Below are 105,150 nucleotides of genomic sequence, written 5' to 3' on the forward strand. Positions count from 1 at the left end.
CTGCACCCACAAACCTTATTGGATAATTCATCCCATAATTATATGGCGAACCTTCATCAAAATACTCTACCAGGGGATCCACAACATTCCATCGTCATATTTCGAGTCATAGAACCTTGCTCCATAATCCAATTGGTCTCCAAGCTCGGCCTGTCTCTCCTTGCCATTATAAAGATAATTATTTATCCCTTCAGTAACAATACCATTGGTCCTTACAAATGGATAATGGTATTGTTTATGTACCACTATTGTGTTCGTCGGTCTCGATGCTGTTTTGAAGATACCCTTTCTACGTTGCGATCCGCACTAAGATTCATGGAAGTTTGAATTAGGTAAAGCGATAAAATGGATTGTTCTTATTTATTTCCGAAATAATTTCTATCGCCTCCGAATGAGAAAAAGCATAATATTGAGCTAGCATCAGATAAACACTTGCGTATGCATAATAAATATTTGTTGCAAATATTCCTGCATCGTCGGTTCCTATGACTATAGGAGGTATACTAAATCTGTCACCTGGTATCCAGGAACTCGAACAGCTCGAAGAGAACAAGAAACAGGCGCTCTACGACTTTATTGACGCCTACATTAGGGATACACAAGCCCGCAGGAAATATGGTCTATAAATAGCACAACCCGATCTTTATCGGATTGGACTGCACAGTAAGAGGTATCTGCTAAAACTTTAGTCGTATTTTAAGTTCAGCTAGCTTGTCGCCAAATGCCTTTACATCTAATGGACCTTTAACATTCGACTGAATCAGACTATCGCAATTTACTGAATCACAATTGACAATTGACAGATCAAATGATTTGCTTGCTATCCAGTATCCCTCTTTGCGACTATCGACTTCGATTGTCTGGACAATAATCCAATCCTTATTCGATTTCACCTTTTCTACATACATATTGTACTGCCAGCCAATCGCGGGGATAACATACAGACCGCTTACGCAACATTGGTTATTGTAGCCCGTACAATAGACAACAGCTCTATCCTCACGTTTGTCGCCTTCAAGCAGAGTATACCTTTCACCTAAATCGATGGAATCGCAAACACACGACTTTAGAAGAGCAATTAGCAAGATTGCTACAATATTTATTGAGATTTTCATCGGATTTTGTTTTTTAATAAAATTTTAATTTGAAGAATTAAGCCTTCCTAGACCATAATAGTACACTCTGAAACCATGAGTGTCATTCAGGCCTCTCCGAGATCTTTCAGCCCTTATAAGTGTATTCCTTAATGCACCAACACATGTAATTCTAAAGCCTCTGTGTTATGTTTGCATAGGGCATATTAAGAATAAGATAAATGGCTCGGCAGTTCACCTGCAAAATTGAACGTATTGATGACGCAATCATGTTATTTGCTAATTAGATTTTTTTGTCTTATATTATTAAGATTATTTTAAACTATTTAAGTGATCTTCAAGTTTCTTAATATTTGTTAAATTATTTAAATATTTATCTTCAAAATTATAATTTACATCCACATACTCAAACGTCTGGATTCTTATAAGTTCCCCCAATATATTATCTAATAAAATTTCCCCAAGCACATGTTCGGTTTCGATATCAAAGAAAGATATATTATTCGCAATTAACACTATGTCGTAATAGCTAACATCAGTCTGCAATAAATAATACCCCCATTCACTAGCATTTACATTCAGTTTTTCACCCTTATAATTAAAATTAAATATATAACATGATTTTTTTTTTGCTTTGTTGAATAAAATTCCCAATTTCTCAATTTAGGTGCAAAAGAAATAATGTGTTCCGTCAATGGAAGTTTTTCAATATTACCGTTTGGAGATATCACGAACATTCTTTCTTTTGATTGTCCTGGTCCAATCTCCCATGTAAATGACCCAATTTTATCTAGTTTAACGGTGAATTTTCTGTCATTATTTAATTTTCATCGTTCTTTTTTGTTAGATTGAGAAATATTAAGTAATTCTTTATACTTTTTATTAAATTCTTCCGACTTTTTCTCATTAAATTCATTTCTCTTATTGTCCAATTTATTAACAACCCCACGATCATATATTGCTTTCTGTTCTTTATATCTTCCTCCTTGAGTATTATCGGGGTCATAAGTGTCAATTACTTTTGCTTTAGTCCTATCTCTTCCATCTTTCGATTTTCTTGTTGTAGCAACTCCAAAGCACTAGGAATAGATTTATTATGTCTACCAACATAAGGATCACCAGAAACTGTATATTCGCCATCAACCTCATAAATTGTTCCTGTTTCTTTATTTTTCTAATTATCGCTTTGACTTAGAACAATTGGTTTTGAAGATGATCCTGATTCTGTAAAACTTTCATAGAGATAAACCGCCCCCAGACCAATCCGATGAAAGATTGGGCTTTTATTTTTAACAGGAACCGAGAAAACAGAATGGTTAAGAATAAACTGCAAATAGTTTTTTTGCAAATAACTCAAAAGATACCCCATTACAGAATTCGACATAATAATAAGATTTACCGTCATCAGTAAACTCTCTTAGCCCACTTTGCACCTCGTACTTCCCACGATATAGACTATCAATTGTTTTTACATCTTCCAAGTCTCCAAGGTTAAAGGACATCTTATTTATCTCAACTTCTTCAAACACCAAGTCAACCTTTTTTTCTTTATCTTCACAAAATTCAAACCTCAAATACAATTCTTTTGAAACATCTGCATAACTAATTGAATGGCAATCATAATCATTGTGCAGATCTATATAATTACCAATATCAACCTGTATAGTTAACAAACTATCAAGCAGTACGGGAGATTTTAACTCTATTTCGTTATTCCTCATTTCAGACTCTCAATGTATTTTCTTATCGTTCTTATTTCTGATTGAGTTAATGGCTCAGCATGCTTTGTAGCTCTCGAGACTATTTACACTTCTCTATCAATCCTATTCATTTTGTAAACTTGTTTAAACGGAGTTTTTACCCCGCCGTGCGCGGGGATTTTTAGTACAAAAGTTTAACCGATGAACAGAAGTTGAACCTTGCACAAATATCCAATCGAAGCCGTTCAGCCTCGCTTTTGGCAATACCTTGTTATGCGGTCGGCTTTCATTCATTCATCAGTTGATTCTGTTCAAATTCGTCAATCAGTTTTCCACATTCGTTTTGGTCAGAAACAAATCTGTCACTATCAAATTGCTCCTTAAAATATTGATAAAGGTCATCAAACTTGCGCCCAAAAACTTCTACCCAAGCTTGGTCTTGATTTTCTTTAATACTCAAATCATTTGCGGTTACTATTACTATAATTCTTTCTCCTGGTTTGTCATCCTTAATGTTTGATTTCCAAAAGTGAAAGACGATTTCAATTTTTTCTTTGTCTATTTGCGTTACTTGTTCGTAAAGATATTCGTCTATTTGTGTTTGGTTAATTTGAATAAGATTTCCGTCATCGTCAACTTTGTTGAATTCAACTTTTATGTTTCCAGCAAGTTCAATTGCCAATGGAAATGAAATGTTGTCAGAGTCAATGGGCAAATTATATCTCTCAATTATTTTGTCAGTAAATACATGGGTTGAATAGTCGTTAAGTGTTAATCTGAACTTGTCAATATTCTCATTTACGTTAATTATCCAACTGTCGTGAAGTTTGCAAACCAAATATTTTTTAAATGCTCCAAGTCGGTTTGCGTTGTTGCCTAAGAAAACGGAATACTTATCTGTGTCAAATATTGGTTCGTCCAAGTCAACAAAGTCGTCTGCTAAAAATGGAGCTATTGTCTGTATATTTCGATTATCGTTCATTCGTTTCGGTGTCGTCTTTTAAGTCTAATATGTAACGCCACACCAAATCTCTGGGACCAAATACCCAAGAGCCAGGCCTATTACACTTGTACCTATATTCATTGCTAATTTTGTAGCTACTTTTTTTAATAATTTTAGTAAATCTTTGCGGCAAAGCCTTAATTATCCTGTTCATTTATCGATTTGTTTTAGTTTTTAGTTCGTCTTTTTTTGAGTTTCCAGGAGTTTTTAAGGCGCCTTTTGTGGTTTGAGCGGCCACTTTTGCAACAGTTTTTAAGCCTGATTTCCCTATTGCTATCGTATTTGTGGTTACATAATTACATGTCGCTTTTACAACTTCTTTAGATTACTTTCAACCTTGTAAAATTCAAGAACATAGATACTGTTAAATCGACAAAACCCCTCCCTGGCTTTGTTTTATGTGATAATTTCAAAACTCTTTAACTGAGATATTTTTTTGTCCTGCTTATTTGCTTCTATCTGTTTTAAAAACTCGTCTTGGCAATTACCCTTTTCTTGTAACCCCTGTAGCCAAGTATCAAATTCCCCATACCACATTTCAACCATCTGCATATTCCAATTTTTACTCGTCTGTTTTATTTGATTTAAAACATTTTGAACCTGGGATTGATTGCCTGTATATAAAGCAGTATAAAGTTTAAGCTCAAATAGTTTTGCCTGCTCTGCTGAATTTGATTTAACCAACATATCACCAAATAGGCTATCCACAAATTCAAACAATGATTTCAAAGTAATATCATCAATCAATGAAACTGAAATTTGCTTTCTAAAACATTCGATGGCGTCATTAAAATGAGTTGGATGCTTTTCGTAAGGGATATCAAATTGTAATCCCTTTCTGTTATAAAGCTGCTTCATTAAAACTGGTGCATCCAAACATTTTTTTACATCACTCTTCCATAAGGCATAAATTACAAAGTGAGGTCGGTATTCTTCTGGATGAGGCAATTTGATCAGCTCTATCCCAATAATACAAGAGCCAACTACTTTGTATAATTTGTTTTGTGCATATGCAGAAAGCTGAGAAAAAAAATTTAACCAATCCTCAGTAATTCTTTTTTTTATCTCTTTTATATCTTCTGTCATATTAAGGCCTAATTACTTGTATCACTATTCCAAAATTATTCAAATCCTTGCCAAATTGGGCGGGACTCATAACTGCATTACGAAATTTAAAATCATCAATAATTCCATTAGTTTTAGCCTATGTGCAATTACAACGAAATCCGATTTAAAGATCGGCCTTCGTTGCTTCATAAAAAGATTCTAACTCTTTTTCAATCATTAAAAAGATCTTATCAAGTGTTCCTCCATTATGATAATGAGAAAACAGTGGTATCAATTGTGTTAGAGCCTCTTTTTCCCACGCATTAGTTCTTGGATCTAATCCCAAAATATATTTTTCAATATTGATTTGGGTTAAGGGATTGCCAACAGATTGTGATAATAACCGAACAAAAATATTTAAACCTTCAACTCGATGAGGCCAATCATTGATAGAGTCTAGGATAGCCTGAATATCACCATCCAACAAAACCGGCAATTTCCCGGAATCAACAAGAGACATCAATGATTCTATAGAGTATTTCATCTTACTTTACAATTAAACCATACCTTCTCTATTATCATCCTTATAACAGTTGCTATAAAATAAATTTAACTAGAAAAGTTATACAATTGAACAACTTTTAATAAAAAATATATTTTAACGGCCTCATTGAAGCTTTTCGATTTTCCAATCTAAATGCTTTTCTATCATATTGTATAATGCCGTATCGGTATTTTCAAGTTCCCGATAGATTGATTATTCTCCTTGTCTTCAAAAACATCCTTAGAAATATGGAGGTTTTGATAATAATTATACCAAACACATTTTCTAACAAATAAATCAGATAGGTCTTTAGTTGATCAGTATTGATAAAACTCTTTAATATCTTCTTTCTCTTTGTGTAGCGAAATAAAAACAGCACTTCGTTATAACATTAGTTTTTGCTGAATCATTGCAATAATAAGTCCTAGGGGTAAGATTTATGAATAATAAAATTTCAAATTTAAACTTAAAAAAGGTAAATTTAGGGTCTTTTATATTTTGTTATTTGGAGTTAAAACAATATACATGACTAGTGACCGATTCGAATGTGAAATTTTAAGAGCTAGCAGGACTAGGTTATTGCAATTAATAGAAACAGTTGATTACGAAATACTATTTAAAATACCTGAAAATTTTAACAATAATATAATCTGGCAAATTGGTCATTGTATCACATCGCAACAGAGACACATGTATATGCGTAGTGGATTACCAATGTATATATCACAAGAATTCATGGAAACCTTCAAAATTGGTACATCTCCACGTTCTTGGAAAATTATTCCAGATGTTAATGAAGTGAAACATTTATTGCTTGATACAGTTAATCACCTTGAGGAAGATCTGGAATCGCGATTATTTGTAAACTATGAACCTGTTAGCTTACCTATTGGTTTTCAAATGAAAAATCATATACAGGCACTACAAGCTGCTAACTTTCACGAAGCGGAGCATAGTGGAATAATTTTCACGTATTTAAAACTACTAGACAAAAAAAGTACGATTCTAATACGATAAACCGTAATACAGAACACTAAGTAAACTAAAGAAAGACAGATTTATTTGCCGATACAATATCTACCAATAACTTAATTATCAGCATATTACCAACCATCAAGGTGTAGCAAAAGCACAGTAATTTTAGAGAAAAATAAGTTTTCAACATCAGCAGTAATTTCTCCTGTTATCTCACCAATTGTCACATTTTCTTTAAAAAAAACGATAGAGACTTCTGGAAAGTTGAAAATCTACTGACTACGTGACTACATGACTACAAAATATTAATAATCAAAAATAAAATACTGAATTAAAGAGTTTTACGACAACATTATAAAGTTTTACTTTTTTCAATTTACTGACTACAAATAGCGTTTTGTAGTCGGTAAACCTTAAAAAACTACCAATTTAGCTCATAATTTGTGCTTCTGCCACCCGAATCAGCCTTAATTAGGACACCTTTACTAACTAGATCTGTAATATCTCGTAATGCAGTATCTGCAGAAACCTTTGTCATCTTTGCCCATTTTGATGAAGTCAGATTTCCTTTAAAATTATCCATTAATTTATTCAACATCATTCGTTGGCGATTATTACTGATATTAACATTGTTTTGCATCCAAAAGTGATGTTTTCTAACGACTTTATCTATTATCGTATTCGACGCAATAATAGCTCCTTTGAGGCAGTTTAAAAACCAAACTACCCAATTGGTAATATCTGAATCTCCTTTTTGCGTTTTCTCTAGAATCGTATAATATTCCTTACGTTCCTGTTTAATTTGCGCAGACATACTATAAAAGCGTTGATTGACACCATCCGCTTTCGATAGTTGCATATCTGTTAATGCACGAGCAATACGTCCGTTTCCATCATCAAATGGATGTATAGTCACAAACCATAAATGTACAATAGCAGCTTTTAAGACTGGATCTATAAGAGAATCCGTATTAAACCAGCCTATGAATCTCTTCATTTCTTCTTCGAGTCGTTCAGCTTTAGGTGCTTCAAAGTGTACAGCTTCTTTTCCCATTCCTCCCGAAACGACTTGCATATCTCCACTTCTCCATTGTGCTACATCAATCTTGTACAAGCCACTTCTTCCGATTGGAAATAATGCACCATGCCAACCAAATAATCTTTCTTTGCTTATAGCTTTATCTGCATTTTGTGTCGCGTCTAGCATCATTTCTACAACACCATCGATATGACGATCAGAATTAACAAGACCTGAGTTGTCCAACCCTAATCGAGTCGCTATTGATGAGCGCACTTGTTCTGGATTTAATATCTCTCCCTCTATTTCTGATGATTGAACAACATCTTGGATAAGTGTTTCCAAATTTGCTTCGTCTTTTAACTCAAATCCTAGCAACTCTACTTTCCCAATAAGCTTTCCTTGTAGATGCCGAACTTCACTTAATAGATTAAGTATCTTCTCATCTTCCCAATGAAAATCTGTCCAATTATGTCGTTCGTGTATATAGACTGCCATGACCTCAAAATTATATGCGGTAAATATAGGCATTATTTACCGCATATAAAGCGGAGAATAATCTATTTATTCTCCGCAAATTATTTAGCGTATTCTTTAGTTAATAATTGATCCGTCCGCTGTAACCTTTCGTTTCCTCGATCAAACTCGTGAACTAAACATAGTTGATTTTCATTATAAATGATTGCTATTTCAAATAAAATCAACAACTATGCCTGAACAACAATCAAAAAAAATAGGGTTAAGTTAGTAGATTACTTATCTTCTCTACTACTATCTCCTTCCACAGTTTGAAATTTTTTTCAGTAGTAATTTGTAGAACGTGACAATGTTTATTATCAAAACCTGATTGGTCTTTTAAGTAAAACTGTCCTTGAATTAAATTGTCATCACCAGGATACAACAATATAACCTTACGCGCCTCGAAATACTCATGATAAACGAACATCTGACGCAAGTCATCTGGAGAAGGGCTTTTACCTTCCAAGTTTTTCCATTTGGTATCGATAACAATTGTAGAAACTTTGTTGGTTAAAACAATATCTGGACGCATACTAGAACTCAGTGAATCACCTCGCCAAAAACGCTTACTAACCTGGCCAGAAACTTTATAATCCTTTAATGATTTACACAATAAGCCTAAAACAAATTGCTCCCATAAAGCATTCATATCAAACATTAAAGCAAGTATATGTCTACGCCCCTTACTAATATCTGGATGATAGTTTAACAGTATCTGCTCCGCAATATCAATAATGGTCCTATAAACCTGCGATTTACGATCGTAAGTAATAGTATCAAAGGTCTTGCTTTTCACCTTGATCTTTTCTTGCTCTGGAAAATTCAGCAGCAAATTTCCAATTCGAGAAGCCAGTAAAACATTTCGATTGAGCCTTTGAATCAACAATAAAGCTGCATAAATGATTTGATGCAATTGATGCTGAACAGTATAAACTGTGGTTTCGATATAAAATCGCTCTTTATGAATAATATTCTGCTGTATATGCTTCGAGAAAGATAATTTACCCTTTAATGCTTTAACATTATGCTCCTGACGAGCATATTTCTTTATTAATCCGCTATGAATTAAAGATTCTAATTCGGTAACGAACAGCTCAAAATATAAATCCAATACCGAATTGTGCTTCAGCTTCAAATTAGATGAACCAGATTCTTTGACTGAAAATCCCCATACCGATCGAATCATATTGATCAAGATATTTTGCCAGGCAGAAACATCCGTAGATTTATCGGCTTTCGGCAAAATTTCTATAATAGTATCACCTACGTGCAATACCCCGACATACGCACAGAACTGTACCCCATTCCGTATGAGTTTAAAGAATGGTGTATAATTCCCATGATAAGCTTCTAGCGCTCTATAGAGCTTATACTCTTGTTCAATCTGCATATCAAACAAAAGCTTTTCATGCTCGAATCGGATAATATGTTTTAAATCTTTTGCAATCATTAGTGCATCAGATCTTGGATCGCTTGTTCGAAAGATAAAAACTCTTCATTATGGGTACGATAATCGATGATTTCATATATAGGTTTGCTTTCCAATTCGTCTACATAATCATAGTCAAAATCAGCAAATATATTCTTTTCTTCTTTTTTCAAACGCACGAAACCTTTGCCCAATACTAAGCCTATCTTTCCATAATCACCAAAGAAATATTCTTGTAATAACGGTATGATGTTTTTATAAAATGAATCAATGATAGTTTCCTCATTTTTTCCAATAAAGTAAGCGTGACCTATACAATGATCTCTATCTATCAACTTTTCAATGCGCATATTAATTCGCCTCAACACATCTCCCGCTGCGTAATCAAAGATGTCGTAAGTTAATTCTTCCAGATCAGTTATTGGCAACATCTCTTCAAAAACAAAACGTCTACGCAAAGCTGTATCTAAAGACTCGACCGAACGGTCAGCTGTGTTCATCGTACCAATGATATGCAAATTTGATGGTACGGAAAATTTTTCTTTACTGTACGGTAAAGTAACTTCTAATGCTTCTTCCTTACCTTCGCGTTTCGAATCTTCAATCAATGTAATCAGTTCACCAAAAATAGCCGATACATTTCCTCGATTGATCTCATCAATGATTAACACATAGTTCTTCTTGATTTCTTTATCGTTTCTAATACCTCCCGGTGTATTAGCTGCTATTTTTGTATTAATAAAATTGATTACAGACCAATAAGCAGTAGAATTAAGACCTCCTACAACAGCTCTAAACTCCTTATCTATATTTTTGACAATAGACAAATCTGGAAAAGCCTCCTGAAGCTTCTTTGCTCTCGCATAAGAAACCACATATTCTTTCACTCCTCCTTTTGAAGGTTTCAGAGTAAGATTACCATTGGAAGTAATATCTTTAACCAGCATGCCCAGATTCGGAGTTAGAATATCCAATTTATATTCAAGTTCCTTATCTGAAGCTTCGTTTACCAACTCGAGCAGCTCATTCCATGCGTCATCAAAACCATAATTCTTGGTATAACTGGTGTTTTTTTTCTCCAAGCGAATATTACCAACCAATTGTTTTAATATTCCTGCCTTTACATCGTAAACAACCTGCTTATTTCCTTCGTTATCTTCCTCTATTAACGGTTTTATCCCTTCTACAAAATCCTCATAGCTCATGGACTGGTGAAAAGTTGTAAAAACAATCTGATCAGCATCTACATAGTCCTTAAATCTAGCTTTTAAAACCTCTCTTTTTTCGTGGATTATCGATTCAATAGGCTTGTTTTCAATAATAGCTAAAGCTTTATTAATCGTATGGTAAGTTTTTCCTGTTCCTGGAGGACCATATAGTATTTGGTTTAACGGTGCTGACATATCGTGTTCATGGTTTTTCAAATTCTCTTCAAAAACATGAATAGTTTTATCAAAAACAGCTTGACGAAATTCTTTATCAAAAACCATTTTTTCAAAATCAGATTTATTATATCGTAAAAAACCAGAAACAACGGTACTAGCAAGTGTTTCTTGGATTGGAGCTATTGTTAAGTCTAGAATATCTTGACGTGAAAAATCGTGAGTAGAATTTAGATACGCTTCTTTCCCCTTTTCGAAGGGTTCGTATACTGCTTCAGTAGGCGTTTTAGAAATATACCTCAAATAATTTTTCTTAGTTTCAATACACCAAATATAACGCTGACCTATCCCAAAAATCAATCTGTCTTTACGATAATTATAATACACACGTTGGTCATTTGGTTTCAAATCAATTTTTACGATTATTGCATCTAAACCAGAGAAATAGTGTTCGGATAGTTTTAAATTAGAATGGACAATATCAAATAATTCTTTCGAAATACTATAGCTGTTTACTATTTCCGGATTATCGCCCTCTGTCCCTGAATACTTCTCAATTCTTTTATATGTTTTGTCTAAATTGATCTCAAAATCATCACCAGTAATTTTATCTGCCTTAAAATCTGAATACTTACTCTTTAATGCATTAATATTGCTATCTACGATATTGATAAAATCAAGCAATTGAATATCAACATCCTTTAACAAAGCCTCAATGTTTTCATACGAAACCTTGATGGGTTTAATCTGAAAATTATACATCTTAGCATTAGGGTTGAAAGGTCTCTTCAATCCAAATTTCTGTTCTAAAGGTTCTTTGAGGTTTTGGATCAACTCTAAAGCATATTGATTTTGAGAACTATTAGGCTCTTTTGTCTGATTACATTCGAAAAAATAAATAAGCTCTTTTTTATTACTCGTATATTGAAAAATCAACTGGATAAGATCTCCTGATGAACCAGGAAACGAAACGGGAATTGTCCAAAAAGTAGTGCCAAAATAGTGAGATGCTTCTTTACCGATAAAATAATCTGTCTCAGCGCCATTCGACGCCACCCTTCTAAGACCAAAAGTGAATCCTGTTGTCTTATTTTTTTCAAATAGCCAATCGAAAACTGCTTTTTCGTAATCTTTATATGTTAACATAATTTACTTCTTTTTAAACTGCGGAATAGAATCCGCTTCATTAAAATTCACGATCAGTTTGCGCATACGCCCCTTATTTGAGAAATGACGGCCGAGGTTAATGGATTTATCAAAAAAATCATTTTTACCCTCTTTATCAGTGTAATGAAATATCCTTACCGATTTACAATTCTCATGATCAAAAACTTCCTTAAACATTGTTCTGTCGGATAAACCACAAGAGTGACCTACAATAAAAACCTGAAATTGTCCTTCATTTAGGAAGCGAATTAGATTTCTATAATTAGGCGTTTTAAGATAATGATAAGATTTCACATGTTCGAAAAGTGCATTATTACCCTGTTCCTCGAAATTAGTATAATCCTTATCATGTTCGTCACCAAAACCAAAAATGATAGGATTATTTGGGTTATTAAGTTGCCCATGAATATGGTTCACATCAACTCTATTAAACAAGTTACCTTTGATTTCTCTTATATAATTATAAAATGTATTGGTATAGTTAAAATTCAAAACATAGATTTTATGTTGGATCTCATTTGAGTTTTCTACAGTAAAATCTTTTCCAAGCTTATTACTTAATTCATCATCACCTATACTAGGATCAAAATCAATTTCTTGAAACTCTTGGCCTAGAAGCTTTCCTAATAGAAAGTTTGGACTGTCATCAAAATTAGTTTCTTGAATGGATAAATATTCCTGTAGCTTTTTCTTCAAAAATTCAAAATGTGTATTCAATTTTCGGATATAATCTGAATTATGAGAATTATCTTGATGATTATATTTCTTCAAAGCATTAAAATATTCTTGCTCAACATCTACCCAGCCACATTCAAGGCAGGTTTTAATAAGCTCATTAAAAAATAATGATTTAAATTCAACCTTAAGAGCTAATTCATTAGATAGAGATTCATATTTATCATAATATGAACTTGGAATACTCTCTCTTTTAGATTCATAATTCAAATAAAGAGATAGTCGATCTTGTTCATGTAGATATCTACTAATACCCTTTTTTGCAGCATCACTTGTTAGATCCATTAATCGATAATGTTCACGAACCTCAACACGTAGAAAGTCATCTTCATAGGAATGACCATTAGCATATATTCCTGATTGAATAAAACACTGATCCAAGTACCAAAAAATAAAATCTTTATAGCTAGTTTTTAATCCATGTGCTAGATCAAAACCATTGCCTATAAGTATCAGTCTATTCATAACAATACCATTTGCAATTACCTATTCTTCTTAAAATTCTCAGCCTGCTCCAGCACATTTCTGTACACATCATCTTGGGTAATGGGTGGATATCCATATTGATGCAATTTTACGATGATATCCATTTTTAGTTGGGCTTTGATGTCATCTCGGTCGCTCCAATCAGGATATTTGGCGGTACTGTCAACAATCTTTTTTATTTCACGAGCTAATTCTAGCATTTTGTCATTGTCGAACTCAAAACCGTATTGTTTGCAGATCATATCTAAAATATCGTAAAACGCTTTCTCTTCGTAATCAATACCTAAATCTTGAAAAGAATCCATTTCTTCACGAAGTCTGATAATGAGGTTAAGCATTTGCTCTGCTGTATCAAACTGAATCCCTTCATAATCTAAAATATCACCTTCGCTACGTTCGTTATAGCGGTTGATGATCGATTGAAGCCGTTCCGAAAAATCTTGTCCTTTTACTTTATTTACCTTTTTAAAATCAGTAATGGTTTGCTTTAATAATCGCTCTAAAATCTTAATCTTGGTATTCGGTAATTCTAGATTGGAGATTTTCTCAATAAACTTATCATTAAACAGATCAATCGCGTTGGCTTTGTTATCGTCCAGCTTAAAGATTTCTTCAACACCTTCCGAAATGATAGCTTCTTCTACCAATTTAGCCACTTTAGCATTCATTTGTTCGGTATCAGGAGCTTCACCTTTGGTCAGCTTAACGACAATGGATTTCACCGCAAAATAGAAATGAACTTCATCCACTTCTTTCAGATTAAACAACTCCGAACCGCTCACCAAGTTATAAGCAGATTTCAATTTCTTCGTTACGTTGACAAAGAATTTTTCAGAATCTTCGGTCTTTAAAACTAGTTCTGAAGCTTTGTTTAAACATTGTAGACGTTCAACTGGTAATCCTTCGAAATAGGCTATACTATCAAACTGATGAAAAAACTGACGCAACAAATCCATTTGATCTCTCACAATGATTTCGGCTTGCGCAATATCTTCAAAATCATCCTCTGCAGTTTGATTATTAAACATGCCTAATGCTTTGTTCAAGTTCTTTTTAATCCCAATATAATCTACAACCAAACCACGATCTTTACCTTGATACTTTCGGTTAACACGAGAAATGGTTTGTATTAAATTATGCGTTTGCAAAGGTTTATCAATGTAAATCGTATCCATGAAAGGAACATCAAAACCTGTTAACCACATATCGACCACAATCGCAATCTTGAAGTTCGATTTTATTTGTTTGAACTGTCGATCCAATTCTTTACGATCATCTTTACTTCCCAACAAATCCCACAGGTCCTTTTCATCATCTTTATTGCGTGTCATAATCATTTTAACACGTTCAATCGGTTTTATATCTTTTTGCTCTTTCTCGCTCAAGTCCTCAGGCAACATCATTTCTCCCCACTCAGGGTATAAAGCCAAAATCGACTGATATAGTTTATACGCAATGCCACGAGAAGCACAAACAAACATAACTTTGCCTGCAACGGTTGCATTTTCTTTTAATCTATTTTCATAATGCTCCACAAAATCGTCGGCAATGGCTTTGATTCGATCGCTATCTCCCAAAACCACTTCCATATTAGCAATGGCTTTCTGGCTGGCTTCTACATGATACTCAGAGGCACCTTCACGCATTACATTTTCGTAGTAAGCCTCAATATCCTGAACTTTATTATAGTCCAAATTTACTTTCGCTGCCCGTCCCTCATACACTAAACGAACGGTGATTTCATCATTCACAGATTCAAACATGGTGTATTGATCCACCACATCTCCAAAAACTTCTAAAGTCTTGTCAATTGGCGTTCCTGTAAAACCAACATAGGTTGCGTTTGGTAACGAATCGTGTAAATACTTAGCAAAACCATAAGATTTTGTTACCCCTTTTTCTTCGTCAATTTTCACCTTTAAGTCCAGATTCACTTGAGAACGGTGGGCTTCATCCGAAATACAAATGATATTGGTTCTATCGGACAAGATTTCAGCATCTTCAGCAAACTTTTGTACCGTTGTTAAATATACACCACCACTTTCTATACCTCTCAAACGATCTCTTAAATCAGCTCTTGAATCAATATTGATGATATTTTCATCGCCAATAAACTTCTTTGCATTGACAAAATCTTTCGACAACTGATCGTCCAAATCCGTACGGTCAGAAATAATGATAATCGTAGGACTTGAAAATTCCGTAGAACGCATCAACAAACGCGATAAATACAACATCGTATAGCTTTTACCACATCCTGTGGCACCAAAATACGTTCCGCCTTTACCATCGCCTTCGGGTTTACGGTGTTTTAATATATTTTGATAAAGTTTGTTGGATGCATAATACTGCGGGTAACGTGTCAAAATTTTCAGTTCGTTTTTTGAAGTATCAGGAAACAAAACAAAGTTGTGAATAATATCCACCAAACGACTTTGGTTCAGCATACCGTGAACGATAGACGTTGTGGTTTCAATCCCCGATAAGGCTTTTTTCTCTTCTCCCGTAATTTTATTCCATCCGTAATAAAATTCATAAGGCGAAAAGACCGTTCCTGCCTTGTTGTTCACTCCATCGCTAATCACGCAGAACACATTGTATTTCATCAATTCTGGAATGTCTCTACGGTAACGAATAGTCAATTGTTTAAATGCATCGTGAATGGTAATTTCTTCTTCAATAGCCGTTTTAAATTCAAAAACAACCACAGGAATACCATTGATGTACAAAATCAAATCGGGAATACGCAACTCCGTACCTTGAATCTCTAATTGATTAACGATTTTAAAGGTATTTGCTTGTATATGCTCAATATCAACATATCTAATATGTAAATCTTTCTTCTTAGGATCGTTTCGTTTAAAAATCAGACCATCCGCCAATAATTTGCAAATGTATTTATTGGAATCGTATAAGTTAGAAGCAGACTGAAAAGCGATTTCGTTCACCAAACTTTCGAATTCTATATCTTCTAAATCGGGATAACGATTCAACAAAAAAGTACGTAAATCTTCTTTCAGTAAAACGTCTTGATTAGAAGAGCGTACTAAATCTTTTCCATTAATATAGTGATAACCTTCTGTTTCCAAAAGGCTGATAAATGCTTGCTCTAATTGTGATTCTGTGTATTTCATGCTACAATAAGGAATTTATAAACTGTTTCCCTTTCTCTGTTAAGTAATACTTTTGTTTGCTACTTGTAGGTTTATCCGGTATTGTTAATGCAATATAACTTTGATTAATAGCAGGTTGTAGGTAGTTTGTTCTAAAATTTTCCCGATCTGATAATTGAAGTAATACTTGCAGTTCCTGTCTTGAATGTAATCCACTCATTTTCGACAACAATTCTTGCACTTGCTGGGTGACTTGCTGGGTGACCTGCTGGGTGACTTGCTGGGTGACTTGCTCGCTTGATGGCAATATTACTCTCAAAAAATTATCAGAGAAATGGAAATAATCACGCTTGTAATATTGCAAGATCCTCGGAATACCTGACCCTAATTGCTCCACCAAATCCAAATCTTTGAAAATACGCATCAACTCTTTATTCCGAGGCATCGAAAATCCTTGAAAAAATTCTTCTTGAGACAAACCAGTAGGTAAACCACCATACGAGGTAATCTCTATTCTGTCGTTGAATATCTCAAACTTTGGTGCAATTTCTCGCGTATAATCATTATGCACAAAAGCGTTAATAATGGCTTCACGCAAAGCAATGGCATGCCACAAGCGCTTTTCTTCTCGTTCTTTAGCGGTTATTTTCGTTAGCGTTCGATTTTCTAGATTGAGCTTATCCAACACCTGTTTAGTTGCTTTCACTAAACTTTCATAGCCATATTCATTACTCTCAGCTAAATCAACTCTGTCCAAACCTTGGTAACGAGCCACTTTTACAGAAATAGCATTGACATCGTTCATCAGATAAGCCACATAATTATACTGACCATCTTCGGTCTGCAATTCTAGATTACGAGCAAACTGTTCATTGAGCGTTTTATCCACTGACTGATAGTAGATATGCAATTGCTGGAACTTCAAATCTTGCTTTGGCGATAGGATATTGCCGATAGAATGGCGAGTTCTTTTGCTAAATAGTGTTTCTATTTGTCGTGCCGTCATAGGCTCGGCTGCACTACCTACACGGATAAACGCACCTCGCTCAGAAAGTCCGTATTTCTTAACATAATAAGGCTTTTCATAGCCAGCAGCGACAATTATTTTGATGATATCTTTATCATCTCTCCCCTCCGAAACCAAGTCAAACAAACCCATACAAGATGGCACAATATTATTTTTCAACCGATCTTTGATTAGCAATTGTTCTTGATCAGCATCCTGCACACCAACTGTATTGCCATGCTTGTCTATGCCAATATAAATAACGCCACCTTCCTTAGAATTAAGAAATGCAACCACTTCTTTTTCTAATTCGGGCGTTACTTTTTGCTTGTATTCTGTATGTTGGTTTTCGGGCATGTTTTTTTTATACACTAATAAAAGTTTGATCTAATTGGGATTCGGGATAATTCATGAATCAACTTCTTTTTCCCTTAATACTCTGAATTCATTATATTTTGATTGAAGTCCATTTTTATCCAGCAATCTTTGATAAATAAACTTAAAGCTTGTTAAGAATAAACCTGTTGGGATTAACCAAATCCATTTACATACTTCTTTTTGCATTGAACCCTCAGGTAAATTATTAGCAAAGTTTGTATAAACAGCAATAATATTCCATGATTCTTGTTGAAAACAAAACAACAGAATGAAATAAACTACACAAATTATAGCAAGAGAAATCCAAAAATACCCCTTTGATTTATATTTAATTAAATCAACTTTAGCTTTAGCACCAATTAGTTCGTTCTTTATACTTTTATTTTTTTCAATCTCTGCATTTTTTTGTCCCTTCTCAACATCTTTACTTTGTTTTAATGTTTCAATAGCAGTTGATGTATGTTCTTGATATTTCTCGAATTTATTTTCTAATCTTTCCTTAGACTTTTGTAATTCTTCAATTTGCAATTCTAGTTGTGATTTAGCAAACAATCGAGATTTTTCAATAATTCCTTCTTCAGTATTAGTTTTATCTAAAATTCCTTTAAATCCTATATTAATCATTTGAGAAACAATACTACTTTGTTGAGTAAAGTCTGTTGTTATTTCTGAAATCCCATTTAATATCAATTGAAGATTTTCATTAGATATCCCTTTTTCGCCGTTACTAATATTTAAAAAACTAACAAAACTCTTAAAGTCATCATTCGTTCTATTTAAATACCGCAATAAAATACTCATCCATTGAGAAGGTAACAAAACTATAGGAATAGAATTATTTTGAGTGTAATCCCATTTTCTTAATAGTTGGTCTGCTGAAATTAAGTAATATTTACAATCAAAAATATTAGCATAATTACCATTTCTTAAAAATTTTATTACTTGAATATTTTTTGCATCTAATATACTAGCCTCTAAATTAGACGGCCGCCTTTCACTCTTGAAAGAATTTATTTGAGACCCCATATCCAATATTAATTCTTCAACTTTCGAGTCCTTAATATCAAAATGTTCTTTATAATCTTCTTTAATGTCAAATTTTTTCTTTAGGCCTTCTAATAAAGAAAAAATATGTGCCTTAAACAATTCAGTTGAATCATTAACTCTTTTTCTTCGCCAAGTATGATAATAATCAATGAAATCTTGACTTTTTCTAAAATTTTGAAAAACGTCTGAATTAATTTTGGCAGTATTATATTTAGACATTTGTCCTATATAGAAATCTAAGGTCTTTTTTACTTCATCTATAGTATATTTAGATATAAATAAAGACTCTTTTGCTTCTTTAAATTTTTCAAGGAAAGTTAGAGTTCTATTCTTACGATTTTCTCCATTAATTCCTATAGCCCTAAAAATCACATTCGTATCAAGATAAAACACTTTATTTTTAAGATTCTCTAATTTAAAACTGGCCCCTTTCTTATTGGTGATTAAACAATATTCAAGGGCTAAATTTGAAATATCAAAAATCATTTTATTTTTCTCATAATTATCCCAATTCAGAAATGTATTGATAATATCAATTTCTAAAGAATTTAAATTGTGATCATTATTACTCAATAAATCCTGAATCTGAAATGTAGGGTCTACAAGTTTGCTGAAACTAGAAATGTTAATCTGAAAAATTTCATACAAAAATCTATGTATTATAGTTTTTAATTCTTTTAAATCAAATTCAGTATTACTTTTACGAAATTCTTCAATAAAATAATCCAAATTATTTGTGATAATTTTACTTTTAACAAGTTCAAAACGTTTTTGTGTAAGGGTAATTTTTATCTCCTCAATCTTGCAGTTTGAGGTATTAAAATAATTAACATCTGAAATGACCTCTCTAATTTCTTCTTCTGTAAAATCTAAATTATATTGATTCTTAAGCTTATCAATTAATGAATGTAAGCCAATAAAATCATTATTGTTATCAATAAAAATTGACTCTATTACCTTCTTATGTAGTGTTTTAGAGCTAACTTCATAATTATTATCAGCATAAAGAACAGCTGCTAGTCTAAAAATATCTTCTTTCATTTAAGTTTTCTAGTGTTTCCTTTGGTTAATAATAGTTAGTTACCCTCCAACGTTGCCAAACGCGACAACAACAAACTTTGGAGTTGAGCGATTTTTTGGTTAATTATTTTCGATATAATCTCTAACTCCTTTCATCAATATTGGACAAAGAGGTTGTAAGGATTCTTTCAATTTTTCATTTAGTTTTTTACGTGTCTCTAAAGTATGATAGATAGTAACAATCGCTTGTTGTTTTTCAATATCAGGAATGGGCAACATTACATCACGCATACCTTCCCAGTTGAAAGTTTCTCTTGCGCTACCCCATGAATGATATCGAGCATAGCGATCGAACTCTGATCTTGAAAACCAAAGTAATAGGAATTCAGGAAGTAATTCATCTTCATTAAAAACTTTAAATGTTGTATAAATGGAAGAAATAATACATGTTTTATCAGAATTCATTGCTATTGCAATTTTCTCACCTCTCCTAGATGTATCTGCCACATAGGCAAATTCTCTTAAATTCAAAACCTTATAGTTATGAAAACTGACTCCTGAAACATTTGCTTTTGTCTCAATAAGGACCTTATTAGTTGATATACCTCTTAAATATTTTATTTTTAGGTCAAAATTTCTATTATCAACAGCCTCAATATATTCGCCCAATCTTTTCTTAGGTTCTGTCTTAATCAAGTTCTCAATATAACTATCGCAGATTAGCTGTAAATCTTCTAAGGAGTTTTCGTAGCACGCTTGATTTGTCAATAAAGCATTATAAATCGCAACGTAATTTTTCTGCTCCTCAATTGAAATTATCGGAATCTCTATTTCACACAAATCTTCCCAATTAAATGTTTCTCTTGCACTTCCCCAAGAATTATATCTCGCATATCTGTCAAATTCAGGTCTATTGATAATTATATATAAAAATTCAGGTAGTAGTTTCTCATTCGGCTCAAATACTGTATATGTTGAAGAAACTAGGTAAGTTTCATCTGTTCTATTTATTGCAATAGATAATTTTTCTCCATTTCTTGATGTTACCGTTACATAAGCAAATTGATTGTTTTGGACTAATTTATAACTATGTAATGGTACTCCGTCCATATTGGCTTTAGTGTCAATAAATAATTTTTGGTTAGATATACCTTTAACCAATTCAAATTTTAAATCTGAATTCCTTACGTCAACCTGTTTTATATAATTCCCTAATTTATCCAATCTCATAATTAAGGGATTTAAAAGCATTAATCAATTCTTGTTGAGATTCTTTTTCTTCCTCAATGATCACCTTGAACTTCTTTTGAATACGTTTCATTTCTGTATCGAAATCAATCCCCAAATCTCGATCAACAAATTCTACGTATTTACTTGGCATCAATGCGTAATCATTCTTTCTAATCTCATCAACATTTGCAGAATAACAATATTCAGCTTCGTTCACATAATTTGTTTCCCAATCTATTTGCTGCCAATTATGATATGTAGAAGCTATTTTCCGCATATCCTCTTCGATAAATTCAATATATGATTTTTCATAAGGTGTTCCCCATTTACGCAAATCCATAAATAAGACTTCACCTTTACGGTTACGGTAGCTTTTAATACCATCGTTTACTCCAACGGTACGTTCGGTTTTATTACGATTCAGAATCCAAAGCGTCACCGAAATATCAGTAGAATAAAACATATCTCTTGGTAAAACTACAATGGTTTCTACCAAATCATTTTCAATAATCTGTTTGCGGATTTTGTATTCTTCACCACCGCCTGAAAGCGCACCATTTGCTAAGATAAATCCTGCTACACCATTTTGAGATAGTTTGGAAATCATATTCAATATCCACGCATAGTTGGCATTGGATTTTGGAGGAACTTCGTATCCTGCCCAACGTGGATCGTTGGTTAATTCGTTCTCTGCACGCCAATCCTTTAAGTTAAACGGCGGATTCGCCATGATGTAATCGGCTTTCAAATCTTTGTGCTGATCGTCTCCAAATGTATCGGCAGCTTTAATTCCCATATTGGCTGAAATTCCACGGATGGCTAAGTTCATCTTCGCCAGTTTAAATGTGGTATTCGTTAACTCTTGTCCGTATATAGAGATGTCTTTTTTGTTTCCTTGGTGTTTCTCAATAAACTTTAACGACTGCACAAACATACCACCCGATCCGCAAGAAGGGTCATAGATTTTACCTTTGTAGGGTTCAATCATTTCGGCAATCAGGTTTACAATTGATTTTGGCGTATAGAATTCTCCCTTACCTTTTCCTTCGGCAATGGCAAACTTACTCAAGAAATATTCGTACACACGCCCCACAATATCTTGCGCCTCATCAAGTAGTGTATCTATTTTGTTAATAGTATCTAATAATGAAGAAAATTTAGATTGATCCAATCCCAATCGAGAGAAATAGTTGTCAGGCAACGCACCCTCTAACGATTTGTTGGTACGCTCAATCGTTTTAAGCGCAGAATCGACTTTTAAGGTAATATCTTCTTGTTTGGCGTTTTCGATAATATACGTCCAACGTGATTCCTCAGGCAAATAGAAAACACTTTCTGCCTGATAAAATTCAGGAATTTCCAAGAACGCTTCTTTGCCTTCCGCTTTTAATTCTTTTCTTCTTTTTACAAATTTGTCGTTCGCAAATTTCAAGAAGATTAAACTCAATACAACATGTTTATATTCGGAAGGTTCTACAGAACCACGTAGTTTATTAGCTGAATCCCAAAGGATTTCTTCGGTACTTTTTGTTTGGACTTTTTTAGCCATTGTAATTGTAATAATTAGTTGGTTGCTTTATTAAGCAAATATCCTTAAATATACTCAAAAAAAGCACGATTTTAATACGGAAAACCGTAATAAACACCAATAAAAGAAAGGAAAGTAAAAAAGCTGGCGAAAAGAAGAAAATATAGTCGTTCAGAACAAGGACTACTTAAATTGATAGTGTTTGATACAAAGTTTTTATATTTCATCAAAAACAACAATCTCCTTGCTATATTTTCTCAGTCTTTTATTCATCGATCTCTTCACAAAACTCTTGATTCCTCGCACATTCTGCACGTAGCAGAAAATTTTTCTTGCCTTTTTAGAAGTACAGTCCATCTCTAAACCGCTTTCAGGAAATTCTTTTCTTCCGTTGTTCATTTTGATTTTATTATGCCAAACAAGTATACAAAATTAATCAATGTACATTTTCAAGTCGACAGTGGAGATTATTATATTTACAGCAAAAATTTAAATCATGTCAAGATCAGTAAGAAAAACTAAAATATTCGGATATACAACGGCAGAAACCGAGAAACAAGATAAAAGACGATGGAATAAAGTTTTCAGAAAGGTTTCTAAAAATCTGATCCGTTTAGAAAAAGAAGCACCAGTTAAAATCCAAGATGTAACTAGTGTTTGGGATGGATCAAAAGATGGGAAGCAGTATTATCATGGTGCTACCAAAAAAGATATGAAGAAATAGATTTTTTCTAGTTCTTATCATCCGAAAAAACAGCCATAACCATCCTGATCTATTTCTGTCAGCATTTCCTGTAAACTACTAGTGGCAGGTTTTGCCTCATAAGCCTCCCATTTACCCGATCCACGCATCCAATAGAGTTTCCATAATTTAGAAGATTTCACGAAGCGAAGCTTCGCAAAAGGTAGTTCTAAAATATTTGTTGGATCATTCCATTGCGGTCTAATTTCAAACAATAAAGCCGTTTGTCCATACCAAGAATAACCAAAATCCAGTTGCTTACGCACTTCTTCATCTTTCGGTCTTTTGGCTTCGACGAAGCTCTTTAACTGAACTTCAATCATCGATATAGGTTCTTTTTTATCCATCATCATTACAAATCTAAAACTATTGGCTTATTCTTCATCTCATACCAGTCATCCAATACACTAGCGTTTACAAAAGTGGTTTCTGCTTTCGTAACGTTTCCGTATTCCTCGTGAATATGTCCAAAAATATGGTATTTGGGTTTCACCTGATAAACCCGCAAAAGTAATTCTTCACATCCTGTTTGTTTTCCATAAACCGTTTCATCCAGAATGCCAAAAGGTGGACCATGTGTAATCAAAATATCTATATCATCGAGTATCAAATCCCAATGTTGTTTAATTTCTGTCCCACGTTCACGGTTGAATGCCCAATTGTTGAACCATGGGGTGATCGGGGATCCCCAAAATTTGATCCCATTTATTTCTACACCAGAATCACTTAAGTAAATTATCTCATTGGGAATTAAGTCACTTATTTCTTCGGGATCTGCCTCTTCAAAGAAGAAATCATGATTGCCAGCAACAAAGATTTTGTGCGCATGTCTTTGTTCAGCAAACCAAGCTATAAAATCAATGACCTGTTCTTTTTTACCACCTCGAGTAACATCTCCAGCGTGAATAAGAATGTCACCATCAGGAATTTTTAGATCTCGATGCTTACCGTGTGTATCTGAAATAGCTACAATTTGCATATCCAAATTTATAGATTCTACGCCCTAAAACAATAAAAAAACCTCAATATGTCCGTAAATCCGTATATTTATACCATTAATTTATTGAACGAAACAGCGTAAGCTATCGTTATGGTTTATCAGAAATTGCGACCTTCAGATTACAACCGTTATAGCGATAGACTTACGCCCGTGCCTCATAATGGGCGTGGGCTAAGTCTATCTGGTTGTAAAGGCCGTCGCAAGCCTCTGATAAGGATATGATTTTAGTTTCACGCCTTTTTTATTTCTCGAAATTAACCAAAGTATGGCACAGGAAAACTTTTATTATCCCTATAATAGCATTGCGCTAAAATACATTGATCAGCAAATCGTTAAACGAATTATCAAAGCATATGAAAGAGGTGATCAGATAGGGAAAATAAAAACAGATTTTCCAGATGCTCCTATTACCAATAGTCTATATGTTAATCTTCCATACGAGCTAACCGATGAAAAGTGCATTTGTGGTCACTATATCTACCGAAAGGTTTCAGGTAGAACGTCCTATAAGGAGGACCTTGGTATCTGCCCAAATTGTTGGCACGATGGACAACAAAAGTTATGCAAGTGCCAGTACTGCTCTGAAAATCGTCTTATTGCTGAGGGAAAAGAAAATAGCGATTTTTTGCAACGGTGGAAAGAACATTGTAAATCGTTTGCTACATCAAAGAAAAAGACCAGTATGCTCGATTTAAATGATGCTCTTGATCTATTGATCGTATATAGGCATGATAATTTAATCAATTACGGAGATAACCAATTTAGCTTCGATTTCGTTCACACACCTCATGACGGTCATAGTGAATTATTATATGTTAGAAGCTTTAACCCTGAGTTGGTTGAATCGTTACAATCGCTTATAGATCGACATATACTAGTTCCTGTCGAAGAACTTACTTCTTCAAGAATTAACTTGTTAAAGTCATATGATGACCTTTCAAAAATCCCCTTTTACCTTGCTAAATGGAGATTTAATATCGAAGATGATCCAAAAATAGTCAAAATAGATATTAAAACATGGATGTCACAACGTCTTTATAATGCTGATGAGCTCAATTTCTTTTGGCTAGAGTTATACCATAATGAACTATCCCAGTACTTACAAGATCAAGCAAAAGAAAACCTAAGCCTAGCATTGACAGATCTTGAAATCCTTTCGATATCAGAATATCTCGCAGAAATATATCCGCTTTCCAAAGCATTCAATTTGATTTATTTTTCGGTTAGTTCAGCATTACGTTTTCAGGTACAGAAAAAGCCGAAAGAAAAAGTCCTGAAGAACTATCTCGTTACTAAAATCTTAGATATGGCTGAGCAAAAGAAAGAAAATCTGCATATCATCAAAGATTTTAGCAGACCTGCCATTATATCTATTTCCATAAAGACTCAAATCATCAGAAAAGACATTTTCAAACTCGAAGCAGACCACCTCACGTTGACAAAAGCATGTGCGATAGCTACGGTTACTAAACTATAAAAGAGAAATTACCTTATCAAATTCAATTTATATGAACAAATTCAATCAATTACTGGTTATTGCTACGATCCTATTATTCAGTGCTTGCAGAAAAGACGAACCTGGGTTTGAGGATCAAAAGTCCGTCAAAAAAATCGTAGAAGTAAAAATCACCTTTGAAGCAAATTATGCTAGCTATGGTGCTAATTTCGGGCTGCAAGTTACAAGTATCGATGGCGACTTGAATAATAGCTTTAGATTTGACGGTATCAGCTCAAAACTTTCTATCACACAAAAAGAAACAATCGTCCATACAGCTGAAATGTCACCGATCAGTAGTTCCAGCCAAAGCATTAAAACATCAATCCCTGTGAACACTTTTTCCATTGCCACTATAGCGACAAATTTAACCGAAAATTCAACACCACTTACGGCTAAATATGAATTCTACATCGACGGTAAAAAGACAGTAGAAAAATCACTTTCATTTCAACCAAACGATTATGCTGCTAAAGTTCTGATTTTCGACGTATCAAATCCCTCCAAAGTCATTGAAAACTAAATAATAAAACGCCTTACTATATCATTGTAGCATTATATAATTATATAGTGTTGCAATGATATAATTATATAATGATTGCGTTATATAATTATATACTGCTTAACGCTTCAATCTTCTTTTTCTTCGCTTTTCGTCTTCATCTACCTCGTCACCGCCAATACTACTAAGTAAGCCGCTAAGACCGCTAATAACGGTACTTGCACCAGTAGAAAACTGATTAGAAACTGTTTCTTCAAGCTCTTGTTCTGTTTCTTCATTGCTATTATTTCGGTTAGGATCGGTGTGACATCGACTTTCGTATCTGTATTGAAAATCTTTCCCATTGTTTGACGTAAAACGGCTTGATTCTTCATAACGGTCACTTGAAGTTCGGCTAGCTGAGTCATTCCGACTTTTAATTCTTTGATTTCCTTGGTCAAGTAGCTCTTTAAATCGTTCTCTTGTATCACGGTTTGTTTCGCCAATTGTTTTACGGTCTCTGCTTTGTTCATAGTTTAATTTGTTTATAAGATTTGACCACTTGTATTGATTTCCCAGTTTTTGGCCTTTTGCGACAAAACCTTCAACAGAAATATAAGTGATGCCAGAAATTCGCCCAGTGCTTTCGGATTGATTAAAAATCAGATAAACTCCATTCTCTTTACACCTATTTATAAAGTCTATAGCGCTATTTGCTTTTGATAGCGCTTCTTTCACACGCTCTTGCATAAGCATTCGATCAGAAAGTTTTCCGGTACGTTGAATCATTTCTAATTCATCTTTACTGGGGGCTCGGTCTTGCGCTTCTTTGGAAGAACGCACATTTTCTAGGTCGTATTTTTGTTCTAGTTTACGACAAAGGTTCTCACTTCGCTGATAATTATTTGAATCTGAAACTACTGAACCATCATACTTGATTCTCGATGCCAAAACATGAATATGTAAATGATCAGCATCGAAATGTTGCCAGATCGCGTATGCATTGTCATTGAACCCCATCCCTGCTAAATATTCCCTACCAATTTCAGACAACTGTTTGGGATTTAATTTATCTGTTGGTGCAAAATTCAGTGACACGTGATACGCATCCCTTGTTAGGTTTGGGCGCAATTGTTGTAAAAAGCTTATTTCTTGCAAAATGCTTTGTCGGTCATATTTGAAAAAATTATGATCTAATAACTCCGCACGATCCTTCGGACTTTTAAGTTCCATCTTTTGATGATTGTAATCAAATGCTGCGACAAAACCGTGTATTTTCTGCTTAGCAATCATTGTGTCACCATTTTTTCATGAATACGATCTAGTAAATCTTTAATCTCTTGAAAAATATCAAGCTCAATTTTGCTGAGCCGTGTCTCATGTACAGCACGAACGTATTGATTGAAATTATTCGAAATACGCCTCGTTAATTGATGCGTAGATACATCAATTTTACTGATGCGATTGATTTTCAAAGAAGCGTTCATAATCAGTTCACGAATGATAACACTAGCGTTATCTTCTCTCAGCAAAAGCAGTTTGTCCAGCTTATCCTTTTCGTATTTGTTTAATGCGACCATCACATTAAATATGCGCAGTTCATCTATCTTTTTTCGTGGTCTTGCCATAGTTTCCAAATGAATGAAGTGAATTTATTTTTTCTTTGAGCAAGCGTTATCCCTTAGGGGTAACATGGCTTGCTCACCCAACAGAAATTAATACTCAATAGTTCCCTAGTAAATAATCGTTTAGATCTTTGCCTTGAAAAGTAGATCGGTAATCATAGAATTTACTTTTTTGGTTTAAAGCCGCTATTTTTAGTAAATCAGTCGCTCGATCACCAGCTTGATCATGATCAAAAAATGCTATCGTCGATTGCTTCAATGGGTGTTCTTCCAAGGTCTTTTTTAAATTGTTAACCGAATTCAGTACGCAATAATCATTACGATTTTCCTGATCGGGATAAATCATTAAAAAGCTAAGGAAGTCGAGAATACCCTCAAAGTAGATTCGGCTTTGTGCGTTTGGATTCGTAAACAAAGTAACTCCCTGTTGTGTTGCACACTTAAAACCTTTCGAAAATAAATTGTATCCACCAAGATGATTTTTTGCTCCAAGATTCCAAAACAGTTTTTCTTTTGCCTTGTACTGATAAGCTTTGAGATAATGACTTGCTAGTTGAATATTAATTCCACGATCCCTTGCCATATAATCACATAGAAGTGGATGATTTATAATTTCATCTTCGTGAAGAACTTCAAGATTATCCATTTTTGAATATTCTTTACTTTGCAAAGAGATGTGCTGTTGAAAAGAAAAAACACCTTGATTGAACTTCTTTACAACATCTCGCACTGTATATTCAGGATAGATCAATAGTACCAAATCTATCAATGTGCCACCTCTGTTATTATCTGAATAATCTACCCAAAGATTATTCGAAGAGACTTTAAGGCTCCCTGTTTCTTGGTTTGGTGTAATAAATGATTTATACATCCAATAGCCGTTAAATTTTCGTTCTGGAAAGATGCCTATCGACCCTAAAAAATTAGAGATTGGGTATTTGTTTATTTCTTTTGTATTCATTTTTCTTTTCAATAGCTGCTTTATTTTACTGTAGTCATGTAGTCAGTAGAATTATTTTAGTGACTACAATAAAAACCACTGTTTAAATTAGTTTTGATGCACTATTACTACTATGTAGTCATGTAGTCAGTAAATTCTTTAAAAAATAGACTCTGCGTGAATCAGCAATCACTTCTCCATCTGCATTGATATGATTTCTACGGTTAACTGGTTGATAACCTAATGATCGCAAAGCCTGTCCAATTTTTTTATCGTTAAATTTCAAATAGGTCTTTATTTGGAGATCGTTTAGAATTTCTGAAGACATCATAGCTATACTATGGTCATCTTCGGTACCAATAGCGTAGTATTTTTGAATCATTTCATATTCGATAGTGTGTACCTTGTACTTGTTATTGGATTTCTCATTGGATGCCATTTCATCTTTGGAGATCTCGCAATTAAAATTATTCAAATACAGATCATAAGCTTGTCCCCACACAAGATCAATATCTACCTGAGAAGAATATTTCCAATCAATATCCATCACATCAAAACAGATCCAACGCACGTTAGCATCACCTGTAAGAAATTCATACGTATCAGTTGTTCCAATAAACGAAACTCTGCGTGGTGTCATTTTAGCCTTTTTCTCAAAGGGATGACGAAGATTAACATGTAATCTAGACATATATGATTTGTAGTCTTCGAGATCTGACTTTTGCATATTGCCCAAATCATCCAGTAGACACAAAAAGTTGGAAGACATCGCAATCTCACCATCTTTAGTAAGTTTAGGATTTTCGATGTAATAGCTTGTCAACTCATCGGGTAATAAGAATCTGGTCAATGTAGATTTACCAAGGTTTTGAACGCCAGACGAAACTAATACGATTGCTTGCTTGTTAAAATAGCGATCGTCAATAGCGCATTTCACAGTTCTTACAAACCATTTCGTAGTTTGAACAATAAACCTATAACGATCTTCAGTAATGATGTGATCCAAGAAATCTTGTATATAATCCACATCAGTTCTCTGTTGTTTATATTTCTCATGGCATTTGAGAAAATAGGCCAACAATGGGTTATAGCTTTCGATTCGTGAAGATAGGAGGAACGTGATAACATCATTGGTCGATGCAGAAATACCCTTGTGATGCAAACCTATGACGAGATCATGCTCATTCACTTCTTGAAATTTAGATTGGTTTTTAGACGAATACTCTAGTGTATTCTTAACAATGTTTTTACGAAAAGAATACGATTTCTCTAACGCATCAATGACACGCAAGAGCTTTAATTTATTATCACTCATAATTTGAAATTCGACGTTTAATGAAATTGATTAACAGCTGAATTTCTTATATTTGCACTGTCAGATACAATAAGAAATTCGAATAAGGGATAGGTAGTGGTACTTATCCCTTATTTTTTGAAGTCAATTTTGATGAGTGATTGAAAGCTTGAGCCTCTATTTCGCTGGTTGACTTATGGCGATTCCCCATCAACCATGCGTCAATTGCTTTTCGACTAAAAAATAATTTTGAACCACCAGATTCCGATTTGGAGTAAGGTATTTTGGATTCGTGTACCAGCTTGTATATATAGGCAGGTTTATACCCAGTATAAAAGGCAAGGTCTTCCACATTTAAAATGTCTTTGAAACCTATCAGATACTTCTCCAATCGGTCTAACTTTTCTAAGATTAATTCGTTTTTCTCCATGATCTACTTTGTTTGTTAAGTCAAGCGAAGTAAAATGAAGTAAAGGGCTAAAAGGTTGAAAAGTAGGGGTTCCAACCTTTTTACTATGGATTCCCAACCTTTAATATATTATTTAGCAAAAATAAATTCAATCAAATTTCTGTTTTTAATATTTTCGGGAACACATTTTCTATACGACTCGGTAATGGTTTCTGCGGTAGGTTTAACATTTTTGTTTTTAAGGATTTTCAACAGACCTGTCAATGATAAATCTTTTGTTTCCTTTGCTAAGTTTTCGAATAAAACATACGTCTGAAGGTTATCCATTTTTAACTGAAATAGCGGTTCTGAAGGGAAATTTCCATTTATGAATACTTCAACAAAGCGATTACGCATCTCATTTTGCTGATTGAGATCTTCGTAAGATAAAAAATCATAATTTATTAAGCCATCAAAGATGTTGTGTAGTTTATCAATACTTGCATAGGATGTGAAATCTGAGGTATAACGTCGTGCAATTTTTTGAACCTTTGGCAAATACAAGCTTTCGAAGGATTTATTTAATGTTTTAAATAAAAGGAATAAGACAATTAAAAATAAAGAAATTAGAAAAAGAACATAGAAATGATTTGGAATTATGCTCATCTCATCACTAATATCCGCGTCATTAAAAGGTTTTAATGACAATAATATCGCTAGTAAAACAGGTATCAACATTGAGAAAATGAATACTCTAGGACGATCTACTATTGCTTGAAAATTACTTTTACCATTCAACATATAGGAAGCGTACCAAACAAAGCACTTTCTTAAAAACAAAATGGATATGAAACATAATAGTATTTTTAGAATAGGTACAACTACCGCTAAATAACTATTTAAAGAGTAATGCAAAATGGAAAAATAGCTAAATAGCCCTAATAGGAATAAACAAACAGTTAAAACAATTGTATCTTTCTTCATGATTTAAAAATTAAGTTCAGGTATTATGTGAGCAGATTCACGCATCTTGGCATCAGCAATCTTGGCATAAATGGCCGTTGTTTTTATAACCTTATGTCCTAAGCGTTTTTGGACGGTGTACAAATCAGCTCCATTCTCCAATAACAAAACAGCGTTTGTATGACGTCCCGAATGAAATGTTATATGACGCATAATTCCAGCGTTTAGGACCCATTTGGCTAATTCATTATTATAAGTCATTCCATATTTTAACCCTTTAAAAACTCTCTCCGTAGGATTACCCCGATCTCCGAGAAGATCTACGGTCTGTTTGGATACATAAAGGTATTCTACACCATCTGTTTTCTGTTGCCTGAAATTTATACGATAAACCCCATTACCTTCTTCACGAACCTCTGACCAAATTAGCTTATTGCAATCAGACCACCGAAGTCCAGAAAGGCATGAAAACAGAAATGCGTTCTTTAGAACAGGATATTTGCAGTCAGTAATAATTAGTTTTTGGAGTTCTTCAAATGTTAAGTATTCCCTTTGGGATTCTCCTTGCTCGAAGCTCTTTAGTTTTTGAGCAAGATTTACCGTTAAGTACCCATCATTAAAGGCACTTTTTAGACAAGCTTTAAACTTATTGAAGTAGGTGTATTTTGAATTTGTAGAAAGTGGCAGATTACTTTTAGTTCGAGCATCACGATCAAAATAGGTACGCACCATTTTACAAAAATCTTCTGTTACCTCATCAAAAATTAAGTTAGGACTTATGATCTTAACTAAGTGAGATTGTACAGATGTCCAGACACCATAATTCTTTTCCGATTTGATATGGTCACTGGCTTTCTCTTTAAAATAATCTAGAAAAGGTCTTTTTGCTTTAATATTATTTTTAAGACCATACTTACCTTGAGCATAATCTGCCTTACGGATAGCTAGGATACTTTCGGCGAGTACTAGATTTTCCTTATTATTTTTCTTTTCACCAGCTAGTTTTGGTTTGTCAAATTGGTAGAGCTTCAAATATTCAAAATCCCTAAGATGAGTGCGTTTTCCATCATCACCCACTTTCATGCCTTTATAAAATTCTATATAAAGACTAATCATTCCGCTCTTCAGCTTCTTCTCTTTTAGTGTTATTTTCATTTGACTATATTCAAGGTGTACATTGCTACACCTCCAAACTTTCCAAGGTGTAGCAAATAGTCAACGAATATAGTAATAAAGTAATTTAAAGAAAAACCGAATCCATCATAAATGATTGATAGTCAAAGAAAAGAACACAAAGTAAACTAAAGAAAAACAGATTTACTTCCCGATACAAAACTTACTAAATATATTCTCCAACAAATCATCAGTAGTTACGGTACCGGTGATTTCCCCAAGATAATGAAGAGCCTGGCGGATATCTAGGGCTAAGAAATCTGATGTTACAGGATTATCTATTCCATACAAGACTTTTTCTAAAGACATTTGGGTGTTTTGCAAGGCTTCAACATGACGAATATTGGTCACCATCACGTCATTCGTATTTACGTTTGATAGATTAACTTGATTTAGTAATTCATCTTTAAGTTCTTCAATTCCTATTTGATGCTTAGCAGATATATATATTGGGTTTAGAATTCCGAATTCTTGTTTTTGTTTTTCATCAATCAGATCACTTTTGTTGATGATCGTTACAAATGGAATATTTAGGATTTCAACTTCTTTTATTTGCTCCTGTACAGCAGCTATATTTTCATTTATTGGATCGAATAAATAAATAATTAAACGAGCCAGTTTCATTTTCTCACGCGTACGCTCTACTCCAATTGCTTCTACCACATCTTCGGTATAGCGAATACCTGCGGTATCGATGAAACGGAAAGTGACTCCATTGATGTTGATTTCATCTTCTATGGTATCTCTTGTTGTTCCTGCAATTTCAGAAACAATAGCACGTTCTTCATTTAAAAGAGCATTGAGCAGTGTAGATTTCCCTACATTTGGTTTTCCTGCTATCACAACTGGGACTCCATTTTTTAACACGTTGCCTTGTTCAAAGGACTGCACCAGCTTATTGATTACGGATAGGATTTGTTGGATCAATGATTTTAATTGTTCACGGTTTGCAAATTCCACATCTTCCTCGGAAAAATCTAATTCAAGCTCTATTAGGGAGGCAAAATTCACCAAGTCTTCGCGAAGCTTTTTGAGCTGATTGGAAAAGCCACCACGCATTTGCTGCATGGCAATTTGATGAGAAGCAGCAGAGTTTGAGGCTATCAAGTCAGCTACAGCTTCGGCTTGCGAAAGATCCATTCCTCCATTTATAAATGCGCGGAGTGTAAATTCACCAGCACGAGCCGCCCTCGCTCCTTTTTTGATGAACAAATTAATTACACGTTCAATTATAAATTTGGAATTATGGGTAGAAATTTCCACAACATTTTCCTTCGTATACGAATTGGGCCCAATAAATATGGTTACCAATACTTCATCTATAATACTCTCTTGGTCTCTTAAGGTTCCAAAATGTACCGTGTGTGAATCCTGTTTAGTTAAATCTTTCCCTTTAAAAACCTCATTCACCAATTCAATTGCATTATTTCCTGACAAACGAATAACCGCAATAGCGCCGTTTACTCCTGGTGATGTGGCCAGAGCAATAATGGTATCTTGTGAAATCAAACCTGTTTTTGACATAGGACAAAGGTAAGAAATAGTGGGATTAAATGATAGTTGATTTTCATTCGAACTGTTCAAAGAAAACAATTCAATAAGCTCAAACAAACCCATGACCCTTGCCGAGCAGCACAGCAAAATTAATCATGAATAGTATCCGGACTATTTAAGTTTCATCAATCTCACTATATCATCGAATAGCTCATTATCCAATTGAGGCTGCTTATGATTATCCTAGTGAAGTTATCTTTCAAAAGAGTCGTTTCCTGTTACCAGATTATTTCGTTTTTGATAATACCAGAACATCAAACTTAAAGTTAACTTTCCGATCTGAAGTAAAATTAACGTTCAAAGGGGTTTTGTTTTCATCAACAACAATTTCTCCTAGATATAAAAATTCTTTACCCAGTTTTTCTTTATTTGCTTTATCTAGCTGATTTGCATTGGCAGAAATCTGCAAGCTTTTGGGCTTGGGTGTTTCATTTCTTACATAAACAGCATACTTTCCAACAGGAACATCTTCTACATCTATGCTCATGCGAGCGCTCTTACCATCAAATCCTTCCCTAGTCATGTCTCCTTGGTAAGTCAGATAATCCATTAGCCGTGGGTAAAAAGAGTATTGATCTGGATCTTCGAATTTCATGTTCTGCGGACTTAGTTCGGTGGATTCAATCAAAGGCTTTTCGGCATAATAAAAAGCAATGGATGAATAATCTACTGCCCGGTTATTATTCACCGGACCGTGTTCGATGCCGTGATAAAACTCCTTACTAAAGGGCATTTTATCGGAAAGAAAAAAGCGGTAAGCTGCTGTTCTACCCTGAGGCAATGAATAATAAAGACAGCCATGTAACTGAGCTGATATAGGTTCTACCCAACCTGCTGGTTGTGCGTACCATCCACCATTGAAGTAATCTTCCGAACCGGTACCATGAACGGTCATCAATCCGTCGACATTTGTGCTATCATCCCCCTCAAAGAATTCGGTAAAATTAATAAAATCAGTCGCCTGGCATTGCAGGATGGTTCCAACATAATGCCCCTTTCCTGTCACTTTTAAAAGATCATAGTAAGATCCCAAAGCAGGTTCTTCTCGTTTCCAATAAGCGTAAAATTTTCCTTCTTTGCCTTGATCTCTTTTTTGGTCGCTATACATAATTTTCGATCGAATTTTAAGCGAAGCACTTGATTGTTCTTTGCTTAAAGATACAAGCTCAATTTTTGCTTTCTGATCAAAAGGCATGGGGAAATAAGAATATAACTTATTTCCTCTATTAACGCCTAACAGCAGACTATGCATAGATTCTTTACCAAAGGAATAGCCAAAAAACTCTGCAACGGGAGCAAATACTGCAGGGAAGGAATCATTATCCCAGGTAATCTTAAGGGCAATATCACGCAGGTTTCCCTGAAATAAATCAGCATCATCCAGCTCAATTCCTAATATCCTACCACCTGAATCAATTTCGGCTAAGGTGATCGAACCACCCGGTGTTAAAGCAGAAGTTTTTCCGATCACAGTGTGGGCGTCACCATATAAACTAGCCACCGAATGATTCCCATAATTCCAAACCTGCACCGCTTTATTAAGCGCATCGTCTTGCTGCTTTGAGAGGTCTTTTGTAAACGTGATTACTTTTGCCGAGTCCGGTAATTCTCGATATTGAAACTGATGAAACAATATTTTTTCTGAGCGGGCGACAATCTTCAAACCCTTTTGGTAAGCTAGGGGTAAATAGCTGTAGTACCCTCCTACTTTTTGACCAACTATAGGCTGGATAAAAGGATACACTTTCCCCGTGAATAAATCAGCAAATCGTATTGACAAACTGGGTTTCTTTTCCTGATCAAAATAAAAATCTAAGGTATCATTAGTCGGCGTAGGCGTCCAGATACGCTCTAAAACGCCCTTCCCTTTTTGATCAAATAAAACCAAATCTCCATTATCCTCTTTGTACAAAAAAGAGTGAGTTCCTTCAAATCCATCATTATTTCCAAAAGTACGGTCGTAAGAGGATTCTTGTTTGACGATACTTCCAGATTCGTATAGCGGAAGAATTGATACATCGGACAGTTTTTTTATTTCCGAACTCAAGCTAACTTCTTGGGGAGTGTTCTTAGAAACTTGTGCAGATGCAGAAAACATGAAACAAACTATAAGTACATAAAAGAAGGCAATGCGTTTAATTTCAAACATAACTTAGGGGTTTATAAATCAATTAAATTTAGGGATAATGTATCAAAAATCACTCATTCTTTCTTTCATCTACTGGTAGATGAAGGAAAGAATGAATAGAGATAATTTTGAATGACATTTTATTTAGACAGGTTTTTCCTTTTCTGAAGGCAACAGCTCTTCCAATAATTCCTCCAGTGGAATCGTCGCATAAGTCGATTCGTGATCGGAAAATCCATATGGAATAATCAGATGGCCCTCATGTATAATTTGTCCACAAGAATAAACGACATTTGGAACATATCCATTCCTTTCTTCATGGGTAGGGTACATCATCGGTTCCTTGAGCTTTCCAAGAACTATTGTTGGATCATGAAGATCCAATAGTAAAGCGCCCAATGTATATTCCCGCATCGGTCCAACCGAATGTAAAATAACCAACCATCCTCGATCTGTTTCTATCGGAGAACCACAATTCCCCATCTGCACAAATTCCCAAGGGAATTCTGGCTCAGTTAGTAAGATAATTTCCTCTTGCCAATTATGGATATGATCTGAAAAAGTGATGAAATTATTCTCGCCATCTATTCGACAAATCATGGCATACTTACCATTAATTTTCCTCGGAAAAATTGCGGAGCCTTTATTCATGACCTTCCCATTTATGGGTTGAATCTTAAAGTTTACAAAATTTTTGGTCGATAATAATTTTGGTAAAATGGAAAACCCATCATACGCTGTATAGGTTGCATAATAGATGACTTTTCCAGCGTTACTGATAAACCTGACAAACCGGGCATCTTCAATACCATTTTTTTCCGTATCACTCACCGGGAAAATCACCCGTTCGGAAATCGCGGTATCCAAGGAATAGGTAACCTCATAATGGGAGGAGGCTAACCACATGATTTGTTGCATGAGGATTAATCCATCAAGGTCAAGTTTATTTTCTGTTTTGATTTCCTTTACATATCGGTTCAATTCATCATAGGTGAAATATTCCTGGAGTTTATCTTGAACTAAGATAATCACATCTTCTTTGGGTTGATGCAACTGAAGAAGTTTTTCTATAAATTCCGTTTTCTTATACCGGTGACTCTTAACATGCTTTGGCTTGTCCAATAGATTACCAATCTCTTCAAGCTTAATTTCCATGTTTTCATCAATTATAGCCGAACGAAAAACAATGGAAGAAATATGTCCCTCACCAACAGCCCTAAAACTAAAAATCAACCGCTTTTCCTTTGGACCCAATTGCGTTTGATCTGGTGAAAGAACGATAGAAGGATTAAAAAAGGCTGCAGCTTCAATGGAGTATTCCATCGTAAAATAAGCGCCAATAATTAATTTTGTACGCTCAGTCAGATTTGACTTATCAATATTCATTTTTTTAAGAAGATTCTCCTTAAAACTGAAATTTCGCTCTAGGATCGTGATTACACTGCGATGACGTTTTGCATAATTACGCAAAATTTGATTCAAAACATCGATCTGCTGAGTATCATCAAGTGATAAGACGCGGTTAATTATTTTTATTGATCTCTCCTCTCCCAAATCAAACCTTCGTGCTAATACGCGATCCAGATAAGGGCGAAAAAATATATCTTTTCTGATTAATGTGATGGCCATATTATGAAATACACAAATTTTAAATAATTGTTTAGATTTTAAAAGATTTTTATGGACTTAAAAACGCTAGATTAGCGAGATATGGATTAACAATATAGTATAAATTTTCAGAACAGTAGAACTATCTCCGAGTTTAACTGTTACTTAAGTACAAAAACAACGAACATCTCTGCAAAACGTTTAATCAAAAAATGAAGACTATAATTATTGGCACATATGTTCCAAAAAGATGTGGAATAGCCACCTTTACAAATGATTTCTACAAATCGTTACTTAAAAACTCAAAGGATTCATTCGATATTTTGGCCATCTCGGATGGTTTAGAGCCGCATTATCCCTTGGAAGTAAAACGAATAATTAATCAATCCAAATTAATCGATTATATCAAGGCCGCCCATTGGATTAATCACAACTACGACCTTTGTATCATTCAACATGAGTTTGGAATATTTGCAGGGGATGCTGGCGGATTTATTAATGAGCTCGTAGAAGTCCTAAACATTCCACTTATTACGAATCTTCACACCATTCTTGATAATCCTTCTGAGCAGCAAAGAAAAAATATACTCCATTTGGCAGCGAAAAGTAGCAAGATTACGGTGATGACCAAGAAAGCTATTCAGATCTTAAAGCATACCTATCAGATTAACCCTACTAAAATAGCCTACATTCCACATGGAGTCCCGGAATTTCCATTAACGCAGATTCAAGCAAAACAGAAATTAGGTTTAGGTACCAAAAAAATACTTTTGAGTTTTGGATTTTTAGGAAGGAACAAAGGATACGAAACAGCGATAGAAGCTGTCTCGATGGTTAATAATAAAGATTTTATTTACATCATCTTAGGCACTACCCATCCCAATGTCTTTAAGCAAGAGGGTGAGAGCTACAGAAATGATTTAGTCCGACATGTGGATAAACTGGAAGCCAATCAAAAAGTAGTGTTCATCAATCAATTTGCTCAAGATGACCTTTTACAAACCTATCTGAGTGCTTGCGATATGTATATTAGTCCATACCCCAATGCAAATCAGGTCAGCAGTGGAACCTTGGCTTTTGCCATGGGAGCTGGAGCCGCTATTTTATCAACTCCATATTGGTATGCAGTAGACTTGTTGTCAAATGGTCGTGGCATTTTATTTGATTTTAAAGATTCCTCATCTTTAGCCAAAAACATTCAAGAGTTATTGGATAATCCTCAGAAATTAGCACAGTACAGGAGCAGCGCCCTTGAATTAGGAAGCACCATGACCTGGCGAACTCTAGGGATAAAACATCTCAAGCTAATTAAAACAGTATACTTAGAGAATACATCCAATCAAAAATTGACAGATTTGACATGGAAAAATAAGATAATCAGCCTAAATATAGGCAAAACAAAAGGGACCAAAAACATGGTCGATCCAAATTCATAACCTCAATGTATTCCAAAACAACAAGTGAAAAAATTAATGCCATTCTTTTACGTATTCCCCAAGCTGATCTGCATCATGTTAAACAACTCACCACTCCCTTTGGAATTGTGCAACATGCTAAATTTAGCACACCAAATTATCATCATGGCTTTTGTTTAGATGACAATTGTCGGGCACTTTTGCTTTTAACAAAATCTGTAAATCAACCCCCAACCCAAGAACAACGGGTGTTAATTAGCACCTACCTATCGTTTCTGTATTACATGCAGCAGGATGATGGAAGCTTCATGAATTTTATCACATTTGATTACCAGTACCCTGAAAAAAGAGGCTCTCCGGATAGCTATGGTCGGACCATGTGGGCGCTTGGTGTATTGCTAGAAAATAAACATTTAGGTGAATTCCATGCCATCGCCAAAGAAATGTTTGATAAAGCTTTTGAGCACGCATCAGCATTAACCTCCTTACGGGCTATCGCTTATACCATGCTTGGTTTTCAAGCCTATTTTCCAATCCTGCGAGAGAATAAAGCCAAGTTATTAGTATACCAAAAAATTTCTGAATTTATGGTCCAGCAATATCAAGGTTGTGCTAGAAAAGATTGGCATTGGTTTGAGGAAATCATTGCCTACGATAACGCCATTCTTCCTTGCGCTTTACTGGGTGCCTCAAGGTGTTTTGTAAGTGATGAAATGAAAAATATTGCCCTCGAAGCTTTTTCTTTTTTGGATAAAATTTTGTTTCGCAAAGAACAGTTATCCATTATAGGAAATGAATTGTGGTATAAAAAGGATGGGGTAATTGGAGAATATGGTCAACAACCCATTGAAGTTTATTCCATTCTCATGTTATATCAAAGGATGTATACTGAAAGCGGGTTAGAACTATACTTAGAGAGAAAACATCAAGCATTTTTGTGGTTTTTCGGCGAGAATGACCAGAAAGTACAATTATACGATCCTATAACCAAAGGATGCTGTGACGGACTCGAGGAATATGGGGCTAATAGGAACCAAGGTGCAGAAAGCACACTTTGCTTTTGGTTAAGTTATCTAGAGATATATTCCCCGCAGGTTTCAAAATAATGAATAATACTTTACCTTTGAAAAAAGTATAAGGTATGTCAAACCCCAACAATAGAGCAGATATCAAAGCTGGCTTACTTGTCAATATTATTCTCAAGAAAGATCAACGCAGTGGAAATTTAACCGAAGGAATTGTCAAAGACATTCTTACCTCATCTCCCATGCATTCTCGTGGAATTAAAGTTAGACTTACCGATGGTCAGGTGGGAAGAGTCGCAGAAATCATTGAGGATGATTTTTAAGTTTAACTTGAATATGACAAACGTATGCTCTCTAAACAAACATATTGATTAATTTTGCGGTTTTGGACTCAAAAAAAGCAAGCCTGGCTTGCTTTTTCAGTAGGTAGTCCCTGGGAACTGAAAGATTCATTATGATTGCAGAATTAGTAGACAAAGACCACAAAGAAATATACAAGACATCAATTATCCAACAAACCGCTTATTGGTCGGAAGTAAAAAAACGACAAGGGTACCAGTCCAAAGCTTTTAATTTTAGCGTTAGGAAATCGGACTTATTTACCCATACTCAGGATGAGAGTTTCTTTGTTGGGGATATATTAATTATCGTACAAAGATTGGATAAAGATCACTGCATCGCATATGTACCTTATGGTCCTGAAATTGAACCTTCAGAAGAAAATCAAGGCTATTTTTTAGAACAACTATCAGAGAGCCTACGCTCCCATTTACCCGCTAATTGCATCTTAATACGCTATGATCTCTCTTGGGAATCCCATTGGGCTAAGGATGATGATTGTTATGATATTCATGGAAACTGGATTGGCGTTCCAGAAAAAAGAATCCAAGAAATCCGCTTAAATTACAATACACAGAACTGGAACCTAAGAAAAGCCAACACAGACATTCTTCCCTCCAACACAATCTTTATGGATTTAAGAAAGGGAGATGACAAGCTGCTAGCGAACATGAAACCAAAAACGAGGTATAACATTAATTTATCTACTAGGAAAGGAGTAAAAATTAGATCTTTGGGCCTTGAAAGCTTAGCGATTTGGTATGAGTTATACCGGCAAACCGCAGCTAGAAATCATTTCTTTTTACATGATATTTCTTACTTTAAAATAGTCTTAACGGCGCGCGCAACAGATACGCTGTCCCCTGCCAAGGTCTTTCTTTTGGTGGCCGAGGTGGACCAAACACCTCTGGCGGCTATGTTTCTGGTCTTGAGCGCAAAACGCGGAACCTATCTTTATGGCGCCTCGGCAACGGAGAACAGAAATTACATGGCCACCTATTCATTACAGTGGAGGGCTATGCAGCTCGCCAAAGAAAATGGTTGTACAGAATATGATTTTTTCGGAGTTTCACCAGGTGCAGATCCATCGCATCCTATGCATGGATTATACCGATTTAAATCTGGATTTGGAGGAGAAATTTTCCGCAGAATGGGATGTTGGGATTATCCACTCAATAAAGAAAAATATGCTATTTATTCTTCCATGGAATTCAAGAACCAAAGCTATCACTTAAGTTAACATGCTCTTATAGACTCTTCGATACTATTTATCGCATGAGAGGGTTATTAATTTTGTACTCGAGTGAGTGTACCCATGGCTCCCTTGGGCTGTGTTATGGCATTAACTAGGATCATTTAGTATTGTGCTAACTCTTGTTATTGAACTCCCTAGGGTAATGCAATCTGTACTGCTGGCGCCTTGCTATAGGGTGAATCTATAAGGAAGCTTATCCCCCGCCGGCAATAAAACCTCTATTTTATGATCACTTGGTTTCATCAAGTGAAGTTCAATTCAATATCATGGAAAAAGGACCTAGATGCTAGCTTAACAACCATTTCTACATTCTCCATCTGGATTGCTTGGTGGTGAATAACATTCCCTATTTCCCTTTTGACTAAAGGGAGGATTCATAAATTTAGATCTATGCCACAATTGTATTGAATCCATATCGATCCGTAAATCGATCTTAAATTTAATAAAACCAGGTCCTAGACTTCAAATATTTCTAAAATTCAGCAGAAGATAATAATTTATAAGCTGAATAACAGTCATTTACAACAAAATGAAGCCACATTCAACAAAATTCAACAAAACAAAGACATGAAAAGGTTAAGATATCAGTTTTTAACTGGTAGTTGTTGGTTTATGACATGAATTGCAGTAAAAAAATATAACAAATATGATACAATTAAATATTTTATAAGCTAATAATCTGAAGACAAGAATATTAAAAACCATTTTATTACATAAAAAAACAAGAATATTAAAATTAATCAACTTTTATTAACAAAAAATAACAAAAGAATGTAAATTCGCCCTGAAATAATCAAAAACAATCTATAATTATTAATCACTAAACCTAATAATTATAATAAATTAAAATCAATTCATGAAAAATGTCTTAAGTCTGATGTTGTTCATTGTTTTTATTTGTCCCGCTGCCTTAGCTCAAAATAGGCAAATTACGGGAGTCATTAAAGACAATGTGAACCGCCCAGTTGTAAATGCAACTGTCCTTGTTAAAGGTACAAATCTAGGTACTGCCTCCGATGCAGGAGGTAATTTCGAAATTCAACTCCCAAAATCATCCAATACGCTAATTTTTTCAGCTATAGGTTATGAAGATCAAGAACTAGAAGTTAAAGAAAAAAACAATCTTCATGTTATCCTAGCAGATAAAAATGAAGGTATTGATGAAGTCGTTGTTTTAGGATATTCATCTGTGGACAAAAAACACCTTGCCTCATCTGTTTCTCAAATGGATATGGAAAAAACGAAAACCAGACCAATTGTAAAAATGGAGCAAGCTTTTAGTGGAACTATTCCTGGTGTGACCATGCAACAAAGCCGGTCCTTACCGGGTGGAAACATGGGCAATATTGCTATTCGTGGTGTAAGTACTTTACAGAATGCCGCCCCTTTAGTAATTGTAGACGGTATGGAACAATCTTTATCGGATATAGATCCAAACCAAATTAAAAGCCTAACTGTTCTAAAGGACGCTGCTTCAACAGCTATGTATGGCTCCAGAGGAGCAAACGGGGTTATTATCATTGAAACTGAACGCGGTACTACAGGTCAATTTAAAGTTGATATTAATACCTGGTTAGCCATTGATGACCCAATCGATATTCCAGAATTCGTAAATTCTGCAGATTATATGCGCCTTAACAATGAGGCAAGAACTCTTCAAGGTCAAACCAATAGCTTTTCTCAAGAAGATATTGACAAAGCAACTTCTGGAGAAACACCTAATATAAATTGGTTGGATCAGATTATGACCAAGCGTGCTTATGCTCAAAATCAAACAGCAAGTGTTTCTGGTGGCGGGGGTGTGGGTACTTTCAATTTGATGTTAGGACATGTGCAAGAAAATGGATTAAATGACATTGAGGGTTCTCAAAAATTCTCAGCTCGCTTTAACACCAACGTCAATATTGCCAATAAGTTTGTCCTTTTGGCTGATTTTTATGCCCATAGACAACAAGTTAATCGCTTGTTAGCCAATGATGATGGAAATGGCTTATACCAAATTGCTTGGCGTATGAATGCAACTCAGCCCGTATATTATGATGATCAGACTAAAGATAATTTCATGTTGCACAACAACAGAAATCCATTAGCCTCAATCATGCATGGCGGTACAAAAAATTATGTAAACGATAGAAGTACAATCAATCTACGTCCTAGGTATAACATTAATGAAAACCTAAACATTGAGGGTAATGTATCCTACATGATCAATAAATCAGCTAATAAATGGGTAAGACGCACACATAAATTTTATGATGCCAATGGAGCCCCTGCTGATATTTGGAATAATAACGTAGGTGCTGAACAAGGAGCTAGTGAATCTCAGTTGACGGCAAGAGCTTTGATGAATTACACAAAGGATTTGCGCGACAATAAAGATAAGATTTATCTGACTGCTGGTGCAGAGATGATGAACTGGACCTACACAGATTACCGCGAGATGAACAAGGCCTCCTTCTTTGGTAAGCTAAATTATTCCTTTGATGAGAAGTATTTATTGGAGGTTACCGCTAGATCTGACGGTAGTAGTAAATTTGCGCCAGGAAAAAAATGGGGATTCTTCCCATCGGCAGCCATCGCTTGGAATGTGCACAACGAGAACTTCTTTTCGGCTCTAAAAGAAAACAATCTAATTACCAATTTCAAAATAAGAGGTTCGTATGGACTAATTGGTAATGAAAATGTTGATCCATATTTATGGCAAGAAATTGTAAATACTTGGGGTTGGACCATGCGCGTTCCTAATCCAAATTTCTCTTGGGAAAAACAAAAACAATGGAACGTTGGGGTTGACATCAGCGCATTTGAAAACCGTTTAAGCTTCACGGCTGAGGTTTACGATAAATTTTCTTACGATTTAATCTATTCAAATTTCCCGGTTCCTCCTTTGACCGGTTCCTACTATTTGACTTCTGCTATTAATATAGGTGAGGTAAAAAACAAAGGGTATGAACTTTCAGCGAGTTGGTCAGACAAAATTGGCCAAGTGGATTATACCGTTGGTGGAATGTTTTTCGATAACACTAATGAGGTATTAAAAGCTGGTTATAGTAGTTCTGACACCCTTATTTTCAAGGATAACAACGATAAAATTTGGTATAATGGAATTGCAATTGATAACTTTTACGGATATCAGAGCGATGGTTATTTCCAAAACCAACAAGAAGTAGATAATGCTCAGGCTAGCCTACCAAATACAGTTCCTGGAGATATCAGATACAAAGATCAAAATGGAGATGGTATTATCAATGATCAAGACCGCGTGAATTTAGGTGATCCTTTCCCGCATTTAAATTACGCCATTAATTTAAATTTAAAATATAAAAAATGGGATTTTGCAGCTTTAGGTCAAGGAGTCGGAAGACGAACTGGAAGATTGGCAGGACAAGAAGGGTACCCAATTTATGTAGATAATGCAACCAACGATTTGGGATCTCCTCTTCAAAGTTATGCAGATAACAGATGGACTCCAGAGAATCCAAACAGCAGATTTCCAAGGGTGTGGACAGGCGCAAGTACGAATGCCAATTTAAGTGATGTTTGGTTAAGCGATGCCTCTTACTTTCGAATTAAGATGTTACAATTAGGGTACACGCTACCTAAAATTGGAAATGCTTTCAGAAACATACGTTTGTATGTTAATGCCCAAGATGCTATTACATTCACGAAATGGGAAGGTCTAGAACCTGAAAGAAATGGCGGAAATGAAGGTGTAGAACCTGATAGAAATAGCGGAAATGGAGGCTATCCTCGTATGGCTACCTATAGTTTTGGTATCAGAGCTACGATTAACTAATCTCAAATTCAAAAATCATGAAAAAAACAGTTCTATATTTTAGTCTATTAGCAAGCCTTTCGTTATCAAGTTGCGAAAAGTTTTTAGACAAAAACGATCCAACAGCAACCTCTTTTGTCGAATTTTTCAATACAGAGGAAGACTTAAGGAGAGTGGTCTATAGTAGTTATCTGGATGTATTTACATCCCCTTCTTCTAGAAGTTTATTATTTTACATTCAAGACGGTAAATCAGATAATGCATACAGCAGAAATGAAGATGATCATCAACAGCGCATAGCCAATGGTAATTTTAATGCCAATACCAACACCTTCCTTCATTACTATGAATTGCAAATGAAGCATTTGGGTCGTTTAAATACGTTTATTGCAAATACCGATGTTCCCTACGTAGAAGATGAGGCTGTGAGAACAAAATTCAAAAGTATCTTAGAGGCCTTGCGTGTTTGGCATTATTTTAAATTAACCTCTCACTGGGGAAATGTTCCCTTTCACCTGGAACCAGCAGACTTGGAATCTGCAATTCAGCCAGCAAAACCCAAGGAGGAAATTTTAGATATTATTTTCCCTTTAGCCCAGGAGATAGCCGATAGGTTGTCCGAAGATGAATATACTTCAGATTCCTATATGTTCAACAAGTATTCCTTCAAAGCGCTGATTATGCGCTATGCTTTATACAATGAACGTTACGAATTGGCTGCCAAACTGGCCAAAGAAATAATGGACAGTGGAAAGTTCCAATTGCATGATAAATATGGTGACCTTTTTAATTATAAAGCGGATAAAACCAATAAAGAGTTTATCATTAAATTTAACATGGAAAGTCATGGTAACTCGGAAACCAACTCTTTTAGAGATTTAGCGCCTCAATACAGAACAGGTAAGGGTGAATCTTTTGTTGTGCCTACGAAATCTTTGGTGGACACCTACTGGACTCTTCAAGGTAAATCTATCGAAGATTGTCCTTTACACGAGAAACAGGAATATGAATTAAATCCAAAATTAAACAGGGATCCCCGCTATGCGGCAAGTATTTTTGGACATGGTGATAAATTCTATGGAGACCTTATCGATGTGTACGATCCCAATAGCTTAATGTATTTTGAAAAGCAACGTGCTAGTAAATCTGGATATTGGTTCAAAAAATTTGTGGATGAAACCGATGCCTTTAAGTCTGGAGGGAATATGAATTTCCCTATTTTAAGATATGCAGAAGTTTTATTAACCTATGCTGAGGCCCAAATTATGTTGAATAAGGTCGATGATTTAACAAAGACTTCAATCAATCAAATCCGCCAAAGAGCCGGATTAGACATGAGTGAGGCTGATGTTAAATTAGGGAGTAAAACACAACAAGAATGGATCGAACTCATCAGAAATGAACGAAGAATTGAACTAGCTGGTGAAGGCGTTCGTTACGATGACATCATTCGTTGGAAAATTGCAGAAAAGGTCTTAAACCAACCTGCTTTAGGTCATACAAGGTTAGTTAATGGTAAACTTCAAACTCTTAAGATTGAAGATAGATCCTTTAAACCAAACAATTACCTTTGGCCGTTTCACGAAAACAGTCTAAGGGTAGAACCTGGATTGGTTCAAAACCCAGGCTATTAATAGTCTTTTAATAGGTGTCAAGTAATTGGCACCTATTTTTTTTTCGCGCTTTCTCAAAGCATATGTTTCCTATATAGCCGCCCCGATCCCTTCCCTATTGTATTTCCCATTTTTTGAATGGCTAAAAACCTGGGTTATGGTCTTTCAGCAGTAGTCCAGATTGCTCAATTTACTTGAGATGTGTATTGTATTTCATTCAGAATGACCAAAAATTATCTGTGGTTTTTCTCAGCCAATCACCAGCGCATTCCTCATCTAATTTTATTACCTTTAGGAATACCTAGAATTTTTTTTGTAATGGCTTTACAAAAACTCGAAGGTCAATAATCAGTTTTATAAAATTAAATTCCGATACTTTTCATGAAAGACTCATCAGGAAAAAAATTAAGACAGGCAATTCAATCTGAATCACCACTGCAAATCGTGGGTGCCATCAATGCCAATAATGCTCTATTAGCAGAACAGGCTGGTTTTAAAGCTATTTATTTATCTGGAGGCGGTGTTGCAGCCGGATCATTAGGAATTCCAGATTTAGGCATCACCAATCTGCAAGATGTTTTAATTGATGTCGAACGGATCACAAATATTTGTACTCTCCCCTTGTTGGTAGACATCGATACAGGCTTTGGGCCCTCTGCTTTTAACATAGCAAGAACCATTCGGTCTTTAGAAAAGGCTGGAGCAGCTGGAGTTCACCTGGAAGACCAGGTTGGCGCGAAACGTTGTGGCCACCGGCCAGGCAAGGAGTTAGTTTCCTGCTCGGAAATGGTCGACCGAATTCGAGCAGCTGTTGATGCTAGAGAGGACCCTAATTTTATGATTGGAGCCCGCACGGATGCGATCGATTCCGAGGGATTGGATAAGGCCATCGAGCGAGCGGTAGCCTATAGCGAGGCTGGTGCCGACTTCATCTTTGCAGAGGCAGTCAAAAACCTGGAAGATTATAGAAGCTTCCATAAACAAACAGGCCTCCCAATCTTGGCGAATATCACTGAGTTTGGACAAACTCCGTTATTTGATTTAGACCAATTAAGACAAGCTCAGGTTGCCATGGTATTGTACCCACTTTCTGCCTTCAGGGCGGCAAATAAAGCGGCTCTAAATGTGTATCAGCATCTACGAGAAGATGGTACGCAAAGAAATGTCCTGGAATCCATGCAGACCAGGGAAGAGCTATATCAAAGTATAGATTACTACCGTTATGAAAATCAATTAGATCACTTATTCAAAAAGAAATGATATGACAGATGCCAGTGGAAATATTTTTAAACCAAAGAAAAGTGTAGCCCTATCGGGCGTTATTGCAGGAAACACAAGTCTGTGTACGGTTGGAAAAAGTGGGAATGATTTACATTACAGAGGATATGATATTCTTGATATAGCCCAAAAGGCAAGCTTTGAAGAGGTGGCCTATTTACTGATACATGAAAAGCTTCCTAATCAACATGAGCTGGAGGGCTATCAACAGTTTTTAACCGGCCATAGGGGATTACCAGACACCTTAAAAGAAGCTCTCAAACTGATTCCATCCTCAGCACATCCAATGGATGTCCTTCGAACTTCTGTTTCTTTACTTGGAACTTTAGAACCTGAGAGTCAAAACCAAGATGAACAGAAGTCCAGAGAAATTATAGACCGTTTAATGGCCAGTATGGGTTCTGCCCTATTATTCTGGTATCAGTATAGCCATCATCAAAAAATCATTGATGTAGAAACCAATGATAAAACCCTAGGCGGCCATTTCTTAAATTTACTCCATGCACAAAGTCCAAAGGATTCTTGGGTTCAGGCCATGCAAGTATCACTGAACCTGTATGCTGAGCATGAGTTTAATGCGTCCACTTTTACCGCTAGGGTAATTGCAGGCACAGGATCGGATGTATATTCCAGTATCGCAGGGGCAATTGGCGCTCTACGCGGACCAAAACACGGGGGAGCTAATGAGGTTGCTTTTGACATTCAGAAACGCTATGGCAGTGCCCATGAAGCTGAAAAGGACATTCTAAATCGACTAGCTAACAAAGAGGTAATTATTGGATTTGGACACCCTGTGTACACCATTTCTGATCCTAGAAATCAAGTGATCAAAAAAATTGCAAAAAAATTATCTGAGGAATCTGGTGATATGACCTTATTTGAGGTTGCCGAGCGAATCGAGTCCGTCATGTGGGAACAAAAGAAAATGTTTCCAAACCTAGACTGGTTTTCTGCTGTAGCCTACCATTTGATGGGCATTCCAACCGCTATGTTTACCCCCTTGTTTGTAATGTCTCGTATTTCTGGATGGGGAGCGCATATTATTGAGCAAAGGCAAGACGGCAAGATCATCAGGCCGAGTGCCAATTATACAGGACCTGAACCTAGGGATTTCATCGAGATGGATCATAGAAACTAAATCAAAAAATTAAAACGCATTAAACAAAAAATGTCAACTCCTATATCAAATAACAGACCCCAAGCTGACCAGGTTCTGGTCGATATTGCTGATTATGTATTAAACTATAAAGTCGAAAGTGATTTAGCCTTAAAGACTGCTCATTATTGCCTATTAGACACTTTAGGGTGTGGCTTTGAGGCATTAAGTTATCCAGCCTGCACCAAATTACTTGGACCAATTGTTCCAGGAACGATCGTACCACATGGGGCAAAAGTTCCAGGCACACCTTATCAATTAGATCCCATTCAGGCGGCCTTTAATATTGGGGCAATGATTCGTTGGCTTGATTTTAACGATACATGGCTAGCAGCAGAATGGGGACATCCTTCGGATAATCTAGGGGGAATCCTCGCTGTTGCCGATTGGATCAGCAGAAACAATATTGCCCAAAACCTTCCGCCCTTAAAAACGAGTGTTATTTTAGAATCAATGGTCATGGCCCACGAAATACAGGGCGTTTTGGCACTGGAGAATTCCTTTAACAAAGTTGGCTTAGACCACGTCATCCTTGTTAAGATAGCTTCGACGGCCGTTGTTGGAAAACTTTTGGGACTCAGCCGAGATGAATTGATCAATGCCATATCCTTGGCCTTTGTAGATGGACAGTCTCTTCGGACCTACCGCCATTCACCAAACACAGGAAGCCGTAAATCTTGGGCAGCAGGTGACGCCACCTCCAGAGCAGTTCGATTAGCTTTGATGGCTCAAAAAGGAGAAATGGGTTATCCTTCCGTATTGACTGCACCGATTTGGGGTTTTTACCAGGTTTCTTTTAAAGGTGAGGAATTTAAATTTCAACGCGGCTATGGGAGCTATGTAATGGAAAACATTCTATTTAAGATCTCCTTCCCTGCTGAATTCCATGCGCAAACTGCAGCTGAGGCTGCGATGAGTCTTCATCAAAAACTCAAAGAAATGGGGAAAACTTCTGAAGATATTCGTTCCATAAAAATAAGAACTCATCAGGCCGCTATTCGAATCATTGATAAGCAAGGCCCATTGCATAATCCGGCGGATAGGGATCATGCCATTCAGTATATGGTTGCTATTCCAATCATCTTTGGCCGCTTAACCGCAGCAGATTATGAAGATCAAATCGCAAAAGATCCTAGAATTGATGAATTGAGGGCAAAGATCACTTGCTTTGAAGATCCTGAATTCACTAAAGATTACCATGACCCCCAAAAAAGATCTATTGCCAATGCTTTACGTATTGAATTGAACGATGGAACAATCCTTTCAGAAGAAGTGGTAGAATATCCTATAGGTCATAAGCGCCGTAGAGAAGAAGGAATCCCTAAATTAATTGAAAAGTACAAAATAAATCTAGCTCGTGTTTTCTCTGAAAAACAACAAAAACAAATTTTGGAAAACAGCTTAGACTACCAAGAGTTCATCAAACTCGATGTTCATCAGTTTACAGATCTAATGGTCTAATGCATAAATAGTACTCGAATGGGCCTTAGCGATTAGTTCTCTAAGGCCTTTTGCGTATAAATAACGAAAATACGCTCCAAGCCAATGAAAAATTATTCTGCCCAATTGGTCTTAAAATCCGTGAAAAAACTAAAATTACTTTTGGCAAGCTCTCGCAATGAATTAGGAATCTCCCACTGTTCTCCCAAATCATCACACTGCTGACAGTCCAAGACAAACTGAGATAAGCCAACTTGATCCATGTAACTAAACACGCCCCCGGTAAATCTAGGAAACCCAATTCCCAAAATTGAACCTATGTCGCCATCAATTGGCCTAATTAAAATTCCTTCCTTTAAGCAGCGGTAGCTATCCAAAGCCACTACATTCAACAAGCGCTTCTCCAAATTCTCCCTAGCAGGCAAATGTTTTAATGTAGGTATATCAGGATCCTTCCAGTACACCTTTTCTTGTTGCTCTGAATAATCGTAAAACCCCTTTCCTGATTTTCGCCCTTTTCTTCCTTGTTGTATTAATTTTTCTAAATACTGGGAAGCGCGGATTTGAGCATCCGTAAGTTTGGGAAGTTGTTTGTAGACATGTGCCATTAGTTCCAGGCTAATCTCATCCAATACGGCAAGCGGACCAACTGCAAATCCTGCATTTTTTGCTGCTTGCTCAGTGAGCTCGGTGGGTATCCCTTGCAATACCATACTGATGCCCTCCAAAAGATAATTAAAGAATATTCTTGAAGTGAAAAAAGCTGGCCCATCATTGACAACTATAGGCACCTTGGCTAGTTTATGCACAAATTGTAAAGCTTTGCTTAGGGTTTGTGAGCTGGTTTGCTGTCCCACAATGATTTCTACCAAAGGCATCCGATCCACCGGAGAGAAAAAATGAAGACCAATAAACCGGCTTGGATCTGGAGTTTTTATGCTTAGCTCAGCGATTGGAAGTGATGTTGTATTGGAAGCATAAAACCCTTCCAATTTTAAAAAAGGAATAGTTTGATCGATGACTTTCGCTTTTAGCTCCTTGTCCTCAAATACAGCCTCGATAATCAAATCGTAGGTTGCCTGCGGCCCTATTTGATCTGAAGGTGTAATTTTAGAGAGGAGCTGTTCCTTTTGTTCTTCCTTCATCTGCTCAGAGGCTACTGCCTTACTGGCCAATTTGTGCACAATAGTTTTTCCATATTCGGCCGTTTTGAGTTTTACATCCTTCAAAACGACCTCTATTCCAGCCTTTGCCGCTACATAAGCAATTCCAGAACCCATCATTCCAGCGCCTATGATGGCAATTTTATTGGTTTCATACGGTTTCTGCTCGGAGCTACTCCCTAACGACTTTGCTTGTTTTACGCCATAATATAAGGACCTAACGACAGCTTTCACAGTGGTTGATTCCAGGACATAAATCATTGCCATGTGCTCCATATTCAAAATTTCTTTCAGTGTTTTAGAGCTGCTGTGTTTAAATATTAAATAATAAAAACCAATCCCTGGATAAGCTGGGTTTATTTTCTTTTCAATAGTTTGTAATTCTTCTTCCCTATGCGATTCCAGATCGATATCTGCCTGGGAGATCACTTTATCCTTTTTTTGGCTTAGTAAAATTTTTTCTGCAGCCTGAGTTGCCTGATGATGATTACTGAAATGCTTATCAACGATCCCAATGTCCAAGGCCTTTTCACAAGAAATCACTTTACCTTGAACGAACAGATTAAATGCTTTTTGACTTCCAAGGATCCTTTGAAGCATTAAGGTACTTCCTAGTCCCGGAAATAGGCCAAACTCACCCTCGGGAAATCCCAATTTAACTTTGTCTGCTACGGCAAAACGATAATCACACAACAATAGAAAGGAAAATGCTTGTGAAAGACAAATATCATCGGTTATTCCAAGAATGGGTTTCTTGACTTCCTTAAATTCAAGGATCAGTGCATTAATTTCATGCAGCTCTTCTTTGAAGGATTCGTTGAATTGGCTTGTTTCAAAAAGGTCCTTGATAGGCATTGGGGTATGTGGCCCTTGCAAGCGAATAATCAGAGCGTAGCATTCAGCTTCCCTTAAAATATCCAGGGAGATTTGTACGCAACGCTTAAAATAGTCTAGGTCAAAAACCACTGGATTTTCTGTAGGACTAATTATCATGAGCTCAAAAACTCCAGCTTTTAGTTCCTTAATCGATACATTATCAGATACACTCATCGCTCTTAAAATTTCTTTAGCTATTATCGTACTCTACATTATCAATAAATAATTTAGCTAATATTTCGAGCATGATCTCTGAAGTTCCACCGATGATGGTTCCGACTCTGACGTCTCGATATAATCTAGCTATTTTGAAATCTTCAGTAAAACCGTACCCTCCAAAAAATTGGAAACATGCATCGACAACTTTTTTCGCCAATTCACTGGCTTGCAATTTTGCAATGGAACATTCCTTTACGGCATATAAACCACGATTCTGCATATCACAACAATCGTAAATAAAGGCCCTTAACGCGGTAATATCCGCCATTAATTGAGCCATTCTATGACGAATCACTTGAAAATCTTTCAAAGGTTTATTAAAGGCATTCCGTTGAGATAAATACTTTAAGGTATAATCAATAGCCGAAACAGCTGTTGCTAGAGAATGAATGGCAGCAATTAATCGTTCAAGTTGTAGACCGCCCATGAGGTATTTGAAACCCGATCCTTCGGCGCCAATCAGTTGGGATTTGGGTACTCGAACCTGATCGAATTTGAGTTCGGCAGTATCCGAGGCATGCCAACCCATTTTCTCAATTTTATGTGCACTCACCCCATCAGCATGCCGGTCTATTAACAACAGGCTAATCCCTTTGCTTCTGGCATTGGGATCTGTTTTTACTGCTGTAATAAAAAAATCTCCGTAGACCCCATTGGTAATAAAGGTCTTCGAGCCAGAGACAATATATTCATCACCCTGCAGAACGGCCGTTGTTGTAATTCTTTGGACATCCGAACCAGCTCCAGGTTCAGTGATGGCTACAGAACTGACCATTTCTCCAGCGATAACTTTGCGTAAATATTTATCCTTTATTTCCTCACTTGCATGTTTTAAAAGATAAGGAGCGGACATGTATTGAATAACCATTGCGGATATAGCAAATCCACCCGAAAAGCAATGGGATAATTCCTCACATAAAATTAAAGAATAAAAAAAATCAACTCCCTGTCCACCATATTTTTCGGGATAATACAAGCCCATATACCCCATATCACCCATTTTTTTCCAGATGAATTTGTCGATTTTCCCTTGTTTTTCCCAAAGATCAATATGCGGAAGAATTTCTTTTTGGATAAACGATTTTAGACTTTCACGAAAAATCTGATGCTCAGATGTTAACTGCGTTAATTGCATAAAAGTTTACTGGTTATGTTTATAATTATATACCTTAATCAGTATCTGCTCCCGGGAGGTAAAAGCAAATACCTTTCATGTTTTAGTTATTCACCATCACAAGAGTGAACAACACTACAATGTTAGGGCTTTGAGTTGGTATTGTCATACTATTATTAACTATTTTTTCCAAGACCTACGGCATCGAAAGAAACTTAAAGCAACAATCTCGATTAAATAAACCCAACTTACAGGTATTTCTCTTTCGAAAAAGGGATCTGAAAAAAATAAAAGATTTCTTGCCGTATGACAAGGAACTTAAGTGGAAGTATTCTTAGATTCGTTTGAATTTAATGTAGCTAATTATGAAGGATTATTTAAGTGTTTCCGTAGCAATAAATAGTGATTTAGAAACCGTTTGGAATGCTTGGGTTAATCCGGATGATATCAAAAAATGGAATGTCCCATTTTCTGATTGGCATTGTCCAAAGGCAGAGAATAATCCCGTGAAAGGAGGAAGGTTTGATTTTAGAATGGAATCCATACATGGTGAACAAGGATTCAATTTCAAAGGAGAATATACTGCGGTTGATTTTCAAAAGCGAATCGAAAGCTTGCAGGCAGATGGTAGAAAATCCATTATTAGTTTTCAGAAAAATGAGAATCAAGTTGAAGTTCTTGAAAAATTTCAACCTGAAGCTAATACCGCCATAGAGCTTCAAGAAGAATTTTGTCAATCTGTACTCGATAAATTCAAAAAATACGTAGAATCGACCAAACCTTAGTGTACTGTTACTAAAACATTAAGCACTTAAAAAGTTAAATAATTCAAATAAAGCACTTTACAGGCATATATTTTCTTAAATGCAAATAGTTTACAACCCTTAACTACCCCATAAAATCCTGCTTCCTATTCATTTTTCGTTTAAAATCTAATCATGCATTTGATTAATTAGAAAGTGAATACTCTTTTTTCTTAGCCTATTAGTTCGTATATTTAAATCAATAAATGGCGTAATTATAGGATTAAATATGACCACATTTAGCGATAATTTTTCTGGACAAGCCTCTATTTATGCAAAATTTAGACTTTCCTATCCGCATGAATTATATGACTATCTGCATAGTCTAACCAATGAGCATGGATTAGCTTGGGATTGCGGAACTGGTAATGGACAATCGGCTATTCATTTGGCTGATTTTTATGATCAGGTGTTTGCCACCGATCCTAGCGAGGCTCAAATTGAAAATGCCTTTGAACATGAACGGGTGATCTATAAGGTAGAAAAAGCGGAAGAAACCTCATTAGAAAATCATTCCGTAAATCTCATTACGGTAGCTCAAGCGGTACATTGGTTTGATTTTGATGCCTTTTATAGCCAGGCCAAAAGAGTGATGAAAGCTGATGGTATAATTGCTATTTGGGCCTATGGGGTTCCAAAAATAAATCCAGAAATTGATAAAATAACCCAACATTTTCACGATAAAATTGTCGGAGAATATTGGCAAAAAGAAATTAAACTCATTCAACAAGGTTACACTACTGTACCCTTTCCTTTCAAGGAAATTGAACCTCCTGAATTCTACATTTACAAGCGCTTTAAACTTCAGGATCTTTTGGGTCATCTACTCACCTGGTCCGCAACCCAGCAGTATATCAAACACGAACAAATCAATCCCATTGCTCAGCTGCAAAAGGATTTAGAAACACATTGGACTCGGCCCGATGATACTAAAAATGTAAGTTGGAAAATCATGCTCAGGGTAGGCAAAATACCAAGGTAATTGACATTTAGGTTGATTGACTGGGACCCTTCTTATGTGCATCTCATTTCTTCAGGTGAAAAAAGGTTACAGCACCTTTTCATAGGCCTGTCTTTCCCCTCCCCTGAAGTATACTTTGCCACAATACAAATACCCCAATTTCTCAAAAACGCGTAGCATAGCTGCATTATCATAGTTGGTGTCAGCCCTTAAGCTAAAATATCCATTTTGTTTACAGATAGCCTCTACCTTTGTCATCATCCATGTGGCAAGTCCCTTTTTAGATTTGCTTTGATTTACCACAATGCGGTGAATAACTCCGTAAGGCTGGTTGCTTTTCCAGGCGCCAATGATCTCTTGATATTCCTTCTCAATACCAAAAACCAAAGAAAAATAAGCAACCAATTCTTTGTTTTCATTGAGCACTACATAAGCAGATCCATTTTGAATATCATCGTTAACGATCTCTAGGTTAGGGTATCCATCTTGCCATTGATTGCTCCCTTCATTCTTACGTTTAAGTATGGCTTGTTGAAGTACCTTCCAAATTTCTTCGGCCTGATCAGCAGTAGCTTTTGTAATTTCATAGCCAGCAAAACCTTGTGTTAATTCCATATATATTGGTGCAATAATTTAAAACAAAAATAACAAATTCAAACCGATGAAATTCTGTTCATGCAGAATAATTAGCATTCATTTACCCGATGGTCCTGATCGATTCGTACGTTGTGATTACATCTCTTAGGAGAGAATCTTTAAATCAGCAGACAGGTCTACCTGTTGTAAGGATGCTCCTGAATCCAATTGAAATTACGTTTAATAAGTTCAAAATTTTCGTGATCTACTTTTTTTAGGTGAATTTCTTCAGAAATGGTGTCTACCAATCTTCTAAGCATTACATCACCGTTGTTTTGTTTTGCGTAGTCAAAAGTATAATTATTAATTGAAATCTCTTTTTTGAGCGTGTCTAGAGTGAAATCCATGTATGTATTTTGATAATATTTATCCCTAACGCTTGCACGACCTTCATATTCAAATGTAATAATTGACCAATTCATAGGAATAGCTGCACTTTGATCGGCATCTTGTATAATATGGTAAATTCCCATTAAAGGTGTTTTTTTATAATACTTCGCCATCATATCCTGCCGTTTTGAAGACAAATAGATTCCTAGAAGAACAAACTGCCCAATAAGGATGATCTTCGTTATATTTAAAACGATTGATTTCCACCTTTTTGAGAAATGCGGTCTTTTTTGAATTCGGATTTGATCAGCTTCTCCTACAATAAAAAGCCGATAAAAGGATTTAAAATGTGGAATGAGCAAATACAACGATAACAGGAATAATGCCGTCGAGACTATTTTAACAGGAACATCATAAAAATAATTAACCGTCATAATATTTACACTCGTGGCCACTGTGAGTAATGCGCCCAAGGCCGTAGTCCTTCGAAATAACAGTAGTGCTGAGCCCATCTCAACAAGGCCCATAAAGATATTGTAAGATTTGGAATATCCTAAGTAGGTCCAGGCCAGGCCCATTGGTGAAAATTCTCCCAAGGGTTGCATTAATCTATTTAATGAAGGCGGAGGCATTTGAGCATGGTAGAGCTTAATAATCCCATAATTGATAAGAATAAAAGCTATGTAATAGCGAATAACAACAGTGAGCCAATAGTAACAGGCATTATAACTATTCCTTTTGCGATCCAAAACAGTCCATAATACCGAACCGCAAAGAGCAAAAATTAACAGTAGGAGAATTGAAATCCAATCATAAGAAGTATCCCCGCTCCCATTGGTAAAAATAGAATAGTTGTACCGGTAGTGCAAAACATGTTCAGCAAACCAAGGCGTTATTATCCTCATCAATTCAGTAAATGGCTTTATGATGACCGTCATAAAGTTAAACGCTCCATTATTCATGATGATAATAAAGGAAATTATTAAAATGAAGGAAAATCGGAACGCAATTTTTTCTAATGAGGTCCAAACGCTGGTTTGGGGTAAGCTATTATCCATAAGTTAAGTTTGAGAACTTAAATATAATAACTAAAAATGAATATTGCTTGAAAAGAACAAATGCCCTTCGGAAAAATGCCGAATATTTCGATAAGATGGATGGCAACTAGAATTTTTGACAAAAAATAATTCCCCGATTAAAACCGGGGAATCTACTAAAAAAGGATTTATTAAAACCCTTATGAACCAATTGAATTAAAGATGATTAAATGTTATTCAGTTTATTTTGACCTTGACTCTTTTGAATGCTATTTTAAGCAAACTAAACAGAATTATTGATAATTCTGTTTAGTTGAAAATAAATTCAAATGCGAGTTTAGGTTGATTATTAAGCCTCTTTTAAAAGCCTATATCCAAATATAATACATCCTTTTGCTTTACCCATCCTGTACTGTCCTGCAAATCAAAAATTTACTATACTTTATCTTAAAAATTAAGCAGATTTATTTGCAGAAACAAAAGAGACACGGTGACCAAAATTTAGTATAGAATTCTGTATATCAGATTCAATTCTTTCTGGTGAGTGCATTCTTAAAACAAAAGACTTGTCATCCATTTCAATGGATAATTGTTTTAAACTCGGATATTCTCGTTGTAGCATTTCGAAAACCCTCTCCCTTTCGAGTAAGGTTTTTAAGGAAGCGCGGTAAGATAATATATAATTTTCCATGGTGTTGACTTTTGGTTAGTGGATCGTTTTATTGCTAATATTTCTACTTATTATGAACCAAAGGTAAAAAACAGAAATAATAAAACAAGTAATCAATTGTTTTATTAATGTCATGAAATAAGAAAAAAAATAAGTTTAGAACATATATTATTAACCTTACACATAATTAAACGCGAAATGGAGTCTTTTCGCAAAACTAGCTAATAAATATTATCAGTATATTTGCAAAATTAGAATCGAATTATTGCTATATGGGAAAAAGTAATTTAGATAATATCTTAATGTTGTTGAAAAAGGAAGGTGAACTTGATGCTTCCTTTTTGGCAAGTGAATTAGCCATTAGCAAGGAAGGTGTTAGACAGCATTTGGTTAAATTACTTGAAGAAGGATTGGTGGAAAAAGCGTGTAAGAGTGCTGGTGTGGGTCGCCCATGTACCCATTATTCATTAACCGAACATGGCTTAGCCCAGTTCCCTGACACCCATGCTGAATTAACGATACAACTGATCCATTCCATCAAAAATATTTTAGGTGAAAATGCATTGGATTTATTAATTACAAACCGTGAACACCAGACCTTTGACCGATACGAAAAAGAAATGGCCGATTCAATCGATATAGAATCAAAGCTTGAAAAACTGGCTCAAATTAGGTCATCTGAGGGTTATCTAGCGGAATGGAGAAAAGAAAATGACTGTTATTTATTCATTGAAAATCATTGTCCAATCCGCAAAGCTGCAACAGCATGCCAGCAATTGTGCCAGGCAGAAATAAAAAACTTCAGAAACTTATTAGGTATCCATTATCAAATTGATCGTCTAGATCATATCGTTGCTCAGGACAATCGTTGTGTGTATCTCATTCAGCACAAAGAGGTTCAAGCGTAATCTATTTGAAATCCTATACTTCTCGAGATCTTCTGTATAATTCAGAGACTAATTTGGAGGATCTAAAACTAAATTCGGCACCAAAGCTATTAATCACTAAGCCTTTGATCAGATTATCTTTTGATGAAATGGCAAACAGTATACTTTCATCACCCGGGTCTGTCATCCCCTCAAAGCGATATATGTCATCAATGACAAACTCATCGGCAGAGAGTTCCATCGATTTGGCAACACAGTACAAACATTCTCCTTCTTCAGGAATTAAAAAATCTTCGGTATATCCTATTCTTTGTAAATCATTTACGGCCTCACTCAGGGTATCGTAACTTCTTCTTTCTCTATGTTCCATAATAGTCCTTTGTTGTAAAATGCATTTCAGCTTTATCCTATAGCGCCAATTCCTTATTCAAATGTTAAGAAATATAAGATATGATTTTAAAGGCAAACTATCAAAAATATCCAAGGGCAAGTTGATTTTATAATTTCATGAAAGAAAGTAAATTCAATTTTAGGCTAATAATTTAAACATTTTGTTCTTCATCCAAAATGGTGCTTTACAACCCATTTTACTGTACGAGTAATTCAGCTTTAATCTTCTACAATTCAGAAAATTTACATTAATTACCTATATCTTAATATTTTAAGTAAATTCACCTCATAATAAACCGAAATACATTTGCGTTAATACTAAGGCTAACTAAAACTAGAACCAGAACAATCACAAGGGATTCTTGAGACCTAAACCATAAAAATACCATCAGGTCTTAAAAGTCTTTTGGTTCCAATTATAAATAAAACTACTTTAAAAAAACTATTATGAAACAGAAAATTCTTTTCGTCCTTTGTCTGTTATTTGGACTGATGTTTATCCATGCAGGTTTGAATAAATTTTTCAACTACATGCCACCTCCGCCAGATATGCCTGAGGATTCCATGAAAATGTTCACTGCAATGATGCAGATTGTATGGCTAATACCCCTTATTGCCATTGTTGAAATCATTGGGGGTATCCTTTTCATCATTCCAAAAGTGAGAGCTCTGGGAGCTGTCATCTTAGCTCCTATCATGACAGGCATTATGCTCACTCATTTGACCATAGCACCAGAGGGTTTGCCAATTGCCATTCCTTTGCTTGCAATTTACATATGGGTCCTAATTGAAAACAGAAATAAATATCAGCCAATGATTAATTAAAAACGAACTTATAAGTTGAAATAAATTAGAACAAAGAGTCCTATCATTATCTAATGCAATTGACTCTTTGTTCTATACTTAAGACCTAACCTTTTACTGCCTTATAAGGAACTATTTCATCCATCTTTTCTTAGGAAAAAAATAGAAAATAAAACCACGATTTTTCTTCTTTGAGCGGTCATTATTCCCGGTTTTCTAGCCTTGGCAAACGCTGCCACCAAAGCGAAAGAATTTGACTAAATTTCTCTGTCAACTCAGGATATTCAGCCGCTCTATTTTTAGCCTCCTTGGGGTCTGCATCCAAATGATATAACTCCATATTGCTCTGATCGATATTCATTAAAAATTTCCATGAACCTTCTTGGTACGCTAATACAGGACTTCGGTTTGGTGCTTTTGGAAAACTAAAATAAAGCGTATCACGTCCATATTCCCAGAATAATCCCTGCCGTCGACTTGAGGGTGTACCCAGTAAGGTACTAGAACGATCTTCTCCATCAAGATGTATTGCATCTTTAAGTTTTGCGTCGGTGATTGAGGCGAATGAAGGAAGCAAATCCAACGCTGAGATGACAGAGGTACTATCGGTACCATTCTTTTTAATTTTTTCAGGCCAACGGACGATAAAAGGCATGTTTATTCCTCCCTGATATAAAGAGAGCTTCGTACCCCTTAATCCGGCAGAGCGGTCTTGTCTAAAATTAGGTAAGGGTCCATTATCACTTGTGAAGATCACAATGGTGTTCTGATCAATCCCCAGTTCGATCAAACCATCCATTAACCTCCCAAGCTCTTGGTCCAAATCATTTAATACCTTTTGAAAACTACGCTCGGATTGAGGCTTCCTTGGAACATGTTCCAGCTGATTATCTCCTACTATCCACGGTGTATGTACGTCATCTGTCCAAAGATTGATATAACAAGGTTTATGTTTATTGGCTTTTAAAAAAGACAGGGTTTTATCCACAAAATAAGCTGTCCGGTTCCAGCGCTTTATGCTATCTTGATCACTCCAAATCCAGTTTGTTGCCGTTAATGCCGGATCGGGATCTGGGCTCTCATAGGTGCTTGACCAAGAATCAAACCCATACTGGTCAAAATTGGGTGCATCGTTCACATCACGCCCACCTCCCATATGCCATTTTCCAAAATGGGCCGTTGCATATCCATTGGATTTCAATATTTTGGCGATTGTGGGAACTTTGGGATCTAAATAATCCACTTGTCCCCTTCGGCGGTTATCCTCACGTGTGTTTAAATAGGTTGTGAAATTTAATTTAGCGGGTTGTTGCCCTGTTAGAATGGCAGCTCTCGAGGGAGAACAAATGGGTGATGCACTATAGTAATTTGTAAATCGTATTCCCTGAGCAGCTATTTTATCAATATTTGGCGTTTTATACTTTCCGTAGTAGCAACTAATATCTCCAATTCCCAAATCATCCGTTAAGATTAATATAATATGTGGCTTTTGATGCTCTTGAGCAAAACCCACAGAAACTAAATGAAAAAGAAAACTCATCAAAAGCAATTTCTTAAGCAGGCTTGATGCCTGAATTTGATATATTTTATGCGCTATTTTCATACAATAATCTTTTAAAGGAAAATTATTTTTGCTTGAATGGGATATCCATGGATGCTCCTGAGTCCTTTTGATCCCGCATCCAGGCAGATAGGTTTGATTGCATACTTTTAATTCTTCTTTGATGTTTGGAACTTTTCGATAAATTATTCAGTTCATTTGGGTCCTCGAGTAAATCATAAAATTCCAAAGCCTCGTGCTTCGCGATTCTATGGGTTAAAAAATGAGCGTGTTGATCACTTTCTGCTTTTTTTAACCAGGAACTATAAACCTGCTTTTTATGCATAGGATTCATCATGTACTTGATGTAATACTGACTATCTGGCAACAAATTCACGATCAATTTATACCTGGAATCCCGGATACTTCGAATGGGATAGGCCGGACCTTCGGGATAGTTATTATGAATACCATAGGCAAATTCTCTATGGCTTGTTCGTTTGCCTGTAATAACCGGCAAAAAACTTTTCCCATCCAAATTTTTAATTGGATGCCCTGATGCGATAGCGACTAAAGTCGGTGTGATATCCTCATATTGGACAATAGCATCTGTTTGGGAATTAGCCGTTATTACCTTTGGCCAGCGAATAATCATTGAACTTTTTTGTCCATTATCATATAGGCTCCATTTACCCCCCGGAAACTGTGGTCCCTGTTCACCAAGAAAAATAACAATGGTATTATCCAATTGCTTGGTTTCTTCCAACATTTTCATCACATCCCCTACCTGGTTATCTAATCTTCGAATCTCTGCCAAGTATTTAGTAAAATTCTCACGTGTTAAATCAGTATCTACCCAATGTTCCGGTAATTTAAGTTTGTCCGCTTCGAATTCAGAAGGATCTCCTAGCGTCCATGGTGCATGCGGATTAATACTCATTATAAAAAGACAATATGGATCCTTAGTCTTCTCAACAAAATCAGCAATACTATCCAACATGTAGTCATCGCTTGGAGCTACACAATTCTTTTCAAAACCAGGAAGAATCTCAAAGGGAAAAGTTGAAACAGGTCTGGTCACGTGATCTTTCCCACTAAGAGCAACCCTGTAACCTTGTTCATTCATGTACTGAACTACACTCTTTAAGCCATCATAAACAGGCTTATGATTTTGATAAGCACCATGCCGCGAAGGATATAAGCCTGTAAATAGAGAAGCACGTGTAGGTACGCACATTGCCTCAGAGGCGATCATGTTGTTGAATTTTAGTCCCTCCTTTGCTAAGCGGTCTATATGCCTGGTTTGAATATTCTGTCCGCCATAACAACTCAATTGTTTACTATCCAAATCGTCAGCCATAATAATCACAATATTGGGTTTCTTATGGTCTGGTAAGGAGCTCACTTTCTGGGCAAGTACTTCTGTGGAGCATAATAGCCAAAAGATCAGTCCAAAAAAGCACGTATATACTCGCTCGTTGTATCGCCATTCTTTTACACTCAATTTTTGTAGACTCATCATGTTAAAAATCTTCATCATTAATCATTTTTTTTTAGGTTTACTTGCCTGTAATGGTTCGTGATATTCAGGATGTTGCTTTAAAAGGGAGTGCAATTTTATAAAATCTTTATTTTTCATCTCCGCTGTATTTATATATTCTAACAGATCATTATCGTATTCATAGAATTCATATTTAGGGGCTAATTCTTTGTTTTTAATATTTGTCCATTCCACAAGGCGGAATCGATCTGTTCGTATAGCTCTTCCCATCCATCCATCTCTGGGATAACAATGATAGGCGTAGTCTACTTTGTGCTTTTTATTTTTCAGCAATGGAACCAAACTTTCTCCATCAAAAGGAACTGGATTCTTTTCTGGTAGCTTTAATCCCGCTAATTCAATGAGTGTAGGATAAATATCAACAGTTTCAACAATTGATTTAGAGGCATGAGCAGTCAATAAGGTCTTCGGATACGAGATGACCAAAGGGATTCTATTGGCTAATTCGTAATTAACATGCTTAGTCCACATTCCCATATCACCCAACAGATATCCATGGTCGCCCCAAAGAACAACAATGGTATTGCTATCTAAACCCGTTTTCTTTAATTTATCAAGAACTTTTCCTATTTGAGCATCCACGTAGCTTACCCCAGCATAATAGCCATGAATGAGTTTTCTTTTTAGCGAATCGGGATATGATTTACCTTTTTCATATTTGGGTATGTGTTGATATTGTTCGATTTCTCCAAATCTTTTCACCGCAAAGTCAGGCGCTCCTGTAGGATGTTTTTCTGTGATCGGCATCGGGAGCGATGATTCATCATAGAGATCCCAATATTTTTTAGGAACACTAAAAGGAAGGTGAGGCCGCGCAAAACCAACTGCTAGAAAAAAAGGTTCCCTTTGTTGGTCCATAGAGTCAAGGACCTGAATGGTCTTTCTAGCAACGCGTCCATCTCCGTAGGCCTCATCGGGCACATCTGGCGATTCCCAAGCGATTCCTTGCGTTTGTTTCAAGGCATAATCCCAAGAATAATTTTCAAACAAAGCGGCTTCAATCGTCAAGGCTGATTCTGATTTATCCATAGTCTTGTACTCAATAATCTTCTCATGAAAATGCGGCGCCGACCAGGAGATAGTATCGTTATAGGTGTTATGCCCCACATGAAATACCTTTCCAATAGCTTGGGTGAAGTATCCCTGATTCTTAAAAGCCTGAGGAAGGGTAACCGCATCTGGATAATACTGCCGTATACTTCTTCCAAAATCATAGATACCCGTGGAGGTAGATCTACTTCCAAGAAGTAAATTATTACGCGAGGCAACGCAAACTGCCTGATTACTATAAGCACGATCAAATCGAACGCCCTGTGCGATTAATTTATCGATATTCGGAGAAACCGCAGCTTGATCACCAAATCCATGAATGGCAGGCTTAAGATCATCCACTAGAATTAGCAGAATGTTTGGTTTCTGGTTTTCCGATTGTCCAAAGCAGCCCAAAGCCACGATAAAATTTAACAGAAAAGGGATTGCAATTTGACTGATTTTAATTGATTTAATGACCATTTTATTTTTTTAAAATAGTGTAGAATGTTAATCTTGTTCTCTAAAACTCCGACGTAAAAAACACAAAACCTGCCTGCACTAATTTAGCCTTCCTGACCTTGGGAAATAAGTTTTTAACTCTTCAGAAACCTCCAAAGAAATAATTTGGTTCCTATTTATATCTTGAAAGGGTATAGTTAAATACATGTGTTTAAAGTCTGATAATACGCTAGATCCAATAAAGGTAAATAAAAATTGGGATACAGATTTTCATCCATTGATCCAAAATAGCCAAACCTAAAACTCCATTAATTCCAACAAAATAATTTTATTATTGATCTTATTGCTTGCTTTCAGTTTTTGCCTTTTCATAATCATAAAACCAGTTGACACCATGATTCCAAGGCTCTACCTTCACTTTTTTTGACCAAGATGCATATAATTCTTTCAACCTTTTAGCTACTTTGGGATGTTCCTTAATGACATTATCGATCTCAGTTCTGTCCTTTTGCAAATCATACAATTGCCAATTTTCCTTCCATTCGGCAACCAATTTCCATTTACCATCCAGAACCGCCCTATTGCCTTCATGTTCCCAAAAAATGGGTTCCCTTCGGATGATGGGTTTACCTATAATCATTGGTCTCAAACTAATGCCTACTGTAGGGGTAATCTGGTGACCAGCATAAGTTTGAGGGTATTGCGCACCAGCCAAGTCTACAACTGTTGCCAGGATGTCCGTAATATGGGCCGACTCTCTATTAAAAGTACCACGGAGATTTTCTGGAATACCCGCTGGCCAGGAAATAATACCTGGTGAGGAGATTCCTCCTTCATGCGTATGATGCTTATAGGCCCAGAATGGTGTACATCCAACTTCCGCCCAACCTTGGCCTAAGAAAACAGTCGATCTTGATCCCCCAGGATTTTTACCTTTGTAAATACCTTGAGCACCAGGTTCAGGATTTCCACCGTTATCAGAAACAAGAAGGATCAGTGTATTATCAAAAATTCCACGCTGTTTTAAATTTTTTATAAGGTTTCCAATACTCTGATCAAGACGCGATACGACAGCGGCATAGATAGCCATCATGTGATCATATTTCTCTTTACTTTGTTCGCTCAGCGTATCCCATTTTGGAACATTTGGATTGAATGGAGGAAGGTCCCAAGATTTATCGATCAACCCAAGTTCAATTTGTTTTTGATAACGCTGCTGGCGTAGCTTCTCCCATCCCGCTTTATATTTCCCTCTAAACTTTTCTATTTCAGCTTTTGGCGCCTGTAAAGGAAAATGAGGAGCGTTGTAAGCTAGATAGAGAAAAAATGGTTTTTTCTCATCTATCGCTTCATCGATAAACTGCAAACCAAATGTAGTCCACAAATCTGTGCTGTACCAGTTCTTGGGTAATTCCGGTCCTTCATTGTCAAGCCGATTTCCATCCAAGAAAATCTTTGCTTTTTTACTATTACCGTAGTAGAAACCTCCACCAGGAGCATTCAAAGAACGGTCGAATCCTCTATTAGAGGGGGTTACTCCCGCGGCTTGCCCAAGATGCCATTTACCTGTCATCGCCGTAAAGTAGCCAGATTCTTTCAAAATCTGAGCAATAGTGACTGTTTGATTCCCTAAATGGCCTCGATAAGCAGGATGTTCTTCTCCTCGATCATTCATCATGTGTCCGATACCTGCCTGATGCGGATAAAGGCCTGTTAAAAGAGCTGCTCTCGAGGGACAGCAACGTGCCGCATTATAAAAATTAGTCAAACGGATTCCATCCTTCGCCAGTTGATCCATGTTTGGGGTAGGTATTTCTCCACCATAGCAACCCAGATCCGAATAACCCAGGTCATCCATTAATATAACAATGATATTAGGTTTCTGCTGGCAAAACCCATCAAAAGCTGTTAAAAAGAAAGCTAATGTTGCCCATACGTATTTTGATGTAATCTTCATAACTATCTGTAAATAATCAATATAAATGTAAGATATGTTTGATATATAATGTTAATATTTATTTTAGTATTGCTTTTTTTGTCAATTTTATCGTCTAAAAACCGAATAACCAGGATATCTATGTAAATTTAGAGCATACGTAAGTCAGGAAAATTTAAAGAATATGAAAGCGAATTCATTGATAAAAAGTGTCTTAAAGCATATTAAATTAAGTGAAAGTGAAATCGCAATTTTTGAAACCTTCTGGTCTGAGAAGACCTTAGAAAAAGGAGATTATCTACTGCGCAACGGTGAGATCTGTCGTTATGATAATTACGTGGTATCTGGAGCATTAAAAACATTCTATATCAATGCTGAAAATGGAAACGAAGAAATTTTGTTTTTTGCCATAGCCGATTGGTGGGCTTCTGATTTAGCCAGCTTTTCCAAACAAGAGCCATCAATTTATACCATTCAGGCATTAGAAAAAACGACTGTTTTGCAAATAAATTATCACACTTTCCAAAAACTTTTAGTCGAGCTTCCTGGCTTAGAAAGATATTTTAGGATCATATTAGAAAGCTATTTAGGAACACTACAAAAAAGAATTTCCTATATCAATGTCTATGATGCTGAACATAGATATTATGATTTTCTTAACACCTATCCCGAAATTACATCCAAAGTTCCGCAATATCTAATCGCTTCCTATTTGGGTATTTCAGCCGAATTTATAAGCCGAATTCGTAAAAAAAGTAAATCCTCTTGAAGTAGATCAATTTTTCTGAGTTAAATAATCAAGAATTTTGCTTTATAAAAAATAAGAAGCAAATGAAAAAAGTAATGATTATTAATGCCAGCGTTAGAGATCAAAGGTCATACAGCAGAAAATTAGCACAATTGTTTATTGAGAATTGGACCGCTAAACATCCACATGATATCGTAACGTTTCGCGAAGTAGGGAAAGAACAAATTCCTGCAATCGATGAATCATGGATTGCCAGCGCCTTTATTACCCCATCCAAGAGAACCCCAGAAAATCAGAAAGCTTTGAGACTGAGCAATGAATTAATCAAGGAGCTCAAAGAGAACGATATTTATATTATTGCCACGCCTATGTATAATTGGTCCATTCCGAGTGGTTTAAAATCTTATATAGATCAGGTTATGCGTATAAACGAAACCTGGAAATTCAGGTCTGGCGTTCCTGATGGTGACTACGTTGGATTACTCAAAAATAAAAAGATGTTTATCCTCTCTAGCCGAGGAGATACTGGATATGGTGAGCATGAAAAAAATGCGCACATGAATTTTCAGACAAAGTATTTAAAATTTATTTTTGGTGTAATGGGCGTACAAGATTTGTCAATAATCTCATTGGACAATGAAGAGTTTGGGGGGGAATTGTTTGAAAAATCTAAAAAAGAAATTTTTAAACTAATTCGAACTATTGATTAAAAAATTCTGTATAATCTTGTTTTAATTATAACTGAACAAAGGTGTCTCTTCGATCAATTCAACAAGACAAAATATAAAGTTTAATTGGATAAAAATGGTTAATCCGTAAATAGAAAGGATTAAACAAGAGAAATGAGTTCACCTTTTTTTTCTTATTTCACTTAGATATTCTGGGGTAAAACCTAAATAGGATGCTAGCATATATTGAGGTATTCTCTGCATGAATTCCGGGAAATGAGTTGAAAAATGAAAATATAGATCTTCACGAGATAAGCCATAAAGATACTTGATTCTAAACTGCGATGCTGCATATGCTTTTTGAATTACCAATCTGAAATATCTCTCCAATTGCGGAATATCGGTGAATAAAAGTTCTAGAGAAGTTTCATTGAGTTGTAAAATTTCACAATCTTCAATAGCTTGAAGATTGAAGGTTGAAGATTCTTTGTTCAACAAGCTCATGTAGTCCGAAATCCACCAATTTTCAATCGCAAATTGGGTGATTTGCTCTATTCCGTTTTCTTTCAAAAAAAACATCCGCAAACATCCCTTACTCACAAAATAGTTGGAATGACAAAAATCACCTTCTTTGATTAAGAATTCTTTCTTCTTGAGGAAGATTACCTTGATTCCTCTAGATAGCCGTTCAATATCAGAATCATTTAGATAAACATAATTTTGGATATGTCGAATTAGGTTTTCCATTTACTTAATATTCGTTTTGTTAAATAGACATACATTCCCCATGGTTGCTTTCAAAGTGAATTGGATAACAAATATTGCCTTCATTTATAAAACATATTCTACGTCTAAAACACATTACTAGTTCCCTAGTTCGCTTTTAAAGCATAATCCTGAGTAATACAAATCTTCGATAATTTAAAAGGATATTTGAAAAATACTTTGAATTTTATCCTCATGGGTTATATCATTTACATATTTCAAACCTAATTTTTTGATTAGGCTAATTGAAGGGACATTTTCTGGAAGAATTATAGCTACTACTGTTTTGCAAATATTTTTGCTTGATATTAGGTGTAAAAATTGGGCACTTGCCTCATAGGTATATCCATTCTTTTTATATTTTGGTAAAATGGCAAATCCAATATCATAGTCCTCCATATAATCCCGCTTAATGAGCGTTACTATTCCCAATGGATCATTATTTTCCTTTAAACTGAACACTAAGTAGGTGTAATTTGAACTGTTTAAAATCTTGTTAATGTACGCATAGGCATCATCCTTTGTGTTTATTCCTCGATCTCCAATATTCTTTTTCCATCCTTGCGTTCTCAGTAGATCAAACATAAAGTTGGTGTGTTCTAAACTTAAAGGATCAATGGACAATCTTTCAGTTTCAAATTTAATATCTAGCATTTTTTGCCACTATTTTAAGGTAAAAAATCTTCTCGTTACTTGGGGGAGTAAGTATTCATTTATTCTATTTTTTTTAATCTTTTGGCTAAAAATCCTGTTGCTTTTTCAGGAATAATATCAGCGGTGATTATGCCAACTCTTCCATATTTTTCATGGATGATGCAATCACCTTCAGGAGAAATAATAGCGCTCGCAGATTCTGCATAGGTCGACGCATAGTTTGAACTAGCAAAATAGATTGTGTTTTCTAGAGCCCTCATTTGCATCGCTTTTTCATAATAAGGATTTTCTTTGGCACCCCACTCAGTTAAATTATTACCGTGAGTATTGCTTCCCGCAAAATGGGGATGAAAGACAATTTTTGCCCCATGGCGGGCAGCCCACCTTACAGTTTCTGGGTATCTAAATCCTTCATGACAAATAGAAATACCAAATTTTAGTCCATTTATCTCAAAAATTTCCCTTTTCTGTCCAGCCAACCAAATGTCATCTTCCGATGGATCTAATTGAACTTTTGCTTGATATCCTAGGATTTCTCCCTTGCTAGAAATAACATGAGCCACATTGATAAGTTTATCTCCTAGGTACCAATCCATCGGGATAATAATGGATACGGAATACCTTAAGGCCATTTCACATACTTTAGATAAGGCAGATATCAATCCTTCCTTGTCTCTATCCTCTTCTAAAAAAGGCATTCCAGGATATCCAGGAAGAAATGATTCGGGAAAACATATAATTTCAGCTTGTTCTTCAGATGCTTTTTTTGTTAACAAATCTACCCAGTGTAAACCGTCATTTAAGCCTTGTGGTATAGGAGGAGATGCTAGTGATATTTTCATGATTTAAAATTAGCTTTTTAAAATAAATTTTCAGCAAAAATACGACAAAGATAAATGCAGATAAGCCAGTTTTAATAAGGGTTTTATGAATATCTTTAGTGCTAGTTCATGCTTCTCGAGTCGCTCTAGAATTAACCACTATTTATGTCACCCTATGGGTTCGCATTGTGGTTGCCCATTTATCTCTTGAACACCTATCACATTTTGCATTCACCCGTTCCAGTTTTCCGACCACATTCCCGCAATACATGCAGGCAAATGATTCAATTTGTTTAACGGAATCTATCTCCACATACCCAGTAGGAAATATAGGTAAGCCTTCTCTAATTTCAATGGTTTTATAAAATAAAAGGCTAAGCGTGCCATCTACCTCAAGCACACCTAATTTAACTTGCCCAAGGTGTTCAACTGATTTGTTTCGTAACTCTGCGAAAAACTCCATTTTAGAAAATGTATTATCGTTTTCATGTTTCATCTCAAAGCGGCCATCTTTGATAATAATCATAGGTTTTCCTTCCAACAAATTCGTAAAAGTTTTAAAGCGCGAGGCAAGAAAGGTGAGCAATTTATAAAACGATATTACGCAAGTAAAAACCACAATTGCATGTAATATAGGGATATCACTTTGGAACATTGGATCTCCAGCTGCAGACCCTAGTCCAATAATGATTGCAACTTCAAATAGAGTCAGTTGGCGGACCCCTCGCCTACCTGATATCCTTAAAATAAGGATAATAAGGAAGAACATACAAAATGTTCGAGCGGCTATTTCAAAAAGAAAATTCCACTCTAATTCTGCTAAAAACATTTTTTGGATATCAATCATACTTTAATTTTATTAAGTGGTTCTAAAGATGTTATTACGAATCTAATTTTTTATTAACCCAGATAATCCATCCAAATTAAAATTCCCAAAATGAAATTATCTGAAATTGATATATTAGCTTCCCTTCTCTTCCAATATGTCTAACAATAAAAGTCTTAGTTTATCGGATGGTTTTTGACTTTGTATTTTCCTAGCATTTTTTCTTATGAAAGCGTCTAGGTTACCGTTTAAATAATTTTGCTGAATTGATGGATGGATGTAGTATTTCTTTGCCACACCTACTGTATTGCCAAGCTTGCTAGCAACCAACTTAATAATCTCTCTTAGCTCATTCTCTTTTTCCTTTGGACTTGGAGGTATAGGCCTGTTGAGGATTTCAAATAAGGCTGTTGAGGATGCTCCCCAAGTTCTGAAATCTTTAGAGGAGATATCTATTCCTAAAACATCTTTTAAGTATTCGTTTACCTGACTGGAATTCAACTGCTTTACCTCCATATTATCGTCATAATATTGAAATAAGTTTTGACCGGGAAGTTCTTTCATTCTTTTGATAAAAGAACTCACCTGCCGGTCTGTTAATTTAATTTGTTGCTTTACTCCCTTCTTTCCAATAAACTTAATTAAAACAGAATTGCTATTCAATGATATGTGCCTATTTTTCAGGGTTGTCAGTCCAAAGGATCCATAGTTTTTTTCATAATTTTTATTTCCCACACGTATAAATGTTTCTGACATCAAGTACACAGCAAATGCGCAAATTTTTTTTTGATTTAACGTATGACTCCTTAAATCAGATTTTACCTTCATAAGAAGTAAAGGAAGTTTTTCGCCAAACTGCTTCATCTCTTCAAATTTTTGAATTTTCCGCTGCTGAACCCAGCTTGGATGGTATATGTATTGTTTTCTACCCCGCACATCGTATCCCGTAGCTTGTATATGCCCTTTGGCATCTATACAAATCCATACTTTTTCCCAGGCGGGTGGAATCTTTAAGGATCTAATCCTTTGCAGAACATCTTGATCCTTGATTTTGGTGTTAGAATTAAAATAATTAAAACCATTTACGGTAGCTTTTCTAGTAAAACCTACGTATTGCAGTCGGAATAGGAAAGAATTGCGGCCATTTTATCCTACTATATTACTGGTTTATAATCCGTTTCATAGGGCAATCGTTTTAATACCAATCAAGAATATTCGTCTAGTTTCTATACACGTTTTCATTCTTGTGAAGAACCTTATTGTACATTAGAACAACTTATCAAGCCAAATTGTTGGCTGGTGTATTTTTTATTTTTCTCATCTCACCCTTTATAAACATTTGGATGCTACTAACTGTTTAGAAATCATCAAGAGTATACTTATGTTAATGTGCATTCAACCTGGTTAAGTCCAGCAATTAAAATTCGACAAAACTATACGGGAGCACGTTTGTTTACTAAGAACTGCCACTGTGATTAATGCATATTTAAGCGCTAGAAATAAACGATAATTTAAGTGCTTTAAACTCTCCTATTGACCTCTTTATGGAGAGATTTTCTGTCGATTAAAGTTGCCCTTACTATCTTATAAAGAGAACTCAAAAACGTATGAAGAAGGAACTGAAAAAAAAAATTAGACCTGAGCAAAAACAAAGACGTGCAGGAAAAGAATCTCAATTAGACCCTCTGCCTGAATCTTGGCCTAAAGAGTATCCCAAAGGCAAACTCGCAGGAAAAGTTGTATTGATTACAGGTGGGGATAGTGGAATTGGTAAAGCAATTGCCCTTCTTTTTGCTAAGGAAGGTGCTAAATTGGTCATAACCTATTTGAATGAAACCACAGATGCCAAAGCAATAGAACCACAGCTCAAAAGTTTTAATGCGGAATGCTTGTTCATCAAAGGGGATATGGGAAAAGAGAGTCACTGTAAATCAATCATTACCAAAACCATTAAGCAATATCATCAACTTGATATTGTCATCAATAACATTGGGATGCATTGGGAATCAAACGAATTGACAGATATTTCTACTGAGCAATTATTAAATACGTTTAAAATTAATTTTTTCTCTCACTTTTGGATCTGTAAATATGCCTTACCCCATCTAAAGAAAGGGGCAAACATTATCAATACGGCATCCGTGGTGGCTTATCGAGGCAGTAATCATTTGATCGACTATGCTGCAGCAAAGGGAGCCATTGTTTCTTTTACCAGAAGTCTGGCCAGTAATTTAATTAAAAAAGGAATACGGGTAAATGCTGTAGCTCCCGGTCCTATTTGGACCCCGCTGATTGCATCAACTTTTAAGCAAAAGGATGTTGCCACCTTTGGAAGCGACTCACCCATGCAGAGAGCTGGAATGCCCAATGAAGTTGCGCCTGCCTACTTGTTTTTGGCATCTGATGATGCTTCATTTATCACAGGACAGGTTATACACCCTAATGGGGGTGAAATAATCAATGGTTAATATCAAATCAAATGCCTCTGATTCTCATAGTTCAATTAAAATTAGAAAATTCAGTACATGAAAAATCATCTACTATGGAAACGTTAAATAAATTATTAAACAGCCTGAACGCATGCATCAATGCCTGTGATCACTGCTCAGCTTCCTGTTTAAAGGAGAAAGATCTAGAGCATATGGCCTCCTGCATCCGTGGAGATTTAGCTTGTGCATCTGTTTGTCGTACCACCGCTAGATTATTTCAACTGGGACTAGGTTCATCGGATGCTTTGAAACTTTGTATACAAATCTGTATTACATGTGCCATGGAATGTGAAAAGCATGAGCACGAACATTGTCAAATGTGCGCAAAAAGCTGCCGAGAATGTGCAAATGAGTGTGAATTGTATTTGAGCAAGTAACTGAAGAGTATCTCAAGAGCTGGCTGAAGAAAATGCAAATGATCCAAATTTGACGGAACAAAAATTCCCGATAAATCATATCGTTCAAAACAGCCCATTCTGAAATAGGACTTTTAAAGATCTTTACGCATTTTTCCGAATCCGACTGAGGGACTGAGGAGTAATCTGCAAGAAGGAAGCAATGTGTTGCTGAGGGACTGAAAGTACTAAATCAGGGTAACGCTTAACAAATTCTTCATATTTTTGTTTTGCTGTACCAAAGTGCAAAAAATCATTGTCCTTGATTTTATTCATCAATGCAGATTCTGTTAAACTTTTTGTCAAGATGAATAACTTAGGAAATGATTCGTTGAGTTTAATCCAAGTAGTTCGATCAATGATTAACAATCTACTCTCGGTTAAGGCCTGAATGGCTGAGTCCGTTGGCGTATTGTTATAGAAACTCTCAATATCCATCATGAACTGATTTTTACGCATGAAATATTTGGTTGCTTCCTTGCATTCATCATTAGAGATATATACTCGAAATACGCCTTGGGCGATAAAACCGAGTTTATCACATATCTGCCCAGCTGAAAAGAAATGATCACCAGGTTTTACTATCTTTGTTTCAAAGTTTTCCGTGATTTTTATTATTTCTTGCTCCTGCAATATGCCGCCAAAACTTAAGACTTTTCTCAGATTTTCCATGGTGATTCTTTTCCTTCTATTATTTTACTAGACCTAATTTAATCAAACTTTCTGCACAAGCAATAACAGCTTCTTTATTTTGTTTTGGCTCCCATTGCAGCATCTGCATTGCTTTGTGGCCATTTACTTTCCTTTCTATTCCCAAATCTAAAAGAACTGGTGCTAGAGATTTATCAAATAAACCCAAAATCTTGGTGATAAAATCTGGTAATAATTTTTTTGGAATTTTTCTTTCCGGGAAATTTGCACGAAGGATTGCTGATATATCACTAAACGATAAAAAACCTGCGGAACTTAAAAAGCGTTCCCCTGCTGCTTCAGGAATTTCCATAGCCCGAATAAGCATATCAGCCACAGAACGCACATCAACCAAATCAAACCCTATTTTAGGAACCGCTGGCATACTTGAGTCCAACATTTTTAATATAATATTCGCTGAGGTACCAAAATCATCCTCTAAAACAGGTCCTAATATTGCTCCTGGTAAAACCGCAACCAGCTCCATGCCTGATTGATCTTTTTCCATAAATTCCCAAGCTGCCTTTTCAGCTAAGGTCTTGCTGCGAAAATAAGGCGTCGTGTCTGAATGATTTCTTATATCTGTCCAGGTTGTTTCATCAAATGTTCCACTTTGTTGGCCTTTTGGTTTACCATAAAGGACAGCGCTGGAGGATGAGGTAATCACGACCCTTTTTACTTGATTATAGGAAGCGGCTTTTAGGATATTCAACATTCCATTTTTGGCAGGCAGAATAAGATCATTCTCATGTTTAGGTAATTCCCGTGGAAATGGGGAGGCTATATGTTGTATATAATCTATGCCCTTTGTTAATGTTAGCCATATTTTTTCATCAGATAATTCTGCTTGAACAAAACTCAGATTTTCCGTATTATTCACCTGCGAGCCTATGAGCTTCTTTATAGATTCTGACCGGTCCAAATTACGCATAGTTCCAATGACCTGATAGCCTTTTTCCAATAATTGAATAGCTGTGTGAGAACCAAGAAAACCGGAAATACCGGTTAGTAAAACTTTTTCTTTCATGTTATATTTTTTGACACTCAAAGATAAAGAGGCTATTTTAGATTAGCATTTAACAAATGGTAAGAAAATCAAAAGTTTATAGACTTTTGATTTAACACGAAATTTTTCACATTTTAAGGGCAATAGAAAACACCTTTTTTTTGCTCACGCGTTATTTCAGATCAACTCTAATCTCCACAATTCCCAAAGGCATCCCTTCTGCCCTAGTATTGGGACCAATTATTAGGGTATAGTTTCCGTTCTTTTTAATGGCATAGCGAATCTCATTCCCAAATGGACCATCCGTTTGGTTATCAGGCATTTTAATGGTGCTGATGTAAACATTTCTATTCTCACCAGGCAAATTTAATTTTCCAATCAGACTATCGCTTTGCACATTGGGTACTAGAATGTGAATTCGCTGATACGTGTGATGCAATTCTGTGGAGAGTGTCTGTCCAGAATGTGTTAAGGTCAATTCAATTATGGAATCGTTAGAGACTAATTCTGCGTCATCCATCATCGTTCTAGAATCACTTACCGCCGTTGTATCCTCATTTACGGATTTTGGCGTTGTGGCAGATTGACAACCCAAAAAAAGAGTTATCAATATAACTATTAAATAATGCATATGTCTCATGAATTAATTTTTACATTTAATATCTTGTGAAAAGTGAAGCTCAAACTCACAATAAGGCGTTGTCAGTATAAACATTAGCGGTATATAATTGTTTGAAACTTCTGCTAATCTCTGAGAAAACTTAACAATTTTGATATATTAGTATAGGGATGTTGCATTCAATATTTCGTTTATTAACGCTCCAGAAATACTTTGGGTGAAGCCCAATGTTGGTAACCGTATAATCCGCGATTTTTTCTGTCTTATTAATACCATAAATGCTTGCTGAGACATTTAATAACATCAAATTAACGAACCTAGAATAGGACCACAAAAAGAAAAACAAACTAGATGATTCATCAAAATTATAAACACATCATCAAATTGGCGATTCCTGTTATTTTAGCCAATGCTTCAGTGCCACTTTTAGGCTTGGCCGATACTGCGATGATTGGTCAAACTGGTTCGGCCGCTGATCTAGGTGCAATTGCCCTGGCAAGTTTGGTCTTTAATTTTGTGTATTGGGCTTTTGGTTTTTTACGCATGGGAACCACTGGTTTTATTGCCCAAGCGGCAGGCTCTCAACAAAAAAGCGAATTGCATACGATGTTCTTTCGATCTATTCTTTTAGGACTAATGATTGGACTCCTCTTGATTGTCTTTCAAAAATTGATTGGTGAGACTGCTATCCTGCTATTAAGTGCAAGTCAAGAGATAAAGCAAATGGTTGCTGATTATTTCTATATCCGCATCTGGGGAGCACCAGCAACGCTCATTACTTTCTCACTGATGGGAACATTTATTGGTATGGGATGGACTCGGCAGATGCTATGGGCACAACTTTTTCTAAACATACTTAATATCATTTTGAACATCTTATTTGTCCTTCGATTCGACATGGGTGTGAAGGGCATCGCCTTGGGAACTGTCCTTGCCGAATGGATTTGTTTATTTTTTGCTTTTTATCTCATCATTAGAAAAATGGAGCTACCAAAACCCTTTGATCGGTTGCGCGAGGTATGGTCTGATGTTTTAAATAAGAAAAAGTTGAGTGCACTGATGAAAGTGAATTCTGACATCATGATCCGAACATTAGCACTCATTAGCGGGTTTGCTTGGTTTGCTAATCAAGGAGCTAAATTTGGCGATTATACCTTGGCGGCAAATCACGTATTGCTCCAATTTGTCTCCCTTTCGGCTTTCTTCTTAGATGGTTATGCCCACGTGGCAGAAATGCTAGCTGGTCGTGCCTATGGAGCTAAAAATAAAGCACTTTTTATCCAGGAGGTTAAGCACTCGAGCATCTTGGCTGCAATTACTGCACTAATCCTTTCGATATCGATATATGCTTTAGGTGATCTACTAATTTCGCTATTAAGCAAAGATGCCCAGATACAAACTCTTGCTTCCAACCATATTCTTTATGCCGCAATCTATATATTGATTTCATTTGCTGCTTTTCAATTAGATGGCATCTTCATTGGGGTTACCCGCAGTACAGAAATGAGAAATGCCACCCTTATTTCACTCGCTATCTTCCTGATATCCTCCTTTCTACTAACCAGTGAGTATCACAACACTGGTCTGTGGATCGCCTTTATACTTTTTATTCTCGTTCGAGCACTTAGTCTGGGGTATTATTATCCTAGGATCCTGCGCAAAATGGAATAAGCTGATCTTAAGTTAGGCAAATAAGGTCATACCCAATTATACCCTTTATGATATAGGTAAAAAAAGAATATATCATAAAGGGTATACATATAACTATTTCCAACAAACCTAAACTGTACGGTTCGGTGGATTAAGTCATTGAACAAAGTCTATAGTTGTATTCCATAAAGCTGGTTCTTCGACTCTAATCAGTAGCCAATACAAAACGATTATTTCTTACAGATCGTAATCGTATTTTCTTGATTTCCTTGTATTCATCAGAATGATAACAATCCAAAGCAAGTTCTTTGGTAGGAAAAACGACAATTGCGTTCACCTGACTGTGAACTCCTTCCACCGTGAGGGCCTGGTTATCAGAAAAAAGAATGGAGGCCCCATAACTTGGGAGTAACTTAGCCACTTCATTTGCGTATAACGCATAACCTTGTTGATCAATTACATCATAACTGATAATATAGAATGCTGACATGACAATTTTTAATTAGATTAATAGATATATTCAGGTGGAATAATTCCACGGCACCTCAAATAAAGGGCGGCTTGTCCGCGATGGTGAGTCACATGATCCAAAGTGGCAAGTAATCCAATCTGTTCATTTTCATGACTCAAGGAAAGACCTTGGCAGGTTTTTTCTAGTTCTATAAACATCTGCTCAAGATATTCTAGAACATCATCTTTATTCTCCTTTGCTAACGGTGGATCCCACGGAGTTTCCGTTGCCAGTAGATAATTCGTTTTCCACCATTGTATACCATAGCCAATATGATTTAATAATTCAGCAAAGTTCCAAGCAGCGCCCACTGGTTTAAATGTGTAATCCTTTTCGGGCATTGCCTGAGCAACCTTTAGGGTATAATCCTTTGCTCTACCCACTGTGTCTAAGAGTTTTTCTTTCATTATTTTTGAGTTTAATGTTAAACAAAAATAAATGCTGAATCAGAAAAAGACTTTAGGTTTCTTGCTCTTTTAAGCGGTCATTTACTCATAAATTCGGCTCATCGTTCTATATTTTTGTGGTGCATTACCGAATCGCTCGGCAAAGGAGGTAGAAAAATGCTCAAGACTGTTAAAGCCTGAAAGGAAGGCAATATTGGTAACAGGAAGTGAGGAAACTCTCAGTAGGACTTCTGCATTTTTAAGTCTGAGGGATAATAAAAAGGCGTGCGGAGAGTCCCCGGTAAATGTTTTAAAAATTCGGCTAAAATGAAATAAACTCACGCAGCACACCTGTGCAATTCTGGTCAATGATATATCTTCTGCAAAATTACGCATCATGTAGTCTTTTGCTCTTTCTACAGTGCTGAGATGGTTCATTTTTAAACGTGATGAAATTAAAATTTGTTTTGTGGAGGTCACAAAGTCTAATGTTTTTTCAATAATCTCCATAACAATCTGATCCATGTCCAACCTATTGACACGGTTGGACAATACCCTAGAGATAAGATAGTAATGCAGGAATTCCGTATCTGATGTTGTATTAATTTGGAGCGAATGTATGTCGTGGTCAACGAAGAATTGATGATTCCGGTAATGTTCGTTTAATTTTTCATAAAACTCATGATTAAATTCGATAATAGTACATTCATCAGGAATTTCATGGGTATGAGTTACCGTGTGTTCGTAGCCTGGTTTGGTGATGAGTACACGACCCGTATGTGCATCAAAAGAATTCCTAAAAACATTAAATAGAAAATTACCTTTTCGCACAAAACTAATGGAGAAAGTATCTACATATTCAGGCTTAGAAGTGACACATTCTATACAGCGACATTTAAAATCAAGGATTCGATAAAAATCAGATTGGTACAAGGTCGATATAGTTGCATCCATTAGATGATGTATTTTTTAATTTTTGCCGTAAATGACCTGCCATCATAGGGCAAAAAATTTAATAATATAAGATTTACGCATTAATTTATTCCATTGGACATCAATTGTCCTATAGATAAAGATAAAATATTTATTTCAATTTAAACTAACAATATTAGCAAAATTTACACTTTATTTCTTTGTTATAATCAATCCCCTGAGAAGATTGCTTCTTTAGGGCATAAAATGTGAATAACATATAAGCAGTTGAATATCGGTCACACTATTTCTCTCTAGAGCTTAATGGGATCATCATTCAGAATTATGCACACCTATCTTAATAAAATGCTGTTGCTCGTGATATTTGTCTATTTTTGCATAAAAGAAATTATATGTCATTTGCATCCTTAGGTATATCCCCGATTTTATTAAAAGCATTAGAAAATCAGCAATATACAGTTCCTACTCCTATCCAGCAAGCTGCTATACCTGCCATTTTAGATAAAAAAGATGTGCTTGGAATCGCTAAAACTGGCTCAGGAAAAACTGCCGCTTACGTATTGCCACTTTTAATGAGCCTACAGGAAAACATCGGTGTCAAAAACCGTCACGCCAATATTCTGGTACTAGTGCCCACTAGAGAATTAGCAGAACAGGTAAAAGAAACATTCAAAAATTTCAGTCTCACCTTAGTCCAACCCGTGAAAACCTTAGCCGTTTACGGTGGTGTTTCCATCAACCCGCAAATGAAGGGTATGCAAGGCATTAACATCCTGGTAGCAACCCCTGGAAGACTTCTGGAACTTATAGCGAATAATGCAGTACATCTATCCAGTATAGAGACATTAGTCCTGGATGAGGCGGATAAAATGCTGAATCTTGGGTTCAAGGATGAAATGGACAAGATCTTTGCACAATTACCAAAGAAGCGTCAAAACATTCTTTTTTCCGCGACCTTAAGTACCGAACTGCAAGGGATCCAACAACTTATACTACAGAATCCAACAATTATTCAAATTGAGCAAGAAGAAGATTCGATAGATCTTATCAAACAGATTGCCTACCTAATGCCTGCTGAAAAAAAAGGTCCATATCTACGTTACCTTATTGAAAACCAAAATATGAAACAAGTTTTGGTTTTTGCTTCATCGGTTCATCAAGTCGATGCAATTGTCAATAAACTTAAAAAGAATAACATTGATGCCAGAGCCATTCATAGCAAGAAAAGTCAAGGTTCCAGGACTGAATCCTTAGCACATTTTAAGACTGGAAAACTAAGGGTATTGGTAGCTACTGATTTGATGGGCCGTGGGATTGACATCAGTTTCCTACCGTTTGTCATTAATTATGAATTACCACGCTCACCCAAAGATTATATTCACAGAATTGGTAGAACGGGCCGGGCAGAGAATCCCGGAGAGGCGATATCACTGCTTTCTTTACATGAATTGCACCACTTTGGGGTAATTCAAAAGAAAATTGGCAAAACTATAGCATTGATTGATATTGAAAGAACACCTTAGTTAGTCCATTTGATGAATACATTATAAAGGTTCTCAATCCAGATTAAGAATAAGAAGCCCTCATTTTGTGAATGAAAACAAAGGCTTCTTATTCCCTAGGAAATATTCACCCCTCTTCAAGCAATTCCAGAATAGAAGTATATACAAAATTAAGCTCTTTCTCTGATGTGCAATATGGTGGTAGCAGATAAATGACATTCCCTAGCGGTCTAATCAAAATACCCTTTTCAATAAATCTAGTATACAAGGATTCTTGTATTGGGCTAAAATAAGAAGCTCCATGATCCTGCTTGAAGTCCATGGCCAATATTGTTCCTAATTGGCGGACATTTTCAAGCTTGGAAGAGTTTTTAATAAAGTTTGCAAAAGATTTTTGCTGGTTGGCAATCCTTTTTATTTGGTTCTGCGTATTCTTTTCAAGCAATAAATCTAAGCTTGCTAGCGCTGCGGCACAGGCCACAGGGTTTGCCGTAAATGAATGTCCATGAAATAGTGCCTTCGATTTCTCATCTGAATAAAATGCTTGATAGATCGCATTGCTACAGGTGGTAATACCCATCGCTAGAGTCCCACCTGTTAGTCCCTTAGAGAAACACATAATATCAGCTGGTTGGCTCAGCCTATCAGCTGCGAAAAGAGTACCTGTTCGGCCAAAGCCAACAAATACTTCGTCTTGAATTAGCAGGATTTCTCTCTGCCGGCAATATTTCAAAAGCTCAGAAAGATCTTCAGCATCATGCATGAGCATCCCAGCAGCTCCTTGGACTAAGGGTTCATAAATAAAGCAGGCAATTTGATTGACATGTTGGTCAATTATTTCTTTTAAATTTTCTATATTTTTTTGATGGGGTGTCTCTATAAAAATTACCTCAAATAACATATCTGCAAATGGTGCAGTCCAGGTACCTCTTTGGCTCACAGACATGGCTCCGAAAGTATCGCCATGATATCCATTTTTAAAAGCCAAAATTTTATTTTTGTTTTCACCTTGATTATACGCTAATTGAATACACATTTTCAGAGCGACCTCAACAGCAGTTGAGCCATTGTCGGAATAGAATACTTTTTGCTGGTTTTGGGGTAGTAATGCAAGGAGTCTTTCAGAGAGTTCAATAGCTAAAGGATGAGTGAATCCGGCAAAAATTACTTGCTCTAGGGTCATGAGCTGCTCAAACATCTTTTGAGCAATATAGGGATGAGCATGTCCATGAAGGTTAACCCACCAACTGGAAATCATATCCAGATAACTCTTTCCATTGCAATCGAATAACAAAGAACCTTCTCCTTTTACAATTGGGAGATGCACCGTGGTTTTCATTTGGCTATAAGGGTGCCAGTTTACTTCCAGATCTCGCTGAATTAAACTTTGTTGCATAGTAATTTAATTTTGTTTTGTGACCATAGGACTCAATCCCAAGTTAAAAAGCATTTGGAGATCTTGATTTAAATCAGGATTGGGAGTAACCAAAAGGGTTTTGTTCTCAGCAGAAAATATTGAATTCGCTCCAGCCATAAAACACCAAGCTTGCTCCGATTCGTTCATTTCTATTCTTCCTGCACTTAATCTGACCATGGAGGAAGGCATCATAATCCGGGCACATGCAATCATCCGAACCATGTCCCAAACATCAACTTTAGGTAAATCCGCTAAAGGAGTTCCTGGCACTCTAGCAAGAGCATTAATAGGAACAGATTCTGGATGCACAGGCATATTAGCCAAGGTTCTCAACATAGAAATACGATCGTCAACCCCCTCTCCTAATCCTATAATTCCGCCTGAACATACTGTTATTCCAGCTTTTCTTACATTTTGAATTGTTTGTAAACGGTTATCAAACTTTCGAGTGGAAATTATTTCATCATAATATTCTTCCGAAGTATCCAAATTATGGTTATAGGCATAAAGTCCAGCCTGTTGAAGTCGTATAGCTTGATTTTCCGTAAGCATACCCAAAGTACAACAAACCTCAAGGCCTAACTCATTTACCCCCTCTACCATTTCAATAATTCGATCGAAATCCCTGTTATCCCTCACCTCTCGCCAGGCAGCAGCCATACAAAACCTAGTTGATCCATTTTTTTTTGCCTTTCTAGCATGTGCAAGCACCGTTTGGGTCGGCAAGAGTGCTTGAACATTAATATCTGTTTGATATCTTGCTGCCTGTCCACAATATGAACAATCCTCAGGGCATCCTCCTGTTTTTACCGACAATAAAGTTGATATCTGTACTTCATTTGCCTTATGAAATTCCCGGTGAACAGTTGCTGCTTGATAAACCAATTCAAGTACTGCTTTATGGTAAAGTTGGGTTACTTCCTCCTTTGTCCAATTATGTCTTATTTTCATTGTATTAATTATAGTGATTCACGTGTCAATATTCCTTTATCTTAATTTCTTTGACTGCCTTTAACAAATTATGTTCATCCAATTTTTCAAGCCAAGGAATCTCAATAACTTGGGTTTCAATGGGTTTATTTGCTAGTAAAATTCGTTTAGATGATTCCATGAATTTCCCATTGAGCACCAGATAAGGAAAATCAATCTCCTTTTGTTTCAGAGCAAACATGGATAATAAACTATGGTTGATACAACCCAAATAATCCTGACAAACTAAAATCACCGGAGTCTGTAAGTACTCAATAAGGTCAATGATAAAATCTTTATCGTTTAAAGGGACAAATAACCCTCCTGCTCCCTCTATGATTAGGGCTTTATCACTTGATTCCTCGGGTTTATGAAAGTCAGATAGCGAAATATGCAATTGATCCAACTCAGCTGAGTAATGAGGAGAAAACGGATTTTTCAATTCAAATCTAGGTTGATGAATCTTGGTATCTGAAGAAAGCAAACGACGAATCATCATCGAATCACTACGATCAAGGTCGCCCGATTGAATAGGTTTCCAATACGCTGCATCCCACAATTTAACCAAAGCAGCGGAGCAGATTGTCTTCCCGATCGAGGTTCCGATTCCAGTTACAAAAAAAGATTTATTCATAGTGCACCCCTTCTATTATCTTGATCAATTGCCTAATTTCTTGCTGGGTATTAAAAGCATGTAAAGTTATTCTAATCCGCTCTTTTCCAATGGGAACCGTTGGTGCACAAACAGCATAGCTATTCATGCCGTGCTGGGCTAACTTTTCAACCATGTCTTTGGCTCGACGTAGATCCGAAAAAAAAACTGGCTGAATTGGGCTTACCTGATCCGCAATATTTGATGGACTATTTTCCCTAAATAATTTGATCAGCGCATTTAAATTCTTTAATATTTCGGGATTTTCTAAGACAAACGTATAGGATTCTTTAATCGCTAAGGCTTGAAAATCCGGAATTGCTGTGCTGTAGATAAATGGGGAGGCAAAATTAACTAAATAGTCAATCAAACTCTTGGGACCTACTAGAGAAGCTCCGTAAACACCCATTGCTTTTCCGTACCCTATCATCCGAACAAAAACCTGTTGTTCCAATCCCAATTGCTGAACGAGACCCAGCCCAAAAACACCAATCGCATGGGCCTCATCTACAATTAGTTTTGCCCCATATGGTCTTGATAATTCGAGTATGTTTTGAATAGGTGCAAGATCACCTTCCATAGAATATAGGCTTTCAATGGCAATATAGATCTCATTGTATTTTCTTTGATAAGCTCTGTTTAATAAATCGCTCAAATGATTTAAGTCATTATGTTTGAATTTCCATCTTTGCCCCATTGAGAGTCGACAACCATCATAGACTGATCGGTGAACTTTTTCATCCATTAACACAACATCATTCTTTTTAACTACACTAGAAAACAACGCTAAATTTGCAGCGTAACCCGTTGGAAATAATAATCCCTTTTCAGCGCGATGGATGCTGGCTATGTAGTCCTCAACATCCATTTTCACCAAAGAATTTCCACTAATTAACCGAGAACCAGTTGACCCCATAATGGAAGTAGGATGATTTCGTAAGGTAGTATGTAGTCTGTCTTGAAAGTCACGGTTTTTGCTTAATCCTAAATAATCGTTAGAGTAAAAATCAATCCCTCTTGGTGTACGGTTTAGATCCCGAAAACCAGCAGACTTTTGTCTTAATCCTAAATTGTTATACATGGGTATTAATAGGTTCAATTGCTCTGAATATTTCCTCTTTTATTGAAAGAATCCATCTTTCATGTAGCTGATGTTCAAATTGAAGTGCATTATTCGCATGAATTTCCCAATCAGTATCAAAGTCTTTTAATTGTTGAGTCATTTCCTCTAGATGACCTTGTTCTTCGAGAATGATTGATTTTACCATAACTTTGGATCCATACGTATCCAGACAACTTTGATAAATTGGGTATAGAAGATCCGCCCGAATTTCTATTGCATAGGTTACTAGCAAGTAGGCAGCATATTTTAAGGCTATTCTATCCAGGTTAAAATGTTTTTTTAGATACCTACAGACAGAAAGGTCCAATTGGTTTAAATAATGTTGAGTACTGCTTCCTCCAAGTAAAGATTCTTTCCGATAAAAGTTACAATTCTGTTCACCTAATTTTTTTAATTGTTTTTTTAGATAATAGGCATGCCGATGTTCTTCGGCAGCATGTTTCAATTGCATTAAGGAGGTCTCCACAGGATCCTCACAAGCAGAAATTTTCTTTGCACCTGCATTCTCCATATAGGAAAGTGTATTCAACCATTTTGCATGCAATTGATCATTTCGTATAATTTGTTTCAGGATATCTTCCATATTTCTAATTTTAAATCAAAAATACTATCTTGCCGGACCATCACTTGGTACCAGTTTTAATATAATGAATAGTCCGGTTGAAATCCCTTATAGAAGTTTTATTCAGATTGATCGAACATCAGTCACGCCCATCTACCTTCAGGTTGCCAATGGATTCATCCAAGCAATTGTTAGGGGGCACCTTAAATCAGGAACAAAAATTTTGGGTAGCAGAACTTTAGCCGAGCTACTGATGGTACATCGTAACACCATATCAGCAAGCTATGAAGAGCTGTATTCTCAAGGATGGTTAGAAATAAAACCCAACAAGGGGAGTTTCGTCGCTTCCATTCTCCCGGATGTAAAGATTAAGAAAACAGAGCTTAAAACATATCCAAAACAGACTGGGTTTAATTTTAAAAAATCCATTTTACTTGACAACCCTTTTGAGATAAGCAAATGCGAGTATATGTTTAATGATGGCAGTCCAGATATTCGTCTTACTCAAATCGATGATTTATCGAGAATATACAGCTCAAACATGAAACGAAAAAGTAATCGATCAAAAATGGGCTATTACAATCATGAGGGAAGTGAATATTTCAAAGAACAACTCACTCATTATCTCCAACTCTCTAGAGGATTACAAATAAGTCCCGACAATCTTCTCATAACAAGAAGTATTGAAATGAGCTTATATATTATATGTGAAATCCTTCTGCAAAAGGATGATATCGTTGTTGTGGGTGAGTTGAGCTACTTTTGTGCCAATATGGTGTTTCAAAAATCGGGAAGTAAAATTTTGACTATTCCAATTGATCAGGATGGCATTAACACCAATGCCTTAGAATCGCTCTGTCAAAAACACCCTGTCCGCATGGTATACCTCACACCTCATCAACACTATCCTACTACAGTAAGTTTGAGCGCCTCGCGAAGAATGGAAGTCCTGCAATTGGCAAAAAAATATGGATTCGTTGTCCTTGAAGATGATCATACATACGATTTCCAATACGACAAACAGCCCCTACTTCCCTTGGCCAGTAACGATCAGGATGGAATGGTGATATATGTTGGTTCATTTGGACAATCGTTAGCTCCAGGATTTCGAACTGGATTTATCGTTGCCCCAAATAACTTAATGACTGAGATGAGAAAGTATCTGGGCATAATAGATCGTCAGGGCGATATTTTAATGGAACTTGCTTTAGGAGACATGATTGAGGACGGCGTTATTCATAGACATCTGAAGAAATCACTGAAAGTATACCGGGAAAGAAGAGATCAGATGGTTAACCTACTAACAGATGAGCTTGGAGATGAATTAATCTTTCAGCCGCCAACCGGAGGGCTAGCAATTTGGGTCAATTGGAAAAACCCCATCAATCTAATGAAATTGAGTCAGCAAGCACTTATAAACAATTTATTTATACCAAGAACGCTACTTTATCAAACCAAATTTTACAATGGAATGCGAATTGGTTTTGGCAACTTAAATACAAAAGAAATGCAGGAAGCTGTTTTTGCTTTGAAAAAATCGTTTTTTGAATTAAAAAACGTTACTTAGAAACAGGAACGTTTTTTACAGAGGATACAGCCGAATTCTCGTAATGAACATACAGTCGTTTATATTTCAACACTTCTCTAGAATCCCCTAAATAGGTCATTTTGGTATCTTTAAAAATCATCCTAGATGCTTTCTTTTCCATGCGTGTTACGTATTCCAAGAATTCTTTAAACAACAATCTCCTTTCTTGAGTAGTATAACGACTCTGTTGACAAATTCTTAGAATAATATCTTCCTCAAAATGCAAAGTGATTCTTGTACCATGTGCGTTCAAAAGATAAACTAATGGTTTCGGTCCATCATTTGGAAACAATCCAAAACCTATTTTTCCTGCTTCATTATTAAAAACATAAGCATAGAACTGGATGGTTCCAATTAAAGTAGAGTCTATTAAAATGTTTTTTGATAACATGATTTCAGAATTTGGGTTAAAATTTCATATCCAAACTGTTAAAGTTCAAATATAATTAATATTAGCCTAAAAATTAAACTTAGAAAAACATTTATTAATCAGTTTTTAAACGCTCGATTTACACAGTATTCCGCTTCAATTTTAACAAAAAACAAGAAAGAACTGAAATCCGTAAACCCCTATTAAAGTTTAAGTTATGGAAATTTAACAAAAAAATCAATCAATTAAAAATTTTTCACTTTTTTCTCTTTAATTATAGTTAAAAAAGTGTGAGCAATAAAAAAACATAAAGAATACTTTTGGTTTATAAACCCAAGGATTAGCAAATCATTTGTCAAAAACTTCAACTTAAAGAAAGAATATTCTCCATTTCACTAGATTGTTTAATGCTAGAAGGTATTCTAAAAAAAATATCTTCTTAGAAATGAGCTTTTTCTACATTTAAAGCTTTTATATAATGAAAAATATTTGGAGGATATAGAGAATAGTCATACTTTTGTATCACAAAAACACGGTAGGTATAGCTCAGTTGGTTAGAGCACTAGATTGTGGTTCTAGGGGTCGTGGGTTCGAGCCCCATTACTTACCCGAAAAAGCTTCTCAGCAATGAGAGGCTTTTTTTGTACCCTAAATACTGATTATAGATCAAGTTCAAAATTGTGGGGGAGATAAAAATGGAAGGAAATTCAAAATCTCTTAGAAACCAATCCGCAACTTCATAAAAAATTCGATGTTTTTGGCCGCATTTTGAAATACTTTTTGACACAACTAACATATTTTTTGAATTGAAAAACGTCGCAGGGCTCTCATGATGCTAAAGTAAACTAGTTGGTTAATAAATTGATCAACAGAGCTATTGAAAAGTAGATATGGGGAAATAAATGTACAATTGAATTAGGTCTTCAAATCTGATGATGATCAGCTGAAGAACTAATCGCAATACAAATGCCCTCAAATTGCATATACAAAGCAATCTGAGGGCATATTCAAAATCAAAAATAAATAGTTTTGATTAAATCAAATCTACACTGCGTTTCACAAACGCGGTAAGTTCACTGCCCGTTAACAAACCCCTAGAGAGTAAGGCAAGATCAAAAGCTTGTTTTGCTAGTTTCTCACTCTCTGAATCTTGAGATTCAATAATTCGTTTCACTAAAGGGTGATTGCCATTTACGGTAACTTTATAATTATCCGGAAGAGTTCCATAGAAACCCATCCCCCCACCATTTTTAGCCATATCTTTCATACGGCGCATAAATTCGTCCAAAGTAACAGAAACCGGCAAGTCATTTTCCGCCAAGGCATCCACTTCAACCTTCATATCTGCCCTAGAAATCGCTTTTTCGAAAATTTCAGTTGCTTTTTTACTTTCTTCTTCAGAAAGCACAAGTTCAATTTTTTCATCCTTTTGGATTAATTTATCGATTACATCTGCATCCACACGTTTCAATTGAACCTTCTCTCCACCCTTCTGTTCTAAATACCCCGTAAAGTGCGTATCCAGTGGTCCATCTAAATTTAATACATCATAATCTTTTGCTTTTGCTGAAGAAATGAAACCATCTTGCTGTGCTTTATCATTGGTATAGATATATATGATGTTACCGTCTTTATCGACTTGTATATCCTTTACTTTCTCGTAGTATTCCTTTATGGTAAATGCTCCTCCATCCACGTTTTTAAGCATACAGAATTCATTTGCTTTTTCGGCAAACTTCTCATCGCTTAACATACCGTATTTAATGAATAGACCAATGTCATCCCATTTTTTCTCAAACTCTTTACGATCAGATTTGAAAAGTTCCTGTAATTTATCAGCAACCTTTTTTGTAATGTAATTATTGATTTTCTTAACATTACCGTCTGCCTGTAAAAATGATCTTGAAACATTCAATGGAATATCTGGTGAATCAATCACCCCTTGCAATAACATCAAAAATTCTGGAACAATATCCTTGACCTCATCGGTAATAAATACTTGACGAGAGTATAATTTAATCTTATTACGTTGAATTTCTAACTCGTTTTTGATTTTAGGGAAATAAAGTATACCCGTTAAATTAAATGGATAATCTACATTTAAATGAATCCAAAACAATGGTTCATCCGTAGAATATGGATATAATTCATGGTAGAAATCCAAGTAATCTTGATCAGTGAGTTCTGAAGGAGCCTTTGTCCAGGCTGGATTCGTATTGTTGATAATATTATCAACTTCTACAGTTTTATATTTTGGTTTACCTTCTTCATCCTCTCCATCCGATTCAGAGGTAGATTTGGTTCCAAAACGAACTGATACTGGTAAAAATTTCGCATACTTGTCTAGAATCTGTTGAATTCTCGATTTGCTCAAAAACTCGGAAGATTCTTCATTGATGTGAAGAATTACATCTGTTCCTCGTGTACTTCTGCTCCCAGTGGTAATCTCATAGGTTGTACTGCCATCACAAGTCCAATGTGCTGGCTCTGCACCTTCTTGGTAAGATAATGTATCGATCTCGACTTGGTCTGCAACCATGAAAGCAGAATAAAAACCTAAACCAAAACGACCAATAATTTCATTGGCATCTTTAGCTTCTTTAAACTTCTCCATGAATTCAGTAGCTCCCGAGAATGCAATCTGATTGATATACTTTTTGATTTCTTCGGCAGTCATACCAATACCGTTATCTGAAATGGTAATGGTTTTCGCTTCTTCATCAAGACGAATATCAACTGTAATCTCTCCCACTTCACCGGCATATTGGCCCAATGAAGCAAGGCGTTTTATTTTTTGCGAAGCGTCAACAGAATTGGAAACCAATTCACGTAAAAAGATCTCGTTATCCGAGTATAAAAACTTCTTAATCACCGGGAAGATGTTCTCGGTATGGATGGAAATTGTACCTTTCTCTTCTTGCATATTTTTAATTATTATTTTTCATTTATAAATTACAGTTATACACTATCAAGGAATATTCCATACTTTTTATTAAGTCAATTTGACAGATTATGCTGTAATTTTTGCATAAAGTAGCTACTTTAGCATGTAATTAAAGTCAAAAATTGCATGAAATTAAAAAAACCAGACTTTTTAAAATCTCCCTTGGAACATTATCGTGATAGTGTTGAACTTTTCATGCAGGACAAAGCACAGGTGTTTCGCGAAAAAAGTGTAAAAAAAAGACTGCCTTTGGTCTACACATTAGTTTTTGCAAATAAGAAAAACCGACCTCTAACCTCATTTTCTTATGGGGTATCATTTGCCAATCATCCCGATCAATTTAACAAAGTTGAGTTATGCCTTCAAATGAATTCTGAAGATTTAGCGTGGGCTCACATTGTTGGTTATCTTAGTAATCAATTAAGAGGAGACTGTCCATTTCAAACGGGAGAAATTATCCGACTAGGCCAAAAAATCAGTCAGGAATCCCAATTAAATGCATTCATAGTAGCTCAAGCGAAAATACCTGGTATTACCAATCCAGTTAAAGACAGTAGAAAAAATACAACAGGCATTCATTTAGTGGAGTTGATTCCAATCTACGAAAGCGAAATTGTAATCATTCAAAAAATTGGTCTAACCGGTTTTTTGAATGCTATAAAACAAGAGAAATTGAATCCGAATCGTAAAGCTATCGGATAACCGTCTGTTTTTTTTTAGTCTAGTGTAGCATTTTGTTTACCAGCTTCGTTTTTTAATTGAACGTTCAAATAAAATAAATTTAGTTAGGACATAAAATTATTAAACGAGATGAAAAAATTTAGCTTTATTGCACTTTGCATAATTTCTGTATTTTCCTTAGCCAGTTGTCTTAAGGATGATGATACAGATCCTGTTCCAGTATCGATAGTATCCATTTGGAATTTTTACAATCATGCATCCCCTGTATATTACGAGGCTGATGGTCGTACAATCGATCGTTACGACGGAAGATACAAAGGATACACCAACTTTATGGCAATTCCCGGTAATAAAAACATTAAAGTTTTTAGAGATTCGGACAACAAAGAATTAATTGACACAACCTTAACTTTCGTAGATACTATTTCTTATAGCACTTTTGTTTATGGGCAGCTTGAGCAAGCCAAATATTTCAGAGCTACCGATGTTGGCGTTGAGGACCTTGGAACAAAAACTGGGGTTCGATTTTTACATTTAGCCACTGGCGTAGATAAAGTAAATTTTAAAATTGGTGACCAAACGATTGAAGGTCTATCTAACCGTACTATAGAGGATGAGGATAGCACCTCGGAATCTCAAAAATTTAGAATCTCCAACTCAGGAACATTCGCTATAAAAGCTACTGATGAAAACGGAACAGTGATTGTAGAGCGAGAAAACATTAAACTGACAGAAGGAACTTACATGAATTTTGTCTTAGTGGGCGTTAAAGGAAGCACCGATTTCCCGGTTCAATTGCTATATACAATTTATTAAAAACAGCTTTCCTTCAATATATTAAATAGCCCTACTTCGGGCTATTTTTTTTATTTTTGGATATGGACATGCATAGCAAAAAATACGAAAAACCAAAGATTGATGAAACCTTTCGTGTACTACACGAAAAAGCACATGAATTTATAAGCGACCAGCATGAATATCTGCAGCAAGATTATGGATTTGGAAATTTTGATCGATATACCCTTGATCTGGAAAATTCTATCATCACTTTCCTAAAACATGAACAACCCACTCTGAGAATGACTTACCAAATTGTTGGTTCTTTGGAAGATAAGGATTCCATATGGAGTTGGCGCTGGGCAGATCCTCTAGCAAATGAAAAAGAAATAGAAGAACTAGAGATCATAAAAAAATATGGAGGTTTTTACGATTTCAATTACCTAACCCTTTCTAGTTGGAATTCAAGTATACAGGAAGCTTGGGCACTTACTGCCATTTCAGCTTATTTGAGAACTGCCAAAGGTATTTTCAAGCTACAACAAGCTCAGCATTCCAGCTTTATTTACTTTAAAGAAGTCCTTTCTTAACTTATCTCTCTGGTATTGAGCCGTGTCCAAAAACAGGTATTTCACAGGTTGATGGAATTCATTAATTTCACACACATTTTTTATTTTGGATTAAAGAGCGAATGCAATTAACAAAGCTAGAGATTAAGGGTTTTAAAAGTTTCGGAGATAAAATTATCATCAATTTCAACCAGGGGGTGACTGCTATTGTTGGACCTAATGGTTGTGGTAAATCAAATGTTGTAGATGCCATACGTTGGGTTTTAGGTGAACAGAGTACACGAACGTTAAGGTCCGAAAAAATGGAAAACATTATTTTCAACGGGACTAAAAACCGTAAACCCTCCAATCTTGCAGAAGTTTCATTAACTTTTGACAATACAAAAAATATTTTACCTACAGAATTCACAACCGTAACAGTTACTAGAAAACTTTTCAGAACTGGGGAGAGTGAATATCGGCTCAATGATGTTAAGTGTAGGCTTAAAGACATAACAGACTTGTTCTTGGACACTGGTATCGGTGCCGACACTTATTCTATAATTGAATTAAAGATGATCGATGAGATTATCGCCAATAAAGATAATTCGCGTAGAATTCTTTTTGAAGAGGCTTCAGGTATTTCAAAATATAAGATCCGAAAAAAACAGACACTTTCCAAATTAAAGGATACCGAATCAGATTTATCCAGGGTGGATGATCTTTTGTTTGAAATAAACAAAAATCTAAAGTCATTAGAAAACCAAGCTAAAAAAGCAGAGAAATATTATAGTTTAAAACAAGAATATAAAAAAGCGAGCATTGATCTGGCTTATTATAAATTAGAAGGTTTCCAAAACGATCTTCAACAGATTACTCAGAAGGAAACTAGTCAAGCAGAGCAGTTAAAGGTACATCAAACTCAACTTCAAAAAAATGAGACTGAGTTAGTCCAGTGTAAAGAAGAGATTTTAGCGAAAGAGAAAAATCTTGCTATCCAACAAAAAGCGACCAATGAAATAATCAATATAATTAGGTCTCATGAATCTGAGAAAAAAGTAAAAAACACACAATTATCACATTTACAGGAAAAGGAAACTAGGCTAACGAATGATTTAAACAATGATAAATTAGAACTTACCCAAGTTCAGCAGCAAATTAAAAGGTTACATGAAGAGTTGTTTATTGAGCAAAAAAAGCTGGAAGATGATCATCAAAATTTAAGTGAGAAATCGTTTGAATTAGAAGAGCTTCGAGCTCAGCAGCAGAATTCTAAATTAAAATTGGATTCATTGGTCAAACAAAATAACGAATCTCAAAATAAAATATATAAACTAGAAAAGGAGATGGCGGTTCTGGGAATACAAAAAGAAGCGCTTGAACAAGAATCTTTAAGAAACCTAGGAGATACAGAATCCAAAGAACTGGAATTAACGCAGTTCAATAAAACAGTCGCTGAATTACAAGAGCGTGTTCATCTTCAACAAGATCAATTTGAGCAATCCATGAACACGGAAACAGAAATTCAGAATAAAATTGCCAATGCACAGCAACAAGTAAATCAGATTGCGCAAGAATTGAGTAAAGAAATCCGGACGGTAGATGCAAAACAGAATGAATACAACTTGACAAAATCTCTTGTCGATAACTTAGAAGGTTTTCCTGAATCCATTCGGTTCTTGCGAAAGAATGCCGGTTGGAAAAAAAATCCTCCTTTATTTTCTGATATATTGTTTTGCAAGGAGGATTACCGGGTAGCTATCGAGAATTTTTTAGAACCCATCATGAATCATTATGTGGTGGAAACAAAAACAGATGCCATTCAGGCTATTAAATTATTGAGCGATTCCTCTAAAGGAAGAGCTAATTTTTTCGTATTAGAGGCTATTCAGGAAATTAAAAACCTTGACAATACACAAAATACAGATCATCGATTGATAGCGGTATTGGATATCATTTCAGTAGAGGATAAATACAAGCAATTATGTTATAGTTTATTAAACAATGTTTACATTCTCAAATCAGAGGATGAAATTAATCTAGATACGGATTTACCAATCGATGATCTCGTTATTCTACAAACAGAGGGCATGTATTCAAAGCATAAACTTGGTTTAAGTGGCGGCTCGGTTGGGCTCTTTGAGGGAAAAAGAATTGGTAGAGCGAAAAACATACAGGTCTTACTCAAAGAAATCAAAGCACTTAACATCCGAATTGAATCCTTACAATCCACTCAAAAAATTTATTCAGATCAGATTAATGCGCTAAAAGGAATCTCCCAAAAGGATTTCATTGATGAGCAACGAATCGTATTAAATCGCTTAGAAAACGAGCTTACTGCTGTAAAAACTAAACAAGAACAATATCAAACCTTTATTAAAAATACCCAATCTCGTAAACAGGATATTGAGTTAAAACTCCAAACCGTCTGCTCGGGATTAGAAGAAAAGGAGCCTGAACTAATAAACTTAAAGCGAATTTGTGCGCAAAACGATCTTGCGTTAATCGAATTGAAAGAAGATTTTGATCAGTTTAGTGAATTAGTAGCAGGTAAATCAGATAAATACAATCAACAGAATCTAAATTTCCATCAACAAAAGAATAAAGTCGACAGCATTTCAAGAAATTTAGAATATAGAGAATCCCAAAACGAAAATTTAGAAAATAAAATTGAGAGAAATTCAGCTGAATTAGAAAAAAATAATGAAGAGCTCGGCAACGCGTTGAAGTATGTAGATACAAATGATACCGATCTGGACTCAATGTATCAACAGAAAGAACTTTTAGAACATGGTTTAAAAGAATTGGAAAAGAATTATTACGACGCTCGAGGATTGATTATTAGACTCGAGGATGAAATCCAAAAGGACCGAAAGCATAAAGAAAATTGTGAGGTGTTGATTTCAGAAATAAAGGATGAAAAAACACGTTTACAAATCGATTTAAATGCATTGAAAGAGCGTCTGTCTGTAGAGTTTAACATCAGTCTTCAAGATCTATTGGATGGAGATATTCCTCAAAATAGAGCCTCGTTTTCAGATTTAGAACAAATATGTAGGAAATTCAAAAAACAACTTGAAGATTATGGAAGCATTAACTCAATGGCCAAAGAAACTTTTGATGAAATGAATGAACGTCAGAATTTTATAAAAAAGGAAAAAATGGATTTAATGAACGCCAAGTCCTCTCTTTTAAGCACGATCCAAGAAATTGATCAATCTGCAAATGAAAAATTCATGTATGCTTTTAGTACCGTCCGCGAGAACTTCATTCAGGTATTCCGTTCCTTGTTTAATGAAGAGGATTCTTGTGATCTTGTCTTAACAGATCCCAACAATCCTTTGGAATCTGATATTGATATTATCGCCCGTCCAAAAGGGAAACGTCCATTGTCGATTAATCAATTATCCGGAGGAGAGAAGACCTTAACCTCTACTGCCTTACTTTTTTCCCTTTATCTTTTGAAACCTGCTCCTTTTTGTATTTTTGATGAAGTGGATGCTCCGTTAGATGATACCAATATTGATAAGTTCAACAACATCATTCGGAAATTTTCAAACCAATCTCAGTTCATCGTGGTTTCTCATAATAAACGTACAATAGCAAGTACAGATATCATCTATGGTGTAACAATGATGGAACAAGGGGTATCCAAAGTTGTAGCAGTGGATTTAAGAGACGTAGCCTAGTATTACCATTCCAGGCTACATCTCATATTTGTGATTACCGCTTAATAACAAACTGGATTTCATACTGTTGTATAACGCCAAGGATTATTTTAGCGTTGTTTGAAATAATTTGAAAATTCGTTTGTATTCATCAGTCCAGCTGCTCGGGTGTACAAAGCCATGATCTTCTACCGGATAAACGGCCAACTCCCAATTATCTTTACCTAGTTCAATTAAGCGCTGACTAAGTCTGACAATATCCTGAAACTGTACATTTACATCAATCATTCCATGAAGCATTAATAGGTTTCCTTTTAATTTGTTTGCGAAATATATTGGTGAACTGCGTTTATAGGCAATCGGATCTTGAGCTGGGGTATTTAAAATATTTGCTGTATAGCCATGGTTATAATGGGCCCAATCAGTTACCGAACGAAGAGCCGCTCCTGATTTAAACACTTCAGATTCGTTAAATAGAGCCATTAGGGTTATAAACCCGCCGTATGAGCCACCATATATACCAACATGCTCTGGATTCACTCCATAATGCTCTTTTAAGTATGCTACGCCATCGACTTGATCAGTTAGATCTTTCCCACCCATGTGACGATAAATACCGGTACGGTGGTCTCGACCATATCCAGAACTTGCTGTGTAGTCGATATCAATAACTGTATACCCATTATCGGCTAACAGATTATTAAACATGTATTCTCGAAAATATTGACTCCACCAATAGTGCACATTCTGTAAATAACCAGCACCATGAACAAAAACCACAGCAGGTTTGTTGGGATGTGAATTTTTTGATGGATAAACTCTAGCATACACATCATCTCCATGACGATTTTTAAAGCGAACTAAGTCAGGTTCCATCCAAGGGTAAGAATCGAATTCCTTGCTTGTTGATTTAGTGATTTGTTTTGCCTGAGCTCCTTCTTTGTTTTCTTGGATGTACAATTCCCATGGCTTATTCATGGTTGAATAATTAATGGCTAACCACTTTTCATTTGGGGAAATGATAACCTGATTTCCGCCTTTTGCTGAAGTAATTTGGCTTAGACTTCCTCCTTCCACTGGAATTTTATAGTAGTGAGTGATTCCAGGGTGTTCTTTATTCGCGGTCAAATAAAAATAATTATGATCCCTTGAGAGATCTACAGATTGAACTTCCCAATTCCCTGTGGTAATTTGTTTTTTGGTCTGATTCGATATATCAAACGTATAAACATGGGAATATCCGGATTCCTCACTTTGAAAGTAGAAAGTATTATGATCTATCCATCGTACGTCTTGGGCTATACCTGGTCCTGAGATCCACGCATCATCATGTTGTCTATCCAATAATCGGAGTTCTCCATTCTCTGGATTTAAGTCGAAGATCCAGAAATCTTTATTGTCTTGTGATCGGGCAGTAAGAACAGCATGCTTGCTGTCCTTTGACCATGAAGCCGATCCCCAGAACACCTCCCGGTCTTCGTCTTTCTCCTTAAGCTTTGCCTGCCTTTCAGGATAATCTTTTAAATAGTCTGGTAAATCCTTGATTCCAGGAATTTGTGAAGTTTTTACTTCTACACTTGAATCTTTTTCTACTTGATAAACAAAAAATTTATGATCAGCTTGCTCATTTCCAACTTTGGTCCTCATGTTTAAACCTTCTACGTAGCCAGAGCGGGTTATAAAATCAGGAACGATGGTGTTTTGATTTCCTTCTGCAGGATATACCAATCGATATGAAATATACTCCCCATTCGGGCTCACATTGAGTTCGGTTAAATGGGCGTTGCCAAGAGCAATAATTTTTCTTGATTTACTTAGGTTTTTTGATTCACCTTCCTTAGAATCCTTAAAAACATCAAATAATTCAAGTTGATCTTCTTTCAGCCAGTTATCTTGTTCACTTAAAGTTTGGGTATTTTTATTCGCTGAAAACTTTTGGAAGTTGGTCAGTTGTTTGATTGTATTTTCTTTTAAATTTAATACAAATACATTATTGTCCTTTGTGTAAATCAATTCACCGCTTATCAGAAATCCCAAAGCATATTCTTTTTCGTTCGTTTGGGTAATTCTAACTTTTTTATTGTTCTTTTTATTTCTTAGATACAGATCTCCATCTAATTCATAAACTCCGATAGTTTGATCTGAATTATAAACGATATTGGAAATACTTTGATTATCCGCAATGCTGTCAGTGGATAACTCATATTTCTGATTGGAAATATCCAACCTGTATACTTCATCCTTTGGTTTTGCTTGTGGGTTCCAATCGAAAAAAAGATATCTGCTGTCCTCAGACCACCTGAAATTTGAGGGTGAACTTCCCATCCATTTAGGATCTCTCATGATTTTTTCCACCGTCAATGGAGTTAATTGAGCCAACGCAGAGGTTGCTGTTAAATAAAAGAATAGGGTAATGAATGAAAGTCTTTTTCCCATGAATAATTGATTTTTCTGTTAATCTTACAATTATACGATCTAGTAAGCATAAAGAGTTATATGCTGTTCAATTTTTTACAGTTTAAAATCACAGAAAACAGAAAGAGCCCGGTGTACCGAGCTCTATTCTACATTAAATAATTTGTTCTAGATAAACACTGTACCTCTTCTATAAAGCTTTCACACGAATATTACGTAAGAAAACTTCAGTACCATGACCTAAGAATCCAATATGCCCTGATTTATTAAAAAGTCCCGGATGATTTTTACCATCAGCGGTACCATTTTTGGTTGCCTGAGCTAAATCGCCATCTACGATAACTTTTCCATTAACAGTGACTTTTATTTTATTTCCTTGAATTCGAATCTCTTCTGTATTCCATTCGCCAACTGGATTAAGGGCACCCCGTTTAGCCGCTATAATTCCATAAACAGATCCGTGATATTGATACGGTTTTAAATCATTATAAACTTCAGCTTTGTTATCTAATATCTGGATTTCCATCCCATTGTAAGCAGCATCACCATTGATTGGCGTTCGGATTCCAACTCCATTATTAGCACCAGGAGTTAATTTAAACTCGAAACGATAAATGAAATCTGTATATTCTTTTTTGGTATAAAGATTTGTGCCATACTTAGCATCAGGATTTGAACGAATTGCTCCCTCTTGATTAATTTCGTATGCTGTTGTACTTGTCCATTGATCTAAATTTGTTCCATCAAAAAGCATTTCGAATCCTTCTTTCTTTTCTTGATCACTTAAAGAAAAGATTTCTTTGCGCGGAATTTCTTTGACATAAATATCGCGGTACCATACTCTTGATCCATGCGCTTGAAGTTCAATTTGTTCAGTTGGGAAGATCGATTGATTTCGGTCCCAGTAATTTTCCAAAGGAACATTATCCACTACTAGTTCACCATTTAACCAAACTGAAACGTTCTCACCGACCATTTTGATTTTAAAAGTATTCCAATCTCCTAAAGGATTATCGGCAACCTTACTTGGATCCTTTTTATTTTTCGCATTGTTGTATAGACCACCAGAACCGACCTGAGCACCAACTTCCGTACGACTTACATCCCAGATTTGAACCTGTGGTGTACCTCGTAAGTAAATACCTGCATCTGGTTCTTTTCCATTAGGATCAAGTTTCCAGTCCACCAACATTTCAAAATCACCGTATTGTTTCACTGTGGCAATGTTGTCCCCATGACCGCTAAAAACTAAATCGCCGTCTATAGCAGACCAACTTTCACGCATTTTTTGATCTGCAACAGCCTGTTTCTTAGCTAGTTCATCTTTAGACATCTTTGCGCGAGCAATCGGATTTTCAACCAAGCCTTTCCAACCAGATAAATCTTTACCATTGAATACGGATACATAGCCTGCTTCATTTGGCATCTCAGATAACTGACGAACAATCGCTTCTTTCAAATAAGAGCTTTCGCTACCACTTAGGTTTTCGGCCGCCTTTTCCAAAATAGCGCGGACATCTTTTCCGACAAATTTTGGATTATCCATTGCAATGTTCATGGCCACGTTTGTCGCAGTGGATCCCAATTTAGAATCATCCATTAACTTGCTGGCAAACATTAAAGATTGATAAGTTCCAGTCGATTGTAAATTTCTTAGTGCAGCATTCTTTTGTTCAGTCGTTTGCGCTAAAGAAAAAGCATCTTTCAATAATAGTGTTTTTTGCTCAGGATTAACTTGACTTGCATTTAGTTGTTTTAGTAATCCATTAAAGATACTACTGAATAAAGCAGCGTCTTTTTCTGTTCTTGAGAGACCAATTAAGATTGGCAATGATTCAGCATTTGACCAATTAGCCAACGATTGAATAGCCTGCTCTTTCAAAGGTCCATTGGAATTAACATAATTCTGAACTGCCTTTAAAGCTTCAGCTCCCCCTACACCAGCAAAAATTGGAAAATACTTGCCTGCTGATGGCGCGGAAGATTTTGAGATATTAGCAGCTAATTTTTGAATCACAGACTCTTTCTCTGGACTTACATTAATCGCTATTATAGCAGCCTTTTGAGCGTCTTTTAACTCTTCAGGATTCGCTTGATCAAATAATGGGATGATAGCATCTAAATTATCCGCATTGACAACATTTGATAATGCCTTGAAAGCAGCCAATCGAACTGCTGGATCTGTGGATTTTGTTAATTCCAAAACAGCTGTCGATGATTTATCATTCCTACGAGTAGACAACACATCTAATAAAGCCAATTGAGTTTTTGCATCTGCTTTCGCTAATGCTTGATTTACCACATCAATAGTTCCTTGGTCTTTTGAGGATAATAATAAGGTTTTAATTGAAGCCAACTCCGCCTCAGAAGAATTTGGAATCTGTTGAATTAAAAACGCTGCGTTTTTGCCATCAGATAACTGAGTCAATGTCTCAAATGCGGCAATTTTTGCTTCTTCATTTTTTAAGGAACCTAAGCTTTTTTCAATCGAAGAAATTGTAGCTGTAGCATCCTTACTAGCTAAAAAAGTAAGTACACTTTCTTGTGCATCACCGTCTAGCTTCTTTAATGAACCAGCTAATTTTTTAAGGTCTTTTGCTGAGGTTTCATTTGCAAGTAAACCTAAAGCCACATTGCGGAGTACTTTGTCCTCGCTAGAAACCAATTTAAGTAATTCTTTTTTCTGCTTTGCAGGAGAAATATCCATTAAAACGGCAAGAGCTCCTGCTTGAATGGTTGATGCTTTTGCCTTTGCCGCGTTATTGTATAAGGTGCTTGCAAAATCACTAGCTTGCTTATCTTTATCTAACTCTGCTAATCTTTGTGCATAATCTATAGATAAACTAGCCACATTGCTTTTATCATATTTATAGCCTGCTTGTTCTACTTTTTGCAGGAACACATCAGCTGAATTATCTCCTCCAATTTTACTTAAAGCAGTCAATCCATTAAATTGGAAATTTTCTGAAGTATATTTCCCAAGAAGTTCAATAATTTTTGCCTCAGCGTCCATTGACCTTAAATCACCTAATGCAGCAATAATAGCTACCGAGGTTCTTTCAGTTGAGGAGCTAGCCAATGCGGTATTCAATGCGGAAGCAGCCTCCGGCGTGCGTATAGCGTTTAATACGCGAGCAGCTTTCTCTGCTAAATCCTGATCTGCTAGATACGGAGCAACTTTATCAATAGCTTCATTTTTAGCACATTGTTTTAGAACTTCGAAAATATATCCCTTGTTATTTTTATCAGTAATTTTATCTAAGGCGGCTATTAATCCATTTACATAAGTCAAACGCTGGTTTTCAAATCCAGGTTGCATCACATAAAAAGCATAAGAATTAGTAGCAAATTCTATAGAAGCATTATTTCCCCCTTGCGGTTTCAATCCAGCTAATAAAGCAGTTACATCTTGGGAGGTAAATCCTTCCAATTCTTTCATTGCTTGTAAAAACTTGTTTTGTTCTTGCGATGGTTGTTGTGCAAGTACGTCTGCGATTTTAGTAGCTGTGGTACGATTGGAAGGTTGTTGCGCATAGGCAGCAACTTGAAGAAATAATAATGCGGTTATCGTGTTAAATACTTTTTTCATGATTGTCTTAGAGTTAGAAAGTCCACGGCCCTCTCATAGGCTGGTTAATTAATCTGTTTGCGGCTTCATCGTCTACAAATTCTTGTTTTGCTGAATCGAATTTCAAGGTTCTGTTCAAACGCAATGCTGCAAGTCCTAGGTTCACTAAAGTACATGAATGGTAACCATTCTCCTCATTCAATGCAAATTTTTCACGAGTACGAACTGCCTCGACAAAATCAGTGACCTGTGGAGCAGGATCTGGATATTGTGACAACTTACGTTCCATGTCTGGAATATCAGAAACAAATCCACGATATAACTTACCATTAGGTCCTTCAATATATGCTTTGCCCTCTTCCGTACCAGCACCATCCAAGATAATCTGACATCCATCAGCATAGGTATAAATGATTTTCCTCCATATACCGACCGCATCAGAATGTTGTTGTGGCGCATCTACTTCAATTTTAACAGGACTTTCATTATCTTTCCCTAGGAAATATTGCACTGGATCTAAGTAATGTTGTCCCATATCTCCTAATCCACCACCATCATAATCCCAATAACCTCTAAAAGTTAAGTGAGTACGGTGTTCGCTATAAGGTTTCTCAGGTGCAGGACCTAACCACATATCATAATCCAATTCTTTTGGAACTTGTTGAACAGGCAAGTTTTCTTTTCCTATCCAATAGAATTTCCAGTCAAACCCGGTATGCTTGCTAATGGTAACCTTCAAAGGCCATCCTAGCATTCCTGTATCTACTAATTTTTTGATCTTTTTCACGGGTACATTCATACCGTAGAAATTATCTTTAAATCGAAACCAAGTATTTAAACGAAAAATATTTCCATGTTGCTTTACAGCTTCTTTTACTATTTTACCTTCACCGATCGTTCTTGTCATTGGTTTTTCACACCAAATATCCTTTCCCGAGCGAGCAGCTTCAACAGCCATTAAAGCATGCCAATGTGGAGGTGTAGCAATATGTACAATATCAACTTCAGGATTTTTAATTAAATCTCTAAAGTCATGGTGCTCTTTGATTCCACCACCTAAGCTCTTTTGAGCCAATGCTAAGTGCCTAGTGTCCACATCACAGATAGCAACCGTTTTAGTACCTGCGTATGCAAAGTGACCCCGTCCCATTGACCCCACACCGATAACACCTTTTGTTAGGTGATCACTCGGTGCTAAGTACCCTTTACCTAAGACAAATCGCGGCACAATCGTAAATGCTGCCGCACCAATTAGCGATTTTTTGAGAAAATCGCGTCTAGAAGAATTTTTTATTTCTTTCATAATATTTATGATTCCATTGGATATAACAAACGATTCAACCTCAAAAAATTACTTCCATTTTTGAAAATAAAATTGAGCTCTATAGGTTTATTGTATCATAAAAACTTTATAAATAGATTTAGTTTACAAGTGTATAAAAACTTTTTATCTTGAAGTTATTCATATAGGCCAAAACTATATTATTTTCAGCCAATTGAAAAATAATATACACTTTTCAACTTAATCAATCGATTGCGTAAGGAAAAAATTACTTGCTCTATCTCAGAAAAATTGTAGTGATCACTATCTCAACGCATGCCAGTAAAAAATGCTTTCAGATACGGATTATTATTGGTCTTGATTAAGATAATTCAACTATTAACAATGAACAATAAAA

At 35.8% G+C, this 105,150-nt stretch carries 88 protein-coding genes and 1 tRNA gene; 29 read left to right on the forward strand and 60 right to left on the reverse strand.

Annotated elements, in window-relative coordinates:
• Positions 1-66 precede the first annotated feature (66 nt).
• The 7 genes from AC6CHH_RS05870 to AC6CHH_RS05900 form a co-directional block, all read right to left on the reverse strand.
• The gene (locus tag AC6CHH_RS05870) at positions 67-246 is read right to left on the reverse strand and encodes a hypothetical protein (protein ID WP_498280704.1); all 180 of its coding nucleotides are present in this window, start codon (positions 244-246) and stop codon (positions 67-69) included.
• Positions 247-677: 431 nt separating this feature from the next.
• Positions 678-1,115 (reverse strand): hypothetical protein, encoded by a 438-nt coding sequence (locus AC6CHH_RS05875; protein ID WP_498280706.1) that lies wholly within the window; start codon positions 1,113-1,115, stop codon positions 678-680.
• 291 nt (positions 1,116-1,406) lie between these two features.
• Complete coding sequence (locus tag AC6CHH_RS05880) at positions 1,407-1,748, reverse strand: hypothetical protein (protein WP_498280708.1); 342 nt, start codon at positions 1,746-1,748, stop codon at positions 1,407-1,409.
• Positions 1,749-2,410: 662 nt separating this feature from the next.
• A complete protein-coding gene (locus AC6CHH_RS05885) occupies positions 2,411-2,815 on the reverse strand; it encodes a hypothetical protein (protein ID WP_498280710.1) in 405 nt (134 codons plus the stop codon).
• A 265-nt stretch (positions 2,816-3,080) separates the two neighbouring features.
• The gene (locus AC6CHH_RS05890) at positions 3,081-3,776 is read right to left on the reverse strand and encodes a hypothetical protein (protein WP_498280712.1); all 696 of its coding nucleotides are present in this window, start codon (positions 3,774-3,776) and stop codon (positions 3,081-3,083) included.
• Positions 3,777-4,193: 417 nt separating this feature from the next.
• Positions 4,194-4,883, reverse strand: coding sequence for a hypothetical protein (locus AC6CHH_RS05895; protein ID WP_498280714.1), 690 nt, complete (start codon positions 4,881-4,883; stop codon positions 4,194-4,196).
• 145 nt (positions 4,884-5,028) lie between these two features.
• Entirely contained in the window at positions 5,029-5,388 is a 360-nt protein-coding gene (locus AC6CHH_RS05900; protein ID WP_498280716.1) for a hypothetical protein, read from the reverse strand.
• A gap of 525 nt (positions 5,389-5,913) precedes the next feature.
• Between AC6CHH_RS05900 and AC6CHH_RS05905 the strand changes: the two genes are divergently transcribed.
• Positions 5,914-6,405: a DinB family protein gene (locus AC6CHH_RS05905; protein WP_498280718.1), complete on the forward strand. Its 492-nt coding sequence runs from the start codon at positions 5,914-5,916 to the stop codon at positions 6,403-6,405.
• A gap of 379 nt (positions 6,406-6,784) precedes the next feature.
• On the opposite strand, the gene AC6CHH_RS05910 is transcribed toward AC6CHH_RS05905, so the two are convergent.
• The 10 genes from AC6CHH_RS05910 to AC6CHH_RS05955 all read right to left on the reverse strand — a co-directional run bounded on the left by AC6CHH_RS05910 (position 6,785) and on the right by AC6CHH_RS05955 (position 22,820).
• Positions 6,785-7,912 carry a Fic family protein gene (locus AC6CHH_RS05910; RefSeq protein WP_498280720.1) on the reverse strand — a complete coding sequence of 376 codons (1,128 nt, stop codon included), beginning with the start codon at positions 7,910-7,912 and terminating at the stop codon, positions 6,785-6,787.
• A gap of 208 nt (positions 7,913-8,120) precedes the next feature.
• On the reverse strand, positions 8,121-9,350 hold the full coding sequence (locus AC6CHH_RS05915; RefSeq protein ID WP_498280722.1) for an McrC family protein: 1,230 nt from the start codon (positions 9,348-9,350) through the stop codon (positions 8,121-8,123).
• On the reverse strand, positions 9,350-11,857 hold the full coding sequence (locus AC6CHH_RS05920) for an McrB family protein (protein WP_498280724.1): 2,508 nt from the start codon (positions 11,855-11,857) through the stop codon (positions 9,350-9,352). The genes AC6CHH_RS05915 and AC6CHH_RS05920 overlap by 1 nt, the downstream gene beginning before the upstream one ends.
• Before the next feature lie 3 nt (positions 11,858-11,860).
• Complete coding sequence (locus tag AC6CHH_RS05925) at positions 11,861-13,078, reverse strand: AbiH family protein (protein WP_498280726.1); 1,218 nt, start codon at positions 13,076-13,078, stop codon at positions 11,861-11,863.
• A 17-nt stretch (positions 13,079-13,095) separates the two neighbouring features.
• Positions 13,096-16,233 carry a type I restriction endonuclease subunit R gene (locus tag AC6CHH_RS05930; RefSeq protein ID WP_498280728.1) on the reverse strand — a complete coding sequence of 1,046 codons (3,138 nt, stop codon included), beginning with the start codon at positions 16,231-16,233 and terminating at the stop codon, positions 13,096-13,098.
• A gap of 1 nt (position 16,234) precedes the next feature.
• Positions 16,235-17,575, reverse strand: coding sequence for a Fic family protein (locus AC6CHH_RS05935; protein WP_498280730.1), 1,341 nt, complete (start codon positions 17,573-17,575; stop codon positions 16,235-16,237).
• A 51-nt stretch (positions 17,576-17,626) separates the two neighbouring features.
• Positions 17,627-19,684, reverse strand: coding sequence for a hypothetical protein (locus AC6CHH_RS05940; protein ID WP_498280732.1), 2,058 nt, complete (start codon positions 19,682-19,684; stop codon positions 17,627-17,629).
• Positions 19,685-19,783: 99 nt separating this feature from the next.
• Positions 19,784-20,893 (reverse strand): restriction endonuclease subunit S, encoded by a 1,110-nt coding sequence (locus AC6CHH_RS05945; RefSeq protein ID WP_498280734.1) that lies wholly within the window; start codon positions 20,891-20,893, stop codon positions 19,784-19,786.
• Positions 20,880-22,442: a type I restriction-modification system subunit M gene (locus AC6CHH_RS05950; RefSeq protein ID WP_498280736.1), complete on the reverse strand. Its 1,563-nt coding sequence runs from the start codon at positions 22,440-22,442 to the stop codon at positions 20,880-20,882. Before AC6CHH_RS05950 ends, AC6CHH_RS05945 begins: the two co-directional genes overlap by 14 nt.
• A gap of 195 nt (positions 22,443-22,637) precedes the next feature.
• On the reverse strand, positions 22,638-22,820 hold the full coding sequence (locus AC6CHH_RS05955; RefSeq protein ID WP_498280739.1) for a hypothetical protein: 183 nt from the start codon (positions 22,818-22,820) through the stop codon (positions 22,638-22,640).
• Between the two features lie 97 nt (positions 22,821-22,917).
• Here AC6CHH_RS05955 and AC6CHH_RS05960 point away from each other — a divergent pair, with 97 nt between their 5' ends.
• Positions 22,918-23,145 carry a hypothetical protein gene (locus AC6CHH_RS05960; protein WP_498280741.1) on the forward strand — a complete coding sequence of 76 codons (228 nt, stop codon included), beginning with the start codon at positions 22,918-22,920 and terminating at the stop codon, positions 23,143-23,145.
• 17 nt (positions 23,146-23,162) lie between these two features.
• On the opposite strand, the gene AC6CHH_RS05965 is transcribed toward AC6CHH_RS05960, so the two are convergent.
• Both AC6CHH_RS05965 and AC6CHH_RS05970 read right to left on the reverse strand, forming a co-directional pair.
• Positions 23,163-23,510 carry a DUF3024 domain-containing protein gene (locus AC6CHH_RS05965; RefSeq protein WP_498280743.1) on the reverse strand — a complete coding sequence of 116 codons (348 nt, stop codon included), beginning with the start codon at positions 23,508-23,510 and terminating at the stop codon, positions 23,163-23,165.
• A 5-nt stretch (positions 23,511-23,515) separates the two neighbouring features.
• Complete coding sequence (locus AC6CHH_RS05970; RefSeq protein WP_498280745.1) at positions 23,516-24,142, reverse strand: metallophosphatase domain-containing protein; 627 nt, start codon at positions 24,140-24,142, stop codon at positions 23,516-23,518.
• Positions 24,143-24,428: 286 nt separating this feature from the next.
• On the opposite strand from AC6CHH_RS05970, the gene AC6CHH_RS05975 reads away from it, so the two are divergent.
• Together AC6CHH_RS05975 and AC6CHH_RS05980 are read left to right on the forward strand one after the other, a co-directional pair.
• Positions 24,429-25,640, forward strand: coding sequence for a hypothetical protein (locus tag AC6CHH_RS05975; protein ID WP_498280747.1), 1,212 nt, complete (start codon positions 24,429-24,431; stop codon positions 25,638-25,640).
• A 31-nt stretch (positions 25,641-25,671) separates the two neighbouring features.
• Complete coding sequence (locus AC6CHH_RS05980) at positions 25,672-26,181, forward strand: hypothetical protein (protein WP_498280749.1); 510 nt, start codon at positions 25,672-25,674, stop codon at positions 26,179-26,181.
• 99 nt (positions 26,182-26,280) lie between these two features.
• Here the strand turns inward: AC6CHH_RS05980 and AC6CHH_RS05985 are convergent, their stop codons facing one another.
• The 10 genes from AC6CHH_RS05985 to AC6CHH_RS06030 all read right to left on the reverse strand — a co-directional run bounded on the left by AC6CHH_RS05985 (position 26,281) and on the right by AC6CHH_RS06030 (position 37,833).
• Positions 26,281-27,432, reverse strand: coding sequence for a relaxase/mobilization nuclease domain-containing protein (locus AC6CHH_RS05985; RefSeq protein WP_498280751.1), 1,152 nt, complete (start codon positions 27,430-27,432; stop codon positions 26,281-26,283).
• Positions 27,429-27,767, reverse strand: coding sequence for a hypothetical protein (locus AC6CHH_RS05990; RefSeq protein WP_498280754.1), 339 nt, complete (start codon positions 27,765-27,767; stop codon positions 27,429-27,431). The genes AC6CHH_RS05985 and AC6CHH_RS05990 overlap by 4 nt, the downstream gene beginning before the upstream one ends.
• A 94-nt stretch (positions 27,768-27,861) precedes the next feature.
• On the reverse strand, positions 27,862-28,725 hold the full coding sequence (locus AC6CHH_RS05995; protein WP_498280756.1) for a DUF8464 domain-containing protein: 864 nt from the start codon (positions 28,723-28,725) through the stop codon (positions 27,862-27,864).
• Positions 28,726-28,843: 118 nt separating this feature from the next.
• Positions 28,844-30,019, reverse strand: a complete 1,176-nt coding sequence (locus AC6CHH_RS06000; RefSeq protein ID WP_498280758.1) for a VapE domain-containing protein — start codon at positions 30,017-30,019, stop codon at positions 28,844-28,846.
• 103 nt (positions 30,020-30,122) lie between these two features.
• On the reverse strand, positions 30,123-30,428 hold the full coding sequence (locus tag AC6CHH_RS06005; protein ID WP_498280760.1) for a helix-turn-helix transcriptional regulator: 306 nt from the start codon (positions 30,426-30,428) through the stop codon (positions 30,123-30,125).
• Between the two features lie 108 nt (positions 30,429-30,536).
• Positions 30,537-31,370, reverse strand: coding sequence for a hypothetical protein (locus AC6CHH_RS06010; protein ID WP_498280762.1), 834 nt, complete (start codon positions 31,368-31,370; stop codon positions 30,537-30,539).
• Positions 31,371-31,373: 3 nt separating this feature from the next.
• Positions 31,374-32,504, reverse strand: a complete 1,131-nt coding sequence (locus AC6CHH_RS06015; protein WP_498280764.1) for a site-specific integrase — start codon at positions 32,502-32,504, stop codon at positions 31,374-31,376.
• Positions 32,505-32,666: 162 nt separating this feature from the next.
• Positions 32,667-34,046 (reverse strand): tRNA uridine-5-carboxymethylaminomethyl(34) synthesis GTPase MnmE, encoded by a 1,380-nt coding sequence (gene mnmE / locus AC6CHH_RS06020; protein WP_498280767.1) that lies wholly within the window; start codon positions 34,044-34,046, stop codon positions 32,667-32,669.
• A gap of 256 nt (positions 34,047-34,302) precedes the next feature.
• Entirely contained in the window at positions 34,303-36,225 is a 1,923-nt protein-coding gene (locus AC6CHH_RS06025; protein ID WP_498280772.1) for a glycoside hydrolase family 172 protein, read from the reverse strand.
• 123 nt (positions 36,226-36,348) lie between these two features.
• Positions 36,349-37,833, reverse strand: coding sequence for a glycoside hydrolase family 130 protein (locus AC6CHH_RS06030; protein WP_498280776.1), 1,485 nt, complete (start codon positions 37,831-37,833; stop codon positions 36,349-36,351).
• Positions 37,834-38,024: 191 nt separating this feature from the next.
• Here AC6CHH_RS06030 and AC6CHH_RS06035 point away from each other — a divergent pair, with 191 nt between their 5' ends.
• The 9 genes from AC6CHH_RS06035 (at position 38,025) to AC6CHH_RS06075 (ending at position 51,129) form a co-directional block, all read left to right on the forward strand.
• Positions 38,025-39,248 carry a glycosyltransferase gene (locus AC6CHH_RS06035; protein WP_498280781.1) on the forward strand — a complete coding sequence of 408 codons (1,224 nt, stop codon included), beginning with the start codon at positions 38,025-38,027 and terminating at the stop codon, positions 39,246-39,248.
• 5 nt (positions 39,249-39,253) lie between these two features.
• The gene (locus AC6CHH_RS06040; RefSeq protein ID WP_498280787.1) at positions 39,254-40,333 is read left to right on the forward strand and encodes a hypothetical protein; all 1,080 of its coding nucleotides are present in this window, start codon (positions 39,254-39,256) and stop codon (positions 40,331-40,333) included.
• A 35-nt stretch (positions 40,334-40,368) separates the two neighbouring features.
• Positions 40,369-40,575 carry a YwbE family protein gene (locus AC6CHH_RS06045; RefSeq protein ID WP_498280789.1) on the forward strand — a complete coding sequence of 69 codons (207 nt, stop codon included), beginning with the start codon at positions 40,369-40,371 and terminating at the stop codon, positions 40,573-40,575.
• A 131-nt stretch (positions 40,576-40,706) separates the two neighbouring features.
• Positions 40,707-41,831 (forward strand): lipid II:glycine glycyltransferase FemX, encoded by a 1,125-nt coding sequence (locus AC6CHH_RS06050; protein WP_498280791.1) that lies wholly within the window; start codon positions 40,707-40,709, stop codon positions 41,829-41,831.
• Between the two features lie 871 nt (positions 41,832-42,702).
• Positions 42,703-45,642, forward strand: a complete 2,940-nt coding sequence (locus AC6CHH_RS06055; RefSeq protein ID WP_498280793.1) for a SusC/RagA family TonB-linked outer membrane protein — start codon at positions 42,703-42,705, stop codon at positions 45,640-45,642.
• A gap of 17 nt (positions 45,643-45,659) precedes the next feature.
• Positions 45,660-47,255 (forward strand): RagB/SusD family nutrient uptake outer membrane protein, encoded by a 1,596-nt coding sequence (locus tag AC6CHH_RS06060; RefSeq protein WP_498280795.1) that lies wholly within the window; start codon positions 45,660-45,662, stop codon positions 47,253-47,255.
• Positions 47,256-47,615: 360 nt separating this feature from the next.
• A complete protein-coding gene (prpB, locus tag AC6CHH_RS06065) occupies positions 47,616-48,494 on the forward strand; it encodes a methylisocitrate lyase (protein WP_498280797.1) in 879 nt (292 codons plus the stop codon).
• Position 48,495: 1 nt separating this feature from the next.
• Positions 48,496-49,650: a bifunctional 2-methylcitrate synthase/citrate synthase gene (gene prpC / locus AC6CHH_RS06070; RefSeq protein WP_498280799.1), complete on the forward strand. Its 1,155-nt coding sequence runs from the start codon at positions 48,496-48,498 to the stop codon at positions 49,648-49,650.
• 30 nt (positions 49,651-49,680) lie between these two features.
• Positions 49,681-51,129, forward strand: coding sequence for a bifunctional 2-methylcitrate dehydratase/aconitate hydratase (locus AC6CHH_RS06075; RefSeq protein WP_498280801.1), 1,449 nt, complete (start codon positions 49,681-49,683; stop codon positions 51,127-51,129).
• 92 nt (positions 51,130-51,221) lie between these two features.
• Here AC6CHH_RS06075 and AC6CHH_RS06080 read toward each other — a convergent pair whose 3' ends face one another.
• The gene (locus tag AC6CHH_RS06080; RefSeq protein ID WP_498280803.1) at positions 51,222-53,321 is read right to left on the reverse strand and encodes a 3-hydroxyacyl-CoA dehydrogenase NAD-binding domain-containing protein; all 2,100 of its coding nucleotides are present in this window, start codon (positions 53,319-53,321) and stop codon (positions 51,222-51,224) included.
• 16 nt (positions 53,322-53,337) lie between these two features.
• Positions 53,338-54,501, reverse strand: coding sequence for an acyl-CoA dehydrogenase family protein (locus AC6CHH_RS06085; protein ID WP_498280805.1), 1,164 nt, complete (start codon positions 54,499-54,501; stop codon positions 53,338-53,340).
• Between the two features lie 344 nt (positions 54,502-54,845).
• On the opposite strand from AC6CHH_RS06085, the gene AC6CHH_RS06090 reads away from it, so the two are divergent.
• Together AC6CHH_RS06090 and AC6CHH_RS06095 are read left to right on the forward strand one after the other, a co-directional pair.
• A complete protein-coding gene (locus AC6CHH_RS06090; protein ID WP_498280807.1) occupies positions 54,846-55,265 on the forward strand; it encodes an SRPBCC domain-containing protein in 420 nt (139 codons plus the stop codon).
• 247 nt (positions 55,266-55,512) lie between these two features.
• Positions 55,513-56,265: a class I SAM-dependent methyltransferase gene (locus tag AC6CHH_RS06095; RefSeq protein WP_498280809.1), complete on the forward strand. Its 753-nt coding sequence runs from the start codon at positions 55,513-55,515 to the stop codon at positions 56,263-56,265.
• A gap of 66 nt (positions 56,266-56,331) precedes the next feature.
• Here the strand turns inward: AC6CHH_RS06095 and AC6CHH_RS06100 are convergent, their stop codons facing one another.
• From AC6CHH_RS06100 to AC6CHH_RS06110, 3 genes are all read right to left on the reverse strand, one after another.
• Positions 56,332-56,859 (reverse strand): GNAT family N-acetyltransferase, encoded by a 528-nt coding sequence (locus tag AC6CHH_RS06100; RefSeq protein ID WP_498280811.1) that lies wholly within the window; start codon positions 56,857-56,859, stop codon positions 56,332-56,334.
• 158 nt (positions 56,860-57,017) lie between these two features.
• Positions 57,018-58,268: a hypothetical protein gene (locus tag AC6CHH_RS06105; RefSeq protein ID WP_498280813.1), complete on the reverse strand. Its 1,251-nt coding sequence runs from the start codon at positions 58,266-58,268 to the stop codon at positions 57,018-57,020.
• 433 nt (positions 58,269-58,701) lie between these two features.
• A complete protein-coding gene (locus AC6CHH_RS06110; RefSeq protein ID WP_498280815.1) occupies positions 58,702-58,938 on the reverse strand; it encodes a hypothetical protein in 237 nt (78 codons plus the stop codon).
• A gap of 251 nt (positions 58,939-59,189) precedes the next feature.
• On the opposite strand from AC6CHH_RS06110, the gene AC6CHH_RS06115 reads away from it, so the two are divergent.
• Complete coding sequence (locus AC6CHH_RS06115) at positions 59,190-59,825, forward strand: helix-turn-helix transcriptional regulator (RefSeq protein ID WP_498280817.1); 636 nt, start codon at positions 59,190-59,192, stop codon at positions 59,823-59,825.
• Between the two features lie 13 nt (positions 59,826-59,838).
• Here AC6CHH_RS06115 and AC6CHH_RS06120 read toward each other — a convergent pair whose 3' ends face one another.
• Positions 59,839-60,174 (reverse strand): phosphoribosylpyrophosphate synthetase, encoded by a 336-nt coding sequence (locus AC6CHH_RS06120; RefSeq protein ID WP_498280819.1) that lies wholly within the window; start codon positions 60,172-60,174, stop codon positions 59,839-59,841.
• A gap of 467 nt (positions 60,175-60,641) precedes the next feature.
• Here AC6CHH_RS06120 and AC6CHH_RS06125 point away from each other — a divergent pair, with 467 nt between their 5' ends.
• Positions 60,642-61,019, forward strand: a complete 378-nt coding sequence (locus AC6CHH_RS06125) for a DoxX family membrane protein (protein ID WP_498280821.1) — start codon at positions 60,642-60,644, stop codon at positions 61,017-61,019.
• A gap of 181 nt (positions 61,020-61,200) precedes the next feature.
• Here AC6CHH_RS06125 and AC6CHH_RS06130 read toward each other — a convergent pair whose 3' ends face one another.
• The 4 genes from AC6CHH_RS06130 to AC6CHH_RS06145 all read right to left on the reverse strand — a co-directional run bounded on the left by AC6CHH_RS06130 (position 61,201) and on the right by AC6CHH_RS06145 (position 67,547).
• Positions 61,201-62,601: a sulfatase-like hydrolase/transferase gene (locus AC6CHH_RS06130; RefSeq protein ID WP_498280823.1), complete on the reverse strand. Its 1,401-nt coding sequence runs from the start codon at positions 62,599-62,601 to the stop codon at positions 61,201-61,203.
• 22 nt (positions 62,602-62,623) lie between these two features.
• Complete coding sequence (locus AC6CHH_RS06135; RefSeq protein WP_498280825.1) at positions 62,624-64,078, reverse strand: sulfatase family protein; 1,455 nt, start codon at positions 64,076-64,078, stop codon at positions 62,624-62,626.
• A gap of 3 nt (positions 64,079-64,081) precedes the next feature.
• Positions 64,082-65,611, reverse strand: a complete 1,530-nt coding sequence (locus tag AC6CHH_RS06140) for a sulfatase (protein ID WP_498280827.1) — start codon at positions 65,609-65,611, stop codon at positions 64,082-64,084.
• Positions 65,612-65,930: 319 nt separating this feature from the next.
• On the reverse strand, positions 65,931-67,547 hold the full coding sequence (locus AC6CHH_RS06145) for an arylsulfatase (protein ID WP_498280829.1): 1,617 nt from the start codon (positions 67,545-67,547) through the stop codon (positions 65,931-65,933).
• A 163-nt stretch (positions 67,548-67,710) separates the two neighbouring features.
• On the opposite strand from AC6CHH_RS06145, the gene AC6CHH_RS06150 reads away from it, so the two are divergent.
• Complete coding sequence (locus AC6CHH_RS06150; RefSeq protein ID WP_498280831.1) at positions 67,711-68,295, forward strand: Crp/Fnr family transcriptional regulator; 585 nt, start codon at positions 67,711-67,713, stop codon at positions 68,293-68,295.
• Between the two features lie 62 nt (positions 68,296-68,357).
• Positions 68,358-68,984 carry an FMN-dependent NADH-azoreductase gene (locus AC6CHH_RS06155; RefSeq protein WP_498280833.1) on the forward strand — a complete coding sequence of 209 codons (627 nt, stop codon included), beginning with the start codon at positions 68,358-68,360 and terminating at the stop codon, positions 68,982-68,984.
• A gap of 138 nt (positions 68,985-69,122) precedes the next feature.
• Here AC6CHH_RS06155 and AC6CHH_RS06160 read toward each other — a convergent pair whose 3' ends face one another.
• From AC6CHH_RS06160 to AC6CHH_RS06180, 5 genes are all read right to left on the reverse strand, one after another.
• Positions 69,123-69,689 carry a Crp/Fnr family transcriptional regulator gene (locus AC6CHH_RS06160; protein ID WP_498280835.1) on the reverse strand — a complete coding sequence of 189 codons (567 nt, stop codon included), beginning with the start codon at positions 69,687-69,689 and terminating at the stop codon, positions 69,123-69,125.
• Between the two features lie 174 nt (positions 69,690-69,863).
• Positions 69,864-70,361 carry a GNAT family N-acetyltransferase gene (locus AC6CHH_RS06165; protein WP_498280837.1) on the reverse strand — a complete coding sequence of 166 codons (498 nt, stop codon included), beginning with the start codon at positions 70,359-70,361 and terminating at the stop codon, positions 69,864-69,866.
• Positions 70,362-70,420: 59 nt separating this feature from the next.
• Positions 70,421-71,203: a carbon-nitrogen hydrolase family protein gene (locus AC6CHH_RS06170; RefSeq protein ID WP_498280839.1), complete on the reverse strand. Its 783-nt coding sequence runs from the start codon at positions 71,201-71,203 to the stop codon at positions 70,421-70,423.
• Positions 71,204-71,345: 142 nt separating this feature from the next.
• Complete coding sequence (locus AC6CHH_RS06175) at positions 71,346-72,029, reverse strand: DUF421 domain-containing protein (RefSeq protein ID WP_498280841.1); 684 nt, start codon at positions 72,027-72,029, stop codon at positions 71,346-71,348.
• Positions 72,030-72,143: 114 nt separating this feature from the next.
• A complete protein-coding gene (locus AC6CHH_RS06180; RefSeq protein ID WP_498280899.1) occupies positions 72,144-73,127 on the reverse strand; it encodes a DNA topoisomerase IB in 984 nt (327 codons plus the stop codon).
• 488 nt (positions 73,128-73,615) lie between these two features.
• Between AC6CHH_RS06180 and AC6CHH_RS06185 the strand changes: the two genes are divergently transcribed.
• Both AC6CHH_RS06185 and AC6CHH_RS06190 read left to right on the forward strand, forming a co-directional pair.
• Positions 73,616-74,476, forward strand: a complete 861-nt coding sequence (locus tag AC6CHH_RS06185; protein WP_498280843.1) for an SDR family oxidoreductase — start codon at positions 73,616-73,618, stop codon at positions 74,474-74,476.
• Positions 74,477-74,550: 74 nt separating this feature from the next.
• On the forward strand, positions 74,551-74,874 hold the full coding sequence (locus AC6CHH_RS06190; protein ID WP_498280845.1) for a four-helix bundle copper-binding protein: 324 nt from the start codon (positions 74,551-74,553) through the stop codon (positions 74,872-74,874).
• A 123-nt stretch (positions 74,875-74,997) separates the two neighbouring features.
• On the opposite strand, the gene AC6CHH_RS06195 is transcribed toward AC6CHH_RS06190, so the two are convergent.
• From AC6CHH_RS06195 to AC6CHH_RS06205, 3 genes are all read right to left on the reverse strand, one after another.
• Positions 74,998-75,564: a Crp/Fnr family transcriptional regulator gene (locus AC6CHH_RS06195; RefSeq protein ID WP_498280847.1), complete on the reverse strand. Its 567-nt coding sequence runs from the start codon at positions 75,562-75,564 to the stop codon at positions 74,998-75,000.
• 19 nt (positions 75,565-75,583) lie between these two features.
• Positions 75,584-76,609 (reverse strand): SDR family oxidoreductase, encoded by a 1,026-nt coding sequence (locus tag AC6CHH_RS06200; protein WP_498280849.1) that lies wholly within the window; start codon positions 76,607-76,609, stop codon positions 75,584-75,586.
• A 151-nt stretch (positions 76,610-76,760) separates the two neighbouring features.
• The gene (locus AC6CHH_RS06205; protein WP_498280851.1) at positions 76,761-77,219 is read right to left on the reverse strand and encodes a hypothetical protein; all 459 of its coding nucleotides are present in this window, start codon (positions 77,217-77,219) and stop codon (positions 76,761-76,763) included.
• A 339-nt stretch (positions 77,220-77,558) separates the two neighbouring features.
• On the opposite strand from AC6CHH_RS06205, the gene AC6CHH_RS06210 reads away from it, so the two are divergent.
• A complete protein-coding gene (locus AC6CHH_RS06210) occupies positions 77,559-78,878 on the forward strand; it encodes an MATE family efflux transporter (protein ID WP_498280853.1) in 1,320 nt (439 codons plus the stop codon).
• Positions 78,879-79,062: 184 nt separating this feature from the next.
• Here the strand turns inward: AC6CHH_RS06210 and AC6CHH_RS06215 are convergent, their stop codons facing one another.
• The 3 genes from AC6CHH_RS06215 to AC6CHH_RS06225 all read right to left on the reverse strand — a co-directional run bounded on the left by AC6CHH_RS06215 (position 79,063) and on the right by AC6CHH_RS06225 (position 80,708).
• The gene (locus tag AC6CHH_RS06215) at positions 79,063-79,347 is read right to left on the reverse strand and encodes a DUF1330 domain-containing protein (protein WP_498280855.1); all 285 of its coding nucleotides are present in this window, start codon (positions 79,345-79,347) and stop codon (positions 79,063-79,065) included.
• Positions 79,348-79,364: 17 nt separating this feature from the next.
• Positions 79,365-79,775 (reverse strand): DinB family protein, encoded by a 411-nt coding sequence (locus tag AC6CHH_RS06220; protein ID WP_498280857.1) that lies wholly within the window; start codon positions 79,773-79,775, stop codon positions 79,365-79,367.
• Positions 79,776-79,856: 81 nt separating this feature from the next.
• Entirely contained in the window at positions 79,857-80,708 is an 852-nt protein-coding gene (locus AC6CHH_RS06225; RefSeq protein ID WP_498280859.1) for a helix-turn-helix domain-containing protein, read from the reverse strand.
• Positions 80,709-81,079: 371 nt separating this feature from the next.
• Between AC6CHH_RS06225 and AC6CHH_RS06230 the strand changes: the two genes are divergently transcribed.
• On the forward strand, positions 81,080-82,210 hold the full coding sequence (locus AC6CHH_RS06230; RefSeq protein WP_498280861.1) for a DEAD/DEAH box helicase: 1,131 nt from the start codon (positions 81,080-81,082) through the stop codon (positions 82,208-82,210).
• 106 nt (positions 82,211-82,316) lie between these two features.
• Here the strand turns inward: AC6CHH_RS06230 and bioA are convergent, their stop codons facing one another.
• From bioA to AC6CHH_RS06255, 5 genes are read right to left on the reverse strand one after another with little or no spacing between them, the layout of a single operon-like run.
• The gene (bioA, locus tag AC6CHH_RS06235) at positions 82,317-83,585 is read right to left on the reverse strand and encodes an adenosylmethionine--8-amino-7-oxononanoate transaminase (protein ID WP_498280863.1); all 1,269 of its coding nucleotides are present in this window, start codon (positions 83,583-83,585) and stop codon (positions 82,317-82,319) included.
• Between the two features lie 6 nt (positions 83,586-83,591).
• A complete protein-coding gene (gene bioB / locus AC6CHH_RS06240) occupies positions 83,592-84,557 on the reverse strand; it encodes a biotin synthase BioB (RefSeq protein WP_498280865.1) in 966 nt (321 codons plus the stop codon).
• A 25-nt stretch (positions 84,558-84,582) separates the two neighbouring features.
• Positions 84,583-85,209, reverse strand: coding sequence for a dethiobiotin synthase (bioD, locus tag AC6CHH_RS06245; RefSeq protein ID WP_498280867.1), 627 nt, complete (start codon positions 85,207-85,209; stop codon positions 84,583-84,585).
• A complete protein-coding gene (locus tag AC6CHH_RS06250; protein ID WP_498280869.1) occupies positions 85,202-86,308 on the reverse strand; it encodes an aminotransferase class I/II-fold pyridoxal phosphate-dependent enzyme in 1,107 nt (368 codons plus the stop codon). The genes bioD and AC6CHH_RS06250 overlap by 8 nt, the downstream gene beginning before the upstream one ends.
• Complete coding sequence (locus tag AC6CHH_RS06255) at positions 86,301-86,933, reverse strand: hypothetical protein (RefSeq protein ID WP_498280871.1); 633 nt, start codon at positions 86,931-86,933, stop codon at positions 86,301-86,303. The genes AC6CHH_RS06250 and AC6CHH_RS06255 overlap by 8 nt, the downstream gene beginning before the upstream one ends.
• Before the next feature lie 64 nt (positions 86,934-86,997).
• On the opposite strand from AC6CHH_RS06255, the gene AC6CHH_RS06260 reads away from it, so the two are divergent.
• On the forward strand, positions 86,998-88,479 hold the full coding sequence (locus tag AC6CHH_RS06260; protein WP_498280873.1) for an aminotransferase-like domain-containing protein: 1,482 nt from the start codon (positions 86,998-87,000) through the stop codon (positions 88,477-88,479).
• On the opposite strand, the gene AC6CHH_RS06265 is transcribed toward AC6CHH_RS06260, so the two are convergent.
• Complete coding sequence (locus tag AC6CHH_RS06265; RefSeq protein ID WP_498280875.1) at positions 88,472-88,891, reverse strand: hypothetical protein; 420 nt, start codon at positions 88,889-88,891, stop codon at positions 88,472-88,474. The two genes, AC6CHH_RS06260 and AC6CHH_RS06265, sit on opposite strands and share 8 nt — an antisense overlap.
• 514 nt (positions 88,892-89,405) lie before the next feature.
• Here AC6CHH_RS06265 and AC6CHH_RS06270 point away from each other — a divergent pair.
• Positions 89,406-89,479: transfer RNA gene (locus AC6CHH_RS06270), tRNA-His, on the forward strand.
• Between the two features lie 424 nt (positions 89,480-89,903).
• Here AC6CHH_RS06270 and htpG read toward each other — a convergent pair.
• On the reverse strand, positions 89,904-91,793 hold the full coding sequence (gene htpG / locus AC6CHH_RS06275) for a molecular chaperone HtpG (RefSeq protein ID WP_498280877.1): 1,890 nt from the start codon (positions 91,791-91,793) through the stop codon (positions 89,904-89,906).
• Between the two features lie 147 nt (positions 91,794-91,940).
• On the opposite strand from htpG, the gene AC6CHH_RS06280 reads away from it, so the two are divergent.
• The 4 genes from AC6CHH_RS06280 (at position 91,941) to smc (ending at position 97,509) form a co-directional block, all read left to right on the forward strand.
• A complete protein-coding gene (locus AC6CHH_RS06280) occupies positions 91,941-92,516 on the forward strand; it encodes a suppressor of fused domain protein (protein ID WP_498280879.1) in 576 nt (191 codons plus the stop codon).
• Positions 92,517-92,624: 108 nt separating this feature from the next.
• Entirely contained in the window at positions 92,625-93,311 is a 687-nt protein-coding gene (locus tag AC6CHH_RS06285) for a hypothetical protein (RefSeq protein WP_498280881.1), read from the forward strand.
• 62 nt (positions 93,312-93,373) lie between these two features.
• Positions 93,374-93,862, forward strand: coding sequence for a DUF6882 domain-containing protein (locus AC6CHH_RS06290; protein WP_498280883.1), 489 nt, complete (start codon positions 93,374-93,376; stop codon positions 93,860-93,862).
• Positions 93,863-93,963: 101 nt separating this feature from the next.
• Positions 93,964-97,509 (forward strand): chromosome segregation protein SMC, encoded by a 3,546-nt coding sequence (smc, locus tag AC6CHH_RS06295; RefSeq protein ID WP_498280885.1) that lies wholly within the window; start codon positions 93,964-93,966, stop codon positions 97,507-97,509.
• An 84-nt stretch (positions 97,510-97,593) separates the two neighbouring features.
• Here the strand turns inward: smc and AC6CHH_RS06300 are convergent, their stop codons facing one another.
• The 3 genes from AC6CHH_RS06300 to AC6CHH_RS06310 form a co-directional block, all read right to left on the reverse strand.
• The gene (locus AC6CHH_RS06300; protein ID WP_498280887.1) at positions 97,594-99,924 is read right to left on the reverse strand and encodes a S9 family peptidase; all 2,331 of its coding nucleotides are present in this window, start codon (positions 99,922-99,924) and stop codon (positions 97,594-97,596) included.
• Between the two features lie 169 nt (positions 99,925-100,093).
• On the reverse strand, positions 100,094-103,492 hold the full coding sequence (locus AC6CHH_RS06305; RefSeq protein WP_498280889.1) for a 3-keto-alpha-glucoside-1,2-lyase-like domain-containing protein: 3,399 nt from the start codon (positions 103,490-103,492) through the stop codon (positions 100,094-100,096).
• Between the two features lie 13 nt (positions 103,493-103,505).
• Positions 103,506-104,774 (reverse strand): Gfo/Idh/MocA family oxidoreductase, encoded by a 1,269-nt coding sequence (locus AC6CHH_RS06310; RefSeq protein ID WP_498280891.1) that lies wholly within the window; start codon positions 104,772-104,774, stop codon positions 103,506-103,508.
• Positions 104,775-105,150: the final 376 nt, after the last annotated feature.

This window comes from Sphingobacterium sp. GQ94 (assembly GCF_059758715.1).

Excerpts from the sequence above, each read along its gene's own strand:
- AC6CHH_RS05875 (WP_498280706.1), bottom strand. The coding sequence starts at position 1,115 with ATGAAAATCTCAATAAATATTGTAGCAATCTTGCTAATTGCTCTTCTA.
- AC6CHH_RS05885 (WP_498280710.1), bottom strand. The coding sequence starts at position 2,815 with ATGAGGAATAACGAAATAGAGTTAAAATCTCCCGTACTGCTTGATAGT.
- AC6CHH_RS05890 (WP_498280712.1), bottom strand. The coding sequence starts at position 3,776 with ATGAACGATAATCGAAATATACAGACAATAGCTCCATTTTTAGCAGAC.
- AC6CHH_RS05895 (WP_498280714.1), bottom strand. The coding sequence starts at position 4,883 with ATGACAGAAGATATAAAAGAGATAAAAAAAAGAATTACTGAGGATTGG.
- AC6CHH_RS05900 (WP_498280716.1), bottom strand. The coding sequence starts at position 5,388 with ATGAAATACTCTATAGAATCATTGATGTCTCTTGTTGATTCCGGGAAA.
- AC6CHH_RS05905 (WP_498280718.1), top strand. The coding sequence starts at position 5,914 with ATGACTAGTGACCGATTCGAATGTGAAATTTTAAGAGCTAGCAGGACT.
- AC6CHH_RS05910 (WP_498280720.1), bottom strand. The coding sequence starts at position 7,912 with ATGCCTATATTTACCGCATATAATTTTGAGGTCATGGCAGTCTATATA.
- AC6CHH_RS05915 (WP_498280722.1), bottom strand. The coding sequence starts at position 9,350 with ATGATTGCAAAAGATTTAAAACATATTATCCGATTCGAGCATGAAAAG.
- AC6CHH_RS05920 (WP_498280724.1), bottom strand. The coding sequence starts at position 11,857 with ATGTTAACATATAAAGATTACGAAAAAGCAGTTTTCGATTGGCTATTT.
- AC6CHH_RS05925 (WP_498280726.1), bottom strand. The coding sequence starts at position 13,078 with ATGAATAGACTGATACTTATAGGCAATGGTTTTGATCTAGCACATGGA.
- AC6CHH_RS05930 (WP_498280728.1), bottom strand. The coding sequence starts at position 16,233 with ATGAAATACACAGAATCACAATTAGAGCAAGCATTTATCAGCCTTTTG.
- AC6CHH_RS05935 (WP_498280730.1), bottom strand. The coding sequence starts at position 17,575 with ATGCCCGAAAACCAACATACAGAATACAAGCAAAAAGTAACGCCCGAA.
- AC6CHH_RS05940 (WP_498280732.1), bottom strand. The coding sequence starts at position 19,684 with ATGAAAGAAGATATTTTTAGACTAGCAGCTGTTCTTTATGCTGATAAT.
- AC6CHH_RS05945 (WP_498280734.1), bottom strand. The coding sequence starts at position 20,893 with ATGAGATTGGATAAATTAGGGAATTATATAAAACAGGTTGACGTAAGG.
- AC6CHH_RS05950 (WP_498280736.1), bottom strand. The coding sequence starts at position 22,442 with ATGGCTAAAAAAGTCCAAACAAAAAGTACCGAAGAAATCCTTTGGGAT.
- AC6CHH_RS05955 (WP_498280739.1), bottom strand. The coding sequence starts at position 22,820 with ATGAACAACGGAAGAAAAGAATTTCCTGAAAGCGGTTTAGAGATGGAC.
- AC6CHH_RS05960 (WP_498280741.1), top strand. The coding sequence starts at position 22,918 with ATGTCAAGATCAGTAAGAAAAACTAAAATATTCGGATATACAACGGCA.
- AC6CHH_RS05965 (WP_498280743.1), bottom strand. The coding sequence starts at position 23,510 with ATGGATAAAAAAGAACCTATATCGATGATTGAAGTTCAGTTAAAGAGC.
- AC6CHH_RS05970 (WP_498280745.1), bottom strand. The coding sequence starts at position 24,142 with ATGCAAATTGTAGCTATTTCAGATACACACGGTAAGCATCGAGATCTA.
- AC6CHH_RS05975 (WP_498280747.1), top strand. The coding sequence starts at position 24,429 with ATGGCACAGGAAAACTTTTATTATCCCTATAATAGCATTGCGCTAAAA.
- AC6CHH_RS05980 (WP_498280749.1), top strand. The coding sequence starts at position 25,672 with ATGAACAAATTCAATCAATTACTGGTTATTGCTACGATCCTATTATTC.
- AC6CHH_RS05985 (WP_498280751.1), bottom strand. The coding sequence starts at position 27,432 with ATGATTGCTAAGCAGAAAATACACGGTTTTGTCGCAGCATTTGATTAC.
- AC6CHH_RS05990 (WP_498280754.1), bottom strand. The coding sequence starts at position 27,767 with ATGGCAAGACCACGAAAAAAGATAGATGAACTGCGCATATTTAATGTG.
- AC6CHH_RS05995 (WP_498280756.1), bottom strand. The coding sequence starts at position 28,725 with ATGAATACAAAAGAAATAAACAAATACCCAATCTCTAATTTTTTAGGG.
- AC6CHH_RS06000 (WP_498280758.1), bottom strand. The coding sequence starts at position 30,019 with ATGAGTGATAATAAATTAAAGCTCTTGCGTGTCATTGATGCGTTAGAG.
- AC6CHH_RS06005 (WP_498280760.1), bottom strand. The coding sequence starts at position 30,428 with ATGGAGAAAAACGAATTAATCTTAGAAAAGTTAGACCGATTGGAGAAG.
- AC6CHH_RS06010 (WP_498280762.1), bottom strand. The coding sequence starts at position 31,370 with ATGAAGAAAGATACAATTGTTTTAACTGTTTGTTTATTCCTATTAGGG.
- AC6CHH_RS06015 (WP_498280764.1), bottom strand. The coding sequence starts at position 32,504 with ATGAAAATAACACTAAAAGAGAAGAAGCTGAAGAGCGGAATGATTAGT.
- mnmE (WP_498280767.1), bottom strand. The coding sequence starts at position 34,046 with ATGTCAAAAACAGGTTTGATTTCACAAGATACCATTATTGCTCTGGCC.
- AC6CHH_RS06025 (WP_498280772.1), bottom strand. The coding sequence starts at position 36,225 with ATGTTTGAAATTAAACGCATTGCCTTCTTTTATGTACTTATAGTTTGT.
- AC6CHH_RS06030 (WP_498280776.1), bottom strand. The coding sequence starts at position 37,833 with ATGGCCATCACATTAATCAGAAAAGATATATTTTTTCGCCCTTATCTG.
- AC6CHH_RS06035 (WP_498280781.1), top strand. The coding sequence starts at position 38,025 with ATGAAGACTATAATTATTGGCACATATGTTCCAAAAAGATGTGGAATA.
- AC6CHH_RS06040 (WP_498280787.1), top strand. The coding sequence starts at position 39,254 with ATGTATTCCAAAACAACAAGTGAAAAAATTAATGCCATTCTTTTACGT.
- AC6CHH_RS06045 (WP_498280789.1), top strand. The coding sequence starts at position 40,369 with ATGTCAAACCCCAACAATAGAGCAGATATCAAAGCTGGCTTACTTGTC.
- AC6CHH_RS06050 (WP_498280791.1), top strand. The coding sequence starts at position 40,707 with ATGATTGCAGAATTAGTAGACAAAGACCACAAAGAAATATACAAGACA.
- AC6CHH_RS06055 (WP_498280793.1), top strand. The coding sequence starts at position 42,703 with ATGAAAAATGTCTTAAGTCTGATGTTGTTCATTGTTTTTATTTGTCCC.
- AC6CHH_RS06060 (WP_498280795.1), top strand. The coding sequence starts at position 45,660 with ATGAAAAAAACAGTTCTATATTTTAGTCTATTAGCAAGCCTTTCGTTA.
- prpB (WP_498280797.1), top strand. The coding sequence starts at position 47,616 with ATGAAAGACTCATCAGGAAAAAAATTAAGACAGGCAATTCAATCTGAA.
- prpC (WP_498280799.1), top strand. The coding sequence starts at position 48,496 with ATGACAGATGCCAGTGGAAATATTTTTAAACCAAAGAAAAGTGTAGCC.
- AC6CHH_RS06075 (WP_498280801.1), top strand. The coding sequence starts at position 49,681 with ATGTCAACTCCTATATCAAATAACAGACCCCAAGCTGACCAGGTTCTG.
- AC6CHH_RS06080 (WP_498280803.1), bottom strand. The coding sequence starts at position 53,321 with ATGAGTGTATCTGATAATGTATCGATTAAGGAACTAAAAGCTGGAGTT.
- AC6CHH_RS06085 (WP_498280805.1), bottom strand. The coding sequence starts at position 54,501 with ATGCAATTAACGCAGTTAACATCTGAGCATCAGATTTTTCGTGAAAGT.
- AC6CHH_RS06090 (WP_498280807.1), top strand. The coding sequence starts at position 54,846 with ATGAAGGATTATTTAAGTGTTTCCGTAGCAATAAATAGTGATTTAGAA.
- AC6CHH_RS06095 (WP_498280809.1), top strand. The coding sequence starts at position 55,513 with ATGACCACATTTAGCGATAATTTTTCTGGACAAGCCTCTATTTATGCA.
- AC6CHH_RS06100 (WP_498280811.1), bottom strand. The coding sequence starts at position 56,859 with ATGGAATTAACACAAGGTTTTGCTGGCTATGAAATTACAAAAGCTACT.
- AC6CHH_RS06105 (WP_498280813.1), bottom strand. The coding sequence starts at position 58,268 with ATGGATAATAGCTTACCCCAAACCAGCGTTTGGACCTCATTAGAAAAA.
- AC6CHH_RS06110 (WP_498280815.1), bottom strand. The coding sequence starts at position 58,938 with ATGGAAAATTATATATTATCTTACCGCGCTTCCTTAAAAACCTTACTC.
- AC6CHH_RS06115 (WP_498280817.1), top strand. The coding sequence starts at position 59,190 with ATGGGAAAAAGTAATTTAGATAATATCTTAATGTTGTTGAAAAAGGAA.
- AC6CHH_RS06120 (WP_498280819.1), bottom strand. The coding sequence starts at position 60,174 with ATGGAACATAGAGAAAGAAGAAGTTACGATACCCTGAGTGAGGCCGTA.
- AC6CHH_RS06125 (WP_498280821.1), top strand. The coding sequence starts at position 60,642 with ATGAAACAGAAAATTCTTTTCGTCCTTTGTCTGTTATTTGGACTGATG.
- AC6CHH_RS06130 (WP_498280823.1), bottom strand. The coding sequence starts at position 62,601 with ATGAAAATAGCGCATAAAATATATCAAATTCAGGCATCAAGCCTGCTT.
- AC6CHH_RS06135 (WP_498280825.1), bottom strand. The coding sequence starts at position 64,078 with ATGATGAAGATTTTTAACATGATGAGTCTACAAAAATTGAGTGTAAAA.
- AC6CHH_RS06140 (WP_498280827.1), bottom strand. The coding sequence starts at position 65,611 with ATGGTCATTAAATCAATTAAAATCAGTCAAATTGCAATCCCTTTTCTG.
- AC6CHH_RS06145 (WP_498280829.1), bottom strand. The coding sequence starts at position 67,547 with ATGAAGATTACATCAAAATACGTATGGGCAACATTAGCTTTCTTTTTA.
- AC6CHH_RS06150 (WP_498280831.1), top strand. The coding sequence starts at position 67,711 with ATGAAAGCGAATTCATTGATAAAAAGTGTCTTAAAGCATATTAAATTA.
- AC6CHH_RS06155 (WP_498280833.1), top strand. The coding sequence starts at position 68,358 with ATGAAAAAAGTAATGATTATTAATGCCAGCGTTAGAGATCAAAGGTCA.
- AC6CHH_RS06160 (WP_498280835.1), bottom strand. The coding sequence starts at position 69,689 with ATGGAAAACCTAATTCGACATATCCAAAATTATGTTTATCTAAATGAT.
- AC6CHH_RS06165 (WP_498280837.1), bottom strand. The coding sequence starts at position 70,361 with ATGCTAGATATTAAATTTGAAACTGAAAGATTGTCCATTGATCCTTTA.
- AC6CHH_RS06170 (WP_498280839.1), bottom strand. The coding sequence starts at position 71,203 with ATGAAAATATCACTAGCATCTCCTCCTATACCACAAGGCTTAAATGAC.
- AC6CHH_RS06175 (WP_498280841.1), bottom strand. The coding sequence starts at position 72,029 with ATGATTGATATCCAAAAAATGTTTTTAGCAGAATTAGAGTGGAATTTT.
- AC6CHH_RS06185 (WP_498280843.1), top strand. The coding sequence starts at position 73,616 with ATGAAGAAGGAACTGAAAAAAAAAATTAGACCTGAGCAAAAACAAAGA.
- AC6CHH_RS06190 (WP_498280845.1), top strand. The coding sequence starts at position 74,551 with ATGGAAACGTTAAATAAATTATTAAACAGCCTGAACGCATGCATCAAT.
- AC6CHH_RS06195 (WP_498280847.1), bottom strand. The coding sequence starts at position 75,564 with ATGGAAAATCTGAGAAAAGTCTTAAGTTTTGGCGGCATATTGCAGGAG.
- AC6CHH_RS06200 (WP_498280849.1), bottom strand. The coding sequence starts at position 76,609 with ATGAAAGAAAAAGTTTTACTAACCGGTATTTCCGGTTTTCTTGGTTCT.
- AC6CHH_RS06205 (WP_498280851.1), bottom strand. The coding sequence starts at position 77,219 with ATGCATTATTTAATAGTTATATTGATAACTCTTTTTTTGGGTTGTCAA.
- AC6CHH_RS06210 (WP_498280853.1), top strand. The coding sequence starts at position 77,559 with ATGATTCATCAAAATTATAAACACATCATCAAATTGGCGATTCCTGTT.
- AC6CHH_RS06215 (WP_498280855.1), bottom strand. The coding sequence starts at position 79,347 with ATGTCAGCATTCTATATTATCAGTTATGATGTAATTGATCAACAAGGT.
- AC6CHH_RS06220 (WP_498280857.1), bottom strand. The coding sequence starts at position 79,775 with ATGAAAGAAAAACTCTTAGACACAGTGGGTAGAGCAAAGGATTATACC.
- AC6CHH_RS06225 (WP_498280859.1), bottom strand. The coding sequence starts at position 80,708 with ATGGATGCAACTATATCGACCTTGTACCAATCTGATTTTTATCGAATC.
- AC6CHH_RS06230 (WP_498280861.1), top strand. The coding sequence starts at position 81,080 with ATGTCATTTGCATCCTTAGGTATATCCCCGATTTTATTAAAAGCATTA.
- bioA (WP_498280863.1), bottom strand. The coding sequence starts at position 83,585 with ATGCAACAAAGTTTAATTCAGCGAGATCTGGAAGTAAACTGGCACCCT.
- bioB (WP_498280865.1), bottom strand. The coding sequence starts at position 84,557 with ATGAAAATAAGACATAATTGGACAAAGGAGGAAGTAACCCAACTTTAC.
- bioD (WP_498280867.1), bottom strand. The coding sequence starts at position 85,209 with ATGAATAAATCTTTTTTTGTAACTGGAATCGGAACCTCGATCGGGAAG.
- AC6CHH_RS06250 (WP_498280869.1), bottom strand. The coding sequence starts at position 86,308 with ATGTATAACAATTTAGGATTAAGACAAAAGTCTGCTGGTTTTCGGGAT.
- AC6CHH_RS06255 (WP_498280871.1), bottom strand. The coding sequence starts at position 86,933 with ATGGAAGATATCCTGAAACAAATTATACGAAATGATCAATTGCATGCA.
- AC6CHH_RS06260 (WP_498280873.1), top strand. The coding sequence starts at position 86,998 with ATGAATAGTCCGGTTGAAATCCCTTATAGAAGTTTTATTCAGATTGAT.
- AC6CHH_RS06265 (WP_498280875.1), bottom strand. The coding sequence starts at position 88,891 with ATGTTATCAAAAAACATTTTAATAGACTCTACTTTAATTGGAACCATC.
- htpG (WP_498280877.1), bottom strand. The coding sequence starts at position 91,793 with ATGCAAGAAGAGAAAGGTACAATTTCCATCCATACCGAGAACATCTTC.
- AC6CHH_RS06280 (WP_498280879.1), top strand. The coding sequence starts at position 91,941 with ATGAAATTAAAAAAACCAGACTTTTTAAAATCTCCCTTGGAACATTAT.
- AC6CHH_RS06285 (WP_498280881.1), top strand. The coding sequence starts at position 92,625 with ATGAAAAAATTTAGCTTTATTGCACTTTGCATAATTTCTGTATTTTCC.
- AC6CHH_RS06290 (WP_498280883.1), top strand. The coding sequence starts at position 93,374 with ATGGACATGCATAGCAAAAAATACGAAAAACCAAAGATTGATGAAACC.
- smc (WP_498280885.1), top strand. The coding sequence starts at position 93,964 with ATGCAATTAACAAAGCTAGAGATTAAGGGTTTTAAAAGTTTCGGAGAT.
- AC6CHH_RS06300 (WP_498280887.1), bottom strand. The coding sequence starts at position 99,924 with ATGGGAAAAAGACTTTCATTCATTACCCTATTCTTTTATTTAACAGCA.
- AC6CHH_RS06305 (WP_498280889.1), bottom strand. The coding sequence starts at position 103,492 with ATGAAAAAAGTATTTAACACGATAACCGCATTATTATTTCTTCAAGTT.
- AC6CHH_RS06310 (WP_498280891.1), bottom strand. The coding sequence starts at position 104,774 with ATGAAAGAAATAAAAAATTCTTCTAGACGCGATTTTCTCAAAAAATCG.